Origin of the sequence: Shewanella sp. 6_MG-2023 (assembly GCF_030547195.1) — a bacterium.
GTDB lineage: Bacteria > Pseudomonadota > Gammaproteobacteria > Enterobacterales > Shewanellaceae > Shewanella.
In genome coordinates this window covers 115,344-224,794 of the sequence record NZ_JAUOQU010000004.1, presented here as the reverse complement: position 1 = coordinate 224,794, position 109,451 = coordinate 115,344, and the positions used below count along the sequence as shown (strand labels likewise).

Annotated in this window: 78 protein-coding genes, 1 tRNA gene, 2 pseudogenes and 1 riboswitch (1 of these 82 only partly in view); of the genes and pseudogenes, 64 read left to right on the top strand and 17 right to left on the bottom strand. The window is 41.1% G+C overall.

Going from position 1 to position 109,451, the window contains the following annotated elements:
- Window positions 1–332 precede the first annotated feature (332 nt).
- The 7 genes from Q4533_RS04290 (at window position 333) to Q4533_RS04260 (ending at window position 10,766) form a co-directional block, all read left to right on the top strand.
- Window positions 333–980: a 2OG-Fe(II) oxygenase gene (locus tag Q4533_RS04290; protein WP_303502023.1), complete on the top strand. Its 648-nt coding sequence runs from the start codon at window positions 333–335 to the stop codon at window positions 978–980.
- Window positions 981–1,088: 108 nt separating this feature from the next.
- A complete protein-coding gene (locus Q4533_RS04285) occupies window positions 1,089–1,370 on the top strand; it encodes a hypothetical protein (protein ID WP_102437062.1) in 282 nt (93 codons plus the stop codon).
- A gap of 327 nt (window positions 1,371–1,697) precedes the next feature.
- Window positions 1,698–1,788, top strand: a tRNA-Ser gene (locus tag Q4533_RS04280).
- A 363-nt stretch (window positions 1,789–2,151) separates the two neighbouring features.
- Window positions 2,152–2,778 (top strand): pseudouridine synthase, encoded by a 627-nt coding sequence (locus Q4533_RS04275; RefSeq protein ID WP_102531185.1) that lies wholly within the window; start codon window positions 2,152–2,154, stop codon window positions 2,776–2,778.
- A gap of 1,114 nt (window positions 2,779–3,892) precedes the next feature.
- A complete protein-coding gene (locus Q4533_RS04270; protein ID WP_303502018.1) occupies window positions 3,893–4,945 on the top strand; it encodes a porin in 1,053 nt (350 codons plus the stop codon).
- Between the two features lie 34 nt (window positions 4,946–4,979).
- Entirely contained in the window at window positions 4,980–8,117 is a 3,138-nt protein-coding gene (locus tag Q4533_RS04265; protein ID WP_303502015.1) for an ExeM/NucH family extracellular endonuclease, read from the top strand.
- Between the two features lie 63 nt (window positions 8,118–8,180).
- Window positions 8,181–10,766, top strand: coding sequence for an endonuclease (locus Q4533_RS04260; protein WP_303502013.1), 2,586 nt, complete (start codon window positions 8,181–8,183; stop codon window positions 10,764–10,766).
- 528 nt (window positions 10,767–11,294) lie between these two features.
- Here the strand turns inward: Q4533_RS04260 and Q4533_RS04255 are convergent.
- Complete coding sequence (locus Q4533_RS04255; RefSeq protein ID WP_076543138.1) at window positions 11,295–11,786, bottom strand: MarR family winged helix-turn-helix transcriptional regulator; 492 nt, start codon at window positions 11,784–11,786, stop codon at window positions 11,295–11,297.
- Between the two features lie 463 nt (window positions 11,787–12,249).
- On the opposite strand from Q4533_RS04255, the gene putP reads away from it, so the two are divergent.
- The 5 genes from putP to Q4533_RS04230 all read left to right on the top strand — a co-directional run bounded on the left by putP (window position 12,250) and on the right by Q4533_RS04230 (window position 20,622).
- The gene (gene putP / locus Q4533_RS04250) at window positions 12,250–13,746 is read left to right on the top strand and encodes a sodium/proline symporter PutP (protein WP_303502010.1); all 1,497 of its coding nucleotides are present in this window, start codon (window positions 12,250–12,252) and stop codon (window positions 13,744–13,746) included.
- 9 nt (window positions 13,747–13,755) lie between these two features.
- Complete coding sequence (gene proB, locus Q4533_RS04245) at window positions 13,756–14,856, top strand: glutamate 5-kinase (protein ID WP_102437067.1); 1,101 nt, start codon at window positions 13,756–13,758, stop codon at window positions 14,854–14,856.
- Between the two features lie 339 nt (window positions 14,857–15,195).
- The gene (locus tag Q4533_RS04240) at window positions 15,196–16,632 is read left to right on the top strand and encodes an MBL fold metallo-hydrolase RNA specificity domain-containing protein (protein WP_303502008.1); all 1,437 of its coding nucleotides are present in this window, start codon (window positions 15,196–15,198) and stop codon (window positions 16,630–16,632) included.
- 210 nt (window positions 16,633–16,842) lie between these two features.
- Window positions 16,843–19,398: an MMPL family transporter gene (locus Q4533_RS04235; protein ID WP_303502005.1), complete on the top strand. Its 2,556-nt coding sequence runs from the start codon at window positions 16,843–16,845 to the stop codon at window positions 19,396–19,398.
- A 552-nt stretch (window positions 19,399–19,950) separates the two neighbouring features.
- Complete coding sequence (locus Q4533_RS04230) at window positions 19,951–20,622, top strand: oligogalacturonate-specific porin KdgM family protein (protein ID WP_102437072.1); 672 nt, start codon at window positions 19,951–19,953, stop codon at window positions 20,620–20,622.
- 182 nt (window positions 20,623–20,804) lie between these two features.
- Here the strand turns inward: Q4533_RS04230 and Q4533_RS04225 are convergent, their stop codons facing one another.
- The 5 genes from Q4533_RS04225 to Q4533_RS04205 form a co-directional block, all read right to left on the bottom strand.
- Window positions 20,805–23,219: a bifunctional diguanylate cyclase/phosphodiesterase gene (locus Q4533_RS04225; RefSeq protein ID WP_303502003.1), complete on the bottom strand. Its 2,415-nt coding sequence runs from the start codon at window positions 23,217–23,219 to the stop codon at window positions 20,805–20,807.
- A gap of 231 nt (window positions 23,220–23,450) precedes the next feature.
- On the bottom strand, window positions 23,451–24,398 hold the full coding sequence (locus Q4533_RS04220; protein WP_303445593.1) for a diguanylate cyclase: 948 nt from the start codon (window positions 24,396–24,398) through the stop codon (window positions 23,451–23,453).
- Between the two features lie 678 nt (window positions 24,399–25,076).
- Window positions 25,077–26,216, bottom strand: coding sequence for a DUF917 domain-containing protein (locus Q4533_RS04215; protein WP_303502001.1), 1,140 nt, complete (start codon window positions 26,214–26,216; stop codon window positions 25,077–25,079).
- Between the two features lie 112 nt (window positions 26,217–26,328).
- Window positions 26,329–27,717: a cytosine permease gene (locus Q4533_RS04210; protein ID WP_102476437.1), complete on the bottom strand. Its 1,389-nt coding sequence runs from the start codon at window positions 27,715–27,717 to the stop codon at window positions 26,329–26,331.
- 64 nt (window positions 27,718–27,781) lie between these two features.
- A complete protein-coding gene (locus tag Q4533_RS04205) occupies window positions 27,782–29,935 on the bottom strand; it encodes a TonB-dependent receptor (protein ID WP_303501998.1) in 2,154 nt (717 codons plus the stop codon).
- Between the two features lie 229 nt (window positions 29,936–30,164).
- On the opposite strand from Q4533_RS04205, the gene Q4533_RS04200 reads away from it, so the two are divergent.
- The gene (locus Q4533_RS04200) at window positions 30,165–30,692 is read left to right on the top strand and encodes an Lrp/AsnC family transcriptional regulator (protein ID WP_102437084.1); all 528 of its coding nucleotides are present in this window, start codon (window positions 30,165–30,167) and stop codon (window positions 30,690–30,692) included.
- A 121-nt stretch (window positions 30,693–30,813) separates the two neighbouring features.
- Here the strand turns inward: Q4533_RS04200 and Q4533_RS04195 are convergent, their stop codons facing one another.
- Window positions 30,814–32,175 (bottom strand): M17 family metallopeptidase, encoded by a 1,362-nt coding sequence (locus tag Q4533_RS04195; protein ID WP_303501996.1) that lies wholly within the window; start codon window positions 32,173–32,175, stop codon window positions 30,814–30,816.
- Window positions 32,176–32,447: 272 nt separating this feature from the next.
- On the bottom strand, window positions 32,448–32,843 hold the full coding sequence (locus tag Q4533_RS04190) for a hypothetical protein (RefSeq protein ID WP_102437087.1): 396 nt from the start codon (window positions 32,841–32,843) through the stop codon (window positions 32,448–32,450).
- Window positions 32,844–33,513: 670 nt separating this feature from the next.
- On the opposite strand from Q4533_RS04190, the gene Q4533_RS04185 reads away from it, so the two are divergent.
- From Q4533_RS04185 to Q4533_RS04170, 4 genes are all read left to right on the top strand, one after another.
- On the top strand, window positions 33,514–34,680 hold the full coding sequence (locus Q4533_RS04185) for a N(5)-(carboxyethyl)ornithine synthase (protein WP_102519970.1): 1,167 nt from the start codon (window positions 33,514–33,516) through the stop codon (window positions 34,678–34,680).
- Window positions 34,681–34,928: 248 nt separating this feature from the next.
- On the top strand, window positions 34,929–37,112 hold the full coding sequence (locus Q4533_RS04180) for an OsmC domain/YcaO domain-containing protein (protein ID WP_303501995.1): 2,184 nt from the start codon (window positions 34,929–34,931) through the stop codon (window positions 37,110–37,112).
- A gap of 185 nt (window positions 37,113–37,297) precedes the next feature.
- Window positions 37,298–37,444, top strand: coding sequence for a hypothetical protein (locus Q4533_RS04175; RefSeq protein ID WP_157936126.1), 147 nt, complete (start codon window positions 37,298–37,300; stop codon window positions 37,442–37,444).
- A 188-nt stretch (window positions 37,445–37,632) separates the two neighbouring features.
- Window positions 37,633–39,573, top strand: coding sequence for a S9 family peptidase (locus Q4533_RS04170; RefSeq protein WP_102476432.1), 1,941 nt, complete (start codon window positions 37,633–37,635; stop codon window positions 39,571–39,573).
- Window positions 39,574–39,673: 100 nt separating this feature from the next.
- On the opposite strand, the gene Q4533_RS04165 is transcribed toward Q4533_RS04170, so the two are convergent.
- The 4 genes from Q4533_RS04165 to Q4533_RS04150 all read right to left on the bottom strand — a co-directional run bounded on the left by Q4533_RS04165 (window position 39,674) and on the right by Q4533_RS04150 (window position 44,786).
- Window positions 39,674–41,284, bottom strand: coding sequence for an ABC-F family ATPase (locus Q4533_RS04165; protein ID WP_303501994.1), 1,611 nt, complete (start codon window positions 41,282–41,284; stop codon window positions 39,674–39,676).
- A gap of 255 nt (window positions 41,285–41,539) precedes the next feature.
- Window positions 41,540–42,409 carry a penicillin-insensitive murein endopeptidase gene (mepA, locus tag Q4533_RS04160; protein ID WP_102519975.1) on the bottom strand — a complete coding sequence of 290 codons (870 nt, stop codon included), beginning with the start codon at window positions 42,407–42,409 and terminating at the stop codon, window positions 41,540–41,542.
- 279 nt (window positions 42,410–42,688) lie between these two features.
- The gene (locus Q4533_RS04155) at window positions 42,689–43,843 is read right to left on the bottom strand and encodes an alpha-hydroxy acid oxidase (protein WP_303501992.1); all 1,155 of its coding nucleotides are present in this window, start codon (window positions 43,841–43,843) and stop codon (window positions 42,689–42,691) included.
- Window positions 43,844–43,853: 10 nt separating this feature from the next.
- Window positions 43,854–44,786 carry a D-glycerate dehydrogenase gene (locus tag Q4533_RS04150; RefSeq protein WP_102476428.1) on the bottom strand — a complete coding sequence of 311 codons (933 nt, stop codon included), beginning with the start codon at window positions 44,784–44,786 and terminating at the stop codon, window positions 43,854–43,856.
- Between the two features lie 391 nt (window positions 44,787–45,177).
- On the opposite strand from Q4533_RS04150, the gene Q4533_RS04145 reads away from it, so the two are divergent.
- The 9 genes from Q4533_RS04145 to Q4533_RS04105 all read left to right on the top strand — a co-directional run bounded on the left by Q4533_RS04145 (window position 45,178) and on the right by Q4533_RS04105 (window position 58,315).
- Window positions 45,178–45,906, top strand: a complete 729-nt coding sequence (locus tag Q4533_RS04145; RefSeq protein WP_102519976.1) for a Crp/Fnr family transcriptional regulator — start codon at window positions 45,178–45,180, stop codon at window positions 45,904–45,906.
- A 202-nt stretch (window positions 45,907–46,108) separates the two neighbouring features.
- Window positions 46,109–47,953, top strand: a complete 1,845-nt coding sequence (ilvD, locus tag Q4533_RS04140) for a dihydroxy-acid dehydratase (RefSeq protein WP_303501989.1) — start codon at window positions 46,109–46,111, stop codon at window positions 47,951–47,953.
- A gap of 14 nt (window positions 47,954–47,967) precedes the next feature.
- Complete coding sequence (locus Q4533_RS04135) at window positions 47,968–49,326, top strand: GntP family permease (protein ID WP_241904991.1); 1,359 nt, start codon at window positions 47,968–47,970, stop codon at window positions 49,324–49,326.
- Window positions 49,327–49,645: 319 nt separating this feature from the next.
- A complete protein-coding gene (locus tag Q4533_RS04130) occupies window positions 49,646–52,237 on the top strand; it encodes a TonB-dependent receptor (protein ID WP_303501986.1) in 2,592 nt (863 codons plus the stop codon).
- A gap of 788 nt (window positions 52,238–53,025) precedes the next feature.
- Window positions 53,026–53,439 carry a GNAT family N-acetyltransferase gene (locus Q4533_RS04125; protein WP_102476424.1) on the top strand — a complete coding sequence of 138 codons (414 nt, stop codon included), beginning with the start codon at window positions 53,026–53,028 and terminating at the stop codon, window positions 53,437–53,439.
- Complete coding sequence (locus tag Q4533_RS04120; protein ID WP_303501985.1) at window positions 53,439–54,056, top strand: HD domain-containing protein; 618 nt, start codon at window positions 53,439–53,441, stop codon at window positions 54,054–54,056. The genes Q4533_RS04125 and Q4533_RS04120 overlap by 1 nt, the downstream gene beginning before the upstream one ends.
- A gap of 199 nt (window positions 54,057–54,255) precedes the next feature.
- Complete coding sequence (locus Q4533_RS04115) at window positions 54,256–55,446, top strand: porin (RefSeq protein ID WP_303501983.1); 1,191 nt, start codon at window positions 54,256–54,258, stop codon at window positions 55,444–55,446.
- A gap of 447 nt (window positions 55,447–55,893) precedes the next feature.
- Entirely contained in the window at window positions 55,894–57,519 is a 1,626-nt protein-coding gene (locus Q4533_RS04110; RefSeq protein ID WP_303501981.1) for a hypothetical protein, read from the top strand.
- 202 nt (window positions 57,520–57,721) lie between these two features.
- Window positions 57,722–58,315 carry a pentapeptide repeat-containing protein gene (locus Q4533_RS04105; RefSeq protein WP_303501979.1) on the top strand — a complete coding sequence of 198 codons (594 nt, stop codon included), beginning with the start codon at window positions 57,722–57,724 and terminating at the stop codon, window positions 58,313–58,315.
- Window positions 58,316–58,414: 99 nt separating this feature from the next.
- Here Q4533_RS04105 and bioA read toward each other — a convergent pair whose 3' ends face one another.
- A complete protein-coding gene (bioA, locus tag Q4533_RS04100) occupies window positions 58,415–59,788 on the bottom strand; it encodes an adenosylmethionine--8-amino-7-oxononanoate transaminase (protein ID WP_303501978.1) in 1,374 nt (457 codons plus the stop codon).
- Between the two features lie 111 nt (window positions 59,789–59,899).
- Here bioA and bioB point away from each other — a divergent pair, with 111 nt between their 5' ends.
- The 34 genes and pseudogenes from bioB (at window position 59,900) to Q4533_RS03935 (ending at window position 101,793) form a co-directional block, all read left to right on the top strand.
- A complete protein-coding gene (gene bioB / locus Q4533_RS04095; protein ID WP_102438017.1) occupies window positions 59,900–60,952 on the top strand; it encodes a biotin synthase BioB in 1,053 nt (350 codons plus the stop codon).
- 34 nt (window positions 60,953–60,986) lie between these two features.
- The gene (locus Q4533_RS04090; protein ID WP_303410050.1) at window positions 60,987–62,171 is read left to right on the top strand and encodes an 8-amino-7-oxononanoate synthase; all 1,185 of its coding nucleotides are present in this window, start codon (window positions 60,987–60,989) and stop codon (window positions 62,169–62,171) included.
- On the top strand, window positions 62,171–62,962 hold the full coding sequence (locus Q4533_RS04085) for a methyltransferase domain-containing protein (RefSeq protein ID WP_303501976.1): 792 nt from the start codon (window positions 62,171–62,173) through the stop codon (window positions 62,960–62,962). Before Q4533_RS04090 ends, Q4533_RS04085 begins: the two co-directional genes overlap by 1 nt.
- Window positions 62,963–63,007: 45 nt before the next feature.
- Window positions 63,008–63,724 (top strand): dethiobiotin synthase, encoded by a 717-nt coding sequence (gene bioD / locus Q4533_RS04080; protein WP_198589311.1) that lies wholly within the window; start codon window positions 63,008–63,010, stop codon window positions 63,722–63,724.
- 698 nt (window positions 63,725–64,422) lie between these two features.
- Window positions 64,423–66,672 (top strand): TonB-dependent hemoglobin/transferrin/lactoferrin family receptor, encoded by a 2,250-nt coding sequence (locus Q4533_RS04075; RefSeq protein WP_303501975.1) that lies wholly within the window; start codon window positions 64,423–64,425, stop codon window positions 66,670–66,672.
- A 656-nt stretch (window positions 66,673–67,328) separates the two neighbouring features.
- The gene (htpX, locus tag Q4533_RS04070) at window positions 67,329–68,192 is read left to right on the top strand and encodes a protease HtpX (RefSeq protein WP_102438007.1); all 864 of its coding nucleotides are present in this window, start codon (window positions 67,329–67,331) and stop codon (window positions 68,190–68,192) included.
- Window positions 68,193–68,478: 286 nt separating this feature from the next.
- The gene (locus Q4533_RS04065) at window positions 68,479–68,814 is read left to right on the top strand and encodes a cytochrome c3 family protein (protein ID WP_102438005.1); all 336 of its coding nucleotides are present in this window, start codon (window positions 68,479–68,481) and stop codon (window positions 68,812–68,814) included.
- 377 nt (window positions 68,815–69,191) lie between these two features.
- Complete coding sequence (locus tag Q4533_RS04060; protein WP_102531571.1) at window positions 69,192–71,996, top strand: nitrate reductase; 2,805 nt, start codon at window positions 69,192–69,194, stop codon at window positions 71,994–71,996.
- Window positions 71,996–72,853 carry a uroporphyrinogen-III C-methyltransferase gene (cobA, locus tag Q4533_RS04055; protein ID WP_303501973.1) on the top strand — a complete coding sequence of 286 codons (858 nt, stop codon included), beginning with the start codon at window positions 71,996–71,998 and terminating at the stop codon, window positions 72,851–72,853. The genes Q4533_RS04060 and cobA overlap by 1 nt, the downstream gene beginning before the upstream one ends.
- Entirely contained in the window at window positions 72,846–74,021 is a 1,176-nt protein-coding gene (locus Q4533_RS04050; protein ID WP_102476413.1) for a glycosyl transferase, read from the top strand. Before cobA ends, Q4533_RS04050 begins: the two co-directional genes overlap by 8 nt.
- Before the next feature lie 4 nt (window positions 74,022–74,025).
- Window positions 74,026–74,670: an ANTAR domain-containing response regulator gene (locus Q4533_RS04045; RefSeq protein WP_102476412.1), complete on the top strand. Its 645-nt coding sequence runs from the start codon at window positions 74,026–74,028 to the stop codon at window positions 74,668–74,670.
- A 398-nt stretch (window positions 74,671–75,068) separates the two neighbouring features.
- Window positions 75,069–77,684, top strand: coding sequence for a nitrite reductase large subunit NirB (gene nirB, locus Q4533_RS04040; RefSeq protein ID WP_102476411.1), 2,616 nt, complete (start codon window positions 75,069–75,071; stop codon window positions 77,682–77,684).
- Entirely contained in the window at window positions 77,681–78,004 is a 324-nt protein-coding gene (gene nirD / locus Q4533_RS04035; RefSeq protein WP_303410036.1) for a nitrite reductase small subunit NirD, read from the top strand. The genes nirB and nirD overlap by 4 nt, the downstream gene beginning before the upstream one ends.
- Window positions 78,005–78,017: 13 nt before the next feature.
- Window positions 78,018–79,483 (top strand): annotated as a pseudogene (locus Q4533_RS04030) (NarK family nitrate/nitrite MFS transporter).
- Window positions 79,484–79,555: 72 nt separating this feature from the next.
- Window positions 79,556–81,430 (top strand): bifunctional protein-serine/threonine kinase/phosphatase, encoded by a 1,875-nt coding sequence (locus tag Q4533_RS04025; RefSeq protein WP_303501971.1) that lies wholly within the window; start codon window positions 79,556–79,558, stop codon window positions 81,428–81,430.
- Window positions 81,431–81,601: 171 nt separating this feature from the next.
- On the top strand, window positions 81,602–82,156 hold the full coding sequence (locus tag Q4533_RS04020; protein ID WP_303410032.1) for a curlin: 555 nt from the start codon (window positions 81,602–81,604) through the stop codon (window positions 82,154–82,156).
- Between the two features lie 28 nt (window positions 82,157–82,184).
- Window positions 82,185–85,853 carry a hypothetical protein gene (locus Q4533_RS04015; protein WP_303501968.1) on the top strand — a complete coding sequence of 1,223 codons (3,669 nt, stop codon included), beginning with the start codon at window positions 82,185–82,187 and terminating at the stop codon, window positions 85,851–85,853.
- A gap of 1,661 nt (window positions 85,854–87,514) precedes the next feature.
- Window positions 87,515–88,045, top strand: a complete 531-nt coding sequence (locus Q4533_RS04010) for a curlin (RefSeq protein WP_303501965.1) — start codon at window positions 87,515–87,517, stop codon at window positions 88,043–88,045.
- 33 nt (window positions 88,046–88,078) lie between these two features.
- Window positions 88,079–89,662 (top strand): curlin, encoded by a 1,584-nt coding sequence (locus Q4533_RS04005; protein WP_303501963.1) that lies wholly within the window; start codon window positions 88,079–88,081, stop codon window positions 89,660–89,662.
- Window positions 89,663–89,785: 123 nt separating this feature from the next.
- On the top strand, window positions 89,786–90,418 hold the full coding sequence (locus Q4533_RS04000) for a LuxR C-terminal-related transcriptional regulator (protein ID WP_303502030.1): 633 nt from the start codon (window positions 89,786–89,788) through the stop codon (window positions 90,416–90,418).
- Window positions 90,415–91,068 (top strand): curli production assembly/transport protein CsgE, encoded by a 654-nt coding sequence (locus Q4533_RS03995; protein ID WP_241901032.1) that lies wholly within the window; start codon window positions 90,415–90,417, stop codon window positions 91,066–91,068. The genes Q4533_RS04000 and Q4533_RS03995 overlap by 4 nt, the downstream gene beginning before the upstream one ends.
- Before the next feature lie 15 nt (window positions 91,069–91,083).
- Window positions 91,084–91,491 (top strand): curli assembly protein CsgF, encoded by a 408-nt coding sequence (locus Q4533_RS03990; RefSeq protein ID WP_102439588.1) that lies wholly within the window; start codon window positions 91,084–91,086, stop codon window positions 91,489–91,491.
- A gap of 2 nt (window positions 91,492–91,493) precedes the next feature.
- Window positions 91,494–92,345 carry a CsgG/HfaB family protein gene (locus tag Q4533_RS03985; RefSeq protein WP_076536135.1) on the top strand — a complete coding sequence of 284 codons (852 nt, stop codon included), beginning with the start codon at window positions 91,494–91,496 and terminating at the stop codon, window positions 92,343–92,345.
- 580 nt (window positions 92,346–92,925) lie between these two features.
- Complete coding sequence (gene hinT, locus Q4533_RS03980) at window positions 92,926–93,282, top strand: purine nucleoside phosphoramidase (protein WP_102439590.1); 357 nt, start codon at window positions 92,926–92,928, stop codon at window positions 93,280–93,282.
- Between the two features lie 10 nt (window positions 93,283–93,292).
- Window positions 93,293–93,676 (top strand): annotated as a pseudogene (locus Q4533_RS19680) (PaaI family thioesterase); the annotation flags it as partial.
- A 171-nt stretch (window positions 93,677–93,847) separates the two neighbouring features.
- Window positions 93,848–94,318 carry a PaaI family thioesterase gene (locus Q4533_RS19675; protein ID WP_347230783.1) on the top strand — a complete coding sequence of 157 codons (471 nt, stop codon included), beginning with the start codon at window positions 93,848–93,850 and terminating at the stop codon, window positions 94,316–94,318.
- 88 nt (window positions 94,319–94,406) lie between these two features.
- On the top strand, window positions 94,407–94,796 hold the full coding sequence (locus Q4533_RS03970; RefSeq protein ID WP_102531778.1) for a YcfL family protein: 390 nt from the start codon (window positions 94,407–94,409) through the stop codon (window positions 94,794–94,796).
- A gap of 158 nt (window positions 94,797–94,954) precedes the next feature.
- Window positions 94,955–95,063: riboswitch (TPP riboswitch) on the top strand.
- 148 nt (window positions 95,064–95,211) lie between these two features.
- Window positions 95,212–97,398: a TonB-dependent receptor gene (locus Q4533_RS03965; protein ID WP_303501961.1), complete on the top strand. Its 2,187-nt coding sequence runs from the start codon at window positions 95,212–95,214 to the stop codon at window positions 97,396–97,398.
- A gap of 170 nt (window positions 97,399–97,568) precedes the next feature.
- Entirely contained in the window at window positions 97,569–97,829 is a 261-nt protein-coding gene (locus tag Q4533_RS03960; protein ID WP_076536145.1) for a hypothetical protein, read from the top strand.
- A gap of 40 nt (window positions 97,830–97,869) precedes the next feature.
- Entirely contained in the window at window positions 97,870–98,520 is a 651-nt protein-coding gene (gene pnuC / locus Q4533_RS03955; RefSeq protein ID WP_102439594.1) for a nicotinamide riboside transporter PnuC, read from the top strand.
- A 14-nt stretch (window positions 98,521–98,534) separates the two neighbouring features.
- Window positions 98,535–99,545, top strand: a complete 1,011-nt coding sequence (locus Q4533_RS03950; RefSeq protein WP_102439595.1) for a phosphotransferase — start codon at window positions 98,535–98,537, stop codon at window positions 99,543–99,545.
- A 44-nt stretch (window positions 99,546–99,589) separates the two neighbouring features.
- A complete protein-coding gene (locus tag Q4533_RS03945; RefSeq protein ID WP_102531781.1) occupies window positions 99,590–100,438 on the top strand; it encodes a DUF6279 family lipoprotein in 849 nt (282 codons plus the stop codon).
- Between the two features lie 80 nt (window positions 100,439–100,518).
- Window positions 100,519–101,106 carry a DoxX family protein gene (locus tag Q4533_RS03940; protein ID WP_102476402.1) on the top strand — a complete coding sequence of 196 codons (588 nt, stop codon included), beginning with the start codon at window positions 100,519–100,521 and terminating at the stop codon, window positions 101,104–101,106.
- Window positions 101,107–101,244: 138 nt separating this feature from the next.
- Window positions 101,245–101,793, top strand: a complete 549-nt coding sequence (locus Q4533_RS03935; protein ID WP_303502027.1) for an NAD(P)H nitroreductase — start codon at window positions 101,245–101,247, stop codon at window positions 101,791–101,793.
- Window positions 101,794–101,974: 181 nt separating this feature from the next.
- Here the strand turns inward: Q4533_RS03935 and Q4533_RS03930 are convergent, their stop codons facing one another.
- Both Q4533_RS03930 and Q4533_RS03925 read right to left on the bottom strand, forming a co-directional pair.
- Window positions 101,975–102,181 (bottom strand): hypothetical protein, encoded by a 207-nt coding sequence (locus Q4533_RS03930; RefSeq protein WP_303501960.1) that lies wholly within the window; start codon window positions 102,179–102,181, stop codon window positions 101,975–101,977.
- 202 nt (window positions 102,182–102,383) lie between these two features.
- A complete protein-coding gene (locus tag Q4533_RS03925; RefSeq protein ID WP_303501957.1) occupies window positions 102,384–103,073 on the bottom strand; it encodes a glutathione S-transferase in 690 nt (229 codons plus the stop codon).
- Between the two features lie 292 nt (window positions 103,074–103,365).
- Between Q4533_RS03925 and Q4533_RS03920 the strand changes: the two genes are divergently transcribed.
- The 4 genes from Q4533_RS03920 (at window position 103,366) to Q4533_RS03905 (ending at window position 107,084) form a co-directional block, all read left to right on the top strand.
- The gene (locus Q4533_RS03920) at window positions 103,366–104,346 is read left to right on the top strand and encodes a rhodanese-related sulfurtransferase (RefSeq protein ID WP_102439599.1); all 981 of its coding nucleotides are present in this window, start codon (window positions 103,366–103,368) and stop codon (window positions 104,344–104,346) included.
- Between the two features lie 249 nt (window positions 104,347–104,595).
- Window positions 104,596–105,960 carry a molecular chaperone gene (gene yegD, locus Q4533_RS03915; RefSeq protein WP_102439600.1) on the top strand — a complete coding sequence of 455 codons (1,365 nt, stop codon included), beginning with the start codon at window positions 104,596–104,598 and terminating at the stop codon, window positions 105,958–105,960.
- 143 nt (window positions 105,961–106,103) lie between these two features.
- Complete coding sequence (locus Q4533_RS03910) at window positions 106,104–106,559, top strand: CreA family protein (protein ID WP_102439616.1); 456 nt, start codon at window positions 106,104–106,106, stop codon at window positions 106,557–106,559.
- A 42-nt stretch (window positions 106,560–106,601) separates the two neighbouring features.
- Entirely contained in the window at window positions 106,602–107,084 is a 483-nt protein-coding gene (locus Q4533_RS03905; RefSeq protein ID WP_102439601.1) for a zinc ribbon domain-containing protein, read from the top strand.
- A 122-nt stretch (window positions 107,085–107,206) separates the two neighbouring features.
- Here Q4533_RS03905 and Q4533_RS03900 read toward each other — a convergent pair whose 3' ends face one another.
- Both Q4533_RS03900 and Q4533_RS03895 read right to left on the bottom strand, forming a co-directional pair.
- Window positions 107,207–108,688 carry a peptide MFS transporter gene (locus tag Q4533_RS03900; protein ID WP_303501955.1) on the bottom strand — a complete coding sequence of 494 codons (1,482 nt, stop codon included), beginning with the start codon at window positions 108,686–108,688 and terminating at the stop codon, window positions 107,207–107,209.
- Between the two features lie 398 nt (window positions 108,689–109,086).
- Window positions 109,087–109,451: the 3' portion of a YrhK family protein gene (locus tag Q4533_RS03895; protein ID WP_303501953.1), read on the bottom strand. Its footprint extends 352 nt past the window's final position; the window shows 365 of its 717 coding nt (coding positions 353–717); its start codon lies off the right edge, out of view; its stop codon occupies window positions 109,087–109,089.

Sequence of the window (109,451 nt, the reverse complement as noted above, 5' to 3'; positions counted from 1 at the left end):
ATTTATTATTGAGTTCGAAGACAGAATTGTGAAGCATATTAACTAAATTGCAGTTACACAGAATCTGTTACACCCTCACTAGGTTTATACTGAATTAACTGACTACAACAAAGCACTTCTAACTTTAATCATCATAGTCACTGTGCCGTCACTAACGCGAGTCTGCCTGCGTTTAAACTCGTTCTTATAATTACAGCCTCATTTCCATAACAGCTTCACTAGTAATAGCTACATCTAGCTCACTTCCTTTAAGTGGGTGTTATCCGTCCTTTATTCAATGTATTTATTATTAAAAGGTAGACAATGTGGTCGCCATAAAGAAATGCCCATCAATGACTGGCAATAGCCCAATTGATGAAACCTTGTTTGCGCTTATTGCGCAGGATATCGAAGCAAAAGGCTACAGTATTCGGCCAACGGCCTTGGCAGATGCATTAGCGAACAATTTGTTTAATCATCAGCAAGGGATAGAAGCAGACAAGTTTGAAGAAGCAGGTATAGGAAGGGGTGGCGAGTATTTAAAAAATGAGTTTGTTAGAACTGATGCCATTAGCTGGATAACCAATGGATCTGAAGCAGGCAGAGATTGGCTCACTTGGACCGCCAACTTGCAAAGCTTTTTAAATAGACGATTATTTCTAGGTTTGTTTTCATTTGAAAGTCACTTTGCTCATTATGGCCCAGGTGATTACTATAAAAGACACTATGATGCTTTTAAGGGCGAAGCGAATCGAGTGCTTTCAATCGTGGTATATTTTAATCGAGCGTGGTCAGCGTCAGATGGCGGCGAGTTAGTGTTATATCAAGATAACGTCGATAAAGAAGGCATTAAAGTAATGCCATTACTGGGCACGATAGTGACATTTTTAAGTGAAGAGTTTCCCCATGAAGTATTGGCAGCCAAGCGGGATCGATATTCTATCGCTGGTTGGTTTAGGGTTAATACTTCTATCGCTGCTAAAGTCGATCCGCCGAGGTAAGTTATCCGTCTAGATGCGCTTAACCAACAGTTGGGCGATAAGCTGTTTATTTTACTAGCTCTGATAATGAAGCATCATTTTTTATTGAATTTTGACAGGAGAGAGCCGTTGAAATTAGCAGCTGCAATAAAACATTTTTGGTCCTTTGGTATTATCAGCGGACTAATAGTCTCGGTATTGGTAACACTCTTTATTGTCATATGGGAATGGCTCGAAAATCCTGGCGGCATATTTCACGGCGCTGAAGGTACAAATTGGCAATTTGTTTATGACACTGGCATCAGTTGGTTTATGCCTACTTTTATCTATGTCGCTATCATTGCCGCAGTGAGCCACCTCATATATTCAGCGATAAAATGGCTCAGTGATTCAGCTGATAACTCAAAATGAGAGTATTTAATGGGCAAGAGAATAGAATCAGTAACGTAGGTTTTGTGTAGCCAAAGTGATAGCCGCTATGATCGTACTAGCTGACAACAATATAAATGGGCTTTTTATTAAGTGTATCTGCAACAAAAAACTGCCTCAGCAACTAAAGTTTAATGGGTTAAGGTAATGACTTGCATAAGTGTACTTTCATGTCGTGTTAGTGACGTTGATTTATTGCTCAAACAATTTAATTAATGAACACTTTGGTTTTTTTATCAACACTTAAACATTTTTATGTCATTTAGGGATTTACAGCGACCGCAGCTTGTCATATTATTCGCGGCGTTCGGAGAGATGGCAGAGTGGTCGAATGCACCGGTCTTGAAAACCGGCATGGGTTTGTAGCCCATCTAGGGTTCAAATCCCTATCTCTCCGCCATATTCAAGACGAAAGGCTCATCAGGAATGATGAGCCTTTTTTCGTTTAAATCACTAAAAATATTGAAGATTAATACTATTAATTCAAAATTGCTTTATTGCCTAGTATTTAAAGTGCCTGTTTTATAATCACTTATTTGCCTTGAGAAGATTGACTCAGTCAATGTCACTGCTTTTCATATGAGCAAGCCCCCAGTAATGTTTGCTCAATATGTTTATCCTCGTTTCTTCTAGCATTTTATGCGCTGATAAGAACATTTGCTTTTAAGCTATGTGTATTGGGGGCGTTTTAGATTATGTGCATCATGCTAAGACTCACCGTATAATGCCAACCTATACAGTTTTTACGATTAAAAGCCATATTATGCCAACTACTAACCAAACGGGTTTGCTAGCGCCTGCTGATAAGAGCGAAATTCATCAGCATTTTAAAATATTTAAACCGTATGGTTTTTTAAGCCAGTTTGTACCTGAAACCCGTAAGAAGAAACATCTACTGGGTGAGCTATTTAATTTCCCCGATAAAACCATGGCCATTGGTCGGTTAGATCATGACTCAGAAGGACTGTTATTACTCACCACTGATGGCATGATGAGTCATAAGATCAGAAGTAAAGGTATAGCGAAAGAATACTATGTACAGCTGGATGGTGATATTACTCCAGAGGCGATTTCATTACTGCAAAATGGGGTTGAAATTGGCATTAATGGTAGTAAATATTTAACCTTGCCTTGTAAGGCGTTCAAATTAGATGAAGAACCTTCGCTTCCCTCTCGGGGTCGTAAAATTCGCGACCCAAGACATGGGCCAACAAGTTGGGTTTCTATTACGCTTTGTGAAGGTAAGAATCGTCAGATCAGAAAAATGACTGCAGCCGTAGGCTTTGCCACCTTAAGGCTAGTTAGAGTGAGAATTGGCGATATACATATTGATAATATGGCTGCTGGTGATGTTATTTCGCTAACTAGTTTTGATGCTGCTTTCTGTTGATAGCATACTGGTGTTTAGAGCTCTATTGCAGCTGCCGTGGGGCTTTATATTGGGTTATCTATTACGTTTGTCAATCTCAACATCAAACTTTAGTTACAGGTAAATCACTAAAAAAATAAAAAGCCAATGGCTTGGTCAACACACTTAAGTAATCCACTAAATTAGCTGTTGTATGATTGAATCAGTAATGGATTGGGGGAACCGTCGATTCATTTGATGATATTCATAATCCAATAATCCAATAATCCAATAATCCAACAATCCAACAATCCAACAATCCAACAATCTAACAATCTAACAGTCCAATTATCTTAATTCCAATGAAAATTTCTCAATATTTTTCGTGTTTTTTATCAATGTTAATAATATAAACATTGATGATACTGTGCATTAATTAACCTTTATTGGTTTTGCTTTTATGAATGGATAATTATAAACGATCAGCTTTTCTATCAATGTAAAAGTTATAAGTTGTATAAGTTTTGCACAAAAAATTGTTTGTTTTATAAATATACATTAATTGATGCCTACTTTAATTTTTTGTTTCAGTATATGGTTAGATCTTGTTTGTTTTATGAGTATTAAGGTTTTATTTTTGTTTTATTAAATATATCGGTTTAAGTAAAAGGTTTGACTGGTTAATAATTACCTCGGGATGCGATAATTATTAAATAAATGTTAACTCAAGTGGTAAGGGTGTTTTTGTGATATTAATCGTAAGTTTTTCTTGCTATGAGAGTGTGGCTTACTTAATATCGTGGTGTTGATACAAAAGGCTTTTTTATAAAAAATAGTCGAAGTAAATGTTGCTAATTTTTAAGTGTAAATACATTTAGTAATCATTTTTCATTTTAATAATGGTTGTTTTGTGTAGGGTTGCGGTTTTATTGAGCAGCCTCAATTGCTCATGTTGATAAATTGTGATCTAATTGGCTGAATATTTCTAGCTTCGTTCATTTCAAAGACTTTTGAATGTTAATTCGTTGTTATATGTTTTATGTATAACCGCGTTGTATATTCTTCCTGCCGATAAATCAACCTCACATAAATAATTATTAAGCCCGAATTCAACCTATTGCGAAGGGGTTGAAATTTACTAATGGAAATAAATGCGATGTTTAGAAGAACAACCGTTGCAATCGCCTTAGCCTCTTTATTCTGTGTGAATGCTGCAAGTGCAGTCACACTACAAGAAGGAGACAATGGAGATTATATTCGCCTATTTGGTGAAGTGGGTGTTGGGGGTCATTTTGGTACCAATTCAGATTATAACCATGATGAGTTTTACGATACTAAAGGCTATGTCGATGATAGTTTTGCCACGTTAGGTGTAGCAGGACAGAATAAAAACTTTATCTACCGATTAGAACTGGATTACCAACGTAGAAATTGGCTTGGTGGTGATGGCGAGTTTGAACTTGCCATCGACAAAATGTTTGTCGGTTATATATTTGACGAAAATCACTGGATTGAGCTGGGTTTAACAGATACTGCGTTTGATGAGTATGATCATTTTGGTGATTTTACCTTCAATAAATCGGTAGAAACCGGTGAAGCAGGCGATCAAGAAAATACCGTTAAATATGAAGCTAAGTTTGAAAACTTGGTGTACGGCGTTTCTTATTCCTATGAAGGCAAGCACAAGAATGGTGCTTTACAAGGTGATATTGTCAACGGTTATGTTGGCTGGATGTCAGACTTTGTTTCCGTTGTCGTGGGTGTCGAAGGTCGTGGTGGCTCAGAAGGGATCTCTAAGTATGGTGAGCAAATGCTTGTCGGCTTAGGTATTCGCGCTCAAATCACCTCAGATTTTGCATTAGGTTTCAATACCTTTTTAGAAGATGAAGATCTAGCAACTCGCAAGAGTGGTGATACGTATCTTGGATACGAAACTTTCCGCAATTATGGCATGACGTTAAGTGGTAAATACGATCTTAATGAGTCTTGGGAAATTATTGCTTCAGCAAATCATGAGCAATATGAAGGTTGGGATGTAGAAGGCCCTAACTACGACTATTCCGAGCTGCCAGCTGAATTTGGTAAAGACCGCCAATGGGCAAGCTTAGGTTTCAACTACCGTCCAGCAAGAGACATCGTTGTGTCAGTAGAAGCCCGAGTTGGCGAAGCGCCAGAAGCTGCATATGCCTATGTGCGCATGTATTTCTAATTTCATTCCAAGATAAACAATTATCGAGTTTACTATGAAGAAAAGTTTTCTCTCACTGGCCATCGCCAGTATTATCAGTGTCGGCGCTAATGCTGCAGTCAACGACCTACTGATCACCGAAATGGTGCAAAAAGATTATGGGGCTGAATTGGGCTCTGTGGAAATCACCAATACCCACGCTACCGATGAATTTACCTTTACCGATGACACCGCCGTGTATATGTGGGCTAACGGTAAGTATGAAAATGTCATGCTCAATGCCAGTGGTCAGCCATTACTAACAGGCCTTACCATTGCACCTGGTACATCTTTAGTGGTATTAAACAAAGATGCTAGCGACGAGTATAAGCAAATCATTACTGATAACGGAGGTGATTACGTAATTGGTGAAGGTGACCCAAATACCAGTTACACCGATTTTTACCTAAGTGGTAATGATGGTTTCTACATTAAAAATGGCGATGTGATTATTGACCGTGTTGGCGCTGCAGATAATACCAGCGTTTGGGCTCCAGACACTACGCTGCGCCGTCGTATGGATAGTGAAGGTAATGCACCTGTTCCTTCTGCAACCTTTAATGCTTCGCAGTGGGAAGTAATTAGTCCACTTGATATTTCAACTGTGGGTACGCCAAATCTAGCTGAAGCTTATGAGCCATTTGTTTGTGCTGATTTAACCACAATTGGTGACATCCAAGGTACGGGCGGACCATCTCCATTAAAAGGTGAAAGTGTTGCCGTTGAAGGTGTGGTAACAGCCGTTGTTGGTTTACCGAAAAAAGGTTTTTACTTACGTGATGTAGTGGCTGATGGCAACCCATTAACCTCAGATGGTATCTTTGTTGAAAGTGGCAGTGCAGATAGTCAGCTAGTTGGCCGCACGATTTGTTTAGGCAGTGAAGTCGCTGAAAGCTATGGACAAACTCAGTTAGCGACCGATGATTGGGAAGTGACCAATAGCGAGTTCACGCCGACTGTGGCTACTGATATTGAAATGCTAGAATCAGATGGTGGTTCATTTGAAACCACACTCAATCGTTATGAAGGCATGTTAGTCAATCTGCCTGCAGATATAAATCCGCTTGAAGATGGCAATCAAGATATGCGTGTATCACGTAGTTTCAGCTTTAACTACGACAGCTACCGTAACAACATTACTTTGGCTTACAAGCGACCTAATTTACAGCCAAATCAGCTTAATGTACCTGGTTCACCAGAATCTTATGCAGCAGCTGCGCAAAATGATGATTATCGTTTAGTTATCGAAAGTTCGACTTCTGCTGCTAACGGTGACATCCCTTATTATCCTAACTTTGGTATCGCACCAGAGGATAATTACATCCGTATCGATGACAGTGTCGTGGGTATGGAAGGGGTGATTAGTTATAGCTTTGGTGATTATGCTTTAACTGTGACTAACGAGCTAAATAACAATAACTTTGTTCATAACCTTCCTAGAACTGACAGCCCTGATATCGATGAAACAGTAACAAATGACGAGTTTGCTATCCGCATAGCTAGCCAGAATTTATTTAACTATTTCAACTCACCATTTGGTGGTGCTCAAAACCAATTCGGCCAAAGCCGCGGTGCTGATACTTTTACTGAATTTTCTCAACAAAAAACTAAATTAGTAGAAGCCATCCGTGCGCTAGATGCTGATGTAGTCGGTTTGATGGAAATGGAAAATAATGGTTTTGGCCTTAATGGTGCTGTTGCTGATTTAGTTAATGAAGTTAACGTTTACTACAACGACGAATACGCAGATAACTATGACAAGCCATACTCAACCGAAAACCGCTATGTATTCGTTGGCTTTGACCATAACGGTAATGGTGTACTTGATGAACTAGATGCCCTTGGTTCAGATGCGATAGCGACAGGTATTATTTACCGTCCGAGTAAATTAAGCATCGAGCGTACCCGTGTTGTTACGATGCCACAGCAAAAAGCGCCGACCATTGTTAATGACAATAACGAGGTGATTAAAGACAATAATGATGAGATTTTAGAAAGCGGTCAAAACTATCATCGTGACGCACTTGTGGTTACTTTCCTTGTTAACCAGACAGGCAAGCGCTTAACTCTAGCGGTTAATCACTTTAAGTCTAAAGGTTCAACTTGTTGGGAAGATTGGCAAGGAGTTGAGTTTGGTGATGCTACTAAGTGGACCCAAGATGCTCCAGATCTTGATTTTCAAGGCTCATGCTCAGAGTTCCGTATTTCAGGTGCAGTACAATTAGCTGAAGAACTTAAAGACGTTGAGGGTGACAAAATCATCTTAGGCGACCTTAACGCCTACGGCCAAGAAGACCCAATGTTGGTTCTGACTGAAAACCCTCGCAACAAAACCCTAATGACCGCAAGCCATACTTTTGTAGGTAGCAAACCACAGTTCAATACAGATGGTTCGCCAGTACAAATTACTAATAGTTACGGGTACATTAATATTATTTCGAAAATATTCGAAGAGAAGGGTAAAACCCCATGGAGTTACTCTTATAACGATGAGGTGGGTTCACTTGATCACATTCTTATTTCACCTTCGCTAGAAGAGCGTGTAATCGATGCTGCTGACTGGCATATCAACGCTGCTGAATCAAGCCTTTATGATTACAACAATGAGTATAAGGGTGACTACAGCAATGAATTTAATAAGTTCTATGCTGAAGACCATTTCCGCTCTTCAGATCACGATCCAGCATTAGTGACCTTAAGTTACTTGCCTGGAGAGGCTGATTCAGGCCGTTCAATGTATCTGACCAAACTCAATAAGTTAATGAAGGTGCCATATCAGATCCCAGAGATTGCAGGCGCTTTAACTGGCGATGTCGCCACCATCAAACTGACGCCTAAAGATGATAAAGAGCAACTGGATTTGAGCCAACTCGTTGAGCCCAACGTGGTGTTAACTCAGGATGGTCAAGCCCTAGTTAACTTTGAAGTCTTCGGTGCGCCATCTGCGCGCTACAGCGCTAAAGTTGCTCTTGAACGCGACGGTGCAGTGGTTGCGGGTTCTTCACTTTCTTTCGATATTGAAGTGCAAAATCGAGACTCGTTAGTCGCTGAAATAAAAGAAGAAAGACATGATGGTAGTGGCGGTAGTACTGGTTTACTTAGCTTGTTAAGCCTTCTGGGTTTATCAGCTCTTCGTCGCCGTAATCGCAAATAGGTTCAACCCCAGGTGAGGTGTTCACTTCGGTGACACCTCACCACCTAATAAAAAGATAACACTATGAATAATAAAATTAATGCCGTTGCTAAAGCAGTTACCCTATTGCTAGCAGCTGCGTCAACAACTGCCAATGCTGATCTTATCATTACCGAGTATGTTGAAGGTGGTGGTTTTAATAAAGCGATTGAGCTTTACAATTCCGGTGATGCCGCGCAATCTCTAAATGGCTATAAACTTGTTCGCTACAAAGATGGAGATACCTCTCCATCAGATATGGTCGTGTTTTCAAATGAAGAAATTCCTGCAAAAAGTATTTTAGTGGTTAGACATGCTGATGCTGAATTGGACCTTGATGCTAGTGTCACGGATATGGTTGGCGAGCTTCAGCACAATGGAACCGATGCTGTTGGGTTATTAAATGGTGACCTAGTAATTGATATCGTTGGTGCAGTACCAACCCCTGCTGGCTGGGGGAAAGATGTTTCATTACGACGTATCAATAGCTCTAGTTCTATGGTTTCTAAAGCTATTTTCGACGAAAATGATTGGACTACAGAGCCTAAAGACACTGTAGATGGCTTAGGCTGTATTGGTGAGGCTGCCTGTACTTTTGTCGCAGAACCAGGTGTGTTGTTAATCACTGAATATGTAGAAGGCAGTGGTAGTAACAGAGCTATTGAGCTTTCTAATATTGGCGGTAGCGAGATTGATTTAGATGCTTCTGAATACAAATTAAGTTTATATGCAAATGGTAGCGTTGACCCTAACGGTAGCCAAACGCTAGAAGGTATTTTGGCTGCAGGTGAAAGCCTGGTATTTTTTAACAGCAGCGCAGCAGACGAATTTAAACTAGTTGGTATCGCAGCTAATGCCATTACTACTTTTACTGGTAATGATGCATTAGTGCTATTTAAAGACGGTGTGGTTATCGACCGTTTAGGCAAGTTAGGTGAAGACCCTGGTTCAGAGTGGACAGATCCAAATGATCCAGACTTCTCAACCAAAGATAAAACCTTAAGACGTAAAGCTAGCATCACTGCAGGTGACAGCGATGCTTACGGTGACTTCCCTGGGACAAATAATCAGTGGATTACCTTTGATATAGACACTGCTGATGGTCTAGGTTGTATGGGCGAAGTTGCCTGTGGTGATACACCAGTAGATCCAGAACCCGATCCAACACCTTGTAATAATTGTGTCGAGCTAACACCTGTCGCAGATCCTGATGCTTTTGAGCCTAACGTTTATTATACCGACGTACTTAGCGGTAGCTTTGACGATGCTGAAGCAATGAAAGATGCGATTTCAATTACCATTGCTAATGGTCATCAGCAATTGAGCTATAAAGAAGTGTGGACAGCGCTGACTTACTCAGATGAAGATCCGGCAAACAGGAGCAACGTTATTGAGCTTTATACTGGTAACTCAATATCAAAGCAAAATAATAGCCAAGGAGCCAACGCTGCAGACGAATGGAACCGTGAACACGTTTGGGCTAAAAGTCATGGTTTCCCAAGTGAGTCTCAACTTGGTTACACCGATGCACATCACTTACGTCCAACGAATGTGAAGGTTAACTCTACTCGCAGTAATTACGATTTTGCTGAATGTGGTGATACTGCTACAGAAATCGCAGATGCACCGGGTAATTTTGTTGATTCTAGCGGTCGCTGTTTTGAGCCAAGAGATGAAGTTAAAGGTGATGTGGCGCGGATGATCATGTATATGGATACTCGTTATCAAGGTAACGATTCTAATATGCCAGATTTGATTGCTGTTGACCGCATGACAACGAGTGATGAGGTTTCTAATAATGAACCGCTTCATGGCAAGTTATGTACGCTTTACTCTTGGCACCATCAAGATCCTGTCGATGATGCCGATGTTCAGCGTAACGATGCAATCTATACCTATCAAGGCAACCGTAACCCTTATGTAGATTACCCTGAATGGGTACAAGCGGTTTATGGTGAGCAATGTGATGATCCACTTCAGCCAGAGCTAGATGTTGATGTGATCATAGCTGCGCCTGAATCTGTTAACGAAGGTGAAGCATTTATTATTGATGCTTCTGAAACCGTTGCTAAAGACGAAGCTGAGCTTAGTTTTAACTGGGAGCAAACAGCAGGTCCAGAGCTAGAGTTTGATGCTTCAAGTTCAATTCTTGCGCTAACAGCACCTGAAATAATTAGCGATACGCCACTACAATTTACCCTAACGGTAAGTGATGGCACGCTTGAAACTACACAAGTCGTCAGTGTAACTGTGGTCAATGTGCCATTAGCCTTTGATATTAGCTTTAGTGGTACAACTGAGTTAAATGAAGGTGACAGCACAGTGATCACAGCAGCCATAGCCAATGAACCTGAAGGATTACAATATAGCTGGACACAAGTTTCAGGTATGAGTGCGGATTACACTGCTGATGGTTTAGTGCTGAATGTGACTGCACCTGACGTTGATGTTGATCAAACATTAGTGTTTACACTTTTCGTGAGTGATGGCGAAGAGCAATACAGCACCAATGTCAGTATTGATGTGAAAAACCAACAAGAGAGTGGTTGGAGCAAGCCTGATGGTGCAGGTAGTTTAGGCGCTGGCTTGCTAATGTTATTACCGCTGTTATGGCGTCGACGTCAATCTTAAGCTTTTGAAGGTTTATTTTTGAGTTAAAATTTGAGAAATATATAGCTTAGAAATAAACGGTAAAGATTAAATTAGCCCAATTACAAGGGCTTAATAAAAGTCCACTAGTACAAAGCCTGCTTTGTGCTGGTGGACTTTTTTATTTTCAATTGATTTTTTTTGTCTCATTCATTTTTTTGATAAAGGTCAGTACATTCTTATCCATAGGTAAAGAACCTGGTGGGCATGCGCCACCTGGAATTAGGCCTGAATATTGGCCTTAAAATTCTATATGGGAAGAGGGTTAACGAAAGTAACGGAAAGCAGTCACTTCAATCAGGTTGAGCTTTTAAGAGTTATGACTGCCTGTCATCATGCTGAGTGAACTTTAAGATTAGTGGCAGGCAATCTTCGTTATAGCGTTGCAGTGATTATCTGAACTCAGAACTTTGACTGTGGAGGCTGATTTACGTAAATAGAGGGATATTATAAGTTCCATTTTACCCCTCTACTTTATCAATTGGCTATATTCTTAAACCATTGTGATGGTTATTCTGCAGGTAATTCAGTGCTTTTATAAATGGGATCGACCTCAAGTACTGGCGCTGCATCGAGTTCGTTGGCATCCATCATAGAGCCAATACGTTGCATTGATGATAAAAGCTGAGACTGTTCCCATTCTTCTAATGCGCAGAAATTTTGAATAAAATGCTCCTGCAATGGCTTTGGCGCTTCAAGTAAACAAGCCTTGCCCTCATCAGATAAATATAAACTAACCCGTCTTTTATCTTGCTCACTTCGGACTCTTTGAATTAAATTTCTGCTTTCTAAGCGGTCTAAAATGTTAGTCACAGTTGCAGCGCTCAAGTTGATATTTTTAGCCACTTGACTCGCTGTAACACCATTAATACCGGCGATTTCTTGCATGATCATTAATTGAGGCCCGGTTATACCAGACTTTTTATTCAACTGTTTTGAGTGCAAATCAATTGCTCGAATCACTTTACGTATCGATATTAATAGTTCTTCGTATTTTTCCATTGCTTCTTCTAGTTATTAGCCATGAGTGTAGGATAACACTAACCTTATTTTTTATCAGTCCATATTGTCTATTAGCAATAAGTCTTAGCTGCTTTCGAGTCGAATACTAACCATTTTCGCTTTTAAACAATAACCACTTTTCAAAAATGGAATTAACTCAAATGATTTATTTTCATGTCGTAAGAATTAGCGGTCATTAAGCTACTGTAAAATATCAGCTTGAAATTTGCTCGGTTGATCTTAGTGTAATAATTCTATAACATAATAGTTAGAGTACTAATTATTAGAGGTAGAATTAAATGCAAGGCGAAACCAGTTCATGTGACAGTCCCAGTTATCTGCAACAATTAACAACACGTTCAGTTGAAATAGCGAAACATACAGTGGGATTAATATGTTTATGGTTAATTCTTAGTACTTATATTTTTTATCCGCTAACTAAAATAAATAAGGCTGGTAAATAATGGAATATACCTATATTTCATTAGGGGTTTATTTTGTACTCATGTTAGCTATCGGTATCTACGCCGCAAAAACATCCACAGCTAATCTTTCTGAATATATGCTTGGCGGCCGCCAAGTTAGCCCTCAAGTGACCGCATTATCTGCTGGTGCATCTGATATGAGTGGTTGGATGCTAATGGGATTACCCGGTGCCATTTTTGTTTCAGGGTTTGATACTATTTGGGTTGCACTAGGCTTAGTGATTGGCGCATGGGCTAACTATAAACTTGTGGCGCCTAAGCTGCGTTTGTACACCGAAAAAACCAATGACTCGTTAACCTTGCCAGATTTTTTTGGTAAACGATTTGATAAAGAAAATGGTGTTATCCGCCTCATTTCAGCTGTAGTCATCATCATATTTTTCACTTTATACACCTCAGCAGGTCTTGTTGGCGGTGGTAAGTTATTTGAAACCGCGTTTGCAATGAACTATCAAACTGGCGTTGTTATTACCATGCTAGTGGTGGTGGCTTATACCTTGATGGGCGGCTTTTTAGCCGTAAGCATGACAGACTTTGTCCAAGGTGTGATTATGTTTATTGCCCTTATTTTAGTGCCTGTTGTGGCGTTCACGCATTTTGATAGTCCATCAAGTATGATGAATTATTCACTTGAGATGATTCCTTCTTTTAGTGAAAGCTTATCTGGTTTAACTCTGGTATCGCTGCTATCTAGCTTGGCATGGGGACTGGGCTATTTTGGTCAACCGCATATTATTGTTCGATTTATGGCGATAGACTCTGTTAAAAATATCAAAACAGCTCGCCGGATTGGTATGAGCTGGATGACAGTGACCATTATTGGCGCTTTAGCGACGGGTTTAACGGGGGTGGCTTATACGCGTAAATTTGAAGTCACGCTTGCCGATCCTGAAACTATCTTTATTTTCTTTTCTGAAGTGTTATTTCATCCTTTAATTGGCGGTTTTTTATTAGCGGCAATTCTAGCGGCGGTAATGAGTACCATTTCTTCACAATTGCTAGTGTCTTCAAGTTCACTGACAGAAGATATCTATCGTGCTTACAGCAAAAAAGCAGTATCTGATAAAACAGCGGTGAATATTGGCCGACTTTGCGTATTTGGTGTAGCTGTTGTGGCATCTTTTATCGCAATGAACCCATCGAGTAGTATTTTATCTATTGTCAGTAATGCTTGGGCAGGCTTTGGCGCGGCATTTGGTCCGCTGATTTTATTTAGTTTGTTATGGCAAAAGGTGACTTATGAAGGGGCATTAGCCGGCATAATTACTGGTACTGTGACGGTATTATTTTGGATTTTTGCACCTGTATTAGCTAATGGTGAAACCTTAAGCAGTTTAGTGTATGAAATGCTGCCGGGCTTTTTCATCAGTGCAGTATCGATTTGGTTAGTGAGTTTAATAACCAAAGCGCCATCTGCTGAGATCCAAAAAACATTTAAAGATGTTAATCATCAATTAATTCAACAATTATCATAAGGTCTACTCATGTCTATTAAATCCAATCAACGATTGGTGATAAAGGTGGGTAGTGCGTTAATTGCCCCTGAAAACAACGGTTGTAGTTCGCATCACCTGCTGAGTATTGCGCAATTTATACTTCGTTGTCGTAAGCAGGGAAAGCAAGTTATTTTGGTTTCTTCGGGTTCAGTTGCTGCTGGTCGTCAATGGATTGATATTAAATCACCGTCAATTGCCCTAAAAAAGGCCATGGCAGCAGCCGGACAAACCAATATGATGGCAGTTTGGGATAAGTTATTTGACTTTCCCACTGCGCAAATTCTTCTGACCCATGCTGATTTATGTAATAAAGAACGCTATGCCAGTATTAAAGAAACCATAGAATCCTTATTGGAGCATGGGGTATTACCTATCGTAAATGAAAACGATACGGTGACCTCTGAAGAGTTAAAAGTTGGCGATAACGATAATCTCGCTGCTATGGTTGCGGCATCAACAGGGGCAGATGGCTTAATCCTTTGTACTGACGTTGATGGATTGTTTGATAAAAACCCCCAGCAACATGCTGATGCTAAATTGATTAAAACCATTGATGTTATTGACGAGTCTATTTATCAAATGGCAGGCGGTGCAACCAGCTCAATGGGCACTGGCGGCATGCAAACCAAAATAGAGGCGGCTGAAAAAGCGGTTGCTCATGGCATTGATACTTATGTAGTTAATGGCTTTAATCATCAAACTTTTAGCGCCTTGCTGCAAGATGAAAACCCAGGCTCGCATTTTGTGTCTTGTAAAACCCCGATGTCACCAGAGCAGCATTGGATGACTCATACTGTCCGCGAGCGAGGTGAGGTGGTGATTGAAGATCAACATGCAGCGATTAGTCAGCATGATGATGTGATCACCAGTGCTAGTATTCTTTCGGTAAAAGGCGAGTTTGCAGTGGGTGATACTATTTTAATCCGCACTGATGATGGCTCACAAGTGGCAAAGGCCACATCTAATTACAGCAGTTGTTTGCTTAACTATCTCACTCAACAAGCTAACACGAGTGAAAATGTAGCTAGCCAACCACAAAACAACTCAATCATTTCACCGATAAATCTCGCCGTTTTGCAGAGAACATGAGTTTAATCTTAATATTATCAGCCAATGTATATCACGCCGCTAGGGCACTATTGTAATTGATGCAGTTGATGCAACTAAGTAACTGACTTAAATTACAAAAATAGCCTTTCTCGTTTGATTGTTGTAATAGATCCTATCGGGTTAAAGGGCTATTAATCACTTACTTTAAGTGGGTTGTTGCCTGTGTGTTTTTAACTTATTGACTCTTTCTCCATACTCACTTTCTTAGCACTTCTCTATCTGTTAATTATATGCACTTACCAATGGCTTATTCGCATCTAATTTATTGTCATAGTCTATGATTAAGGAACGACTCAAGGGAAAACCGAGGAGGTTACCATGGAAATGACACTGCGTTTTTTAGGGGCAACTCAAGAGGTAACAGGTTCCTGTCATTTATTAACTATCGACGGTAAACAAGTGTTGTTAGATTGCGGTTTAATTCAAGGTGGTAGAGCCGTTGAACTTCGGAATCATGAGCCGTTTGCTTTTGAGGCAAGCACTATCGATGCGGTGGTCTTAAGTCATGCCCATATTGATCATTCCGGCCGTTTGCCTTTATTAGCAAAGTTAGGTTTTGATGGCCCTATTTATACCAATAAAGCCACTGCTGAACTGTGCACTGTAATGCTAAAAGATGCCGCCATGCTGCAGCAGCGCGATAATGAACGGCTGAATAAGAAGCGTAAGAAACAACAGCTCGAACCAATCTCCGCTTTATTTGATCAACAAGATGTTGATAAGGCGATATCGCAGTTCGTGCCGCTCGATTACCAAGTCGAAAACCCAATCGTGCCCCATGTTAGTGTAAGACTGTTTGATGCTGGGCATATTTTAGGCTCGGCTATTGTTTCGTTACAACTAGGTGAGGGCTGTCAGCAGAAAGCCATAGTCTTTAGTGGTGATCTTGGCCGTGCAGGCATGCCGATTCTACGAGACCCTACCTTAATTGATAATGCTGATTTAGTCTTAATGGAAAGTACTTATGGTAACCGTTTACACCGTAGTTGGGATGAAACCATTGCTGAGTTAAAACAAATTTTTGCCAAAGCGATAACCGAAAGTCGCGGCAATATATTGCTACCAGCATTTTCGGTGGGGCGAGCACAAGAATTGCTGTATTTATTTCATTTGTATGCCAAAGAGTGGGATTTATCCCGTTGGAAAATTTGCTTAGATAGCCCGATGGCTATTGAGGCGACCCGAGTGTATATCAATAATTACCCGCTAATGGATGAAGACTTTAAACGCTTTACCCGCATGCATCCAGGTGAGCACCCACTATTATCTAATGTTGAGTTTACCCAAAGCACAGATGAGTCAATGCTGCTGAACGAAGTACATAAGGGGCTGATTATCATTGCCGGTAGCGGTATGTGTAACGGCGGGCGAATTCGTTGCCATTTCGAGCATAATTTATGGCGCCCAGAATGTGATGTCATTATTTGTGGTTATCAAGCAGAAGGCACGCCGGGCAGAGCGCTGGTAGATGGTCAGCCTGAACTGACTATTCGCGGAAAATCGGTTAAAGTTGCTGCTAAGTTGCATACCATAGGCGGCTTGTCTGCCCATGCCGATCAAGCTGAATTACTGCGCTGGTATCGTCATTTTAATCATCAACCACCATTGATATTAGTCCACGGTGAAACCACGGCGCAGCAAGGGTTAGTGGATGCAATACAGCAAGATAAATCATCTGCCCCCCAAGCGCTTGCGATAGCAGCCCATGGCGATAAACTGGATTTAAATGGCCTACCACAACTGGTTTGGTGTTGAATGGCGTTATCCAGCGGTGCTGTAATTGAGCAATGCTGTCATTGAGCAATAGTGTTTTGTGCTGACGTTGACTGCGAATGCACATTAATACATATGTTCATTACAGCCTTTCCCAATGACAAATTATCATTGTTGTTGCTTATGTCATTGCCACATGGATGATTATCAAGACTATAATGTCGCTATCCACTTTATCTGCGAAGCTCACTTGTGAAACATTGGTTTTTTTCAAAACAAACATTGCCGTTTATATTGTCATTGCTCTTTATTGGGCTAATGACCACCATTGCTATTATCTACAGTAAAAATAATTTCGTGGTTGACTCCAACCTAGATCGTCTCGTTCAACAAAATGCCCCATGGAAGGACAACTTAACTAAGACGGTAAATGAATTTGGCGACTCTGAAAATGGTCTGGTCATTGTGGTTTCTGGTGACAATCATCAGCAAGTACAAACTATGACTGAAGCGCTACAAGCAGACTTTTCTGCACAGCCCTTATTTAACGACGTATTTGCGCCAGCAACCTTGTCATGGCTTAAGCAGCAAGCCTTGTGGTTATTACCCGAGCAAGACTTTATTGATTTTAATGCCAATGTTGCCAGCATAATGCCAAAACTTCAGGCGGTCATGTCAGTTGAAGCTAATGGCACTACTGGGCAAAATGATGCTGGGATACAACTATTAGCACAATTAAATCATGCTATTGAAACTGATGACATTAAAGCCGCGAAGCTGTTAATTAACGTATTAAACCAACTGGCGGCAAAGCAGGGCAGTGTTGACTGGTTTGAGGTATTGATGCCACCAAGTCGTGGTACTATTTATCAAATTATCACCTTAAATGCACAGCCTCAAAACGATCAAAAACAGCCGAATAAATATATCATCGAAACCGCACAAAATATTATCCATCAATACAGTGATAATGACGCAGTGCAAATTCGCATTACTGGTCAGACGGCGTTGGACTATGATGAAATCAGTGACGCCAATAATAGCGTAACCTTAGCGGGGACCATGTCGCTGATAGGCTTGATTGTAGTATTGGGATTTGGTATTCGCTCTTTGCGCATAATCGTTGCCAGCTATGTGGCCGTGATTATTGGGTTGGTGTGGACGCTCGCACTTGGATTATTTTTGGTTGGTTCATACAACACCATTTCCATTGTATTTTTGGTGATGTTTATTGGTTTAGGTGTCGATTTTGCGATTCATTTTTGTCTGCGATTACGAGAAGAGCAAGCACTACAGCCTACCAATTATGCCAGCTTGATTGCGGCAATTCGCGGCACTTTTACGCCACTTAGTTTGTGCGCATTAACCTCTGCCATAGGGTTTCTTGGCTTTTATCCTACAGCTTATACCGGGCTTGCTGAATTAGGGGTTATTTCAGCGGCGGGGATGGCAATGGGGTTGCTGGCAACCTTTATCGTTATTCCGACTTTTTTCTTTATTTGTGGCTATCCTCGAGCGCATGGTTTTAAGGCTAACATAGCGACTGAAGAGGGTGATACTCAGTTCCAATATGCCAGCGACGATGATTTCTGGTTGCCTAAACATCACAAAATGGTAGTTTTTTTGGCCGTGATAGCCTTAGCTATTTCTGGCTATGGTGCCAGTAAAATGGAATTTGATTTCTCGACTTTGGTATTAAAATCGGTGAAGTCTGAATCGGTTAGAACCCTTGAAGAAATTCAACAACAAGGCTTAACCTCAAGCTATCAAATGATGATGCTAGCGACATCACGACAACAAGCGGCCAAGTGGCAATCACAATTGTCTGGTTTAGCTGAAGTGAGCAATGTGATTTCAATCAACTCTTTTTTAGCCACTGATCGCGCGTCCAAACAGGCAGCATTGTTGCAAACATTAGCAGCCGCCAATGCGCCAATAGAGTCATTAGATAGCCTTGCAAGCTTGCAACAAAACCTAGTCAGAGCTGATTATGCCCAAGGCGTGATTGCGCAACGTACCTTAGATTGGCTTAAAAATAATGATGAATTCACCCTTGTGAGTCAAATTAATCAACATGCATTGGCGCCATTACAAGTTATGCAGCAAAGTTTAACTCAGTTATTGCAAGCCCCAATTCCAAGCTATGATGATATTCCTACGGTGTTAGCTCAGCGATATAAAAACGAGCAATATTTATTAGTGGTGGCTTACCCTGCTGGCGATATGCGTGATGTGAAACAGCTGGATAGATTTATTAAGCTTGTACAAGACGTAGCGCCCAATGCAACCGGAAGACCTGTAGCCGAGCAGCAAGTGGGTAATATTATTATTAACGCATTTTTGCAGGCAATCACTTATTCACTATTACTGATAGCCGTCATTTTGTTGCTAGCGCTAAAACATAAGCGCGATGTTATTTTGACTTTTATACCGCTGTTATTAACCACCTTATCAACTATGGCTGTTGCCCATTGGAGTGGACAGGCGCTAAATATGGCCAACATCATTGTCATTCCATTGATATTTGGCTTGGGGGTCGATAATGGTATTCACATCGTTGAGCGCTTTCGGGCGGTGGGATCTGCGAGGGCCTTTTATCAATCATCAACCCCAAGAGCGGCAGTACTAAGTTCACTAACCACAATGGCGACCTTTGGTTCTTTGTTACTGGCCGATCACCGAGGTATGTATAGCATTGGTTTTTTACTCACCATCGCCATCGGCTTTCTACTTTTCTACAGTTTAACGGTATTACCCGCTTTATTGTTTAGTGTGAAAAAGATGCAGCCCGGCTATTCGTTAAAATAAGCTTATTATGGTCTTTGCTTAAATTTTTATTATTTAAAAATGCTGATAGGGACATTGGCTTGTTTAATCCTGATGCAAATCTTAAGCGATACTCAATAATAACTAGCACTTAAGCTAAAAACGTAAGCAAGCCATTTTCATCGCCAATATTTTACTGTCGAATTTCTACATATCACCAGCGTGTTTTTTACATGTTACTTTTGTGCTTTATAAATAACCTCTGTGCCTAAAATTGTAAATTTGTAATACAAAAGGCTACTATTCCTAACAGTGCTGATAATAGGTTGGTAACAACTTGTGGCGCCCTTGCTTACATATCAAGGGGTTTACGCTCTTATGTTGAACGAATGCGTAACATTTGCAAGCAAATAGGCGGTAAATTAGCGAGTTTTTGCTGTGGTTTATATCATTTTGATCTAGATCTCAATTTACAAACCTGTGCTATTTTACAATATTGTATTACTTATTAAGGCTGTTAATTGAATTTATACTGGGTACATGAGTGGCTTTTTAATTCGATGTATCATAGCTATGATGTGAGGGTTTATTGTAATGACTGCTAAAAATCTGCTTTTGTGTGGCTGTGTCGCTCTGTTTACTTGCTCTACCGTTTCTGCTGCATCATTTAACGTTCGTCAAGAATTTCGAGCTGAGTCTGGTGAGTCGACTCGGGTCAAAATAGGTAGCAGTATTGGTAATTTTAATTATAGTGGCGAGTTAAAATTTAAGCCTGTAGATGGTTCTGATAGGAAGTCTAGCCAAAATAATGGTTGGGAGTTAGGTTTAGATTATCGCTTTAAAATTAACGATAACTGGACCATAGTGCCAGGGATGCCCATTGAGGCCCGTGAAAAAGGAATGACCTATAAACCGCAAATTCGAGTAAACTATGCCGTTGACAGCATTCAAGGTTTAACCATTACAGCTCGTTATCGTCATGACTTTTATAGAAATAATTCCGATGTTGATAAGCAGCGTCATCGATTGACCACAGGTTTTGGTTATACCACTCACGATTGGAAATTTGGTTTTGAAGCTGATTTATATAAGGCCGTTGATTACAATATTTATGACAATGGTGATACCAATTATGAGTTGAATCTAACCGTAGCTCGTAAGATAGGCCAGTGGACACCTTATGTTGAATTTGGTGATATTAATGTCAGTAATGATAGCCCTGATCGTGAGCTACGTACTCGAATAGGGTTAACTTATAGTTATTAAGATATAATAATTTCATCCAGCGTTAGTGGTCATTTAGTTTTATCAATATATTCACTAAGCTTAGGAATGAAGGTTTATCTGCAAAGGTAAGCTTTCTGCAAACTGATATCGCTTTAGATAGTTATTGAAAAGTTAATTCCTATCACGACAGATAATTATTCTGATTAACCTTTAAAACTGAATCAGTTAAAAAGGGCGGTTAATGCTACTGGTGTTGATGACGTATCAGGTTGTGAAAATCGAGCTTCAAATTTATCGATAGTTTCAGGTTTGCCACACAAATATCCTTGATAGTGACTGCAGCCTTCTTTTGATAAAATCTGTCGCTGTGATTCATCTTCTACCCCCTCAGCTATCACGGTTAAACCCAAATTATGTGCCATTGCTATGATGGTGCGGACAATTTCTTGATCGCACTTATCTTCAACCAAACCATCGACAAAAGATTTATCTATTTTAAGTTGGAAAAGAGGTAATTTTTTCAAATATTGTAAAGATGAGTAGCCGGTTCCAAAGTCATCCAGTGAAAACTGAATGCCTAATGCAGCAATTTGGTTCATTTTTACTATGGTTTTATCGATATCATTTAATAGAATTGATTCGGTTAATTCTAGCTTCAGTAATTCAGGGCGAACCTTATGGTATGTTAATGCGGATTTTATTGTTGCGACAAAATTGTCTTGGAGAAATTGTCTCGCACTGACATTGATCGCTAAGGTGAGTGATTCAGTTGAGCTATTTTGCTGCCATAATTGCAGTTGTGCACAGGCGGCGTCTAATACCCAATGACCAATTGAAATAATCGAACCATTTTGCTCTGCAACGGGAATAAACTCTACCGGAGGAACAAGACTCCTGTTGGGGTGATTCCAGCGCAATAGCGCTTCAGCACCTAATGGATTGTTATGCTTGTCTACTTGAACTTGGTAATAAAGTTCAAATTGTTTATTTTCAATAGCATGATTTAATTCTGCTTCTAGCGCGACGCGATTAGAGATATTGGCTTGCATTTGGGGGTCAAAAAATCGCATTGAATTGCGGCCATCGTCTTTAGCTTTATACAAGGCGATATCGGCTTGTTTCAGTAATTCATCAACGGAGGTATTTTTGTTTTTAACTAAAGTAATACCAATACTGGTGCTAATGGAATAATCATGGCCATTTAGTTGATAGGGTAAATTAATTGAGGCGAGTATTTTTTTGGCAATATCTTTGCTTTGCGTGGCAGCTATAGTGGATTTACCACTTAATGCTTCAATTAAAATTACGAATTCATCGCCGCCAAAACGAGATACTGTATCGCTTTCTCTAATGCACTGTACCAGCCGTTTTGCCACTTTTTTTAGGAGTATGTCTCCCATATCATGGCCTAAGGTATCATTGAGGGTTTTGAAATTATCAAGGTCTAAAAACAGTAATGCCCCTTTTTGGTTATGACGGCTGTTTGTTAATAAAGAATGATTGAGGCGGTCCATAAGTAAACGACGGTTTGGCAGTCGAGTTAATGGGTCAAAATAAGCTAAATCGGCAATTTTTTTCTCAGCTTGTTTATTAAGGGTGATATCACAGATGGTGCCGACATAATTGGTAATGACAGAATTATTATCAGTGACCGCAGTGATAGTGAGCTTTTGTGGGTAGATATCGCCATTTTTTTTCTTATCCCAAACTTCACCCTCCCAATAACCGTGCTCTTTGATTATTTTCCACATCTGTAGGTAAAACGGCTTTTTGTGTTTGCCGGAAGATAAAATACTCGGATTTTGACCAAGGACCTCATCGGCATCATATCCGGTAATCCTAGAAAAGGCGCGATTTACGCGTAATATTTTGTTATTGGTATCAGTGACCAGCATGCCTTCTTGGGTTTCAAAAGCGGTTGCAGCAATCCGCAAATCTTCATGCGTTTTTCTCAGGCTACTATCACGGTTAAATAAGTTTCTTAGGACCATTGTGGCTGTAATGCAGCCTGACAAAATCGTAAATAGTGAAAATGCAGTAAATAGGGTCCACAATGTAGTTTGTGACTTTTCACTTCTTTGTTGAGCCTGTATTACTAAATTAGCCGCTTTGTTTGAAGAGTAGTCAACGATATAGTCCATTCTATTCATTAAAGCTTGATACAAGGGGGTAGCCTGATTTTTTATCAGTTTTTCAGCATTTGTAATGTCATGGTTTATAAGCAATTCAATAATATCTTGTTGAATGCGCTGAAGCTGTAAAGTAAATGAAATTGCCTCAGTGACTTTGGTCATATCACCTAAAAAATTTGTTTGGATGATGTTTAAATTATCAGCCAATGTAGTTTGTATTTTGTCGGTCTCAACAACAAAGGTGTCACGCCTAATATTACTTTGGTCAATGAGGCCATAGAGTAGCTGGTTTCTTAGGGTTGTAATTGATTGTCGTGAAATATGCGCAGCGGCGTTGACTTGAAAAGGGTGTTGGTAGATTTTATTGGTTTGAGAAGTAAAGTCATGTATCTCATTGTTTAATTGAAATGCGAATGACAGCAAACCGGCAAAAACAAAGGTATATCCTGACAATGTAATCAATAAAAGTTTGGCATAAGGCCTTAAAAATTGTCCTAATGACATAAAGCATCCCGAATCCATTCATAAGCTTATAATAAACTATAGTCGCAACTACCTCATTATGCGGGTAATTCACCAATAATATTTAAAAAACTCGAGCTAGCGCTCATTTGCATTTCAAAATCGCTTATATTTTCCTAAACCAGTGATGAAAAACTTAATCTAAATGAGCTTTATGCCATTAGTTATACTTTCTTATGTCCAACTATTCTGTTAAATCACAAATAATAACCACTAGGAAATATTGCTTATTTCTATGCTGGCGACTTGGTTTCTTCCATTCGATTTAGCAAGATACAGTTGCTTATCAGCAAGTTCCAATAACATACCTTGCTGCATATCCTTATGAGGTACAACGGTAGCTACGCCTGCACTGATGGTGATGTAGTCTGATACATTTGAAAAGCCGTGTTCGATTTTTAGGGCGTTGATGTTATCGACAATTGATTTGGCTTTATGTTCAGCGCCACAAAAATCAGTTTGTGGCAAAATACACACAAATTCTTCACCGCCGTAACGTGCCACTAAATCACAAGGACGTTTCAGTGTCTGTTGTATTGTTTTGGCAACCTGGGCTAGGCAGTTATCTCCTTGCTGGTGGCCATAGTTATCGTTGTATTGCTTAAAGACATCAATATCTAACAGGATGATGGAAATAGGCTCTTTTTCACGAACACAATGGCGCCAATTTGCGGCAAAACGCTGGTCAAACTGGCGTCTGTTAGCGACACCCGTTAACGCATCGTACATGGCAAAAGAGCGCAATAAATCCGATTGCTGTTTGAGCCTCAATTGATTTTTAACTCGGGTTTTGGTGATGATGGGGTTAATAGGTTTATGAATAAAATCTACTGCGCCAAGTTGAAGTCCTTTTACCTCAGTGGCTTCTTCAAAATGAGCTGTAATAAATATAACGGCGATATTGGCCGTGAGTGGATTCGCTTTGAGTTGTTTGCATACTTCAAAACCATTTACTGTCGGCATTTCTATATCAAGTAATACCATATCTGGTTGTAAACCCATGCATACGTCGATGACTTGATCGCCATCGGTCGCCATGAAAATATCATAGTCTTCTTGCAATAATTTTTTAATTATTTTGACATTAACAATTTGGTCATCGACCACCAAAATTTTGCCTTTAACGTCATGTTGGGACACAATGAGGTCTGAAATTTCCATTTATAACCCTTCTATAATCCCATTTACGCGAACTAATTAGGGCTGCTAACACAGCGCTACTGTTAGTCGAGTAAATGCTGATTTTCTATTAGTTTAATAAGCTCAATCCTTGCTCTACTAAATTAATATTAGCAAACATCCTTTAAAAAGCATCAGCGTTAGTTATGTTTCGGCGAAATAGCGGTTTTAACTAATCCCATAGGAAGCGTGATGGTTTAGTTTTACCGAGTGGTTAGACTGTTGTTAGCTCTTTATTGATTAGTTCAACTGTGGTGACTTCACATTAGGTATCTCGAGATAGCGGTAATATCAGTAGCGATACTTTTTAGAACTTAAAGTGAGATAAAAATCCTATTTTTGAAATTATATGGGGTATTAAAAGCTTAATCCAATGGAGGAAATGCTTATCAATCAGTGAACGTTTTTGTACAGCTCAATAGACAGAAAAACATCTAAATCACCTTTAACTAGCAGGCAAAGTAGCAGAAAGTGGAAGATCAATTTGTCAGTGGCATTATTACTTGGTAACAGTGGCAGTAATTGTGGTTATTGCTCTATTAAATGAACCTAATGATGGTTAAATGAATAGGTTTATTTCGCATATTTTCTATTTAGCTTTTATTTATGAGCATTTAAGTACTTGATTTAGCTAGAAATTAATTTAACCTGTTTAAGCATTTAGTCATGGTTTTCAAAATGAGTCGCTTGCAAAAAATGACGCTCTACCGCAGCTTGGTAGGGCGCATCTATGCCTACGTAAGCGGGACCAAAAGCCTGTAAGCCTTTTTCGGTGACAAACTCTTTTGGTGCTGGCAGTACTATAACGGCAACATTGACGCCATAACTGACATTGGGGTTAGTGATAGGGCAATTGCTATCCATGTCTAGGCAGCAAATTAAATCAGGAATAGTGACATCCACAACGCCATTTAAGCGACTGACTAAATTCTCATTTTTTACTTCAATATGGTAACGGTCATTGAGATGTTGGCCTGTGCCGTCAATAAATATGTCTCCAAGAGTGAAACCGTCTTGGGTTTTAAATTGATATTTAGCAACTGAGCCTCTAAAGGCCACATAGCCTCCACCATGGCTGGCAATGGCATCGGCGATATCTTGGTTGTTTTCTTTGGCTAACCGGTAGGCTTTACCTATTTCAAGTGACTTAGATATGGTGCCTTTAATCACCGCATCTTTAACCTGCTCTATGGGCATCGCATGATCGATAGCAGCAATGTCGTTACGGCTTATCATCGATAAGGCTCTTACCACGTTTTCGGCGCGTAAATCATCAATAACATTTTCACAAATAAAGCATTCGCCAAACTCGTTGGCGGTGACAATGGGCGCAGCAGGGATGTTATTGAAATAGTAGGTTGAATGGGTTATTTCAGGTACCGCACGACCTGCCACATCGGCGTCAATAATATAGCCATTAGCCATGGCGGCCACGTAAAACGAAATAGCGGTATTTGAGCCGCCTAATTCACAGCAAATGGTGCCATAAAACTCATCGCCAGTGTATTTTTCTAACCGTCTAAATGCGGTCATAATCGATGAGCTGCTGCTTTTAGGTAAGCGGGTATATTGCTGTTCTTCTTCAGGTGTCATTGGTGATAATGCCCCTAGCATATAGGGGGTGCAAATCTTTTTGCCCTGGGGCACATCATCAACACTAACAAGCTTAAATGTCTTACCTTCAGCCAGTGCTTTATCAATATAGTAAAAGCCTTCATCTAGCTCACCGCCACCGCCTGTGCCTAATATAGCGCAGCCGTGCAAGATATCTGATAGGTCAACTCTTGTTAGTGTTTTCATAAATAATAGCTCTTAAACTTAAACTTTTTATGGTGTTGATCTTATGCCAACGCTGCAAAATTTGTGTTCCATTTGTGCCGCGAAGCAAAAACATTCCTATGTATTTACTGGCTTAAGCAATGGATTTTTTTGCAAAAGCTTGCATCAATAAATAGTAGGTTGGCGCGGTGACTAAAATGGCGTCGCATACTTCAATACCTGTGATGGTGATTAGGCCATGATTGGTCAGCATTGAGGTTGCAATTCCCACAGCCCAGGCGATAACGGCAAGGTAATTAACCGCCGCAACTTGGCTTAATTCACTTAACAGGTAAGATTGTTTATTACGTACGATGAAAAAATCCACCACATAAATCGCCGCAACAGGGGTGAAGATAATCGATAGGCTAAATAAGAAGTCAGTAAAATTAGCCAGTAAATTAAATGAAGCGATAATCGTGCCTAATACGCCTGAAACCACGATGATTTTCCATTCTTTCCAGCTAATATTTATGGCGTTAAAACCCAGCGCGGCGCTGTATAAATTGACCACGTTGGTGACCCAGCTCGACATGATGAGCAAGATAAACGCTAAAGTGCCAATGCCTAATGTGAGCATGACAGCCAGAATATCACTTTGTTGCACCGCAATACCTGCCATGGCTGCAGCGATATAAACGAAGCTGTTGAGTACTAAAAATGGCAGAAATGAAGCGATAATGGTGTCATTGGTGGTTTTTGCAAACCGGCTAAAGTCAGGCATTAATACCACGCTGACAATAAAACTGCCGACAACGGCTGATACCGCTTCACCAAAGGTGAGTTCAATGCTGTTAAACTGAGTAACTGCATCTGGGGCGATGACATAACCGACACTTTTATAGAGCATATAAGCCACTAACATAAATAGAATCGGCACGAATAAACTGGACAGCTTTTCAATCAGCTTAAAGCCCCAAATAGTGGTGAGGGTAATTAACATTCCGGCTGATACTTCTAATAGCCACAATGGCACTGTCACAGTAAATAACTGTTGAAACAGGGCTTGAGAGACTTCGCTAAACAGATTGATGTTAACCCCATACCAACCCAGTAAAGATAATACAAACGCAAGGCTGAGCAGGTTTGCTCCTTTGCGGCCAAAGACAAATTTCATGGTCATGCATGAGGTTAGGCGGTTGTGCATGCCAACTAAGCCAGTGACAGTGCCAAGTACTGACAAAATAATGCCGCCAATAATAAAGGCGTAAATACTTTGGCTAAGGCCTAACGCGCCGCCAAGCTCAAGCCCGGTGATTAGACCCGGCACGGCAAATGCCAATCCACCGTTTATCATGCCAATGCGCACGCCGCCGACGGTTTTATCTTGCGGCACGGGGCGAGTGGCATAATCATCAAATAGATCATTGTTTGCACTATTTTTAGAGCTATATTCAGAGCTATATTCAGAGCTTGGCTTAGGGCTGTGTTCTTGGTTGTTTCTTGCGCAGTATTCAGCGCTAGGTGTCAGACGGTTAGGCATAAGTTCTACTTGTAAAAATAGGCCCCTAATCTAGAGGCCTGTATGGGAGTGACGATGTCTTGCCTTAGAAATTATAAATCGCTTCGATACCATATGTTCTCGGTTTATTAGGCATGCGGGCTAAATCGGTTACGCCATCACCATAAAAGAAGATATCTTCAATGGTGCGCTCGTCAGTTAAGTTATTGACATATAGCTGCACTGTCCAATCGTCAGACTTCAAACCGACCCCAGCATTAATTGAGGTGAAGGTTGACGAAGTAACATGTGGGATTTCAATATCAAAATATTGTGGCCCTTGCACCTGAATATCAGCTCGAGATACCAGTGACCAGTTTGAGCTAATAGGGAAATAATGATCTGCAGATAAACTATAAGTATATTCTGGCACCCATACTTGTGATTCACCTTCAAGCTCAGGTCTATCTGTAAACTCTTTTATTTCTGAGTCAATATAACCTGCATTAAAACGTACATTGAGGTTTTCTGTCGCAGCCCAGCCTAATTCGATTTCAGCGCCTTTAGTGAGCACGTCATCAATGGCGAGGTTTTCAAGGGTAAAGCTGTCGACATTAAATTGGGTAATTTGTGCATCAGATTGGGAGATGACAAATAACGCACCGTTTAAGGTCAGTTTATTTGAGAATAGGGTGGTTTTAAAACCCGCTTCGTAGCTGTCAGACACTTCCTGATTGTAAACACGGTTTATACCTTCTGCGGGCTCGTTAAAGCCTCCACTTCTAAAACCTTTTGAGTAGCCAGTATAAAGCAGCAACTCCTCATTCATTTGATAAGCTAAAGTCACCTTAGGTTGCCATTGGCTAAAGGTATCCTCTGCAAACGTATCAACAGGGAAGTTAGGGTCGTAAGACTCACGTTTGTCGCTATCAAAACGTAGCGCTGCCGTTAATTCTAACTTGTCAGTAATGTCGTAGTTAATTTGACCTGATAATGCCCAGGCTTTGCTGCTGTTTTTATCGGCGATGGTTAGATACATCATCTCATCGGTAAAATCGTCTCTGTCTAGCGGCACATCGCCTAAGAAGTCGTCAAAGAAGTTAATGCTGTTGTCACGTTTCTTGTCTTGATAGAAAGCTGACACTGCCCATCTTAAATCCTGATCACTTTGAGAAGTAAAGCGTGATTCAACCGTCAGTGATTTCACATCAAATAAGCCTTCAGTGCCAAAAGGGGCACGGAAAAAATCATCTTCATCAATAAAGGTCGGGTCGGCGGAGTAATCGCCATCGTAAAAGTGTTTGTTTTCAGAGCTACTGTAAGCAGTGATAAAGTCAAAGGTACCTAAGTCATAATGCTGGGTAAGTTTGGCGCTGACTTCATATACATCACGTTGGTCGTTATTACGGATGTTTTGCGAGGTGCCAATATCAAAGTCTTCCGCGCTGTCTTCAGTGACGCCTTGATAATAAGCAAAGCCGGAATCGCTGGTGGTGTAACGGCCGCGCAGGTTTAAACTGGTGTCGTCTGTGAGATCAAATTCAAGCTGGGCAAACACTGAGTCTTCTGAAAAGTAATCTGCTGGCTCATCTAAAAACACATTATCAATTAAGCCATCAGAGTTTTTGGTATAACCGCCAACACGGAAAAATGCGCTGCTGTCATCATTAAGCGCGCCCGATACCACGCCATTTAAATTATAGGTATTGCCGTTACCGTATGAGCCTTTAATGGTGCCTTCTAACTCTTCGGTTGGTTTTTTGGTGGTGACAATCACTGCGCCGCCAATGGCGCCTTTACCGTAAAGTGCACCCTGTGCACCGCGCATGACTTCAATACGCTCAATGTCGACTAAATCTTGGTTAATAAATTCTAAATCGGGTGCGGTGACCCCATCAACCACAAAAGCCAGCGGCGCATCGCCCACTTGCGGGGTAATTAAGCCGCGGATAGTGATACGGGCAAGGCCAGGTCTGAAGTTGTCCAACTGGCTTAAGTTAGGGGTGAGGTCGGCAACATCTCTAAAATTCTCAATACGCTGGTTTTGGATCATATCAGCACTAAAAGCGGTTACCGAGTCGGGTACATTCTGTAAGGTTTCTACACGGCCACGAGCACTAATCTCGATGCGCTCAATTCCGCTAGTGGCTTCAACAGTTTGTGGCTCATTGTCCTCAGCGTGGGCTGAACTAACAAGCGATAAACCCACCGCAGTGGCTAATATTGATTTTGCGAAAAAACGACGATTAGTATGACTCATATTTTGGCCCTCATAGGCTTCCTTGCATAAATATGTAGTTATTATGCATTTGTGTGATCCGTTATAACCATTGTGGGACTTTGGCAGAAAATAATATTTTGTAATGCAGCAAAAATGCAGTAAAAATTTGTCGCTTTGAGAGGAAACACGGGACATTTTGCAAATTAATCATGGATAATCCACTATAGGTAGCGAAAACCATAGATAAAATAACACTAGGTTTCTGAAAATGAAAAAGAAAGTAAAGATTGATAGTTACAACAAAAAAATATTGGCGACCCTACATCTTGAGGGGGATTTGACCAATATTGAATTAGCTGAAAAAGTAAACCTTTCACCTAGTGCTTGTTTTCAGCGAGTTAAATCGTTAAAAGAAGCCGGCTATTTCAGAACCTTTCATGCGGATGTGAATTTAGAGCAGATTTGTGAGCACGTGATGGCCTATGTGGAGTTTACCTTAACCGATAACACAGCACCGTCGCGGCGACGCTTTGTTAGTGCTATTCAAGATATTCCAGAATTTATGGATTGCATGCAGCTTGCTGGTGATGTGGATTATATGTCGTTAAGTTGCTTTCCCAATATCAAAAAACTCAATGAGATCTGTACCGAGCTTTCAGACAGATCAGAGCTAAGTATCAAAAATATTAAGACCCGTATCGTACTTGAACGCAGTAAGTGGTTTTTAGGCTATCCGTTATCAAGTTTGAAGTGGTTAGATGATAATGGTCAAGATGTAGACCGTGGCGCTGAGTAAGCTTAATAGCTATGCAGTGTTTTTTGTTTGCTATATAAAACAGTGATAAAAGTATCATGGTTTTAATAAAGAAAAGGCCTGTATCGACAGGCCTTTTCGCTAATGAGGTTTTGGGCTTAGTTTACTTATCAAATCGATTTTGCAGGTAATCAAATACCGCACGAATACCAAAGGCTTCACCACCCACAGGACGACCCGGTAATTTACGGTTATTCCATGCCATCACATCGAAGTGACTCCAGCTAATATCTTTATCAACAAAGGCCTCAAGATAAAGTGCTGCGGTAATTGCGCCGCCAAATGGAGTTTTGCCGCAGTTGGCTAAGTCAGCAATATCACTACAGGTTAAGTCATAATAAGGTTTATGCAGTGGCATGCGCCAAACTGGGTCGTCTACAGATAAACCCGATGCGGTAATATCGGCGGCCACTTGGTCATCGTTACTAAAGAACCCCGGCAGCTCGGTGCCTAAAGCAACTCGCATAGCCCCTGTTAAGGTGGCAAAATCAATCATTAGCTCAGGTTTGTCGTTATTGGCTTCAGCAAGGGCATCACACAATACTAAGCGGCCTTCGGCGTCAGTATTATCAATTTCAACGGTCAGCCCTTTGCGGGTAGTAATCACATCACCGGGCCTAAAGGCATTGGCTGAAACGGCATTTTCAACCGCAGGAACCAATACCCGCAGACGAATAGGTAAGTTGCTCGCCATAATCAATTGCGCTAAACCAATAACATGCGCTGCGCCGCCCATGTCTTTTTTCATAAAGCGCATGCCGGCGCCGGGTTTTAAATCAAGGCCACCAGAGTCAAAACACACACCTTTACCTACTAGGGTCACTTTAGGAGCCGATTCATCACCCCAAGTTAAGTCGATTAAGCGCGGAACATTTGCGCTGGCGCGGCCAACCATATGAATGGTCGGGTAGTTTTGCTCAAGTAGTTCATCACCGACAATTTGGTTGAGCTTAGCGCCAAATTCTGTCGCCATGGCGCTCATGGTCTCAGCTAAGTGTTGCGGCATCATATCGGCGGCGGGTGTGTTAACCAAGTCACGGACTAATGACACTGAGCGGATGAACTTATTAGCTTCATCAGCTTGCGCACTAGTCGGCACAATAAGCTGTGGAATTTGCTTGTCGCTTTTTTTGTAGCGATCGAACTGATACGCCCCTAAACCCCAACTAAATGCGGCGGTTTTTATCTGCTTCTCATCCGCGTTTAATTGGTATTGACCTGCGGGCAGTTGATTAACCAGATCACCACACAGCCAATAAGAGTCATCTTGGTTACTCACAAAAATAACTTCAGCTAACTCACCTTCGGTATTAGGAATTAAGCTCATGCCTTTACCTGAAAACTGGGTGGTGGTGAGCCAGTTAGTAACATTTTTAGACTGCTTATCGCGCCACTGTGCAAATGTTTCGCTATTGAAAATAGACAGGGGAATGCCTGAAACACCTGAAATAATGATATTGCTCATAGTAGGACTCGTTGATTGCGATGAGTTTAAGGATATCCCTAAGAGTATCAGGCTGATTTGATTCTAGAAAGCATAGAGATGGTTTTAGTGTGCTTGTTTGCTGCAATAGATGACTATAGTGGAATGGCGCGACTGAAATAGGCGGTTATGAGCTGAGGTTACGACTACTTTTTGGCAAAGTTATTAGGATTGCTAAAAAATAACCGTGGTAGTTGCTTATTAGTTTAGCTACTGGCTATTGTCACTTATCAGTTAGGCTGTGGCTATTTGGGTTAACTGGTTTTGTTAATGGCGTTTTTTCGAGCATTGGCTTTGCGTTCGGACATATTATTGAATGAGCTTGGCAGCACGTCAACGCCTACCATTTTGCCGAGTTTTAATACCAAAGGAATAGTAATAGGGGCAAAAGGTAACACCGCGAAAACCCCTAAGCCCAAACCTTTGAGTAAGTCGGCAAATTGTTTATTGGCTTCGGCTAATTCATCCTTGTTGGCTTGCTTGCAGGTATAGCGTTTATAAGTCACCAGCATGGCTTTGGTTTCTTGCTTTTCTTGGGCTAAGGCCTGTTTTACCACCAACATATCCAGTTTTACACGTAGCCAAATGCGCCGTCTTCCAATACGGATAACGCGAATAGGGGCCTTGTGTAATAGCTGGTAGATACTCATGGGCGCGATTGTCGCATAGTGGCTGTAGTTAACCTATTTATTAAAGTGAATAGTTACATTTAGCTGATCTCGATGAGATCAGTGTAGTTGTTTTTAAGCATAATCTAATAATATAGACTGACTTTTTTAAAGATTATGCAAAAGTAGGCCAATTTAGCTGGCTTGACTTATCTTGTTTAAATGCGAGCTTATATTTAGCAGCCGCGGTTTTAACAGGACTAAAGCTGCGCATTTTAACTTTAGCGGGCTAATTTATGCTAAAGTAAGGCGCTTATCTTTTTTATCTTCTTCGGTAAATAGACAACCTCATCTTGTGCTATATGAGTTTTCAAAAGCGTTAGCAATGATTAATTCATTAAGTGCTCACACTGCTAGTTATATGAACTTCCCATAATTCTGTAGCTAAAACCTTCGTAGTGGATAAATGAGTATGCAATAAATTTCCCCTTCAAATATTGACACTTTATCGTCTGCGACGCTTTTTTAAGCTCGGTCACCGTAAAGTTCTTCCATTTATAAAACTCTATGTTAATTAGGCCGCGTTGTTTACGACTGTCGCATTAACCAGAGCAGATCCCACCTCTAATCATTAGAGCAACTGGCCATTGGCGAAAATAAACATTCGTGTATGCAGTCACATAGATCCATTGATATAACAAGGAACGATGACATGAACACGTTAAAAGTAGGAGTCATAGGGACTTCAAGAAAAGTAGACGAAAAACGCTTTCCCATTCACCCAGGACATTTACTGCGCATTCCGCAAGCGCTTCGAAAGCAACTCATATTTGAGCAAGGTTATGGCGAACCCTTTGGGATCTCAGATGCTGAAATTGCTGCATTAACTGGCGGTATTGCCACGCGTCATGAGTTACTGGCAAATATTGGTACGGTAATTATTGCCAAGCCGGTGTTAGAAGATTTACAAGAGCTGCGTGAAGGCGGCACTTTATGGGGTTATGTACATTGTGTGCAGCAGCAAGATATTACTCAAGCAGCGCTAGATCGCAAACAAACCCTAATTGCTTTTGAAGATATGTTTATTTGGTCGGCAACGGGGCAAATGGGTCGTCATACTTTTTATAAAAATAATGAAATGGCTGGTTATTGTGCGGTGCTACACTCATTACAACTTAAAGGCATTGATGGCCACTATGGCGATCAACGTAAGACGATTATTTTTGGCTTTGGCGCCGTGAGTCGCGGCGCGATTTACGCCCTTAAAGCCCATGGTTTTAAAGACATTACCATTTGTATTCAGCGACCTGAAGAGCAAGTGCGTGAAGAAGTATTAGATTGTAACTATGTCCGTATTCGCGCAGGCGAGACGGGCGAAGCCCGAATGATGGTGGTTGAGCATGATGGCAGTAGCAGGCCATTAACAGAGCTCATCAGTGAAGCCGATATTATCGTTAACGGCACTTTTCAAAACACTGCCAAGCCAACTAATTTCGTGATCGAATCTGAAGCAGAGTGCCTAAAACCCCATAGTTTGATCATTGATGTCAGTTGCGATGAAAAAATGGGCTTCTTTTTTGCTAAGCCGACCACATTTAAACAGCCAATGTTTAACTATAAAACGGTGGATTATTATGCGGTGGATCATACCCCGACTTACCTTTGGGAAAGTGCTACTCGGTCGATTTCAGCAGCGCTGATTGTGTATTTACCTGCAGTGCTAGCAGGGCAGAGCGCTTGGCAGCAAAATGAAACTATTCGCCAAGCGATAAACATTGAAGAGGGCGTTGTTTTAAATGAGGCGATTTTATCGTTTCAGCACCGTGAGGCAGAGTACCCTTACAAGATTAAAGATATTGAATTAAGCCTCGCCGTTTAACTATAGTCATTTAACTATGGCAGATGTCATAAATAAATCTATATGTCGACTTAATCAGCAATAACTTAGCTGGTCATGTGCAAGCATGGCCAATGCTAAGCCTTTGATTATTGTTTAATGCAGGGGAAATTTTTCAGCTAATTAAGCAATAGTGACAATTAACCCAAGACTATTGCGCTAAAAACACCGATAATTCACCTCATTAGATATACCCGCCAATTTACAGCGCACGACTCTGGAACTATTCAATGGAAATCAAAGTTAATTTTCTCGACAACTTAAGACTTGAAGCCAAGTTTGACGACTTTACTGTTACTGCCGATCAGCCTATTCGCTACAAAGGTGATGGGTCAGCGCCAAGTCCGTTTGATTACTTCTTAGCGTCGTCAGCGCTGTGTGCGGCTTACTTTATCAAGGTGTATTGTAAAGCCCGTGATATTCCTACGGAAAATATCAAGCTATCACAAAACAACATTGTTGATCCTGAAGATCGTTATAACCAGATTTTTCAGATCCAAGTTGAATTACCAGATGATATTTCTGAAAAAGATCGTACCGGTATTTTACGTTCTATCGACCGCTGCACGGTTAAAAAAGTGGTGCAAACCGGCCCTGAATTTAAAATCGAAACCGTTGATGATTTAGCCGCTGACGCCAATGCCATGCTAATGGGTCAACCTGAAGGCGATACCAGCACCTACATCATAGGTAAAGACTTACCCCTTGAAGAAACCATCACCAACATGACTGCCATGTTAGCAGAGCTGGGAATGAAGATTGAAATTTCTTCATGGCGTAACATTGTGCCGAATGTGTGGTCACTGCATATTCGTGATGCAGCATCACCAGCCTGTTTTACTAATGGTAAAGGCGCGACGAAAGAGAGTGCGCTGTGCTCTGCCTTAGGTGAATTCATTGAACGTTTAAACTGTAACTTCTTTTATAACGACCAGTTCTTTGGCGAAGAGATAGCTAATAGCGAGTTTGTGCATTATCCCAATGAAACATGGTTTGAGTTAGAAGAAGATGACTCGCTGCCAAGCGGCATTTTAGATGACTACTGTTTAGAGATTTATAATCCAGATGGTGAGTTAGCGGGTTCAAATCTGATAGATACCAACTCAGGTAACTTTGAGCGTGGTATTTGTACCATTCCTTATACTCGTCACTCAGATGGCGAAGTGGTTAATATCCCGTCTAATTTAATCGAGAACTTATTTTTAAGTAACGGCATGAGCGCGGGTAATAACCTTGCTGAAGCCAAGGTGCAGTGTTTATCTGAAATCTTTGAGCGCGCGGTAAAACGTCAAATCATCGAGCAAGAAATTGTCCTGCCTGATGTGCCAATGACGGTGCTTGAAAAGTACCCAAGCATTTTGGCGGGTATTAAAGGCTTAGAAGAGCAGGGTTTCCCTGTTGTGGTTAAAGATGCCTCACTTGGAGGTCAATTCCCAGTGATGTGTGTCACCTTGATGAACCCTAAAACCGGCGGCGTATTTGCTTCATTTGGCGCCCATCCTAGCCTTGAAGTGGCGCTTGAGCGCAGCCTGACAGAATTACTGCAAGGTCGAAGCTTTGAAGGCTTGAACGATGTGCCAAAGCCGACGTTCAATAGCATGACAGTGACAGAGCCTGAAAACTTTGTTGAACACTTTATTGACTCTACAGGTGTTATCTCGTGGCGTTTCTTCAGCAGCAATCATGATTATGATTTCTGCGAATGGGATTTCTCTGGTACTACGGAAGAAGAAACTGAAAGTCTGTTTGGCATCTTAGCGGATATTGGCAAAGAAGCTTATATTGCTGAGTTTGACCAATTAGGCGCAGCGGTTTGTCGTATCTTGGTGCCTGATTATTCTGAAGTGTATCCAGTTGAAGATCTTATTTGGGACAACACCAATAAAGCGCTGGATTACCGTGAAGAGATTTTAAACCTGCATGTGTTAACCCAAGAGCAGTTAACAGATTTAGTTGAGCGTTTAGAAGAAAGCCAACTGGATAATCAAACCGATATTCCAACCTTAATTGGTATCGTGTTTGACGAAAACACCCCTTGGGGACAGTTAACCATCATCGAGCTTAAAATCTTAATCTATCTTGCGATAGGCAGACTTGAAGATGCAATGGATTACGTGGCTGAGTTTTTACAATACAACGACAACACAGTTGAGCGCGGTTTGTTTTATCAAGCGGTGAATGCGGTATTAGAAGTCACCTTAGGTGACGATTTAGAGCTTGAGCACTTTATCAATAACTTCAACCGTATGTTTGGTGAAGACAATATGAAAAACGTTGTTGGCAGTGTCACTGGTGAGGTGAAGTTCTTTGGTTTGACTCAAACCAGCATGAAGCTTGAAGGTATCGAGCCGCATTTAAGATTGATTGAAAGCTATAAAAAGCTGCATCAAGCACGCGCTAATGCCGCTAAATAACGAATACAGTTAAAACCAATTTAACAAAGCCCATTTCATGATGGGCTTTGTTGTTTTTGTCATTTGTATAAAGGTAATAGCATTTATCAATAACACTATATGAGCTCATTCTGTTAACTTATGGCTGAAATATGATTGAGATAAATCGTATCAGTCAGTTAAAAGTGAAGGCTAAAGGAACTTAGATGGCAACATTATTTAGGCTATTAATGATTATCATAGGGGCGTTAGCTATAACCACGTTGGTGATTTTTGTGATGTCTACTTTAGTGGGTTTGGGCGTTCCAGAGCATGCAAATAATACCTTTGGCTATCTCATTTCAACTTGCTAGTTAATGTATTCGCATAATCGTTATTTTATTTAAATGTTATAACGTTCCGCTTCAACTTCTGTTTTATTGATTCTCATACGGCTAGCCAATATTAGCATCTCCTGCTAGGTTGAATACTGTACTCAATAATTCATCGCTACTTTTTGAATTATCTCGTTTAAGTTCTCGGACATAATAAGGATATTTTCATGCTTAAAACCCTCATCACAACTGCTATCACAACAGCCATAATGGCGGTTGCACTAGGTGGTTGCTCGAATTCCAGTAACTCCAATGATGTTAAACCACAAGCTGATCCAATTGATTTAGTTGCCAGTAATTCAGTGGCATTTGAAACTTACAATGCTGAAGAGTTTTATAAAACCACCAGTGTATTTGGCTCTTCAATTAACCATTTAGGCAATGCTGTTTTAGTCAGTAATGATAAAAGCGGTATTTTCAATGCTTATCGTGTGCCTGTTGATGGCAGCCCGTCAAAACAACTGACGTTTTCAACTAAAGAATCAGTATTTGTTGAGTCGTGGTTTCCAAAAGACGAACGTTTTTTATATAGCGCGGATAAAGGTGGTGATGAACTTAATCATCTTTATGTCCAAGAGTTAGATGGCACTGACGTGGATTTAACCCCAGGCGAAGGCTTAAAAGCGTCAGTAATGTCATGGCATGAAGATGAGCAATCTTTCTTTGTGGTAACCAATGAACGAGATGCTAAGTATTTTGATGTTTATCAATATAATACTGAAGATTACAGTCGCCAATTAGTGTTTAAAAATGACTCTGGTTTTAGTGTAGAAAGTGTGAGTCCAAATGGCCGTTTTATCGCGCTGAGTAAAAGCCATTCAAACAGTAACTCAGATCTTTATTTAATCGACCTTAGATTGAAAATGGCAAAACCACGCTTGCTCACTGAACATAGTGGTGATGTGTCTTATTCGGTTGATACATTTTCTAAAGACAATAAACGCTTGTTGTATGCCACCGATGAATTTGGTGAGTTCAATCAATCATGGGCATATGATTTAGCAACAGGTGAGAGCACCTTAAGCTATAAGGCAGATTGGGATGTCAGTTTTAGCTACTTTTCAAAAGATGGTCGTTTTCAAATTACCGGTGTCAATGCCGATGCGCAAACACAGTTGATTATTACTGATTTAACCACTAATTCTGAACTGCAATTACCGACCTTACCCAGTGGTGATTTACGCGGGGTAAATTTCTCTGATGATTCAAGTTCAATGGTGTTTTACATTAACTCAGATACTTCACCATCAAACTTATATACCCACAAATTAGGTACAGACTCGATACTTCGATTAACCAATTCTGGTAATCCAAACATAAAAGAACAGAATCTTGTTACCGGTGAAGTGGTGCGTTTTAAAAGCTTTGATGGTTTAGAGATTCCTGCGATTTTATATAAGCCTAAACAAGCTAATATGAAAAAAGTGCCCGCATTGATTTATATCCATGGTGGTCCTGGCGGGCAATCTCGCAAAGGGTACTCTGCAACAGTTCAACATCTGGTGAATAACGGCTATGCCATCATTAAGATTAACAATCGTGGTTCAAGTGGATATGGTAAAACGTTTTTTCACTTAGATGATAAACGTCATGGTGAAGATGATTTACAAGATGTGGTGTATAACAAAAAATACCTTCAAACCTTAGATTGGGTTGATGCCGATAAGATTGGTGTTATGGGTGGCAGTTATGGCGGTTACTTAACAATGGCTGCGATGGCATTTACTGATGAGTTTAAGGTCGGAATTAATATCTTTGGCGTTACTAACTGGGTGAGAACCCTTGAAAGCATACCGCCTTACTGGGAAGCATTTCGTAAAAGTCTTTATGACGAGTTAGGGGACCCAACGACAGATAAAGAGCGCTTACACAATATTTCACCAGTGTTTTTTGGTGAACAAGTGAAAAGCCCGGTGTTGGTGGTGCAAGGGGCAAATGATCCCCGAGTACTAAAAATTGAGAGTGATGAAATGGTCGAGTCAATCCGCTCGGGCGGCACTTATGTTGATTACCTTGTGTTTGATGATGAAGGCCATGGCTTTAGTAAAAAAGCTAACCGCATTAGTGCTTCTAATAAATACCTCGAATTTTTAAATACCTATTTATAAGTTCCAAAGGTTGGCATAGCGTAAAAACAAAAAAGCCATTTGAATATTCAAATGGCTTTTTTATGACTGCGATATTACGAATAATCTTCGTTAATAAGGCTTATTTTTTTATCAGCGCTGCTGCTTCAGCTTGGCTTGCCATGTACTCGTTAAAGGTACCGTGGAAGCTTAATAACTTTTGGTCTCTCACATCAATGATGTGAGTTGCAAGCGATGATACAAATTCTCTATCGTGGCTAACGAAAATCAAGGTGCCTTCAAATTCTTTAAGGGCATTGTTCAGCGCTTCAATGGCTTCCATGTCCATGTGGTTGGTTGGCTCGTCCATGATGAGTACATTTACATCCATCATCATTAACTTACCAAATAATAGACGGTTCTTTTCACCACCTGAACAGTTACGGGCTTTCTTGTTGGCATCATCTTCAGTAAATAGAAGACGGCCTAACATACCACGGACCATTAAATCGTTATGTCTTGGGGTGCGCCATTGCGACATCCAATCAAATAAACTTAGATCATTATCAAAGTCTTTGCTGCTGTCTTGCGGGCAGTAACCGATAGCGGCATTTTCAGACCACTTAACCACACCTTCGTTATTGGTCAGATCGTTAACTAAACAGCGTAGCAGGGTAGTTTTACCGACACCGTTTTCACCAATAACAGCAAGCTTTGCGCCTGCTTCAAGGATAATGTTACCGCCTTGGAATAAGGTATTATCTTCAAAACCATGGCCAACGTCTTCCATGATAAGCGCTTGACGATGCATTTTTTTGCTTTCGTCAAAACGTAATGAAGGCGTCATGCGACTAGATGATTTAACTTCATCTAGCGAAATTTTATCAAGCTTTTTAGCACGAGAACTGGCTTGCTTCGCTTTAGATGCGTTAGCACCAAAACGGTTAACAAAGTCTTGAAGTTCAGCCATTTCAGCCACTTTCTTAGCGTTACCTGCTAATAACTGCTCTTGGATTAAGCCTGCAGCTTCAAGGAAGTATTCGTAATTACCAGGGTAAATACGCAGTTCACCGTAATCGATATCAGCCATATGAGTACAGACAGTGTTCAAGAAATGTCTATCATGGGAGATGATGATCATGGTGCATTTACGTTTGTTTAACTCATCTGCTAACCAACTAATGGTATGTATGTCCAAGTTGTTGGTCGGTTCATCAAGCAGCAAGATATCAGGGTTTGAGAATAAAGCCTGTGCCAGTAATACACGTAGCTTTTTACCGGGAGCGACTTGGCTCATTAAACCAAAGTGATATTCTTCATCGATACCGGCTTCAAGTAAGATTTCACCAGCGCGGCTTTCTGCAATGTAACCGTCCATTTCAGCAAACTCACTTTCAAGTTCACCGACTCTCATTCCGTCTTCTTCAGTCATTTCAGGCAAAGAATAAATGCGTTCACGCTCTTGCTTAACTTCCCACAGTTTTGGGTCACCCTGAATGACAGCATCGACTACGCTGTACTGTTCAAAAGCAAACTGATCTTGACTTAAGGTACCGACTTTTTGGCCCGGAGTAATAGACACGTTGCCAGAAGTCGGTGCAAGTTCACCACTTAGAATTTTCATGAAGGTTGATTTACCACAACCGTTGGCACCAATTAAACCATAACGGTTTCCGTGGCCAAATTTAGCTGAGATGTTTTCAAACAATGGCTCTGGGCCAAACTGCATGGTGATATTTGCGGTAGAAATCAAAGGAATATCCTGAATGGTTAAGTATGCAAAACAAAGCTCGATGTACAATAAAAAGGTACTTTGAGTTCAGCCAAGCTAAGCAGATAAACGCTGACCTTAAAAAGGCAGAGCATTTACGTAGGTAAAACAGCCGCGGATTATACAGACATAACTGCTCATATGTCGAGCAGCCAATGCAGTTAAAGTATATTTTTGGCCTGTTTAGTGCAATTTAACGGGCAAATGCTCAATAGTGAATGTTTTAAGAGGGGGAAATTACTGTTTTGCCTGTAAGTTTTTAACTAGTGGTTCACAGGAAAGCGGTTTTTGTTTTAAAGGCTTTGGCTTTGGCGCCGCTGCCGTTTTAGGTTGTTTAGCTTGTTGCTGGCTTGCCGCTGCACGCTTAAGTTGCTGGGTCCACCAAGTTAATTCTTCACAGCCATGACCTGATTTAATGGGCTGCTGCGCTTTACATAAGCTATCAGTTTCAGGGCAATGCAAGCGCACATGCATGTGAGAGGTATGGCCCCACCAAGGACGAATTTTTTGTAGCCAAGTATCCTTGTCGCTTCGTTCATTACACAGCTGCTGCTTGATGATTGGATTAACAAAAATCCGAGCGACCTGATTATTCTCTGCAGCGACTTTGAGCATGGTTTTATGTTGTTTTGACCATGCTTGATTAACGGTTAATTTATCAATATCAACCACAGACAAATGACGTGGATTTTGTAATTCTTGGGGCTTGAGTGGCGCCTCGGTTAGTTTTAGCCAAATATCCACATCTAAGCCTATTTGATGGCTGCTGTGGCCAAAATCAAATTGACCGCCGCGGGGCATCGACATATCTCCGATGAAAATATTATTGATCCCTTGCTGAGTTAGCTGCTTTGAATAGTGACTGACAAAATTCACGAGATTAGGGTGGCCATAAAAACGCTGCCGCTGACTACGAATAACTTGGTAGCCGTCACCCGTTAACGGCAGTGGCTGTGCGCCTGATAAACAACCATTAGCATAGCCGCCAATAGCTGCAACTTGCCCTTGATAGATGCTGGTGGCGAGCTCCCAAGGATTGGTTCTGGCCTGCAGTGGATAAATGCTTAACAAACTTAATAGCAGTAATATGGTGCTTAATCGTGTCATTGATAAAATTACTCCTACAAGACTGTGAATTAAAGGTATAGGACATGAGCGAGTTAATTAGCGAATGCTTGATAATCAAATCACTTATGAGCTCAACAAAAGTATAGAAGGCGATAGGAATTAGGCGAGTGAATAGCGCGGATTAGTTTGAATGCTTAAATTCTTTTAAGTCGTAGCATTATGACACTAGAGCATCAGGCCTGCGAAGGGGGGGGAGCTCGCAGGCCTGATGTTGTTCTAACTTAATATTATCTCACTTAAAGGGAATGAGGATGACCGTTAACGCTTACGGATCATGCTGGTGTTAATATCCTTAAGGCTTTGACAGCCTGCCAAGGCCATAGTACGGACCAATTCTGTTTTGAGTATACAGATGGCTTTTTCTGCACCCGCTTGCCCGCCCGCAGCTAGGCCATAGGCGTATGCTCTGCCAAGTGATACCGCATTAGCGCCTAAGGCTATCGCTTTAAAAATATCGCTGCCGCGTCTGATGCCGCCATCGACGATGAGCTCGATGTCTGGACCGACTGCCGCTCGAATGTCAGCCACCATTTCAATTGGCGCAGGGGTGCAGTCCAGCTGTCTGCCGCCATGATTTGAGAGCATAATGGCCGATGCGCCAATGTGTTTAGCTTTAACTGCATCTTCTACCGACATAATGCCTTTGATGGCAAAAGGGCCGTCCCATTGTTTAATCATCTTGGCGGCGTGATCCCAAGTGAGATTTCGCTCCAATAGATTACCCATATACTTAAGGAAGCTTTCGGTATCGCCTGTTGAGGGGGCTGCATTTAGATTAACTAAATCTTTGCCACCTGACATAAAGTAGTTTTTTACCCACAAAGGATGTTTAGCAAATTCCAATAGGCTTTTTAGGCTGAGGTTCATGGGTATGGTTAAGCCATTTTTTATGTCTCGCTCACGATTGCCGCCCACCACGGTATCAACGGTTAAACACATGGCTTGATATTTTGCCGCTTTTGCCCGCTGCATAATTTCTTCATTTAATTGCGGATCCGTCACGACATATACCTGAAACATTTTATTGCCATAACTACTGCTGGCGACCTCTTCAATGGTTTTGGAAGAGAAAGTGGATAAGGTAAACAAAATATCCTGTTTTTCAGCGGCTTTAGCGCCAGCGATATCTGCATCAGCATGAAACATGCGCTGCTGACCCACAGGTGAAATAAAAAATGGTGCCGACATGTCACAGCCCAGTATATGGCTGTGGGTATTGATGTCGGTGACATTAGTGAGACACTTAGGAATAATCTGATATTGATCAAAGGCATTAACATTGTGACTCAAAGACACTTCATCGTCAGCACCGCCTGCCATGTAGTCATACACAGGTAGGGGGAGGTTTTTATGTGCTTGCTGATGTAACTGCTCAATGTTAAAGCATTTTTCTAAAGACTTAGTTAATAACATAGTGGCTGCTCTATACAGGAGTTGATAACGGTTTGCCTTCAAGCATCGCAATAACATTTTGTAAGGCTTTGCCTGCCATAGCTTGACGGCATTCAGCCGTTGCGCTGCCAATATGCGGAGTTAAGGTGACATTTTCAAAATCAAGATAGCCAGAATGGAAATCAGGCTCACCATCAAATACATCTAATCCAGCTGCAGCAATTTTACCGTTTTTTAGTGCATCGATGAGGGCGTTGTCATCAATTAATCCGCCGCGGCCGGTATTGATCAAAATGGCGCCATCGTTGCAATTGGCTAAGCTATCAGCATTGATTATCTGTTGTGATTCAGGGGTGAGTGGGCAATGTAAACTAATGATATCTACAGACGATAACAAGCTCGCCAGACTGTCACAATAATGGGCTTGATAGTTTGCTTCGGCTTCGAGAGATCGTGAGCGATTATAATAATAAATATCCATATTAAAGGCTTTGGCGCGGCGCGCAACGGCTTGGCCTATGCTACCCATTCCCACAATGCCTAACTTTTTACCGTGGACTTGATTTCCCATCATGGCCATTGGGGCTTGTTTAGACCATTTACCGCTGCGTAAAAAGCGCTCATTTGCGCCAAGTCGGCGGCAAGTGGCTAGCAATAACCCAAAGGCTAAGTCGGCAGTATCTTCAGTGACCACCGGGGTGTTAGTTACCGAAATGGAGCGCGCTTTAGCGGCGTTAAGGTCAATATTATCAACGCCAATACCAATATTGGCGATTAATGTAATGGATGTCGGCAAGGTATTAATAAAATCAGAACTAACGGCATCTAATGCCGTTGTTAAGTACACCTTTGCACCTGTAAAAACAGCGTAATCACCTTCAAATACCCGCACTTCGATTGCGGAGCCATTAGCGCTAATTTGCGGTAGAGGTAATGGGCGAGAAAGTACAATAATATCAGTCATTATCTTGTCCTTATTATTATTTTTATGGGCAATCAATTGGTTTTAGGTCTCGCTATTTCTGTCATGATTTTTGAAGCTAGTGATTGTTTAGAGTGCCAGTAGCGATGGTTTGTTTCCGCAACAAATGTTGCATTTGAGATGCTTCATGGTCGATATTGATATAAAACTTATAAGCTTAATTGGCTTGCTTTTGTGAACGATAATAACGTGTCTACTATAAATATCACTATTAATCGGTAGAAGAATAGTGTTGTTAAGTGGATAAAAAACTAGGCAGCATTTGTTGCTAGCGTGTGTTTTTTTTAGCCTTTGCCTTTGTAGGGACTATCACTTAATCTAGCCATGATTGACCAATAATAATAAGTTCGAATGAACAAGGACTCTCTGCACTATGTTAACAATTCAACATCTACATAATTGGCGCGCTGAATTACCCAGCGAAATACAGCAGCAAATATCCCACAGGCTTAGCTTTAAAAAATTTCGTAAAGATGAATTTATTTACAACTCTGGTGAAACCTCAAATTGTGGCTTTCAAGTGGTGTCAGGTAAAGTCAAGATTTGTAATTACAATAAAGAAGGTCGAGAGTTAATTGTGGCCATTTTGCATGCAGGTGATTGCTTTGGGGATATCGGATTAATCACCCGCTATAATCGACCTAACTATGCTGTGGCATGCACTGATGTTGAAGTTAATGTATTGTCACATAAAGACTATTTACATTTAAGTCAGCACTTTCCTGAAATGTCGATAGCACTAAACCGCTTTCTATGTACCCGCATTCAATACACTTTTGCCAGTTTAAATGAAGCATTATTACTGCCACTTTATGAAAGATTAGGTGCAGCAATTGTCAGGCTTGCCCTAAGCCGCGGCGCTAAAGAACTTGAAGCCGTCTCTTTACCTGATATATCACAAGAAATGCTCGGGCAAATGGTGGGGGCAACACGGCAAAGCGTCGGGCGTGAATTGAAAAAAATGCAGCAAGAAAACCTGATTCAAATTGAGTACGGTAAAATTTTTATTAATGATATTGATAACATGATCAAATTGTTTGATTTGAATTTGTCACATCAAGCCATAGTGCCGCTTTATTCGACAATGGCAGATACCGCCTAGATATTTGATTTTATTATATTTTATCATCTATTGTGTTAACAGTGCCTCGCAAGGTCTTATGGCTGATATTTGCTACACCTGTCATTGCAATTGAGTTTCGAACCAAACTCAGTGCTTCGCCTTAATTGTCACAAATGTGACAGAAATTAACAAATCATCTATGACAAAGTAGTTAACACTAATAATAAAAACGAGAGTTAACATGCCTAAATTAAGATCATCAAAAGTTGTCGACGGTAAAGGTGCAGCTGCAGCACGTTCACTTTGGTTAGCAGGGGGATTACAGCAAACAGATTTTGGCAAGCCCATGATTGCCGTGGTTAATTCATTTACCGAGTTTGTCCCAGGCCATGTACATTTACAAGACGTCGGCCGCCTAGTGTGTGAGGCTATTTTTGAAGCGGGCGGCATTGCCCGTGAATTCAATACCATTGCTATCGATGACGGCATTGCCATGGGTCATGACGGTATGCTTTATAGCTTACCGAGCCGTGAAATTATTGCTGACAGCATCGAATATATGATTAATGCTCATTGCGTTGATGCGATGATCTGTATTTCAAACTGCGACAAAATCACCCCTGGCATGTTAATGGCGGGATTAAGGTTAAATATTCCAGTGATATTTGTCTCAGGCGGGCCTATGGAAGCAGGCCGCGTCGTTGAAAAAGATAAAGTTCAGCGTTTTGACCCCATTGATACCTATATTGCCGCTTTCAGTAGTCAGGAACTTGATGGTAAAAGTGCTGAGTTTTTAGAAAATCATGCCTGTCCTACCTGCGGCTCTTGTTCTGGCATGTTTACCGCCAACTCAATGAATTGCTTGGCTGAAGTGTTAGGGCTCGCACTACCGGGCAATGGCTCATTATTGGCGACTCATTCCGATCGTAAAGACTTGTTCACCCGTGCAGCTAAGCAAATCGTAACCAACACCAAAAAGTTCTATTTTGAAGATGACGACTCGGTGTTACCGCGCTCGATTGCCACTCGCGAAGCGTTTTTCAATGCGATGAAAGTGGATATTACCATGGGAGGTTCTACCAACACCATTCTACACTTGCTGGCTATGGCCCAAGAAGGCGAGGTGGATTTCAATCTCAGTGATATTGATGGCTTATCCAGAAAAGTGCCGCACCTTTGCAAGGTGTCACCAGCCACCAAAGATTACTATATGGAAGATGTTCACCGTGCTGGCGGCATGATGGCAATCATTGGCGAACTAGAACGCGCCGGATTAATTGACACCAGTGTTAAATCGGTTGGCGGCGGGACATTAGCGGAAATGCTAGCCTATTGGGATGTATTACGTACAGATAACCCAGAAGTGCATGAGTACTTTAAAGCTGCGCCTGGTGGCAAACGCACCATTAAGGCCTATGGCCAGTCACAGCGCTGGAAAGAGTTAGATTTAGATCGTGAAAAAGGCTGTATCCGTAATATTGATAACCCTTATAGCACCGAAGGTGGCTTGGCAGTTTTGTACGGTAATATTTCTGAAAATGGTTGCATAGTGAAAACCGCTGCAGTGTATGAACATATGCTGGATTTTACCGGAACGGCAAGAGTATTCAATCAGCAAGAAACGGCATTAACCGCCATTGATAATGGTGAAATTCAACCTAACACCATCATCATTATTCGCTACGAAGGCCCCAAGGGCGGACCTGGCATGCAAGAGATGCTTAAACCAACCATGAGCTTAAAAGCTCAAGGGTTAGATGCTAGCTGTGCACTGGTGACAGATGGTCGATACTCTGGTGCATCTGCGGGTCTGTCAGTGGGCCATGTTTCACCTGAGGCGGCTAATCAAGGTGCTATCGGGTTAATTGAAGATGGCGATCAAATACGCATCGATATTCCTAATCGTTCGATTAATTTACTGATCTCTGATACGGCATTGCAGCAACGTCGTGATGCCATGAATGCGTTGCCAAAGGATCAAGCTTGGCAGCCCAATGAACCAAGAACCCGTGTGATCACCCGCGCGTTAAAATCCTATGCAGCGTTTGCTACCAGTGCCGATCGCGGTGGATATCGTGAGCTATAAATGGAGTTATTGATATGGCTTTAGGAATTATTGCGGCATTAGCTGTATTTATATGGATGGCGATGCGCGGCTATAGCATTGTGCTGGCCTCGCTAGTGTGTTCCACCATAGTGATTATCACTAGCGGCATGGCATTTGATAAAGCCATGCTGGAATATTTTCCAACCGGGGCACTGGGGGCATTTACATTTGCGGGACGGTTCTTTTTACTCTTTGCCGCAGGTGCGATGTTTGGTCGTTTATTGGCGGCAACAGGAGCGGCCAATAGTATTGCGAATAAGTTAGTCGACACCTTAGGCGCTGAACGTGTGCTAATTATTACGGTATTATTTTCAGCTTTGCTCACCTATGGTGGCGTGGTGTTGTTTGTGGTTATTTTCACTATGTATCCGCTTGGGGTGCAGCTATTGCAACAAGCGAATGTGCCTAAGCGGTTATTTACTGGTGCCATTGCCTTAGGTATTGGTACGTTCACCATGACCGCTATGCCAGGCTCACCGTCAATACATAATGTGATATCTTCGGTATCGCTAAAAACCGACTTATTTGCCGCAGCGGGATATGGCCTATTCAGTAGCGCCATTATGTTGTCTTTGGGGCTGTGGTATCTTGAAAAGCAGCGTCACATAGCCAAGGCCAATGGTGAGGGTTTTATCCCTTCTGAAAAAGATAAACTGATTTTAGCCAACAATAAGCAAATGGCGATGCCATCTTGGTTTCGTTCAGTCATTCCCATTGCCGCTGTGGTAATTTGTATTGTCTCTCCAAGGATCATCAGTGCTTTAGGCGTTAACGGCATTGAGGTTGTTGACTATGCCAACAGTCAGCCGATAATTTGGCCTTGTATGGCACTCTTGATTGGTATTATTACCACCATAGTGTTGTTTCCACGTATTCTACCCCGCAGTATTACCGAGCTTGGTCAAGGCGCTGAAGAGTCTATATCGCCGTTAATCGCGACTTCAGTTGTCATCGGTTTTGGTGGCGTAGTGAGCCATACCGAAACGTTTGCGCAGTTTTCCCAGTGGATCACCACCTTAGATGTCCCTGTGCTGCTGTCAATTTTTATTGCCGCAAGTTCAGTGTCTGCAATTGTGGGTTCGTCATCAGGTGGCTTGCAAATCTTTTTAGGGACTATGGCGCCTGTTTATTTAGATAAAGGCGTCGATCCAGAGATCTTACATCGGGTTGCTGCTATGGCCAGCGGCGGGTTTGATAGTCTGCCTCATTGCGGCGCGGTAGTAGCGATATTGGCAATAACAGGGCAAACCCATAAAACGGCTTATAAAGATGTCGGAGTCGTGACTGTGGTGTTCCCCGTCATTGCCTGTTTAACCACAATTGGGAGTTATTGGCTGCTTAACACGATATAAGCAGTGGCCTCATAAGGTATGTTTATATGTTATGAGGCTAGGTTTTATGGCTTAATCTGTCTTTTGGACATATTGAGCCGAACAATGCCATTATCTTGAATTCATGACAGCCAAAGCTTGCAAAATCTTTTTAGCCAACCCATTTTAATAAACAAATCCTCGCTATAAATTAGTTGATATTTTATCCCACAGATATCCCAACCGAACAAATGTGGCAGTTTATTGTACAGCGCTAGCGTTACCCTCAAATTAACCCGTATTTCTTTACAAATAATTAACATGGGTTGAAAAATAATAATAGTCAATTTGGGGATTAACTATGTCAAATGTTCAAGCAAACGGAAATTTTAAAAAGTCGTTAATTGCGACAGTGCTGCTATCAATAATTCATGCGCCAGTAATGGCAAATGAGCCACAACAAGAACAAACTCAGTCAGAAAAAAAACAATTTGAAGTGATTGAAGTGACCGCGCAAAAACGCAGCCAGTCTATTAATGAAGTGCCTATGTCGATTTCGGCCTTTAATGCCGAGACATTAGATGAAATAGGTATCGATGACACCACTGATTTAGCCAATATTGTACCTGGGTTTAATTTCAGTGATAGCGCATTTGGGGCACCGGTTTATACCTTACGTGGGGTGGGTTTCAATGAGTCAAGCGCTCAAGCGACATCAACGGTTGGAGTGTATGTTGATGAAATTGCAGTACCATTTCCTATTATGACCAAAGGCACTAACCTTGACGTCGAACGGGTGGAGATTTTAAAAGGGCCACAAGGCACGCTTTATGGCCGTAACTCAACGGCTGGCGCGGTCAATTATATTGCGGCGAAACCCTCTAAGGATTTTGAAGCCGCCATCAAAGCGGGTATTGCTTCTTATGAAACCATTTCTGCTGAAGGTTACGTGACAGGCGGAATTAGCGACATGGTAAGTGGTCGTCTGGCACTTAAAACGATTCAGTCAGACGAGGGCTGGCAGGAAAGCATTAGCCGTGATGAAACCTTAGGTCGACAAGATAAACTGGCTGTGCGTGGTAGCTTAAACTTTGACTTCAGTGAGGCAACTCAAGCATTGCTGACTATCGGTTATGCTAGCGATAATTCAGAAACAATTGCGCCGCAAAATATTGATTATATTCCCGGTAAAGCAGGAGGCGCGCCGTTTACTGTTTCGATATATCAAACCCAGTTAGATATGGCACAAAATCCACAGAATTTTACCGGCTTAATGGATGATAATGCCAAAGCAGATTGGACTGCTGGGCGCACACCGAGCCTTGAACACACCAGCACGAATGTGTCATTGAAAGTTGAGCATGACATTAATGATCAAACCTTATTTACCTCGCTGACTGGCTACTCAAAATTTGAAGATGATGGTTCAGAATACGAGCGAGCTGGTTTTGCAGGGGAAACCATTGCTAATATTAAAAATAACCCACTGAGTGCCGCTACTGAACAAGCCTTTGGAGCAGGATTTGACGGCTACTTATTAGGTCGTTATCAAAATGCCGCCGATTCCGAATACGTTACCATGGACTATGTTTATCAAAATGGTGAAATTGATTCCATATCCCAAGAGTTTCGAGTTAGCCAACAACTTGATAGCCTGGTGTGGATTGCAGGGCTTTATTACAGTAAAAGCGAAGTCGATTACCAAACCCAGCAGGATTGGGGCATAAGTAGTAACGTAAATATTCTGCCAATTCCTGGCTTTGGCTTTAATATTGCTGAAAATGATATTAATCAACAAACCACGACCGCCTCAGTGTTTGCCAGTGCTGACTGGTTTATTACAGATCAATTCACGCTTACCACCGGCTTGCGTTATTCAAAAGATGAAGCGGATTTTACTGGCTGCTCAAGAGATGTTGATGGCGGTTTAGCTGATACTTTTTTTAATTTCTTTTTCGGAACAACGCCCACTAGTGACGTCATCAAAGGTGATGGTTACAACGCAGGCAGTTGCGTTACGGTATTAGACTTTGGAACGCCAGAGGCGAGTGTTGGGGAAGTTAGTGACACATTAAGCGAAGACTCACTTTCATGGCGCCTAGCTGCTAATTATGAGTTTAATGATGATTTATCAGTCTATGCATCTTATAGCCGTGGTTTTAAAGCGGGTAGCTTTCCTTCTTTAGCGGCAGTGACTGATCAACAGTTAGTTCCCGTTGTTCAAGAGCAACTTGACGCTTATGAAATAGGTTTTAAATCAAGCCTAGCCGAGCGTACTCTGCAGTTAAATGGCGCGGCTTTTTATTATGATTACCAAGATAAGCAATTGCTTACCAAAAAAATCGCCCCAGTATTTAACACCGTATTTACCCTGGGTAATATGCCTAAATCTTCGATCACAGGGGTTGAACTTGATGGGCGCTGGTTAGCGACAGATAACTTGACCTTAGGCGTTGCCTACGGCTGGTTAGATTCACAGATTAAACAAGGTGTCGGCTATAACCAACCAGGGCAATATTTAGACTTTAAAGGTTCGCCACTGCCTTTTACGCCAGAGCATCAGTTTAATTTATTTGCCCGTTTTGACTTTGAAATTTCAGCCGGGCTGCAAGGCTTTGTTGGCGCAGATGTAGCATATTCAAGTGAGTCACATGCCGATTTTGAAGGCTCAGTTGATCAAACTCTTGCCGTGTCAGATTTTGTTGGTGAGCCTTATGCCGTTGAAATACCAGCAACCGATTATGAGTTTGATGAGCGTTTTATTAACCCGTCTTATACCCTAGTGAATTTACGTTTTGGGGTTGAAGCTGATAGTTGGAAAGCCTTTGCATGGGGTAAAAATATCACTGACGAGTACTACACCAATACCACAGTCAAAAATAATGAAATGTATGCCAAATACCCAGCAATGGGCGCCCAATACGGGGTGACATTTGAATACACATGGTTTTAGTTAAGTATGAGTTAATTGTTAATCAGGCTTAATGCCGAACTAAAGTCATCTCAACAATTACTGCGTTTTGGGATTTTGTTGGGGTGATTTTTAACTTTTAGCAGCGCTAATTTTTACATCACAGTTTTAGGGCGGGGTATAACAAGTAAGTATCGCGAGGGAAATGTTGGTAGCTATTCAGGCCACCGAAGGAACTCGATGGCCACATCTTGCTTAATGCTCTAGAAAACCTTTGTTAGCTTTCTTGGCAGTCTTTGCTGCTTTCTTTTCTTTTGCAGTTAAAAGTGGTTGCTTTTTAGTGTTTTTCTTACTGTCTTGTCCTTTGCTCATGATACTTTCCATTTGTTGTCATGTAACACACCTGAGGCTAGTTTTAATCAACCGGAGGACCCTGTTACTAGTACATTAGACTCAATTGTCGAATATATAAGTAACCATCTTAGTATGGCCCTATAGCAGGGCAATTGATAGTAATAGTTGATATACACTCAGTATATTAACCCCTTTATGTGTTGCTAGGGGGTAGATAAAGCTGTTTGCGTTAAAGTTGGGCCGTAGATATTTTAGTAAACGATGGATCTAACAATTTGATAACCAAGCTTAATGTGTAAAAATATTGAAGACTGCTATAAACAAGGACATGGAGTGAGTCAGTTGCAAAAATGAGTTAAGTAATTACAGGTGTATGGCTTTAAGGCGAGTTTCAGTGGCAATAAAATTCACATTAAATTCGAAGGCTAAGCTAATTTAGTTTGAATAACCCAAGATATTGGCTTGGAGGCCAGCAAATGATGTTAGAAGTAAACCATCAAGAAGATAGCGTTATTTTTGACACCCTAGTCGCAGGGGTTAGAGAGCACAAATATGAACATATGGGGCCAGAAGAAACCAAGCCCTTATCTGTGGTTTGTCGTGATGAACAAGGCACTATTATAGGTGGGATAGCAGGGCGAACTATATACAGAAACTTTCTTATTGAAGTGCTCTGGGTCGACAAAGCAAGCCGAGGCTCAGGTCTTGGCCGTCAATTAATGGCATCGGCAGAACTGGAAGCCAAGAAAAGGGGTTGTGTTGTTGCCCAACTGGATACCTTAGATTACCAAGCGCCAGAGTTTTATAAAAAGCTGGGTTTTAAAGTTGTCGGCAGTGTGGCAGCTTTTCCTGGTAGCCCTGAAAGGATTTTCCTCACCAAAGAATACTAATGCTCACTGAATATTATGGGATTCATTTACAAGGATGTTTGAATGAGATCAAAGGCATTGTTGAATTTATTGTAGAAATAGAAAAGTTAAAGTCGGTAACACCTAATACTAAACCTGTAGGTTTAGAACGCTATGAGAATTCAGCTGAACACAGCTGGCATGTGTGCATTAGTGCGCTGATGTTAAAAGAGTTTGCTAATGAACCCGTTGATATCAATCGGGTGATTAAAATGCTACTACTGCATGATTTTGGTGAAATCGATGCAGGCGATACCATAGTTTATGCCAGCAGCAATACGCATTCGATTGCGGAGCAGCAAGGAGTAGAGCGGTTATTCAAAACCTTGCCAGAATATTTAGCTGACGAATATTTACAGCTTTGGCTTGAGTTCGAAGCAGGTAAAACTGCCGATGCTATATTCGCTAAAACCATTGATAGAGTGCCGCCGTTACTGCATAACATTCATGGCGGTGGTCATAGTTGGAAAAAGCATAATATTTCAAAGCAGCAAGTCATGTCATTGAATGGTGATCGAATCGCTAAAGGTAGTCATAGTCTATGGACTGAGCTTGAAAAACAGTTAATCAGCGCCGCTGAGCAAGGTTTACTTAAATAGCGCTGGCTCGCTTTAGGTAACAACCGATAATTCTTTCTCATTACTCTCATTACTCTTAATTCTCATCGCTCTTCTCACGACTTTTATTGAATAAAAAATAAAAAATAAAAACAATTTCTTGTGTATCTTTATAGTTGCGAAAAATTAGCTACATTTATAAAGAGGCGAAAAATTAGTCACAGAGAAGGATTTCGCCAAAATGACTACAAATGGGAGTGTCATTGAGATGATGAAAAAATTATTAGGGGCTTGCTTACTGGTAACCGTGTTACCGCTAGAGGCAGTTGAAGTTTATAAGTCTGATCTATTAAATTTAGACGTCGGTGGCAATATTCAATTAGGTGTTATCAATAGTGACACTAACGATGGTGACAATACCACCACTGTGTTTGATAACGGCTCTCGATTACATTTTGATTTTAGCAGTTCGGTAAATTCAGACCTAAAATTTAGAGGTTTTTTTGAGTGGTATATTAATGCGGTAGCCCGCAATAGCATTGATAGTTACAACGTTGGTCATAATGCAATCTCGCTAAGTGATGGTAGAAATGAGTTTATGTCACTCAGGCAAGGTTTCTTTGCTGCTCAGCACAGCAAATGGGGAGAGCTGTCTATTGGTAAAAGAATGGGAGCTTATACGGCCGTCACCTCGGTAACCGATAGGTTTAATGTTTATTCGGCGCTGGCATCATCAACTTATGTATACGGTGATGGTGGCTTAAGTGGCACGGGTCGAGTCGATAACGGTATTTTTTGGAATAAGCCGTTCGATTTCGATAATCATAGTTTAACGGTTAACCTTCAAGGGCAGTTTATAGACGACACGACAGTGCTTAAAGACGATGAAGATATGCCAGTATTAGATGATGACGGTAATGAAGTCACTCTAACTACTAAAGGCGGTGAAGCGGCCAGTGTTATTTATGCTTATGATGTAGACAAATTCACCTTTGGCTTAGCGTATGTTAATGACGAGGCTGAAGGGAAAGGTATTAGGATCAGTAACCCTAGGGCCATAGCAGCTTCTTTTAGTTCAACCATGGGTGACTGGTATTTATCTGCGGTAGCCGCACATTCAGAAGGCATGTATCAAGACAACAGTAATCAAATTTTTGAAGGTAAAGGCTACGAAATAGCACTGAGCCGAGACATAGGAAATTGGACTCCAATGATCGGTTGGAATCATATCGAACCGGATAATTACGATATTGCAGAGCAGAACCAAGCTAGCCAATATGAGCTCGATTTAATCATCATCACCCTTAATTACAACGTACCGTCACTGGGCTTTTTTGCCTTTATTGAAGGCATGGTTGATAACGGTAAAAACGCCGATGGTAGCAATAGTAACGACGATTATATTTCAGTGGGTATGTATTACCCTTTTTAAGACAAAGAGGATACTCGCTTCACTCTACCATTGATGCTTTGAGCGTGGTAATGCACAGGCTCAAAGCATTGTTAGTTTGCCTTCAAATACCTTTAATAACGCCTAAATTCTACCGATTATTACCCGTAAGCATTTCCCCTTGTCATCGTTTAGCGTGTGGGTTTTAGTCACAGTTTTACCTTTATCGTTCAGCTTAATTGTTCTATTAGAACAACAGCTAATATTGCCACTCAGGTAAATGTAAAAAATGTAGGTGAAACTTTGCAATTTTGTTGTTAGTGCGTACAATTTACCTAGTAGCTCAATAAAAATGACTTTATGCATCAATTAGGTAGCGCTTATATGGATACTAATAAAAGATCGTTAAACGGAATAACGTTTAATTATGTTCTAGCAAAGGTGGGATTTTTCAGACTTAACAAGGTAATAAAAGTTTCAAGTTTAGTTGTGAGTTCATTGTTACTAAGTAATGTGGCTTTTAGTGAAGAAATTGCTAGTGAAGATATCAATAATTTAGAGTTTATTAGCGTCCCTAAGGGCGTGAGTGTATTTGAAAAGTATGGTCTTTCTGATGACCTCCCAAAATTTGGAATGAGTTCATTATCCCAAGGTGAAAACCTGGTTGAACATGCATCTCGAGTCACTGAGTTTGAAGGGAAACAAACAACGTCGGACATATTTTTAGTCCAAAGTACTGACACTAAAGGCAATATTGATTTAAGAATTAAATATGACCCAATTAAGTTAGATAAAGACGAAGATGTCATTGCACGTATCGAAAGTATGACTAAAACCGAGTACCTTTTGCGCCAATACGCTAAAAGCTATGATGAGTCATCAGTTAAGGTGGCTGAAAAAGCCAATGGAGAAGTGGTGATTCGTTTTAACTACTCCAAATACCAACTTCCGCAAAACATTGCTTATTTTCGTTTTATGCAGGTATCCATCACGGCTAAAGACGGCAAGCCAATTAAAATGGAGATTACCAATTCAAAAGACTTCGATTACGAAGGCGTAAAAGTTAAAGACTATTCGCAAACGATTTATTTTACTGAATTGGAAAACGGTAAGCCTTATATCAAAAAGAAAATTGAAATTGCCAAGGGCACTAAAAAAGACAAACCGATCACCTTAACTACAACGGTTACCACAATTGCTTTATATGATAATCAAGATGCCGTGGTGGTGATTGATGCTGACTTACTCGCAACGGTTTCAGATCCGCGCATGCGAGAAGAAAAAGTAGAGCTACAAGCGATGTTCCCAATACTTGCTGACTTGGTGCGTCAACAAGGGATTGATGTGCCATTACCTTACGGTATTTCAGTCGCCTATCGAGATCAAAGTATGGATGTAGGTTTCACTTCATTTGATATTATGGGGTTGGAGTTAGACGAGTTTTTTGACCCAGAAACCACCTTCGGAACCGTAGACGCTAAAAGTGTGTCCCTAAGGGCCGATTTAAATATTTTTCCATTTTGGAATGTGTATGCATTAGTCGGTAAAATTAAAGTCGATGCGGTTATCGATGCCCAGTATACCGGTAATATTCGTGATGTGTTTGTCGATAAATTAGGCTCAGAGTTTAAAGCTGATATTGCTTGTGCCTTTGCTGCTGAAGTCGGAGTACCACTTTGTGAGCCAACCCGTTTTGATGTTCCTTTGGAACTTAATTATGATTTAGTGGGCGCAGGTACCACACTTTCGGTGGGTTATAGGGAGTTTTTTGCTTCAGTTACAGGTACCTATTCGTTCACTAAATTAAGTGGCCAGGATTGGGGCGACGGTATTCTCACCGTGCAACCTATGTTGGGTTACCAGTTACTGGATTACCGTGCTCAGTTTTTTGTTGGTGCAGAATATCAAGCATTAAAAGCTAACATGGAAGGTAATTTAGGTTTTGTTGAAGAGTTGAACCGTGAGTTTACTTTCGATGTAGGTGTTAAGTTGAACCAATGGGCTTATCTAGTCGGCTTTAATAAGCAAATTGGTAAACATTACAATTTAAGTGTGCTGTATAACAAAGGTGAAACCCGTGATGCATATACAGTAAGCTTTAATTATCGCTTCTAAATTAGATAAGTAAGTATTCGGTATCAAGGTAACCGATAGTGAGTAAGTTTTTTACTTAACCACTATCGGTTTTTTTGCTTATTTTTAGTGAGGCCGTAGCAATCAGTGGGGTCTTAATAATATTTTTGCGCTATTTTCTCTGTTATCAGGGCAAGTGTTATAAAATACGCCTCAAGTTTGAATAATCGAGCATGGGGTTTTAATGAGTCAGATCGTCACACATGAGCAGTACTTTGATAAAAGCTTCAATAAACAACCCATAGACTCAACTGAGGGCTGTGAATTTGAAGAGTGTGAATTTAATGATTGCGACTTTACTGAAGCAGTATTAAAAAATACTAAGTTTTTAAGTTGTACGTTTAATCGCTGTAATTTGAGCTTAATTAAGGTGCCCCGTAGCCGTTTTTTTGAGGTAGATTTTAATGACTGCAAAATGGTGGGTATTGATTGGACTAAAGCGAATTGGCCGTCATTTCATCGTGATGCACAATTAAGCTTTAGCCGTTGTATTCTTAATGACAATTCATTTTTTGGCTTAGTACTAAATGAGTTAAAGCTGATTGAATGCAAGCTGCATGATGTTGATTTTCGTAATGGTGACTTTGCCAATTCCACCATGACTTTTTGTGATTTTACGAATAGTATTTTTATGAAAACCAATTTACAAGCTGTCGACTTTAGTGATTCAACTGACTTTACTATCGATGTGCTACAAAACCGCATTGCCCAAGCTAAGTTCTCACGTTTTGAAGCGCTAAACTTACTTGAGAGTTTAGCTATCGAGCTGGTGGATTAATACAGAATATAAAAAGCGCCATGAGTACACTCTCACTGTCATAGCGCTATCAGTTTTACACTGCTTTTACGTCAATCAACCAGCTTATTTACACCCCAGCTAACCATTACTAAAGCTATCTGCAGCGGCTTGCTCTTGAGTAATATTTGCGGCAATAGTTTTCATGGCTTGGGTTAGTGTCGTCAGTTGCTCTTTGGTAATAGTATAAGGCGGAGTAATGTATATCACGTTGGCAAAAGGTCTTATCCACACACCTAACTCAATAAAGTCTTGCTGCAATTTAGCCGTGTTAACCACGCTATCCATTTCAATTACGCCTACTGCGCCTAATACTCTGACATCCACCACATGCTGATAATCAATAGCTTCAGCAAGTTCAGTCTTCATTTGCAACTCAACATCGCTGACCTGTTGTTGCCATGCGCCAGTTTGTAAAATACTCATACTGGCACTGGCTGCAGCGCATGCTAGCGGATTGCCCATAAAGGTTGGTCCGTGCATAAACACACCAGCAGGGGAGTCACTGACGCCTTTGGCGACTTCATCACTACATAGTGTGGCGGCTAAGCTGATGTAACCACCGGTTAAGGCTTTACCTAAACACAAAATATCGGCTTCGATATTGGCATATTCATAAGCAAATAATTTTCCTATGCGGCCAAAACCAGTAGCGATTTCATCAAGTATGAGAAGTACATTGTATTGATTACATAAGGCTCTAATGGCAGATAAATACTCGGCTGAATAAAAATGCATCCCGCCAGCCGCTTGCATGACGGGTTCAATAATAATGGCGGCAATATCTTGATGATGCTCTGCTAAAATCGCCTCAAGCGCATCAGTATCACCTTGCTTTAAAGCTTCACCGAAAACAGATAGTGGCGCTGGGGCAAAAAGGTGTTCAGTAACCGCTGCGCTAAACATGGTATGCATGCCATTATCAGGATCGCAGACGCTCATCGCGGCAAAGGTATCACCATGATAACCACGCTTAACGGTTAATAAACGCTGCTTTTGTGGTAGCTGTTTACCTTGCCAGTATTGCATGGCCATTTTAATGGCCACTTCAACGGCAATAGAGCCAGAGTCGGCTAAAAAGACTTTGGTTAAATTGGGGCTGGTCATCGCCACTAATTGCTTGCAGAGGTTAACTGCAGGGGCGTGGGTAATACCGCCAAACATTACATGGCTAAGGGTCGTAAGCTGCTGCTGCATCGCTTCAATAATTTCTGGGCGGTTATAGCCATGAATACAGGCCCACCAAGAGCTGGTGCCATCAATGACCTTTTGACCGCTGCTTAAGGTCAGTTCACACCCATCGGCACTATGGACTCCAGTTACGCTGGCAGCTTGACTCATCGAAGTATAGGGATGCCAAATATGCTGTTTATCAAACTCAAAGTCTATAGCTTGAGAGTCTATAGCTTGAGAATCGATTGTCTGGGATGCTTGCTGATAAAATGAGTTGTTCATATTTTAACCGTTAGTCAAGGTGTAATGCGCGATAGCATTGACAGTTTACGTGCTGAAGGTATCCTAACCCAATATAAAGTGAATATAAAACGAATAACAAAGGATTAATCAATGTCATCATTAGCCATCCGTCATGACTGGACCAAAGCTGAAATAGAAGCGTTATTTGCTTTACCAATGAACGATTTACTGTTTAAAGCCCACAGTATTCATCGTGAGACGTTTGATCCTAATGAAGTACAAATTAGTCGTTTATTATCAATTAAAACCGGTGCTTGTCCTGAAGATTGTAAGTATTGCCCTCAAAGTGCCCGTTACGATACCGGTCTTGAAAAAGAGCGTTTATTGGAAATCGAAAAAGTCATCACCGAAGCCAAAAGCGCGAAAGCAGCGGGAGCATCACGTTTTTGTATGGGCGCTGCATGGCGTAACCCTCGCGAGCGCGATATGCCATATTTAACCCAAATGGTTAAAGATGTAAGAGCATTAGGCATGGAAACCTGTATGACACTGGGTATGCTGTCAAAAGAACAGTCTGACGAACTTGCCAAAGCAGGTCTTGATTACTATAACCACAACCTTGATACCTCACCTGAATATTATGGCGATGTGATCACCACCCGTACTTATCAAAACCGTATTGATACTTTAACCAACGTGCGTCAGTCAGGCATGAAAGTGTGTTCTGGCGGTATTGTCGGTATGGGCGAAAAAGCGACAGACAGAGCAGGTTTATTACAACAGCTAGCTAATTTAGAGCAGCATCCTGATTCAGTACCGATTAATATGTTGGTTAAAGTTGCAGGTACGCCATTTGAAAAGATAGATGACTTAGATCCCTTTGAATTTGTGCGCACCATTGCCGTTGCACGTATTATTATGCCTAAATCTCGAGTGCGTTTATCAGCTGGGCGTGAAAGCATGACTGATGAATTACAATCTATGTGTTTCTTTGCTGGTGCTAACTCTATTTTCTACGGTTGTAAGTTACTAACGACACCCAACCCTGAAGAAAACGATGATATGAGCCTATTTAGACGTTTAGGGCTACATCCTGAGCAAGGACCATCAGCTGACATTGAATCTGACACTGCGTTATTGGCTAAAGCCAATGCAAAAAAAGATAAAGCAACGCAACAATTCTTTGATGCCGCGGCGTTATAAAGCGATGCACATTTGTCAGTAGAAGGCAGTATTCATGGCAAATCACCCAATATCATCACGAATAAGTCATCGTTTGCAGCAACTGCAAACCGATGGCTTGCTGAGGCAAAGAAAGTTAGCTGAGTTAGACAAGGCATCGGCTAACAACTTAGCTCGAACAATTCCCAATATTATTGATTTCAGTCACAACGATTACCTTGGGCTGGCCAATGATCCTGAGATGATTGCCGCTATTCATGCTGGCGCGATAAAATATGGTGTTGGCAGTAAAGCATCGCCATTAGTATCTGGATACAGTGAAGCCCACCTAAAGCTTGAACAAGGTTTATGTGAGCTGACCGGTCATGAAGCAGGGCTATTATTTTGCTCTGGATTTAGTGCCAATCAAGCGTTAATCAAAACCTTATTTGAAGCAGGCGATGTGATTATTGCTGATAAGCTTATTCATGCATCAGTGATAGACGGTGTAAAAGACAGCGGCGCTGCACTTAAGCGCTATAAACACAATGATATAACCCATGCAGAGCAGTTACTTAATCGATTTCCTAATAGCGCCTTATTTACCGAAAGCGTTTTTAGTATGGATGGCGATCGTGCGCCATTAGATGCGTTATCGAACTTGTGTAAGCAGCATAATAGTTGGTTAGTGGTTGATGATGCCCATGGTTTTGGAATCAATTATGAAGAGCTTGCTAGCAATCGCTTTAACGTCAGCAGAGCGGCAGTTACACCACAATGCGATATTCAAGTCATTACCTTTGGTAAAGCCCTCGGCTGCCAAGGCGCCTGCGTTTTAGCGTCACAGCAAATTATTGATTATATGGTGGCGCAATCACGGCATTACATTTATTCAACCGCACTGTCACCTGCCAGTGCTCATTTAGCGTTAACAGCGGTTAATTTAACTCAGTCGCAACCTGATAAAGCATCAACATTGTTTGCCAATATTGCCTTCTTTAGGTCGCTTTGTAATGCTAAAAACATTGCGCTAACAGAGTCAATAACCGCCATTCAGCCTGTAATTATCGGTGACAGTGAACGAACTTTAGCAATAGCAAAGGCATTAAAGCAACAAGGTTTACAGGTCGGGGCAATCAGGCCGCCAACAGTGCCTAAAGGGCAGGCAAGGCTGAGAGTGACCATTAATGCCAGCCATAATGCCGAGCAAATAACCCAATTAGTTGATGCACTAGCAGTGCAGTTACCAAGAGAATATTAATGAATCTAGATAACCCCGTAGCGGTTAAATTCTCCCAAGCTGCAGCTACCTATAAACAACACGATGTATTACAGCGCATCACGGCTAGCAGGTTAATAAAACTTGCTAATACTGAGTATAATGCCGATAAAAAAGCAGGTTTAACCGGGCATTTATTGGATTTAGGCTGTGGCCCAGGTACTGACTTTGAATCAAATCACTGCCGGCTAACTAAGGTCACGGCAGTTGATTTATCGCCTCAAATGCTAAATGTGGTGCAGCAGTCTTTTCCGCAATATCACACTGTTTGCGCCGATGCGGCAAACTTACCTATAACTGCAAATAGCATGGACAGTATTTATTCAAACTTAGTTCTGCAGTGGTGTGATGAATTAACCCAAGTATTTAATGAACTTAATAGAGTCATAAAACCTCAAGGCCAAGCCTTTATTAGCGTGGTGAGTGATGGCAGTCTTTCACAGCTTGAAACCCTAGGGCTAGGCCATAATAGTTTTCGTCATTTAGATGACATTATCGCCGCGATAGATACCGAAAAATGGCAAATACTCTCTGCTGAGACCACTACCGAGCAAGTACATTTTGCCGATTTAAAGGCATTACTGTATTCAATTAAAGGGGTCGGGGCGTCAGTGAATGAATACCAAGATAAAAGCTTAACGGATAAAAAAACTAATCGTTTGCGCGGTCGTAAAGATTGGCTCGCGTTAATGGATAAAGCGGAAAGCTTACGTGAAGCAAACGGCTTACCATTGAGCTATAACATCAGCTATTTACAACTTGGTAAGCGTTAAATTTTTAGACAATTGGATATAAACAGTGAAGGGGTTATTTCGATGATTTATTTTGTTACTGGCACTGATACTGACAGCGGAAAAACCCTGATTTCATCGGCGCTACTTAATCTTGCAACAAGAAAAACGGCTCTAGCTAAAATAACTGTCGCTAAAACCACAGAAGCTAAAACCCTCGGCGTCAAACCTATTGCCTCAGGTTGTATTGAAACAGACGCAGGGCTTAGAAATAGCGATGCGCTAAGCCTAATTGAACAATCAACTATCACGCTCGATTACAATCAAATTAACCCTATCGCATTTAAACCCGCCATTGCACCGCATATTGCCGCAAAGCAACAAGGGGTGAGTTTAACTGCCAGTGGCGTTGTTGATTTATTGCCACTTGAAGCACTAAACAGTGCCGAGTTTGCATTAATTGAAGGTGCTGGTGGCTGGAGATTACCTTTAAGTAAAGGCCAATATTTATCGCAATCAGTACAGCAGCTGGCTCAGCAAAATGATGTTGGGGTTATTTTAGTGGTGGGCATGAAGCTTGGTTGTCTTAACCATGCATTATTAACCCAAGAGGCCATTGAAGCTGATGGGCTTAATATTGCAGCTTGGGTCGCTAACCAAGTTGACCCTGAAATGAGTGAAATAGAAGAGAACTTATCAAGTTTAAAAGAGTTAATGACAGCGCCATTCTTAGGTTATGTGCCGTACTTAAGTGAGCCAACAGCTATAAATGCCGCTGTGCATATTGATAACTCGACCTTATAGAGACTTAAGTTTTGATTTTTAGCCTTTGTCTTTTTGCTTACAAGTAGTTGTTTTAGCATTTGATATTTTCAAGGAGAGAAATCATCGAATTTGCACCAGAGTTTACCAAGGCAGAAAAAATACGCAGGGTGGTATTGTATGCCTTGCTGGGCCTTTTCATTTATATCACCCATCAAAAGTGGCTATTTCCTTTTATTTCTTGGTATACGACTACCGCTCACTGTCACACGCCTTTTGGTTTTTCTGGCATCAGGTCAACTCATACCCACCAATGTATAGCGTTCAGTTCGCATGGGAGTATTTATATTATACGATTTTAGATTAGTCGTTTTATCAAGGTAAACTTACCCTTTAAACATGTATTTTGGCTTTTACTGTTCACTCCCCCGCATATTTTTAACATCGCTATGATCTTCTCTTTAAAACCTTATGGAAACCCTACGGCATTGGCCAACCGCTTTGGGTGTTGGGATCTTGAGTTGTTAATGATGCTCAACTGTTAATTATTGTTAGCTTTATTTTGCAGCTAATTAAATATCCGTGACCGCTAACAATGTAAAAATAAGAAAACCCTTAAGTCTGAATATCAACAATGAATATTGAGATCATGATCGCTATGTGAAAATTTGTTCATGCTAGAATCCTGCGCCATTAAAGATGAGATTAATTCCTATTAAGGTTTTTTAAGGATAGTGTTGATGAAGCAACTTTCGATCAAGTTAATTAGTGCCGCGATTGCCGCGGCATTGTCCCCTCAAGTTATTGCGGATACTGGTGAAATTGTATCGCAAGAAGAAATCAAACAATCTATTTCAAATTTTCATGATGTAATTGTGATTTCTGGTTCTCGTATGGAGCAAACACTTGATCAAGTTGCCGGTTCGGTTGTGGTTATTGATGAAGAATCGATAGCGCGTAATATGAGCACCGACTTTGCTTCATTATTTAGAACAGAAGCTGCCGTTGATGTTAAAGGCGGCGCAGGTAAGCCAAGCTCGGTGACTATTCGTGGTATTGGCGGCAACCGCGTGATGATGGTTAAAGATGGCGTTCGGGTTAATAACCAGTATGCATCACCATTAGGCCCAGGCGCTGAAGGCACAGGCCGCGGATTAACTGAAGTTGAAGGCTTAAAGCAAGTTGAAGTGTTAAAAACTGCAGCATCGACTATGTATGGCTCCGATGCGTTAGGTGGCGTGATGGTCATGACCACTAAAGATGCGGATGATTACTTACGTGGCAGTGATTATTATTTCTCTGCAAATGGCGGCTACACAGGTATGAACGATGAGTTCAGCGGTGGCTTTACTAGCGCATTTGCAGCAGGTGATTTTGATAACCTAGTCAGTTATCAACGTCGTAGTGGTGAAGAACAGCAAAACTACTACAACACATTACCAGATAGTGACTTAGTCACTGACAGCTTATTACTAAAAAGTAAGTATCACTTTAATGATGATACTAATCTGCAGTTAACCGTTGATTACATGAACCAGCAGCTTGACCGCTGGGAAAAATATGCTGATAAAGATGAGTCAATTGATTATGACCGCCAAACTCAAGCGTTAAATACCTCATTACGTTTACGCTCAACGAAAGACCGTATCATTCATGACAATGTTGATTTCGTACTCTATTACGGTAAAACCGACCAAAGTGAGAAACGTGACTACTTTAATGGTATCAGTGGCGCAGACCGAGCAATAACGCAGCACCGTGATTACCAGTTTGATGAATACCGTTTTGGTTTTGCCAGTACTTTTAGTAAGGCATTGTCACTACCCGGTCATGACCACAATATTATTTATGGCGTGGATGTAGAGCAATCTGAAATGAGCCGCCCACGCAGCTATCAAGATATCGATGAAAATGGCAATTCAACGCCATCTGAAACCGATACCTTCTCATTTGCTGATACGAAAAGTTTACGCGCTGGCATATTTGTTCAAGATGATATGACCTTTTTAGACGGCAAACTAAACGGTATTGTGGGGCTGCGTTACGATTACTTCAAAAACACCCCTGATCAACAGCAAGCTGAAGATGCTGGCCGTGATCCTGAAGATTTTGCCGCGATGAGTGATGGTTTTTGGTCACCTAAGCTTGGCCTTGTATACCACATGACTGAAAACGTGAATGTGTATGCCCAATATGCTTACGGCTACAAAATGCCAACCCCAGATCAAAAGTGGGGTGAGTTAGAAGTCAAAGATGGCGCGATGCCATTCCCTGTTATCATTGAGGCAAACTACGACTTAGAGTCAGAATCAAGTAACACCATTGAAGTGGGTGTTCGTGGTGATCATGGCGACACACGATATGAATTTACCACTTTTTATACTCAAGCTGATAATTACATCGATTGGGAATTTGTGGGGTGTGGCGGCAGGTTCGGCTGTGCAATTCCAAGTTCATTAGAATATCGTTATATCAACTATGACAAAGTGACTCTTTATGGCGCTGAAATGTCTATGAGTCATTGGTTTACTGATGAATTTGAACTATGGGGTAACATTGCTTACACCCATGGCGAAGATCAGAACGGCGATTACTTAAATAGCGTAAGTCCATTAAAAGGTAACTTGGGAGTAAATTATTATACTTACCTAGGTAACACTGAAGCTAACTTTGGCTTAACCATGCGCTTTGCTGATCAAATGGATCGTACAACGGATTTAGATATTTTCCCTATTGCACTGCCAGGTATGGATTTCAACGAAGTGTATAACACGGCAGGCTACGCAGTATTTGATCTGACGGCTAACTTCCATGTGAATGATAACTGGACGGTACGTGCAGGCGTGTTTAACCTGTTTGACAAAGAATATATTGAGTATTCTGATGTAGCGGGTCAGTCAAAGTTCTTAATGGGTAATATGGGCGTGACTGAAGAGACTTATTCTCAACCAGGTCGCTACTTTAACGTTAAACTGAGCTACACTTTTTAATGAATTAGAGTCAGTTTACTGAATGAGTTCACTGGATTGAGTGATAAAGAAAGCGTTAAATCCTTATAGGATTTAACGCTTTTTTATTGGCTGATACTCTTATGTAGACATGAGTGCTCCACTCACTTAAATGGGTATTTATAAGTTGACGGCATGCTGATTAATGTCAATGACCGGGAAGCCCCATTATGAATGAATAGCCATTAGCTAAACTTAACAGTTAACTCACTCGCAGCGTTCAAGGTAAGGTTATGAATAAAAGGGATACTGGGCTGAATGAGGGTTATAAATTGCTAACTAATTAAATTAGTTATTGTTCTGCTCCTTAGTGACGATATTAACAAAGATTAATCGCCATCTATCCGCTAAACACTAGGCTTTCTAGCAAATGCTGGTTAGATTTAAGTTTCGATTAATACTAGCTGCCTAGACTCTGCCCGCTACTAAGTTAAGCATTTAGCTGAGGTTAGGCTTAGTGTGGTATTTTTAACTAATCTGTCATTTTATGTCAGTTTTTTCTATTAGACGCTTGAAATATCTTTTTTAGGACATATTATGTCGTTAAGTGTTTAATAATATTTTTGCGTTCAAGTCAGCTTGAGCATTGAGCTCAGGCGTTGAGTTTATGTCGGCATGAATGCCAGTTAGGAGTTGTAATGTTACGTATCGGTTTACTAATCGCCACCAACTTAGCCATTTTGCTAGTTGCTTCGATTGTGATGTCTCTGCTTGGTGTAAGCACATCAAGCATGAGTGGTTTATTAATTTTTGCTGCTATGTTTGGTTTTGGCGGCGCATTTATCAGTTTAGCTATCTCTAAGTGGATGGCGAAGAAAACCATGGGTTGTGAAGTTATTACAAACCCTCGTGATAATACTGAACGTTGGTTAGTTGACACCGTTGCTCGTCAAGCGCAGCAAGCTGGGATTAAAATGCCAGAAGTGGCAATTTACCAATCTGAAGAGATGAACGCATTTGCAACGGGCCCAAGTAAAGATAACGCGCTAGTTGCTGTGAGTTCAGGCTTACTTTACGGTATGACCCAAGATGAAATCGAAGGCGTACTGGCTCACGAAGTTAGCCACGTGGCTAACGGTGACATGGTCACCTTGACCCTTATTCAAGGTGTCGTGAATACCTTCGTTATTTTTGCCGCTCGTGTTGTTGCAGGTATTGTGAATAACTTCGTTGCGAGTAATGATGAAGAGGGTGAAGGTCTTGGTATGTTTGCATACATGGCTGTGGTTTTCGTACTTGACATGTTATTTGGTATTTTAGCGTCTATGGTTGTGGCTTACTTCTCTCGTATTCGTGAGTTTAAAGCCGATGAAGGTGCGGCCAAGCTTGCTGGCAAAGATAAGATGATTGCGGCATTAGAGCGTTTAAAAACTGGCCCAGAAACGGGTGCAATGCCAGCGCAAATGTCAGCATTAGGTATTAACGGTAAACGTTCAATGACTGACTTTTTAATGAGCCATCCACCACTAGAAAAACGTATTAGCGCCCTTAGAAATAGTTAATAATGTGATCTTGGTTATAAAAGGAGCTTAATAGCTCCTTTTTTATTGCTTCCCTTTTTATTTTAACTCGTTAATATAACCTTCTTTTCAAGGTGATACATTATGTAACGCTTTTTAGGTGTCAGAGATGATGATTGAATTTTGCCGCTGACTATTTAGTGTTGCTAAATTAACCAGTGTTAGCTAAGTTTATAACTGAGCCTAAAAAAGTCGTTCTGAAAATTGATATCGATTAAAGGTTTCTCTATTAGAGCCTTTTTGACTATCGTAACTGGAGGGTATAATAGTGAGCAATAAAATACTTGTAGCAATGTTTGCAGCAGCTTTAGCTGTAGTAACTTTGTCATCAAATGCATTCGCTGCAGATGAAGTTTTAGCTGATTTCCACGCTGAAATGGGTGGCTGTGAAAGTTGTCATGCTGATGGCGAGCCATCTGCTGACGGTGAGCATGAGTTCGCGCAGTGTCAAGACTGTCACGGAACACTTGCGGAAATGGATGAAAACCATGCGCCACATGATGGCATGTTAATGTGTCAAGACTGTCACGCACCACATGACATGAATGTTGGTGAAAAACCGACTTGTGATAGCTGCCATGATGATGGCCGCGTTGCTAAATAACTGATGATTATTTAGCTTTAAGCAAAGTTTAAAAGCGCTGAAATTCAGCGCTTTTTTATTGCCCCAGTTTTGCTGTTTATAAATAACTTTTATATTTCCGCCGACATTAGCTCAAAGAATAATTCCACATGAATATTCAATTCATGGCTTAGCATTTATCACACTACCTATACGGTATACCTCTAAAGTGGTATTAATTTTCTTTTGTTTTCAACGACATGTGCGTTATTGGTGCGGCTTGGTGCACTTTTGTTGAACAAAAGTAGCGATTTTAAATTTGCCTTATTTGTAAACGGTTTGTAAATCATTAAGTTAGCAATTGGCACGAGATTTGCGACGTTATTGTCATTGAATTTGAGTCAGTGAAGGGAAGTTGCATGTCTAATATCCAATCTAGTTGTGCTTATTGCGGCGTCGGCTGCGGAATAAGTGTAACCCCTAGCAGTCTTAACGACATTGGATTTGAGCTTGAAGGTGATCGTACTCACCCAGCCAATAAAGGTCAGTTATGTGCCAAAGGTGAGCGTTTATTAGAAAGCTTAGTCCAGCCAAATAGTTTACGTTATCCCAAATATAAGTCTGGTAAGTCAGTTGCTTGGCCTGAAGCTATCACGACAATTGCTGACACCTTTAAACAAACTATTGCGCAATATGGACCAGACTCAGTTGCATTTTATTTATCAGGGCAACTTTTAACTGAAGATTACTATGTGGCTAATAAATTGGCCAAAGGCTTTATTGGCACGGCGAATGTTGATACCAATTCACGCCTTTGTATGTCTTCTGCTGTAAGTGCGCACATGCGCGCATATGGAGAGGATGTTGTAGCGGGTTGTTATGACGATTTTGAACAGGCACAAGTAATAGTACTCGTGGGTTCAAACGCAGCGTGGACCCATCCGGTTTTATTTCAGCGGATGATTAAAGCCCGCCAGCGTTATGGCACTAAAATTGTCGTAATTGACCCAGCTAAAACTGCTACGGCAAGCCAAGCAGACTTACATCTTCAAATCGCGCCGGGGACAGATACGTTATTATTTAATGGCTTACTGAATTTCATTGCCAAAAATGAAGCGTTAAATCAGCCATATATTGATGCGCACACTGAAAACTTCACTCAAACCTTAGCACACGTTGCCAGTCAAGCCACTGATGTTGAAACACTTGCCCAAGCGTTATTAGTGCCTATTGCTCAGTTGCAGGATTTCTATCAGTTATTTATCTCTCACGCAAAAGTCATGACAGCTAGCTGCCAAGGGGTAAACCAATCTATTGCAGGCACTGACACTAGCAATGCGATAATCAATTGTCACTTAGCTCTTGGTCAGGTTGGTAAGGAAGGTTGTGGTTTCTTTTCACTTACAGGCCAACCGAATGCCATGGGTGGGCGTGAAGTGGGCGGTTTAGCGACACAACTTGCTTGTCATATGGGGTTTTCTGAGCCGGAGCGTCAAGTGTTAGGAGATTTTTGGCAGTCTGAGGTGATCGCGACTGATAAGGGTCTCACAGCCGTTGAATTATTTGATGCTATGGCAGATGGAACAATTAAAGCGGTGTGGATTATGGGCACTAATCCAGTGGTGTCATTGCCTAATACTGCAAAAATAACTGCGGCATTAGAAACCTGTCCTTTTGTGGTGGTGTCTGAGATAACACAAGACTCTGCGACTGCGCAATTAGCCGATGTGTTATTACCTGCACAGGGTTGGTCTGAAAAATGTGGCACTGTCACTAACAGTGAGCGAGTGATTAGCCGCCAACGTGGCTTTATACAAGCTAAAGGCACTGCAAAAGCTGATTGGTGGGCCTTGGCAGAAGTCGCAAAAGCGATGGGTTTTGAACAAAGTTTTAGCTTTAAAAACAGTGCTGCCGTTTTTAAAGAATTTGCCCAGTTATCTAAGCTTGTAAAGCAATCTTTTCCAGGCAAGCAGTTTGATTTAAGCGGTTTGGCTGATTTAACGGATGAGCAATATGATGAGTTACTACCGACGCAGTGGCCTGCTGCTAACCATGGTGCCATAGGGGGCAATAAGCAAAGATTGTTTGCCGATGGCATATTCGCCACCGCATCATCAAAAGCGCAATTTATTGAAACCACTGCAGATTGCCAAATAGCCCCTTTGCCAGCTGGGCAAGTACGCTTAAACAGTGGTCGCAGCCGAGATCAATGGCACACCATGACCCGCACAGGTCATATTGCGGCGCTTAGAGCCAGTATCCCAGAGCCTGTTATTGCTGTTCATCCTTCGACTTTAGCGCAATTAAAATTAATTGAAGACGACTTGGTAACTTTTGCTGCCCCTAATTTATCAATAACCAATTTTGCCGTGGCAAGAGTGGTTGCAGATGACTCCCAAGCGCCAGACTTGGGGTTTATGTCAATGCATTGGTCTGAGCAGTTCTCGTTAGGTAAGGGCGTTAATACCCCACTTGATAGTCAGTTTGACCCTTACTCAAAACAGCCAGCGTTTAAATGCCAACCCGTGTCGTTAACTAAAGTTGCTGTGACATTGCAAGGGATCGTTTTTGGTCTGCATGATCCACACATGCAAGGCCTGAACTGGAATGTTCAGCAAACATTAACCACTGGCAGTTGTTATCACATCGGTTTTGAAAATACAGATGCAGCATTTGCTTATCAGTCAACGGTACACGCTTTAAAATGGACAATTTCCCTTGCTAGTCAGCAAATTATCCATGTGCATTGCAATATCAGTAACGGCTTGTTGGTATCACTGAAACTGTTAAGTCGCACAAAGGTCGCTGTTTCCCTTGAAGCGATGAATTTGCTTATTGGTCAAACAGTAGATGTTGCATTAATGCGTCAATTACATCAGCTGATTAAAGCTGGTAACAGCCCACTAATTTGTGCCTGTACCGGTGTCACACAAGCCAATATTGAATATGCCATGCTGCAAAAACTTGATAATGCAGTATTCAGTAAACGTGCTTTAGCATCTGATTTTACTAGCGCCACAGCGATTAACACTGATATCACACAAGCAGATTTTGATAAGGCGTTAGATGAAACCCAAACAGAGCTAGGCTGCGGCAGACAATGTGGTAGCTGCCACAGTGAAGTGGGTCAATGTGCCAATGATATTTGGCATATTGCTTTAGCTGAGATAACGACTGAGTTGTCAGAGCAAGAACGTAAATCAGCCCAAGAGGAGGTGGCGTAATGAGTCATACATTGAATAAGCTAATTAACTTTAATAGCGCAGCCGCTAATAATGATTTGATTTCGGGTGATGTCGAAATTGTCGGTGCAGGTTGCGGGCAATTAGATTTAATGACCATTAAAGCCGCCAGAATAGTGTCTCAAGCTGAGGCGCTGGTTTATGACAGCTTGGTCAGCAGCGATATTCTTTCATTAGTCTCTGCAGATTGTCAGCGCCACTTTGTGGGTAAACGTTGTGGTCAGCCAAGTTATAAGCAAGATGATATAAACGCTTTACTAGCAAAGCTTGCCACACAAGGACTCAAAGTTGTACGTTTAAAAGGTGGCGATCCGCATATTTTTGGGCGCGGGGCTGAAGAGTCTCTGTATCTTGCTAAATTAGGGATCGCTAGCCGATTTACCCCTGGTATTACAGCAGCTTTAGGCTGCGCCTCAACCACAGGTATTCCGCTAACGTACCGCGGCATGGCTCGTTCAGTCACGTTAGTCACTGGTACCCGCATTACAAATGATGGGCTAGATCAGGCTCCAACTCATTGGAAAGGCTTATTAGAAGCACAATCTACCTTAGTTTTTTACATGGGCAAGGAGCAAGCAGCAGCAATTTCAGCAGGACTTATGTCTGTTAAAGCTGAGGCAAACTTACCCGTGGCACTTGTCACCAATGGCGGCAGACCTAATCAGTTAATCACTTATGGCAATGTTAGCAATATGGCCAAGCAAGCGACATTAATTAAAGACAGTGGCCCAACCTTAATCATCATTGGTGAAGTGGTTGCAGTGGGTCAAGAATTAGCTGGCTTATTGTCTGATATAAAAGCCAAGCCAACAGATTTTGTGGAGGTGGCTTATGGTTGAGCAACAAACGCAAGATATGCTTAATGCCGCTGATTTTGATAGCCGTAAGCTCATCAAAGCAATGGGCAAAGGGGTTAAAGGTAGCCGCAGTTTGAATTTTGCTGAAGCCGCTTACTTGATTAAAGGTTTTGCAAGTGGTGACATTTCTACTGCGCAAATGGCGGCAGCGATGATGCTTATGCGAGTGCGAGGTGAGTCAGTTGAAGAACTTGCTGGTGTAGCGTCTGGGCTAAAGCAGTTGGTTTCTTCTCAGTGGAAAACTATTAAAGCAGATATTGATTGGCCGGTATATGCCGGTAAGCGCGAGCAGTTACCTTGGTTATTATTAGCGGCAAAAATGCTGGCTAAACAAGGTAAAACCATTGTATTACATGGAGATAGTCAATCATTACCTCATCGTCGTCATGTTGAATCATATATTGCGGCTTTAGATATTCCTAAATGTGACAACGCCGAAACCGCCGCAGAAATGTTAGCGAAAACAGGGCTGATTTACCTTAACAGCGCAGATGTTATTCCAGTATTAAATGATTGCCGCGCTTTACATCAAGAGTTGGGTTTACGAAGTTTTATTCAAATGTCTGTTCGCTGCGTTAACCCGTGTAATGCAGCATTTAGCCTACGCAGTTATTTTCATCCTGGATTAGATAAATTGCATCATCAAGTGGCAGCGCTTTTGGCAAAGGATAGCTGCCAAAGAGAAGCGGCAGATATTGCTATTTTTAAAGGCCTGCAGGGGGAGACAGAAATCAACCCTCGTGTCAGTACTCGGGTAGGTTTACTGCGTTTTAATGGCCAACATGAAGCTAACTTTGCAGAGATTAATCTGCCTACCCAACTTGAGGCATTTGTGGGGGCAAAGCTTGGTCAAGCTGATTTGTCTGCAGCTGTACTGGCGCAACTTTGGCGGGCTGAAGACATTGCTGAGGCCGATTTATCAACGGCACAATTACAGCAAGCGATAGCCAGTGTCACCGCCACGATAGCGCTGGTAAATGTGCTATGTAATAAAGGATTAGCTATTAATGATGCCTTAGAACATGCCAAAAAAGTCTGGTTTGAGCGAAATAAATATGTCATTCAAGACTCAAATGTCATGGGGTCGTCCCTTTGGCAACATATTGAAAATAACGTTATTCCGTCAACTCGTCATGCAGTAAGGAGTTAAGCATATGGTTAATTATATCTATTGTGACCCATCATTTAATAACAATGCATTGCTGACAGATTATAAAATCCAACTAAATCAGTTTCAGGCATGTGTAGAAGTAACAAGCCTCAGCCAACTAGAACAAAATGTGCTTAAAGGAAACGGATCATGTTTAGTATTTCTAACCAATGAGTTACAACCCTTGCAGCAAGCATTTATTGAGCGTTTGTTATCGAATACGGCTTTACCCATTATTGTGAATGCTCAGCATTGGGATGAAAATCATCTAGCCAGTTTGTTACTTTGTGGCAGGGTGACTTTCGTACCCGAGCAGCTGTCAGCAAAACGCTTAAGCTCTTTAGTTAACCTAGCAAAAATTCGCTTTGATAATGCTTCAAATATGCTCGAAAAAGTGAAGCAATTAGATGAGAAATGTGTCGCGATGAAGCTGGTGTCAAAAGCCAAGTCGTTACTGCAATTGCAGGGTATTAGCGAAAAAGTAGCGCATGAATTGATCCAAAAACAGGCTATGAGCAAGGGGGTAACCGTAGCTGAAATGGCAAAAAGTATCATTGCAGCGGCAAAACAAATTGAAGCAAATCAAAGAGGGACGAACCGAATGCAACAATTTGGTGCGAGTGCGCCTGTGGTGACCAGTATAGCCTAGTATCTTTTTAGGCTAATACATTATTTTGTATATTTACAATGACTTACGATTTTATGTTTGTTGGCATAGTCAATGCTTAGTATTTGCTAGATCGTGTGAGCAATTAAGTTGTGTGAAGCATTAGCTGGCATTAATAAATCGCTGTGTAAATAAATAACCGTGGAAATAAAGAGTTTAGGTCAAGCGTTATCATCATGACAAACTGTAGCTTGAATCTCTAACTTCTAAATGCAATGGCGCGTGCACGTAATCGTCGTTAATCGAGACGCTATAACAGTGTAGTTTAAACAGTTTATAGTTAAAATTTGAAGGCTTTTGGCAATGGCGCCAGCTCTGTTAACCCAGAGGCTGGCGCTTTTTTGTTTTTAGGGCTTTAACAAAAATTCAAGGAGCCTTCTATGGCAAATGCAAAATCCAAGCTGGTAGTAATAGGTAATGGCATGGTGGGTCATCACTTTATCGAGCAATTATGTAGTCAAGGGTTGCAGCAGCAATTTGATATTGAAGTGTTTGGTGAAGAGCCCCGACCTGCATACGATAGGGTGCAACTGTCAAAATATTTTGAAACCGGTAGTGCCGATGAATTGATGCTAACTAGCGCTGAGGATTATCAAGATTGGGGGGTAAAGTTGCACCTTGATAGCCGAATTACCGTGCTAGATACCGCCAATAAAACCGTGACCACAGAAGCGGGCATAACGACAGCCTATGACAGTTTAGTCCTTGCAACAGGATCTTATCCATTTGTCCCACCTATTGCTGGTAACGATAGAGAAAGCTGTGTGGTGTACCGCACCATAGAAGATTTACAAGACATTGAAGCTGCGGCGAAAAAATCTAAAGTTGGCGTGGTAGTCGGTGGCGGCTTATTAGGCCTTGAAGCGGCAAATGCATTAATGGCCCTTGGCGTAACAACTCATGTTGTTGAATTTGCACCACAGTTAATGCCAGTACAATTAAATGATAAAGCGGGTGACTTACTTAAAAGTAAAATTAATGACTTAGGTGTATCAGTACATACCTCTAAAGCCACCACCGCCATTATCGATGGTGAGAGCGCACAGCACCGCATGACATTCAACGATGATAGTTTTCTTGAAACTGACATGATTGTGTTTTCTGCCGGTATTCGACCTCAAGATGCATTAGCGAGAAGCAGCGGTATGCAAATGGGTGATCGCGGCGGCATTGCAATTGATGATAACTGCTTAACCTCAGCTCCCGATGTTTATGCCATCGGTGAATGTGCATTATGGCAAAACCGCATTTTTGGCCTAGTTGCCCCAGGTTATCAAATGGCGCGAGTCGCTGTGTCGCATTTAGCGGCAGGAGTTGCTAAGGCGCCTGCGCCATCATTGGCATTTACTGGTGCGGATATGAGCACCAAACTCAAGCTATTAGGTGTTGATGTTGCCGCTATTGGTGAAAGCCGCGGTTTCGACAATGCGCAATTTGTGGAGTTATCTGACAATCAATCAGGCATATATAAAAAGCTGTGGTTAGATGAGTCGGGTCAATATCTTAAAGGCGCAGTATTAGTGGGCGATAACAGTGATTATGCCCGTTTACTGGATTTGTATTTATCGCAAGATGCAATTGAAGGCAATGCGGTTGAATTATTAATGACGGGTGATGAAACGGCGCTTGAATTAAAAGACAGCTCAATAGTTTGTTCTTGTCATCAAGTGACTAAGGCTGATATCGCCACTTCAGTGACCAAAGGCAATCATACCATTGCTGAAATCAAGACCTGCACCCGAGCCGCATCTGGCTGTGGTGGTTGCGCGCCATTGGTGAAGAAAATCATGGATGAAGCGCTCGTAGCAGAAGGGGTTGAGTGCAATACTGGCATTTGTGAGCATTTTGAACAGGATAGACAGTCTTTGTATCACTTGTGCCAAGTTGAAAACATTACTGACTTTGAGACGTTAATTACTCGCCATGGTAAACACGCTGGTACCAATGCTGGGTCGACGTTTGGTTGTGACATTTGTAAGCCCGCAGCAGGGTCAATTTTTGCTTCATTGCAGAATAAATATGTTTTAAACCAAGAGAGCAGTCATGTTCAGTTGCAAGATACTAACGATGCCTATCTTGGCAATATACAAAAAGATGGTACTTACTCTGTGGTGCCGCGAATTGCAGGTGGTGAAATTACCCCTGATGGTTTAATTGCCATTGGCGCCGTAGCCAAAGAATATGACTTGTACACCAAAATCACTGGTGGTCAGCGAATCGACTTATTTGGCGCAAAATTATCAGAGTTACCGAGTATTTGGGGCAAATTAATTGCTGCCGGGTTTGAAACCGGTCATGCCTACGGTAAATCGCTGCGTACGGTTAAATCTTGTGTGGGTAGCACTTGGTGTCGTTATGGTGTTCAAGACTCTGTGTCTACAGCCATTGATTTAGAGAACCGCTATAAAGGCTTACGTGCGCCCCATAAAATTAAGTTTGCTGTCTCGGGTTGTACTCGAGAATGCGCAGAAGCCCAAAGCAAAGATATTGGTGTTATCGCAACCGATAAAGGTTGGAACTTATATGTTGCTGGGAATGGCGGTATGCGCCCACGTCATGGTGATTTATTTGCTACCGATTTAGATACCGATACCTTAGTCAAATATATCGACAGAGTTCTGATGTTTTATATTAAAACCGCTGATAAATTACAACGCACTTCAGTGTGGATGGAGTCGCTTGAAGGTGGTTTAGCATATCTACAGTCGGTGGTGATACAAGATAGTTTAGGCCTTGCTGCAGAGCTTGATAGTCAAATGGCCAAAGTGGTCGCGGCTTATCAATGTGAGTGGAAAACCAGTCTTGAAAAACCTGAATATCTTGCCCGTTTTAATGAGTTCGTTAACCCTGATGCTCAGCCTGAAGGTGAAACACACCTGTATCATCGCGCCCGTCAGCAGCGTTTTCCTGCTATGTCGTCTACCGGTGCAGGAAACATTGCGATTAAAGAAATTGAATCAGAATTAGAATCAGAAATTGCGGAGGAGTTGGTATGAGTTGGGTGAATGTATGTAATGAGTCCATTTTGCCGCAAGGTACTGGTATCGCCGCCTGGGTTGCAGGTAAAGCCGTTGCCATTTTTGATTTAGGCAAACACGGTTTATTTGCCATCGATAATGTTGACCCTGCAACAGGGGTGAGTTTGTTAGCCCGTGGGCTAATTTGCGAAGTTGAAGGTAAATTATGTGTTGCTTCTCCGCTATATAAACAGCACTACAGCTTAGCAACAGGTATCTGTCTTGAAGACAATGCTTTGGTTGCCTCGCCATACGAAATTAAAAAAGAAGCAGGCCAGGTATTGGTTTTAGCTAAATAAAAGGACGTGCAGTATGAGTTCTCAGAAATTTAATCTATTTTCGTTTTCGGGCAAGATGAAAGTCTTGACCTGAGTTGGGTAGCATTTTTTATCACTTTTGTGGTGTGGTTTAACGCCGCGCCTTTACTCAGTGTTATTGCTGACAGCTTAGGATTAACAAAGTCACAAATCAAAACCTTACTTATTTTGAATGTGGCGTTAACGATCCCAGCTCGGGTTATTATCGGTATGGTGACCGACAAATACGGCCCGAGACTGACTTACTCAGTATTAATGGGGGTCTGTTCCATACCTTGTTTTATGTTCGCGGTTGCCGACTCATTTGAGCAATTAGCCATGGCTCGGTTCCTGATTGGCTTTATTGGTGCGGGTTTTGTTATTGGTATTCGTATTGTCAGTGAATGGTTTCCAGCTAAAGAGTTAGGCACGGCCGAAGGTATTTATGGCGGTTGGGGCAACTTTGGTAGCGCAGCTTCAGCGTTCACTTTGCCTGCGGTGGCCATTTACTTTGGCGGTGAAGATGGCTGGCGTTATGCCATTGGTCTTACCGGTTTAATGAGCTTCATATTTGCTTTTGTTTATTACTTTAACGTCACCGATACCCCAAAAGGTTCGACTTACTTTAAACCGAAAAAAGCGGGTGGCTTAGAGGTAACCAGTAAAGGTGATTTCGCACTGCTGATTTTTATGAAGATCCCGATGTATGCCACGCTTGCATTACTGGCATGGAAGTTATCTCCAGCAGGCGTGAGCATGCTTGAGCAACAAATGACTTACATCATTTATGTTTCATTAGTGCTAATTTTCATTTTTGATGTTTATAAAACCTATGAAGTGAATAAAGATATTTTTGTGAAAGAAGTGCCTGAGTTTGAGCGTTATAAGTTTAAACAGGTGGCTGTACTTAATGTGCTTTATTTTACGACGTTTGGATCAGAACTCGCCGTAGTATCAATGTTGCCACTGTTTTTTGCTGAAACATTTGATTTAGGGATGGCGCAAGCGGGTATGGTTGCCTCAAGTTATGCCTTTATGAACTTAATGTCTCGTCCTGGCGGCGGTTGGTTAAGTGATAAGTTTGGCCGTAAGACAACATTGATGATTTTAACTGCCGGTCTAGCTGTTGGTTACTTCGCCGTAAGCCACATTGATGGTACTTGGTCATTACCTTTAGCTATTGTGGTGGTAATGGCGTGTTCATTCTTCGTTCAAGGCGGTGAAGGTGCTGTGTTTGCTGCAGTGCCACTGATTAAACGTCGATTAACAGGGCAAATAGCAGGCATGACAGGTGCTTATGGTAATGTCGGCGCGGTGTTCTTTTTAACGGTCTACTCTATGGTACCGACACCCGTGTTCTTTAATGTTATTGCTGTCAGTGCGGTGCTAGGGTTTATTACTTTATTCTTCATGACTGAACCCAAAGGCCATATCGCTGAGGTGAATGAAGAAGGTGAAGTTACCTTGATTAGCGTTAACTAGTTTATATTATTGGTTATGACTTAATATAAATAATGCTAAACGCTATTGTTACTAACCCTGAAAACACCGCTAATGAATTTAGCGGTGTTGTCGTTTTTATTAAAAGGTGGACATTGGGTGATTAATGCTAATTTTGAGTCTAAATTAGGGTCTGAACTTAAGACTGAATCTAATGTAAAGCTGCATGAAGAAAATAGAACCCAAGACCAACTGCCTATATCGGGTGTGTTGGAAGTAAAGGCGGGTCAAGTCTCAGATAAAGGCAGAAAAGCGGAAAATGAAGATGCTATAGGCATTAAAATTCCTTCAGGTTTAATGTTAACCACCAAAGGTATTGTGAGTGTTATCAGCGATGGGGTTAGCGCAGCTGAAGGTGGTGCTAAAGCCTCTGCCATCAGTGTGAGTAACTTCATCGCTGATTACTATTCAACGCCAGAATCCTGGAGCGTTCAAACATCCAGTACCCGTGTTCTTACGGCGTTAAATAGGTGGTTGTATGGCTTAGGGCAAGATTATCGCGATGCCAGAAAAGGCTATGTGTGTACATTTAGTGCATTGGTTTTCAAGTCTTGCTCGGCGCATATGCTGCATGTTGGTGACTCACGAATTTATCGTTTTCGCGATGGTGAGTTAATGAAGGTAAGTCGTGATCACAGCACTTCAGTTAATCAATTTTCCAGTTACCTTACCCGTGCTATTGGCATGGATGTAAAGTTAGATGTTGATTATAAGCAGGTTAACCTTGCTTTAGATGACATGTATTTACTGACGACGGATGGTATCCATGATGTGGTGACCGATCATGAATTGTCAAAAATGTTGATTCATCTACAACAAAGCCATGCTGAAATTACCGATGAATTATGTGAAGCATTTTGTCAAAAACTGGTCGATAAAGCCTATCTGTTAGACAGCCAAGATAACCTCAGTGCGCAGTTAATTTCAATCTCACAGCTGCCAACCCAAGCTATTGACGATGTTTATCATAAACTCGCCAGCCGACCTTTTCCGCCGCCACTATCAGTAGGGATGAAGTTAGATGGCTATGAAGTGACGGGGATTATTCATCAAAGTCAGCGCAGCCAAGTTTATGTGGTAAAAGACAAGCAAGGTATTGAAAAATGCATGAAAACGCCGTCGGTAAATTACATTGATGACGGGGCTTATATTGAGCGTTTTATGCTTGAAAGCTGGATAGGGCACAGAATAAACAGTGTTCATGTGGTTAACGTTGTCGACCATCAGGTGCCAAAGTCAGCGCTGTATTATCTCACTGATTATTTACAAGGGTTGAGCTTAGCAGATTGGATGACGCAACATCAACGCGGCCCGGTTGAAGATGTTTTGCAGCTTTTAAAACAAGTTGAGGCGGGTATTCGCGCTTTTCATAGTAAAGAAACCCTGCATCAAGATTTAAAGCCGGACAATATTTTTATCACTCGAGAGGGGATTGTTAAAATTATCGATTTTGGCGCCTGTTACATTAAAGGTATTGCTGAAATCACCACCCCGCTCAAACGCGATACCATTCTGGGCACCGCAGATTATACTGCGCCTGAAGTCATACTGGGTTATCAATCTGATGGCCGTGCCGATTTATTCTCTTTTGCTGTTATCGCTTATGAGATGTTGGCCGGTGAACAACCTTTTAAAGGTCAATTAGGTAAATGCTTAACTCGAAAAGATTTTGAAAAACTGGTTAATATTCCTGTTTATGCAACCAACCCTATGGTGCCTGAGTGGATGGATAAAGCATTAGAAAAAGCATTAGCAATAGAACCCGCTTGTCGTTTTGCCGATAGTAGTGAATTTTTACATGCGTTAACGACTCCTGCCTCAACCACGTCAAAAACGTCTATTCCGTTTATTCAGCGTAATCCCATTAAGTTTTGGCAAACGCTGAGCGTGACATTATTTCTTTGGTCGATGTATTTATTATTTAAATAAATGACTCAGCCAGCATTGTTTCTCCTCTTTTTATCGTCCTAAAGTTTTGATTTTAACTCCTGGTAAGATTTTAATACTAGGGGATGATTCGAACAAAAAATAGTCAGTCCATACTCTTATTATGAAGGTATTGAAAGAATAACGTCTTTCATTCTAATAAGGATATGAAGCATGGATATGCACCCGCCAATAATAACAACTCATCGAAAAAACCGCCCCAGAACACATTCTACTATATTCGCCGCGTTACTATTTTTGGTGATGAACCTCGTGAGCCTACCGAGCTATAGTCAGCCAGATTTGAGTCACTTTAATGAGCTTTCTGGCTTAACAAATACGACTCAAGTGAGCCAAGATGGTTTTGATCATGATTTAACACTGGATCAATCAGGTGTTGGCCACCAACTTTATGCTCAACAATTGGGGCACACTAATTCCATTCAAGTTAACCAACAAGGGTCGCAACAATATTCTGCTGTTTATCAGTCTGGTGCCAATATCGAAGCTGAAATTTTGCAGATGGGGGCCGGTAATGTGCTGGTGTCATATCAAGATGGTGACAACCTTTATGTGGATATTATGCAAACAGGCACTGCAAACGTGGCGTTGATAAAACAAAGCGGATTCGATAATTCAATTGGCATAAAACAGTATGGTTCAGGCCTTGCCGTAGGCGTGCTGCAATGGGGTAATGGGCAAGATGTTGCCATAACCCAAGGAAAGTAACAAACAAAGCGTAAAAGGAAATACCACGATGAAACAAACATATATAGCGATATTGATTACAGCAACCTTGGGTTTAGCTAGCGCATTTGCCAGTGACAGTAATACGGAAGGTAATACAGCGATCATTGATCAAGATGGTTCATTAAATACCGCAGATATTGCCCAACAAGATACCTCTGAATCTTCAGCAACCATCATTCAAAAAGGTGATGAAAACCACGCTGAAATTGATCAGCATCATTCAACAGAAACTGCATCGGCAGTAATAAACTCCGAAGGTAACGGTAATAGCGCTGAAATCGAGCAGCAATATTATAATGGCTTAAATGCAACCGCGACGGTGAATCAGCTGGGTGATAGTAATAGTGCTAAAGTCATGCAAAATAATGCTGATGGCGCGCTATCTACCATTAATCAAACGGGTAATGGCGATAGTGCCGAAATCAGAAACTATGTGTCAGACTTTGCCGATGCCACTATTAATCAATCGATTGGCAGCGGTAATGATGCTTATATTAATCAAGATAATTCCGATGGCGCATCTGCCACCATAACCCAAGCGGGGATGGACAATTCAGCAGAGATTTTCCAACAAACGGGTGATTTAAGTGACTCTGTCACTGAAGACACCGTCGCAGTGATAACCCAAACGGGTGAGCGCCATAACGCCTTTATTAGTCAAATCGGTTTATCTTCAGATGCTGTCATCACTCAAACGGGCACAGAAAACCACACCGATATCGAACAAACTGGCATCAATAACACGGCATTAATCATTCAAGATGATGCTAGCAATATAGCCAATGTAACCCAAGCTAACATGGACAATGCTGTATCAATTAATCAGAGTGGCTCTTTGGTCGGTATGGGTAATACGGCAATGGTGCAACAAAACGGCATTAATGAAACCATCAATATTGTCCAAGTGGGTAACTCAAACATTGCAGAGGCTCTTCAATACCATTCAACCGTAGGTAACCTTGTTGATATTGAGCAAATCGGCGATAGAAACTCAGCAAGTACCGTCTCCGCAGAAGATTTGGGGCTTTCAAGCCTCAATAGCCAGTCACTGGTTAAGCAATATGGTAATGATAATCGAGGGTTTGCTGACACTTGGGATAGCGGCGGAGTTGTCAGCATGACTCAGCAAGGTAATGATAACTTTGCAACTGCACAAAGTTATGGCGAAAGTACAATTGATGTTGAGCAAGTCGGCCAAGAAAATTATGTGCATGCTACTTCTGGACCCGGTATATCTAGCCACGTTCAAATCAGCCAAAATGGAGAATTTAATTTAGCTGAAGGAGGCATAGATGCTACTGAGGAAAGAACAGGTGCAGTTGTGAACATAAGCCAAGTAGGCAGTCAACATTCTATCATCTTTGGGGTTCGTGGAAGTAATAGCCTTGTATTCGCTACTCAAAAAGATATCTATAACAGGTCATATATTGTCGCTTCTGGCAACGAGAATTCAGCAATATTAGATCAATCCGGTATGGAAAATACTGCAGACCTTTTTGTGCGAGGAAATTACAATACCGGAACAGTGACTCAAAGTGATAAAGATAATGATGTGAGTGCGTTCATATATGGTGAAAACAGTACATCAACGGTAAGTCAAAGTGATGTAGATAATAGAGTCAAGTTACGTTTATATGGAGAAAATAGCTCAGTGATTGTTACACAAAGTGGCTCAACTGCTGGTAAGGGGAATTTTGCCGACGTTGAGCAACATAATGCAGATAACAAGGTTTCAGTTGACCAATCTGGTGAAATGAATACCGCGACAGTATTGCAGCCCGCAACAAGCTTATGGGGTTCAGATTCTGGTAACAATATTTCAGTCGAGCAGACGGGTAGCAGTCATACAGCAACTGCTCGCACCTATTCTGGGGGAAATAGTAGCATTGACATTACTCAGCTAGGTGCTTCAAATACTGCTAGGGCATTAACTTATGGAGAAGGGGATATTTCAACTGTTTATCAAGATGGGACGGGAAATCGAGCAACAGCACAAAGCTGGTATGATGGAAGTACGGCGGGTATAAATCAACAAGGTGATGATAACGTTGCATGGGCTTTTACTGGTGCTTATCGCTCTAATGCTAATATTGAGCAAGTGGGTGTAAGTAACTATGCAATTGCTCGTACTTACGGATTGGCTGATGAAATAATTATTAGTCAAGTTGGAAAAGATAACAATATTATTGCAAACCTAAGTCATCAAAATGGGGTTGATGGTGGTAATAATGCTTCAATTATTCAAAATAAGATGGACAATTTAGCTGTTGTGTCATCGTATGGGTACGCTAACACTTCGATAGTCGATCAAGATGGTTCATTAAACAGGGCTGATATTGTTCAGCAAAATACCTCTGAATCTTCTGCAACCATTACTCAAAAGGGTGATGAAAACCACGCTAAAATTGACCAGCATCATTCAACACAAACTGCATCGGCAGTAATAAACTCCGAAGGTAACGGTAATAGCGCTGAAATCGAGCAGCAATATTATAATGGCTTAAATGCGACCGCATCGGTGAATCAGCTGGGTGATAGTAATAGTGCTAAAGTCATGCAAAATAATGCCGATGGCGCGCTATCTACCATTAATCAAACGGGTAATGGCGATAATGCCGAAATCAGAAACTATGTGTCAGACTTTGCCTATGCCACCATTAATCAATCGATTGGCAGCGGTAATGATGCTTATATTAACCAAGATAATTCCGATGGCGCATCTGCCACCATAACCCAAGCGGGGATGGACAATTCAGCAGAGGTTTTCCAACAAACGGGTGATTTAAGTGACTCTGTCACTGAAGACACCGTCGCAGTGATAACCCAAACCGGTGAGCGCCATAACGCCTTTATTAGTCAAATCGGTTTATCTTCAGATGCTGTCATCACTCAAACGGGCACAGAAAACCACACCGATATCGAACAAACTGGGATCAATAACACGGCATTAATCATTCAAGATGATGCCAGCAATATAGCCAATGTTACCCAAGCTAACATGGACAATACTGTATCAATTAATCAAAGCGGTTCTGTGGTCGGCATGGGTAATACGGCAGTAGTGGAACAAGTCGGTATCAATGAATCCATAAATATTGTTCAAGTGGGTAATTCAAATATGGTCGATTTTTTTCAATTTAATGTGACTACGGGCCTTACAGTAGAGGTTGAGCAATTAGGTGATAATAATGTCGCCCGAGCGATTTCCGCTGAAGCTACAGCTAATTCAAGTCGCAATAGTCAGTCATTAATTATACAACATGGTAATGGTAATAGAGGGTACGCAGGCTCTTGGGACCGAGGCGGCATCGCCAGCGTGACTCAAATTGGTAATGATAATTCAGGTACCGCTCAAAGTTTTCTTGAAAGTAGCGCGATTATTGATCAAATCGGTAATGGCAATGATGCTCATGCATTTTCAAGATATGGGGAATCTGACATATATATCAGTCAAGTTGGTGATTTAAATGAAGCGTCAGGTGTTGCTCATTATGGTGAAGGTGTTGGTAGTGATATCGATATAATCCAAATCGGTAATGAACATTACGCTCATGTATCAGCAAGTGGAAATGCGAATATTATCGCGGTGACACAAACAGACATGGCGCAGAATGCAAATGTAAGCATAAATGGAAATGGTAACTCTGTAACGATTAACCAAGGATCTGGTATGTAGCTCATACGCTTATTAAGAGGCATAAGCCTCTTAATAAGGCGCTCTTAATTCGGGCCTCTTAAATGATGTTAGAGATCGAAGCTGTACATACTATTAGCTGAAATGCAGATAAAAGAAATAGCAGTGGCTGAGCAGCTTAATAGTGAAGGCAATACTGTAATAATTGACCATGATGGTTCAATAAACACTGCAGATATTGTCCTGCAAGGTACTTAGATACTTAGATACTTAGGTACTTAGGTACTTAGGTACTTAGGTTCTTCGGCAACCATCACACAAAAGGATGGTAAAAACCCCGCTGCAATATATCAGTAACTCTGTAGCGTAAATGCACTTGCGCTAATAAACGCCAACGGTAAATCTATCGAAAGCTAGCCATATAGCAAAATCCGCAAGAAAAGTGCTAATGGAGCGTTAGCTGCGATCAATCAGTGCTCGATAGTTTTCAAGCTGAAATGTATATTGCTAGCGCGACAATAAATCAGAGTTGTGAAGCCCGTAATGATGCTTATTATTGATAAATTTTTTCATCGCGTCCTTTCAGCATCCCCCCTTTTACATGGATTAATCAAATTTAAATGGGCCATTTGGCTGATATTTTCCAGAAATAAGCTGGTAATGGCACATATGTAGATCAGTTTGGTTTCAAGGGGATTATTTCTGTTTATCAGCCTGTTTATTAGCCTGTTTATCAAGTCGGTTTATCAAATCAGATCGATGCTGGTCAGCCTAGCGCTCTATTTGTATAGCGTCATTATTATTGATTAAATTAGAGGATAATAATCGAGCTTAGGCCTTAATCTGATGGCGAAAAAGCTCAGGGCTAAGAGGTCGCCGTAACCCCGTAGAAACCTGGTCGCAATGGATGAGGCTTAAGGCTGCGGTTCTGCGAATATTGATAACGCCAGAAATAATACAGCGATAGCATAGATAAGCCATCACTGCACAGTCAGTATTGCAGATACAAGTCACTATGGCGCTAGCGATAACAATATCAGCAGTAGACAATCGCGGCTGAGGCATATTTTACACATCCCAATAAATGGCTCATGAAATTCAGTGGAAATTATCCAAATAGCGATATTTAGTGCGTTATTAATTAAATTATGAGAATTGTTTTTTAGTATTACTTTGCTTTCTAAAGTTTAATTATTATTGATGAATTTAAAAATGACATTAATTGAGAGTAGAGCCGTTGTCATTTCTATGTTTTATAAGGCTGTAAAAATGTATTGAGTAGAAAGTATTTATATTGTTAGTTAAATTTATTATTTCGAGCCTTTTATTTTAATCTTCATTAAATACACCAAAAAATCTTCATTAAATCTAATTCAAAACGAATAATTCTCACATTGTTTATGTCAGTTTCCATGTTTTTTTAATTTTAATTGCAATTTTAGCACATACAACCCCAAAGAAAGTACAAAATCTTCAATGTGAAGTTGGGTTTAACTACATGTATTTACTCATTAATTCAATTATAAATGTTGATATTTCGATTTAAGGAATAGTACTAAAGTAGGGGGGGCGATGATTTTTTACCTATTAGTCTATGCAGTTTTAATACTCGAGGAGGATTCAGAATAAATATTAATCATCAATACTTTACACACTGAAAATGTGAAAGGAAATCTCCTTTCAGTATGTTAAAGGCAGAAAGCATGGACGTATTAAAAAGTAAGTATTTACATCGCTTAACTAAGATACTAGCAATTTCATTTGCCTTTGTCGTCTGTCTAGCTTCTTTTCCTACTTTCAGTCAGTCTGATTTAAGTGATTTTGATGAACTTGCCAGTGGGGCTAATTTAGCTCGAGTTTCACAAGATGGCAGTGATAGTTCATTAAGCTTATATCAGTCTGGTAGCGCTAATCGTTTTCAATCTCAACAATTCGGTTTTAATAATTCAATAAATGTTAATCAGCAAGGCTCGCATCATATTGCAGGCCTTAGGCAGTCTGGTGCCAATATTGAGGCTGAAATCTTGCAGATGGGTTTTGGAAATGCGGTTGTTTCGTTGCAACGCGGAGAAAATTTATACCTCGATGTGATGCAAACAGGAACTGGGAACCTAGCTTTAATTAAGCAAAGTGGTTACGACAATTCGATAGAGATCCTGCAGCACGGGTCTGGAAACGCAGTGGGTGTACTTCAATGGGGAAACTCACAAGATGTTGTGATCACCCAAAGATAATTTATCTAACTAAACGTATAGGGAAAGACAATAATGAAACATTCAAAATTAGCTTTATTAATTTCAGCTGTACTATTTGCTTCAACTAGTGCGCATGCTAGTGATGGTAACATGGCAACAGTGGACCAAGTTGGTAATGATAATTCTGTCATGATTACGCAGCAAGTCAATAGCGAGTCAAATGCAGCAACAGTATCACAATCTGGTGATGAGAATTCTGCAGAAGTGACTCAAGCTGATACTTCAAATACTGCAGCTTTTATTACTCAAGTGGGTAATGGGAATGAAGGGGCAATCTCTCAGCATAATTCAACCGCTACAGCATCAGCGACTATTGATACTGAAGGTAGTTTGAATAAAGCGAATATAGTGCAGAAATATTACAATGCCCAAGCTGCAGAAGCGGCAGTAAATCAAGTGGGTGACAGTAATATTGCAACTATTACGCAAGAAAATGCCGATGGCGCATCATCGACCATCAATCAGTTAGGTGATGGTGATACTGCAGAAATTAACAATTATGTGTCTGACTTTGCCGATGCCACCATTAATCAGTCTGTTGGCACTGGTAATGATGCCTACATTGAGCAGGATAATTCAGATGGTGCAGAAGCGACCATATCGCAGGCTGGAGCTGGCAATACAGGTAGCATATTTCAGCAAACAAATACGCTAACAGATAATGCTTTGGAAGAGACAGTCGCGGTAATTGATCAATCTGGCGATAATAACTGGGCAGATATTGTACAAACAGGCTTGTCGAATGATGCTGCAGTGATGCAAATGGGCAATGGTAACGAGGCATTTGTTACTCAATCTAATTTGAATAATGAGGCTGATGTTAACCAGTCTGGTGATAGCGGTTTGGCTACTGTGATGCAAAGTGGTGTTAATGGTCAAGCTACTGTGGAGCAATCAGACTTTAACCAAACTACAACCGTAACTCAGTCTGGTGACGGTCAAATGGCATTTGTTAATCAAAGTAATGCCAATAATACTGCCACGGTTACCCAAAGCGATATGAGTAACTTAGCGACAGTCAATCAAGCTGGTAGCGGTGATACTGCAACTGTTGTTCAAGCAGGTATTTCAAACGAGGCATTGGTTACTCAATTGCCTGATAGCGTAACAAATACAGTATCTGTATACCAAACTGGTGATGATAACTATGCTGGTGCAAAAACAGGATATAACGCCAACAACACTATTACTATTACTCAAACCGGTAATAGAAACTCTGTGACTGATAACGACAATGCAACTAATTCTTATGGGACCGGTTTTGGTGCGGGTGCATGGGGAAGCAATAATGTTGTCAATGTGACGCAAACTGGTGATGATAATAGCGCTTATGCCGACGGTGCAAGTACTGGCTCAATGGTTGATATTGTACAGGTAGGCAGCTTGAACGAAGCTATTGGAGAGTCTTGGTTTGGTTCAACTAATGATCTTGATATTAGCCAAACCGGTACAAATCACTTTGCTGATGTTTATATCAGTGGCAGTACAAATGTTATTGCAGTAACACAAACTGATATGGGTAATAATTCGTCAGTAAACACCTTTGGTAATGGTAACTCTGTGACCATTAATCAAGGCGCAGTGATGATGCCTTAATAGTACAAAAGTATATTTAAAATAATTTAAACACTCTTTTGGCTAATAGTATCAGTCAGGTTGGCTTGCTAACCTGACTTTATTGTTTCAGGACTGTTTTACATTAACATGGAGTGATAAGTGATGTTTAAAGTTATTCATTGGATGATCGTTTCTCGTTCGCAATTGCTTGTTGACCTACTTGATTGTCGTTGGCCCCAAGAGTTTTTGGTCAAGCTAGCTAAAGCAACTCCAGCAACTATGAGTACTAAATTAAATTCACATGAAATCTCTTTAGTGGTGTTTGATTTAGCTACCATAGATTTACAACAAGCTTATCAATTACAGCGTTTAATCGAACGCGAACACAGCTCGGTGAAAACGGTATTTATTAATTTCCCCAAACAAGTTGATGCAAAATTTTTGATCCACCCAGCTACAACGTTTGGTGTATTTTACAGTGATGCTGAACTTACCGCTATTAGCAGTGGATTTAACGAAATACTTAAAGGTCGCAGCATTATACCCCATGATTTACATAAATCAGTCACTGGTGATGAAGCTGACGATGATAGTGAGCATTTAACCATACGTGAAAGAGAAGTACTTCAAGCGTTACTGGCTGGCAGTACAAATTTGGATATCGCCAATCAATTGTTTGTCAGCGAGAGTACAATTAAAACTCATTTATATCGCGCTTTCAGAAAAATTGGGGTATCCAGTCGCGGTCAAGCAATAGCTTGGGCACAGACTCACATGCATGAGGTTAGAGTATGAAAAGCATCTTATTGATGTTTTTTCTGTTCATCTTTTCAAGTCATGTCATTGCCGCTGGTAATTCAGTAACAAAACCTTTAGTTACTGAATCAAGGTTATCTACAGAGTCAACACTAGATATTAAATCAACTTTAGTGACTGAACCTTCTTTAAAGCAAATCAGCACTAAAAATAAACCGCCAATAGATCAAAGCCACGCAGAAAAGCTTAAGAATGCCAAAGAGCCAACAACGTCAGCGACAGATAAGAATATTCAAAAAGCTCCCAAAACTAAGCCTATTAATATTAATGATGCCGTCCCTAAGGATGAAGCTGATTTAATTGATGGGTTAATCTTAAACCGTGCGATGACCCGACTCGGCCATCGCTTTTACCGTGAATTTGTCGCGGCATACAGAGATATTGGTGGCGAGTCTAAACATACCGGGCTCACCGTTATTGAACAAGCTACAGCAAGAAGTGGTAGCAAAATATTAATACAACAAAACAGAAAAACCGTTTTTGTGACTTTTGTGTCGCCTATTAGTCGGAATATAGATGACCAAGCCAATTATGCCGCTAAACGCGTTAACTCTGCGGTAGTTAAGCAAAATGAACAAGCCGTTTTAGGAGCGTTGTTTGACCCAGATCTCGCACCTGACGAATTCTAAGCATGGAAAGCCAAAATGAAAAAAATAACATTTACTTCAATATTGCTCATTCTTTCAGTTGATTGCTTTGCCACTCAACTTATTTATCAACCAGTAAACCCAGCCTTTGGTGGCAGCTATTTAAATGGCTCATATCTACTGGCTAATGCAGCTGCGCAAAATGACCATGAAAGTAGTGGTGGATCAGGTTATGTGGCCCCAACAGCATTAGAACGTCTCTCAAGTTCGTTACAGTCTCGGTTGATGAGCCAACTTTTTAATGATGCCGCCAATGGGGGGGAAGGTTATCTATTAACTGATGATTTTGAAATTAATGTCGTTAATGAAGACGGCTCATTGATTGTTCATATTACCGACGTATTAACCGGTGAAACCACCATTATTGAAGTTGGCGGTATTGTTGATGACAGTGTCGGGGGTTAATAATGAAAAAATTAATTATTAGCTTGTGCCTACTATCTTTAACAGCTTGCTCATCAATTGATGAAGAATTTGAAAATATAGATGCCACTTCAAGTTTAATGCCTAAAGGTGAAACTTATTACGATCTAACCAGTTTACCTTTTCCACAAGGTGCGATGGTTGCTGCAGTATATGATTTTCGCGATCAAACAGGACAATACAAGCCCATTCCATCAAGTAACTTTTCAACGGCAGTGCCACAATCCGGTACGGCATTTTTAGCCCAGTCACTTAATGATTCAGCATGGTTTATACCCGTTGAGCGTGAAGGACTGCAAAACCTATTAACAGAACGTAAAATTTTACGGGCAGGACTTAAAGGTGATGCCAGTAAATTACCGCAACTTAATAGTGCGCAGGTATTAATGGAAGGTGGCATTGTTGCCTATGACACAAATATTAAAACGGGCGGTGCTGGAGCACGGTATTTAGGCATTGGCGCTTCAGGTCAATACCGAGTCGATAGCATTACCGTTAATTTACGCGCTGTGGATATTCGAACTGGCCGATTACTCAGTAGTGTTACCACCACCAAATCGGTGATATCAAAAGAAATTACCGCGGGTGTATTTAAGTTTATTGATGCACAAGATTTGTTAGAGGCTGAAGCGGGTTATACTTCCAATGAGCCTGTGAGTTTATGCGTAGTCGCAGCCATTGAGAGCGCTGTTGTGCATCTTATTGCCGATGGCATTTGGAAAGGGGCTTGGAGGCTAGGGGATGCCACTACAGGTTTGCAAAATACTACCTTGCAAAAGTATTGGTTAGAAGCCCATAAAGAAGCGCAAGTCAGTGCCAGAATTAAGCGTGGCTAATTATCCGTCCTGAATAAATAGCCCCTAATTAACAGTCCCTTATGTTTCAATCACGATAAAGGTGCCAATGGCGCCTTTTATGTTTTCTGGGGGTAAACTTCTAGATACACAGACGCAGCCCTTAAGGCGATAACCACATAAGCAGCTTAGCTTTCATTATGGTTAAGTTAAGCCAAGCTTTCATTATGTGGTGATCAAAAAGATGCCTAAGAAGTCTAATTGCATAAGGTTTAAAGGTAACCACCAAGAAATATAGCGTTTTTTTAGCGACTTCAATGTTAATTGCTGGGGATACTTCAAATAAATCCCCTTTAGCATTGATAACAATGATGTGATAATGCCTAGATAAACTCTAAGTAAGTGAGCGTTGCTATAGTTAATCGAGCTGTCAAAATTGGCTTGATAGTGCCAACAACATTCAACAGTGATTAATAGCAAAGTGTTAAACTTGCTTGGCTTAAGTGACAAATGCAGCAGTAGCTATTATATAGTTAAGCAAGCGCTTAGTTGGCTGCTTGATTAGCGCATTCAACAATGATTTTCACTACTTCGATTATAATAACCAAAAGGATGATCAATCATGGCTGAAGAAACCATTTTCAGTAAAATTATACGCCGAGAAATTCCTGCCGACATTTTGTTTCAGGATGAGCTCGTCACCGCTTTTCGCGATATAAACCCACAGGCACCAACACATATTCTGATTATTCCAAACCATTTGATCCCCACAGCCAATGATGTAAAAGCATCTGACGAACTGGCATTAGGGCGAATGATGACAGTTGCGGCAAAGCTGGCTGATGAAGCGGGTATTGCACAAGATGGTTACCGCTTAATCATGAACTGTAATAAACACGGTGGCCAAGAGGTTTACCATATCCATATGCATCTACTTGGCGGTAAGTCACTTGGGCCAATGCTAAGTCGGTTGGATTAATACTAATAACATGAAAATAAACAGTGATTTTTTTCCGTTAACCGGCGTAGCAAGCCGATTTGTTAATCAGCTTGCCCATTGCCGTCGATTGAATATTAGTGCGTTAGAAGCCAGTGAACATCACGTATTACTGGAGTTGCCTTATAGCCAAGATATCATTGGTGACCCAGATACTGGGGTGATACACGGCGGTGTGGTGACTACGATAATTGATACCGCATCCGGCACTTCTGTTGTATGCGCTATTTTAGAGAAGTATAAATCCTTAGAAATATCGCCAACCTTAGATTTACGGGTTGACTACATGAAACCGGCTGAGCCAAACAAACCGCTGTATGCATTTGCAGAATGTTATCGTTTGTCGGCCAATGTGGCGTTTACCCGTGCGATTGCTTATCAAGACAGTATTGATGATCCTATTGCGCATGCTGTTGGCTCATTTATGCGTATTAGTCCAGAAATGGTGGGTGAAGAGTTTAGACAAGCTTTGATGGGCTGCGCTGATGAAGCAAGTGCAGTCAATTCAGCTGCTAATAACCAGCCTGATACTCAAAGTGTTGAAGTTATGCAGGCAGGCAATGCCAGTTTAACTGTGGGCGATATTAATGTTCATGATGTGGTTAAGCGGGCCATTGATTTAAATGACTATAGTTATTTATTAGAGAAAGTCCCTTATACCCAATTTATCGGGATGAGTGTTGATCGCTTTGGTGATGAAATGGTATTTAAGCTGCCAACTAAAGATGACAACATTGGTAATCCTATTCTGCCAGCCATACATGGCGGGGTTATTGCTGGATTTATGGAAATGTCGGCGATTGTGCAGTTAATGGTATTTATGCAAGCTAAGAAAGTGCCAAAAATTATCGATTTTTCAATTGATTATTTACGTGCGGGTTTACATCAAGATACGTTTGCTGAATGTAAAATTACTCGTCAAGGACGCCGAGTTGCTAATGTTAGCATTAATTGCTGGCAGAAAAATCGTAAGCAGCTAATTGCTACTGCGAGAGCGCATTTCTTGCTTGATCAGTAGAAGTAACACACAGTTGATGCATAGATGAGCAAGCTGTTTGACACTGAGCCGACCATTTATTTTTAATACTTAAAAAAAGGAATTAATGATGACATTAAGAGTAATAATGATATCGCTAGCGTTAATGCTATCAGCCTGTGCTAATCATACCGCGGGAGTCATGGTTAGCTCTAATAGCGAAGTGAGAGTTGATAATAACTCTTTTGCGAGAAAAGTCGCTGTTGAGCAAGTCAATGTCAGAACGCAAGCGGATTTATTGCAAGGTTCTGCATTAATCATTAGCAAGGTGTCAACGGATTTAAGGCTGCAATATAAGTTTACTTGGTTTGATGTTGGTGGCTTTACCATTGAAGATGAAGCAAGCAGCTGGAAGTCATTAAAGCTACATGGCAAACAACAAATGCAGGTTAGCGCCGTTGCCCCTAATGCCAATGCAAGCCGTTTTGAAGTATATGTAAGAGAAGCATTCTCTAACTAAGTGTATCTTTTAAAATATAAAACACGCTTAATTGCGTGTTTTTTGTTTTATAGGCTTAGCTAATCATAAAAATATCTATGTGATAATTTTTTGTACTTAAATAGTTAATAAAAAGTGCCTGTTAGTGCTGTTGCACAGATGAAGGATAGTTTATAATCCGCCGCGCCAAGGGGTGTTTATCGTGTTGATAAACTGAGATGTCTAAAGACAAACCCTTAGAACCTGATCCGGCTCATACCGGCGTAGGAATAGGCTGCATGCTTTGCCGTAAATGTTAGTCATTAACTCAGTCATAAACCAAGTCGTAAACGAAAAACGACACCAATTTAATAACTGATAATTGTAATGACAGTCATGGATGCACATAACTAATTCACTATGCTTGCCGGATCTCAAAATTATAATTTGAGGTCCTATGTCTGTAATAAAATCTAAATCGCCACTAGCGATTGCCATTCTTGCCGTTTTATCCACTTCCGTTGTCGCTCAAACAGAAAATGTTGAACGCGTGGCGCCCGCTGCTGAAAAAATGGAAGTCATAGTGGTTAACGCTGACTTTAGTAATATAGCGCTAGAAAAAGTGCCATCCAGTGTTACCGTCATCGATAGCCAACAATTGCAAGATGAGGGCGCTCAACATTTTGAAGATGTATTAAACTCTATTGCTAATTTTAACTGGTCTGGCGGCAGCTCTCGGCCTAAGTATTTCCAGATCCGTGGTGTGGGTGAGCAAGAAGAATATCAAGGTGCACCAAACTCTTCAGTCGGCTTTATTGTTGATGATATCGACTTATCCGGTATTGGCATGGTGTCAAGCATGTACGATATGCAACAAGTTGAAGTACTTCGTGGTCCGCAAGGCACACAATATGGCGCCAATGCGTTAGCGGGTCTTATATATCTTAAAAGTAACGATCCCACCGATGTGTTTGAACATGGTGCACAAGTCTCCCTTGGTGACGATGACTTACAAACCTTCTCAGGTTTTAGCTCAGGCCCAATTACCGATTCTGGTAAATTACTTTACCGGGTGTCCTTAGAGCAGCACTCACAAAATGGTTACCGCGACAATACTTACCTTGAACGTGAAGATACCAATGCCCGTGACGAATTCACCGCCCGAGCTAAATTGCGTTGGTATGCAGCAGATGATGTGCAATTGGATTTAACCTTGCTTCATGCCAATTTTGATAATGGCTATGATGCCTGGACGTTAGATAATAATGGCTTTGAAACTATTACCGATAAGCCTGGTGTTGATGCGCAAAAGACCACTGGTGCTGGCTTAAAAGCCACATTCAGCAGTTTTGAAAAGTTCGAACTCACCTCGTTAACTTCATTTGCACAAACCGATCATCACCATAATTATGACGGCGATTGGGCCAACCCTGATTACTGGGATTCGAAACAATGCAGCATTTATGATGATGACTGGAACGTGATTGGGACTGAGCCATGTGTTTATGATTACACCTGGGATAAACAGGGTGAGCGTAAAACCGTGTCACAGGAACTTCGTATCAGCTCAAACGAAGCTGGCCGAATTTTTAACGATTCGACTGATTGGTTAATGGGCTTATATGGCATGAACCTTCAAGAGGATAATGACTTATATTCTGAATACAATGGCTGGCCAGATGAAGTGCTGCAATCGGAATATGAAGCGACCAACTATGCTATTTTTGCTCAAACCGATACCCAGTTTAGTAATGGTTATGTATTTTCAGCTGGGGTTCGTTTAGAGCGCCGAGAAAGTGAATATTCAGACAGTAATGGTGATAAATTCTCACCTAGCGAAAACATGTGGGGTGGTCATTTAGCGCTATCTAAACCCATAAACCAAGACCATAATACCTATCTGCGTATTGCTCGCGGTTACAAAGCGGGTGGCTTTAACATGAGTTTGCCAGCTGAATTAGCCGATAAAAAAGAGTTTGATACTGAAATCTTATATAACTACGAGTTAGGGCTCAAATCTTCGTGGTTACAAGGTCAATTAGATACCAACTTGGCATTCTTCTATATGGATCGACGCGATCAGCAAGTGGCGGCATCACAACAAGACCCTGATGATCAGCAGCGCTTCATTCTATTTACCGAAAATGCAGGTAGTGCTGAAAACTACGGCGCCGAAATCGACTTTACCTACTATGCCACCGATAACATTCAATTCTACGGTAGTGCAGGTTGGTTAGAAGCCACCTATGGTGATTATCAATACAAGGATAAATATGGCAATGTCGTAGATTTAACAGGTCGAGAGCAAGCCCATGCGCCAAAATTTACTTATAGCGCAGGCATGAGCTATGTCAGTGATTCTGGCTGGTTTACCAATTTAAATGCTAGCGGTAAAAGTGATTTTTACTACTCTGATAGTAACGAATCAAAGTCAGACGCTTATACTATTTTCAATGCTCGAGTGGGTTATGAAACACAAATGTGGTCAGCGTATTTATGGGGCCGCAACTTATTTGACGAGCAATATGGCACCAGAGGCTTCTACTTTGGTAATGAACCAGACTTAGATTGGGCCGATAAGCAATATGTACGTTTCGGCGATCCACGTCAGCTAGGTATTACCTTAAACGTCAAGTTTATGTAGCTTGACTGCAAACTATGTTAATTAAAGGGGGCTGTTAACCTGTTGGGTTACAGTTGATTTATTTAATAATAACAATACTTAACACTAAATTGCCGTCATGTTTTGAAAAGTTTTTTACCTTAAACTTTGATAGACTATGACGGTATTTTTATCACGATTAAGGAATTTCCATGAAATTGACTGCCGAAATCAGCATGTATCCATTTAATGAAAACTATTTAGACCCGATAAAGTGGTTTATTGGCCGAGTAGATAGCTACCCTAATATTGAACGTAAAACCAATGCGATGGCGACTCAGGTGTGCGGTGAATACGCAGATGTGATGGCCATGCTAGCAACCGAAATGGAAGCGGCCCATCAAAAATGGGGCAAAGCAGTATTTGTATGTAAATTTATTGGTGGCGAGCTTGATTTAAGCCACACCGAATAACCTGTAAATTCATCATAGTAATGAAATAGTAGCCAACGTTATGTTATCTGAGATCGTTCAATCAATACAAATTGCCATTACTGAAGTGTCTGTAATGACAGGCTGGGAAGCTGTTGCAGTGATTCTGGCAATTGCGTATTTGATATTAGCCATGAAAACCAATATTTGGTGTTGGGCGGCAGCCTTTGCCAGTACTGCCATATACACAGTGCTGTTTTGGAATGTGTCATTGTTGATGGAATCAGTGCTAAATGTATATTACATGGCGATGGCGATTTATGGCTTTTGGCTGTGGCGCTATGGTGCTGACAGTCGTCATCAAACTGAACTGCCAATTATTAGTTGGTCTCTAAACAAACACTTAGTGATTATTGCCGTTACTAGTGGTGTATCCTTGATTGTGGGCTACTTAATGGCCACAAATACAAGTGCTTCGTTTCCATATCTTGATGCATTAACAACCTGTTTTGCGGTGATGACTACTTATCTAGTGGCGAAAAAGGTAATAGAAAATTGGTATTACTGGATGGTGATTAATTCGCTATCAATTTACTTATACCTTCAAAAAGGTTTAATGCTAACTTCTGGTTTACTTATCCTGTATTTATTTATGGCTGTCAGCGGTTACTTTATGTGGCGTAAAAAAATGCTGCAAAATCATGCACCAGATGATGCAGCCTTAGCAAGCTAATGGCTATTTAGATAATGAGTCACTTTAACCCATGGCAATGGCTACCTGCGGATATTAAACGCCAATTACCGAATATATTAGCCGATAAGATTGAAGCAGATTGTCATGGGGTTAAAGTGTTATCTGATGGATTAAGTAACCAAAACTTCCATATAGCCTTAAGTGATAGCGATTGGGTATTACGGGTTAATCAAGATAATGCCCCGTGGTGTGAACGAGACAACGAAGTGAGCAGTTGGCGCTTGGTTGAAGCCATTAATCGGGCGCCTAAATTAATTTGGCTTAGTGATGATAAACGCTTTTACCTAAGTCAGTTTATACCTGAAAATAATCACTTATGGTCAAATTATGTCGCCGAGTTTAGTTTTTATGATAACAAGCGCCCACAGCAGTCGGTGTTTGCGGCGCTAGACCCTGTTGCTCACCTACTGGGGTTATTAACCCCGCTATCAAAATTACCTTTGCCGACGAAACAAATTACCATGACTCAGCAATGGCAAGTTTATGTAAACTCATTATCTGACTTAGGCAACTCAATTGCTGATGCAAGCGTCGCAAACAAAGGCGATGCTGATGAAACTCAGGCGTTAGTGACATGGCAGCAGCTTTATCGAAAATTAACCAGTAAATATGCCCAAATGGCTATTTGGCTTGAACAACTAGAAACCTGCGTGATTTCGCCGCAGTTCTGTCACCGAGATTTGTCGCCGTATAATTTACTGTTTGATGGTAAACAACTTAAGTGTATTGATTTTGAATATTGCGCTGCCAGTCATCCGCTGTTTGATTTAGTCGCCGTGGTGGTGACGCATCAATTAACTCAAGAGCAAGTAAAACAACTGACGGAAAAATATCTACAACATCAGCTGAATTTGACTCATGATTGTACTGACTACCTCGCTGAAATGGCTCATTGCTTTTGGCTATTTGCCGCAGCTTGGGCTTTAATGATGGCAGCTAACCAGCAATTATCTCCTCAGCAATATTTTAACTTATTCAACAAATACCTATCTTTAGTGCCATAAGGCTATTATTCTTAACTTATGCTGTTTGTAGGGGAGAATGACCGTTGAAAAAGCCATTAATTCCAATATTACTTGTTATCTTTTTAGCAGGATGTTCCACCAAATTTAGTTACTTCTTTCTCGACTGGGCCATTGAGTGGCGCGTTGATGAATATGTAGAATTAGATAAATCTCAACAAGCTCAATTTGATAAGCTGCTAGATAAGTTTTTGCTTTGGCATCAACAGCAAGAATTGGCTCGCTATAGCGAGCAGCTGCAGCAACTTTCCGACAATATTAATAAACACACGCTCACCATTGAAATTTGGGAGCAACAAGTTACTGCAGCTAAAGCCCATTGGTTTCGTGTTTTTGAATTTTTACTACCCGATTTACTACCTATTATTACTAGCTTAAGCGATCAACAAGTTAAATCTATTATTACTCAGCTTAAACTTGATAATGATGAATTAAATGCCAAGTATGCAGGAAAAAACCAACTAGAATTAGTCGCCGATGCCAACAAAAGAACCATCAATCGGGTTGATGATTGGTTAGGAAGCACCACAGCAGAACAAGAAGTGTTAATTAAAGCGTTTAATCAACAGCGTTTAGCAACCCTTGATATGTGGCTAGAGTATCGACTTGAATGGTTACGTCAGTTTGAAACTGCGCTGAGTCAACGAGATGATACAGCCTTACTTGAGCAGAGAATGCGGTTATTAATGACCCAGCCAGATGAATTAAAATCGGCAATCTATCAGCAAAATGCAGATAGAAATACTCGATTATTTGGTCAGTTAATGATTGAAATTAATCACAGTTTATCCAGCAAGCAGCGCCGTCATTTAAACAAAAAAATAGTCACGTTAATTGAGGATTTACAAGATCTGTCTGACGATGTGGAGCGTTAATTTATAGCTGATGTAAATAGATGAAATAAAACTTGTTATTCCAAGGTCTAATGATGTAATTATCGCAGCAAGGTTAAGGAATTATCATGGTGAACCTATATCAGCAATTTTTAAGTTTATTAAGGCACATTGAAGGCATAGCACCACTGGCTTTGCGACTTTATTTAGCCCCAGTATTAATGCAAGCAGGTTATAACAAGTTATCTAATTTTAGTGACACAGCGGCTTGGTTTGGTAATCCTGATTGGGGTTTAGGTATACCTATGCCTGAAGTCATGACCGCATTAGCTGCCGGCACCGAATTATTTGGCGGAGCGCTACTGCTGATAGGCTTAGCTACACGTTTAGTGGCCATCCCTATGATGGTAACCATGTTAGTTGCGGCGTTTGCGGTGCACATTAATAATGGCTGGTTGGCCATTGCTGATGCCAGTTCCTGGCTTGCTAACGATAATGTCACCGCTTCTGCTGAAAAGCTTGCTGCGGCTAAAGCACTTTTACAGCAACATGGTAATTACGAATGGCTCACAAGCTCAGGCAACTTTGTTATTTTAAATAATGGTATTGAGTTTGCCATAACCTATTTCATCATGTTGCTTGCGCTGTTATTTATGGGCGGAGGCCGATATACCAGCGTGGATCACTTTATTGCCAAGCGTGCTAGCTAGCGATTAATAACCTCATCTAACAATTTATCATGACATGTAAAAATCCCACTTTAATGTGGGATTTTTGTTAATATTCTTGAGAGATTAATTATCGGCGTGGACATGTGTCTGCGCAATGAAAAGACAGGGATTTTGCAATTGGACGCTTCAGAATTATTACTTACTCGCCAGTCAACACCTCGTTTAACAACGCCTGCGCCGAATGAACAACAATTGGACTTCATTCTTAATGCTGCTGCCAGAGTGCCAGATCACGGCGCTTTAACCCCTTGGGAATTTATTATCGCCACTGATGCAGGGTTAGAGACCTTAGCAGAGATATTTGTTACGGCGGCTAAGTCTAAAGGGGCGGATGAAACCTTTTTAACCAAAGTGAAAGGGATGCCACACCGAGCGCCAATGGTCATTACTGTCGTCGCCAAAAGTCAGTCACACCCTAAAGTGCCATTATTAGAGCAGCAGTTAGCAGCGGGTTGCGCCACCATGGCAATGCAGCAAGCCGCGTTTTCTTTAGGCTTAGGCGCCGTTTGGCGCACTGGGGACTTTGCTTTTAACTCAGTTGTTAATCAAGGTTTAGGTATTGCCACTGAAGACCAAATTGTAGGCTTTTTATATATCGGTACCCCAGCCGTTAAAGCGCCAATTAAGCCGCTAAAGCTAGGTCGTCAATTTGCGCGCTATTTATAGGTTGTTGTTAATTTTGGTTGATCAGATAGCTTCAATTGATGGCAGCTAAATATGATTGGGCAGAATTAATCGCAGGCATAAAATATAATGGCTCCAGTGTAGGAGTCATTATATTAAGTTTATTCAATAAAATTGTCTGTCTGAGGTCGGTCGGTGACTTTACTCGTAAAGATTAAATGCCTTATTCACTAGGGTCTAATGCATCTAAAGGCAGCAGGTTCTGATATAAATAATAGCCTAAAGGGCCTAAAAGTAGGCTTATTGTACCCCAGAGATAACGTTTTATATTATCTATTTTTGCTGCTGTGTTAATCGCGCGATAGCAAAACATAATATGCAATACGATTAACAACGGTATGAGTACAAGCACCAAATCCATTTGTTCCATGTCTACATCCTTGGTTACTGCATGAGAGACTAATCTAAGCTTAATCATATTTTTCAAATTAGCTGTTAAATCATTATAAAATCCATCTTATAGTTGACTTAACATAGCGTATTTACAGTGCTTTTATCAATCATATATATGAATAACTATACAAAAGATTGACCTTTTGTTGCTAATATGAGCAATTATTAATATATCGACGCTATTTGAGGTGATGTTGCTGAGTTAAATCATCTAACCATAAAGGGTGTTTTGTCATAACTGCTTTAAATAGTTCACTTTCTAAGTGATCGTGCAGCCACTGTTTTACATTTGTGTACCGGCTTTGTTGAAACCAAGGCTTATTAACATGGGCAAACTGTCTGACAAACGGAAAAATAGCATAGTCAGCCATTGATGGTGATTCTGACAATAGTTGCCTATTTAGCGCTAGCTTATATTCTAAAATATCAATAAATTCACAAGCTTTATTGCGGTAATGCACTTCTGGGTAGTCTAGGTGTCTGTCAGCGTATTTGTATTTATCCAGCCAAGATTTAAACTGGTTATCGTTTAAATCAATAAGTTCAAGGGCTGCTTTATCAGTTATTGAAGAGAGTAAGTTGGCATAGTCATCATTGCATAAATATTCATTTTTTAGGCTAGGGTATTGGTTTAAAGAAAATTTAAAAATATCTAAGCTTTCATCTAATACTTTTGGATTGTATTTTTGAATATCGGCCAATACTAACACTGGGATCGTGCCTTTGGGTGACACTTTCAACATGTCTGCAGGCTTATTACGTAACTCAATTTCCCTTAATTCTGGGTTTAATGAACTCAAGTGTAGACCAATACGGGCGCGCATAGCATAAGGGCAGCGTCTGAAAGTATAAAGAATAGCGCAAGACATTTTAAACTAGACCTTGTTATCGTGAAGTAAATAATGAGTGACACTATTCTATGTTTTTTACCTGTTGGAGTGTGAATTTTTTCTGATGTTGTGATTATTTTGGGTGTGTTTGCTTTGAATGCTGAGTTTAGCTAGGTACTGCTTGACGCTGGGCTATTATGCCTAGCTATGACTGTGTGATTAAGTTACAATTTCGCGCCATAATTTGAGGTGTGTCACCTTTATTGTGCTTATTAGTCCTTTATAGTTATTAATTGCACTGGAAATTAAGTTCCAGCTAGCGGAGATATTCATGTCACAAGTTGTCGTTTGCGCGTTATATAAGTTTGTTGCTTTACCGCATTTTGAATCAATAAAAGCGCCATTATTAGCCCATATGGAGCAACAAGAAATTAAAGGCACTTTATTACTGGCCAGTGAAGGTATTAACGGCACAGTAGCAGGCTCGCAACAAAGTATTGATAGCCTGTTAGCCTGGTTGGCGTCACAAGATGGCTTAAATGAAATTGTGTATAAATTATCCTTTGACGACAACATGCCATTTTACCGCACCAAAGTGAAACTCAAGAAAGAAATTGTCACTATGGGGGTTGAAGGGATTGATCCAAGGGAAGTGGTAGGGACATACGTTAAACCAAAAGATTGGAACAAACTGATCTCAGATCCTGAGGTGTTATTAGTCGATACCCGTAACGATTATGAAGTACAAATCGGCACCTTCAAAAATGCAGTTAACCCTGTAACTGAAACCTTCAGAGAGTTTCCTCAATACGTCAAAGAAAACCTCGATCCAACTAAGCACAAAAAAGTCGCCATGTTCTGTACCGGTGGCATTCGCTGTGAAAAATCCACCGCTTACCTAAAAGAGCAGGGCTTTGATGAGGTGTATCACCTTGAAGGCGGGATTTTAAAATACCTTGAAGAAGTGAACCAAGAGCAAAGCCTGTGGCAAGGTGAGTGTTTTGTATTTGATAATCGGGTGGCGGTAAATCATGATTTAGATAAAGGTATTTACGATCAATGTAATGCTTGCCGCATGCCAATCACACAAGAAGAAATGCAGACCCCAGCTTTTGTTCAAGGCGTCAGTTGTCCACACTGTATCGATAAAATTTCAGATGAGCAGCGTCAACGTTTTATTGAACGTGAAAGACAGGTTCAACTGGCTAAACAGCGTGGCGAAGCCCATATAGGTAGTGACGTTAAACAAGTTATTCAGCAAAGACGTCAACATAAAGAAAGCGTGAAGCTAGCCCAAAATGAAGCTAAATAATTAGAGTCACTAAAGGTCGATTAAGCCAGTTAGATGAAAGCATCCATTGTCATGTGGGTGCTTTTTTGTATTGATTTTAGCTTTTTGAGGCCGATGTTATTTTTACTGTGCCTAAACAAGTCATTATTATAAATGAAACAGGTTGCTGGATTTAGCAGCGAAAGATTTGTTATTGCTAAAGTGAATAACAAATCTTAATCAGCTTATGTTATTTTTAGCATTGATCTAGAAATATAAAGTTGGAAGTTAATGTTTATTGGTTTTGATTACGGCAGTGCAAACTGCTCAGTGGGTATCGAGCAAGATGGTCAGGTGACACTTATTCCGATTAATGGTGATAGTTGTTTCTTATCTTCAACCTTATATGCCATGGATAGAGAACTTATCGCTGAAGCTGTTTATCACCGCATTGCGGATGAGTTAAAACCACAATATGGCCACTTGCGTTCATCGCAATTAAGCCGCGCCAGACAAGTCCGCCATGAGTTGGATATTTACCCAGACGAGCAAGTGGTATTTGTTGGTCCAGAAGCAATTGAAGCCTATTTGGAATTACCCGATGAAGGTTTTTACGTCCGGTCACCAAAATCATTTTTAGGCGCTAGTGGTTTAAGGGTCGATCAAGTGGCGTTATTTGAAGATATTGTCACCTTAATGATGCTTGAAGTGATGTCTCGGGCTAAAGCAGTAATTAAAGAGCCGATCACCAAAGCTGTCATTGGCCGACCTGTTAACTTTCAAGGTGTTGGCGGTGAGGAAAGTAATCAGCAAGCACAAGCTATTTTAGAAACAGCGGCTAAAAGAGCAGGCTTTGAACAAGTAAGCTTTTTATTTGAACCTATGGCTGCTGCGATGGATTATGAAGCGTCAATGACGTCCCACAAAACCGTACTAGTGGTTGATGTTGGCGGCGGCACCACCGATTGCTCTATGGTAAAAATGGGCCCAGAGTTACAACATAAAACCGATCGTAGTGATGATGTGCTTGGCCATAGTGGTCAGCGTGTTGGCGGTAACGATCTTGATATTGCCGTTGCCATGAACTGTTTTATGCCGCATTTAGGCCTAGGCTCTACATTAAAAAATAACCTTACAGTACCGCGACAACCATTTTGGAATGGCGTTGCTGTTAATGACATTAGTGCTCAGCGAGAATTTGGCTCTATTGCGACGGCTAAATTAATTGACGAACTCATTAAAGATGCCGAGCAACCAGCGCTTCTTAAACGACTTAAATCATTACGCTTGCATCAAATGAGCTATCAATTTGTTCGTCAAGCAGAGCAGTGCAAAATTGGCCTGTCACAGCAGACAGATTTTGATACAGATTTATCATTTATTGAAGCGAACTTTGAGATTAATGTCTTACAGGATGCCTTTGAAGCTGCAGTTCAGCAACCTGTTAGCAAATTAATCACTATTATGAAGCAAGCTGTTGAGTCAGCAAGCGCCGAGCCTGATGTGGTTTATGTCACTGGCGGCACCGCAAAAAGTCCGGTGATCCACCAATGTATTTCAAGCCAATTTAGTGAAGCAGAAATTATTGTCGGCGACCATTTTGGCAGTGTAACCAGTGGTTTAGTGCGTTGGGCGGGTAAAGTTTTTCAGCACTAATTTTTTAGCTGTGATTTAACTGTAAGCATTTAAGCATAAGCCAGTTACAACAGGTGTTATTAATCGTGTTGTAGCCAGTAAGGATAAACATCAATATGGTTCGAGCAATGATTCAAAACACGCCGGTAAATAAAATAACTGCAATGGCATTAGTGCTAGGGACTAGCTTATTAACCATGAGTTGCAGTGACGATGTTGGCAAGGTGAGTTTAGGGATGTTTACCACCAAAGACATTAAACTTAATAAGATGGTTGACCCACTAGTACCTGGGGTAACTTGTCATGTTGCCAGTATCGAAGCGGATTTAAGCTTTTCAGATCCATCCGATTCATCTATTTCATGTCGTCAAACCGGTGAAATTACCTCGCAAATGATCGACGCTATTGATAAGTCGGCTTCAGGTGAGATTGTATTTAAAAAGTCTAAAAGTATTTTCTTTAAAACCATGAAAATCAGACGTATTTTAGATGCAGAAAATCAAACTCTGATGTATGTGTCTTATTCGACCAAGGAAACATCGGGTAGTTACAAACACAGCTTATCGACGGTGCCATTATGGGGCACTAAAGCTTATCAACAGCCACAAGCGGCGTACTAGTTTTTAAGCTAACTCACACGATTATTAGCATGAGGAGGGTAAATGGATTGTCCTTATTGTAAACAACAGCTTCATGTTGACGCACTAAAGTGTTGCCATTGCTTAGAATATCTATCTGATCATATTTGTCCAGATTGCCACAGTAGCTTGCCTAAAGATGCTGTGGTGTGCCGCCATTGTCATTATCGATTCAGCCAAATTTCAATCAGTGCGACTGAATTAACCATGGCATTTAAAGCCGAATTATTGGCATCGGTTTTATTTCGATTTAGATTGTTACCCCAAGAAATCGAAACTGATGTGGATAAAATTTGCATCAATGCACCGGGGCTATTTCGTTTGTGGAATAACACCGATGAAGTCCCGTGGAATAAAGTTGCCGGATTTAATTATCGCAGCGGCATTATTTGGGACCGCATCGAAATTGAAACCCGCGGTCAAAAGCCCAGTGTCATTTTGGGCTTGTCAAAGCACAATAGTGAGCAGTTACGAAAATTACTGCAATCTATTGTTAATGCTAATTAATTTTCTACTCGTCACATTATTATTAAGCGTGTTCAGATAATAATGTGACGGGGTTAAAGTGAAAATTGACAAGCCTCTCCATCCATAAGCAATGTTTTAAATTGCCGCTAAAAATGCATCCTTTAAACTGTCGTCTCTACTTCAGGGTGATTTACAGCATCATGTTGCTCTGCTCTACGTAGCATTAGCGCAATCACTTTAGAACACACTAAAGCCACTGCGACCATCACTACCGCCATGATAGTTAACATTTGAAAATAGTCACCATACATGTTTTGGGCGATGTCTTGGGTCAAGACTTGTCCTTTTTCAAGGGCAATATGAGTTGATAGCACTGCGCCCACAATCCCACTTAAAGCGATTGCCACTGAAAATAGGCTAACAGAAAAGTTTTCAATATGTGCGGGGGCAACAGACAAAATAAATGCCACTACCATTGAGCCGACAATCACTTCAGCAAGCGCTTGAAAAAAGTGCACTGCAAAAAAGACTTCAGGTCTAATGGTGACATCTGGGCCGATGTTTGAGATGAAATAGGTTAATATCCCAAATGCGATAGCTGTCATCACAAACGCCACCGACACCTTGGTTGCAGTCGACAGGTTAATGCCTTTTTTCTCTAAGGCAGAAAAAGCCATGGCGACCACAGGACCGCCAACCATACACCAGAGTGGGTTCATCGCCATTGCCGCTTCTGGTTGCAGTGGAATAAAGCCAAACAAATTGCCGCTCAGGGTATTAATGGCAACAATGTTCATTGATGTCATCATTTGTCCGTAATACACGAAAAAGCAGGTCGTTAAAAAAGTGGCAATTAAAATGGTGCCCATTCTAAGTTTTTCTGCGTGACCTACCTGAAACATCAAAGCAATGAAGTAACCAATTGCCATTAAGCCAATTGCATAAACGATATTTTGTCCAATTTCCATATTTGAGAACATGAAAAACACTAGGCCAACCATGGCGAAAGAAATAACAGCAAAGCCAAACCAGGCTTTAATTGATAGTGATTTTTGATCGATAGGTTTTCCTAAAGCTGAAAAAGGCTTTTTGAGCACCATAAGAACGAATAGGGCAACAGCTGCCAATATGGCAGAAAGCATGAAACCGCCAGTAAAACCAATATACAGAATTAACATCGGGAACAAATACTGCCCAGCAAAGGCGCCAATATTATTGACCGAGTAATTGATTGGGAAACCTTGTTCAAACTCTTTTTGAGAGTTAAATGTTCTTCTATAAAGGCTTGGGTAAGATGGCGACATTAACCCGCGGCCATAACTAGCGAGTGCTATACCAGCCATTGCGGTAGGGACATGTAATGAGGATGCGCCCACGACCAGTAGAATATAACCGGTAACAAATGCAGCATAACTAATGGTGAGTGAGCGATAAGCACCGAGTAATTTATCGGCGATAAAACCGCCTGCAATAGCAAATAATGGCCCGATAGCGGCGAATGCGCCGACAACCATCATGGTCTCGGATTCACCGTAATTGAGTTCTTCTAGAAAAAAGCGCGTAAGGCTGACGAGCACGCCATAAAAAGATAAGCCAAAAAGCATTTGGCAGACCATCATCGACTTGTTGAGTTTATTCCACATTTTTTAGGCCCTGATATTTGTATGTCGCTAACGACAATTGCCCACGAGCACTGTGACTCATGAGAGAAAGGTCGTTGTTCACACCTTGATTGCAGCAAGGGAATTGAGGGAAATTAGCAATTGTTTGATGAACTTCTGAATCGCTTATGGAGGACGCGATCCTACAAAAAGGGCTAAGGATTTTGATGCTGACGATCCAAAGTGATTGGCTTAAAATAGCGTATAGGTTGATTAATTCAGCAGTGACGCCATGGGGGCATTATAAAACAGTCACATAAGCTATTTTCATTGAGATATTTACTGACGATAAATCAGCTTGATGCCATAAAGCCGCACAGCACAGAGCACCTAGGGTATTGAAGCAAGCTTAGATATTTGTTTGATTAAATTATTAGGCTTTACACGTCTGGATGATTTTTCAGCGCATTTTGAACCAGTAAGTAGGCGCGCCAGTAATTAAATATGCCGCCTAATAAAAATAGGATACTGCCCAGCATATATTGCCAAGCAAGAAAGTTGAGAATAAGCAGGTGATCATTTGGCGATTCAAAAGCCCACAGATAAGGGATAGAGGCCATACCATAGAGAACTGAGCCGACAATAAAGGTGATTGCTGTTAGGTTCATCAATTGCAGTAATTGCACCGATTCAGCCTTGATAATCAGTAACACATTGGCTGCAGCGCCAAGCACAAACAATGTGCTGCCAATGATAAACAACCAAGTGCCGAGGATCAGATCATCAACCGCAGGGAAATAAGATA

Coding starts and splice junctions, on each gene's coding strand:
- Q4533_RS04170 (WP_102476432.1), top strand. CDS start 37,633: ATGCTTAAAACCCTCATCACAACTGCTATCACAACAGCCATAATGGCG.
- yegD (WP_102439600.1), top strand. CDS start 104,596: ATGTTTATTGGTTTTGATTACGGCAGTGCAAACTGCTCAGTGGGTATC.
- Q4533_RS03985 (WP_076536135.1), top strand. CDS start 91,494: ATGAAAAAATTAATTATTAGCTTGTGCCTACTATCTTTAACAGCTTGC.
- Q4533_RS04185 (WP_102519970.1), top strand. CDS start 33,514: ATGAACACGTTAAAAGTAGGAGTCATAGGGACTTCAAGAAAAGTAGAC.
- pnuC (WP_102439594.1), top strand. CDS start 97,870: ATGTTATCTGAGATCGTTCAATCAATACAAATTGCCATTACTGAAGTG.
- Q4533_RS04010 (WP_303501965.1), top strand. CDS start 87,515: ATGGACGTATTAAAAAGTAAGTATTTACATCGCTTAACTAAGATACTA.
- Q4533_RS04085 (WP_303501976.1), top strand. CDS start 62,171: ATGAATCTAGATAACCCCGTAGCGGTTAAATTCTCCCAAGCTGCAGCT.
- cobA (WP_303501973.1), top strand. CDS start 71,996: ATGAGTCATACATTGAATAAGCTAATTAACTTTAATAGCGCAGCCGCT.
- Q4533_RS04190 (WP_102437087.1), bottom strand. CDS start 32,843: ATGAGTATCTACCAGCTATTACACAAGGCCCCTATTCGCGTTATCCGT.
- Q4533_RS04225 (WP_303502003.1), bottom strand. CDS start 23,219: ATGTCATTAGGACAATTTTTAAGGCCTTATGCCAAACTTTTATTGATT.
- Q4533_RS04025 (WP_303501971.1), top strand. CDS start 79,556: ATGAATTTAGCGGTGTTGTCGTTTTTATTAAAAGGTGGACATTGGGTG.
- Q4533_RS04175 (WP_157936126.1), top strand. CDS start 37,298: ATGGCAACATTATTTAGGCTATTAATGATTATCATAGGGGCGTTAGCT.
- Q4533_RS04215 (WP_303502001.1), bottom strand. CDS start 26,216: ATGAAAACACTAACAAGAGTTGACCTATCAGATATCTTGCACGGCTGC.
- Q4533_RS04145 (WP_102519976.1), top strand. CDS start 45,178: ATGTTAACAATTCAACATCTACATAATTGGCGCGCTGAATTACCCAGC.
- Q4533_RS04125 (WP_102476424.1), top strand. CDS start 53,026: ATGATGTTAGAAGTAAACCATCAAGAAGATAGCGTTATTTTTGACACC.
- Q4533_RS04020 (WP_303410032.1), top strand. CDS start 81,602: ATGGATATGCACCCGCCAATAATAACAACTCATCGAAAAAACCGCCCC.
- htpX (WP_102438007.1), top strand. CDS start 67,329: ATGTTACGTATCGGTTTACTAATCGCCACCAACTTAGCCATTTTGCTA.
- Q4533_RS04135 (WP_241904991.1), top strand. CDS start 47,968: ATGGCTTTAGGAATTATTGCGGCATTAGCTGTATTTATATGGATGGCG.
- Q4533_RS04210 (WP_102476437.1), bottom strand. CDS start 27,717: ATGCCTAACCGTCTGACACCTAGCGCTGAATACTGCGCAAGAAACAAC.
- Q4533_RS03925 (WP_303501957.1), bottom strand. CDS start 103,073: ATGTCTTGCGCTATTCTTTATACTTTCAGACGCTGCCCTTATGCTATG.
- nirB (WP_102476411.1), top strand. CDS start 75,069: ATGGCAAATGCAAAATCCAAGCTGGTAGTAATAGGTAATGGCATGGTG.
- Q4533_RS03920 (WP_102439599.1), top strand. CDS start 103,366: ATGTCACAAGTTGTCGTTTGCGCGTTATATAAGTTTGTTGCTTTACCG.
- Q4533_RS04050 (WP_102476413.1), top strand. CDS start 72,846: ATGGTTGAGCAACAAACGCAAGATATGCTTAATGCCGCTGATTTTGAT.
- Q4533_RS04105 (WP_303501979.1), top strand. CDS start 57,722: ATGAGTCAGATCGTCACACATGAGCAGTACTTTGATAAAAGCTTCAAT.
- Q4533_RS04220 (WP_303445593.1), bottom strand. CDS start 24,398: ATGGAAATTTCAGACCTCATTGTGTCCCAACATGACGTTAAAGGCAAA.
- Q4533_RS04115 (WP_303501983.1), top strand. CDS start 54,256: ATGACTACAAATGGGAGTGTCATTGAGATGATGAAAAAATTATTAGGG.
- Q4533_RS04255 (WP_076543138.1), bottom strand. CDS start 11,786: ATGGAAAAATACGAAGAACTATTAATATCGATACGTAAAGTGATTCGA.
- Q4533_RS04005 (WP_303501963.1), top strand. CDS start 88,079: ATGAAACATTCAAAATTAGCTTTATTAATTTCAGCTGTACTATTTGCT.
- Q4533_RS04260 (WP_303502013.1), top strand. CDS start 8,181: ATGAATAATAAAATTAATGCCGTTGCTAAAGCAGTTACCCTATTGCTA.
- Q4533_RS03950 (WP_102439595.1), top strand. CDS start 98,535: ATGAGTCACTTTAACCCATGGCAATGGCTACCTGCGGATATTAAACGC.
- Q4533_RS04290 (WP_303502023.1), top strand. CDS start 333: ATGACTGGCAATAGCCCAATTGATGAAACCTTGTTTGCGCTTATTGCG.
- Q4533_RS03900 (WP_303501955.1), bottom strand. CDS start 108,688: ATGTGGAATAAACTCAACAAGTCGATGATGGTCTGCCAAATGCTTTTT.
- putP (WP_303502010.1), top strand. CDS start 12,250: ATGGAATATACCTATATTTCATTAGGGGTTTATTTTGTACTCATGTTA.
- Q4533_RS04060 (WP_102531571.1), top strand. CDS start 69,192: ATGTCTAATATCCAATCTAGTTGTGCTTATTGCGGCGTCGGCTGCGGA.
- Q4533_RS04120 (WP_303501985.1), top strand. CDS start 53,439: ATGCTCACTGAATATTATGGGATTCATTTACAAGGATGTTTGAATGAG.
- Q4533_RS04015 (WP_303501968.1), top strand. CDS start 82,185: ATGAAACAAACATATATAGCGATATTGATTACAGCAACCTTGGGTTTA.
- bioB (WP_102438017.1), top strand. CDS start 59,900: ATGTCATCATTAGCCATCCGTCATGACTGGACCAAAGCTGAAATAGAA.
- Q4533_RS03970 (WP_102531778.1), top strand. CDS start 94,407: ATGACATTAAGAGTAATAATGATATCGCTAGCGTTAATGCTATCAGCC.
- mepA (WP_102519975.1), bottom strand. CDS start 42,409: ATGACACGATTAAGCACCATATTACTGCTATTAAGTTTGTTAAGCATT.
- Q4533_RS04205 (WP_303501998.1), bottom strand. CDS start 29,935: ATGAGTCATACTAATCGTCGTTTTTTCGCAAAATCAATATTAGCCACT.
- Q4533_RS19675 (WP_347230783.1), top strand. CDS start 93,848: ATGCAGGCAGGCAATGCCAGTTTAACTGTGGGCGATATTAATGTTCAT.
- Q4533_RS04240 (WP_303502008.1), top strand. CDS start 15,196: ATGGAAATGACACTGCGTTTTTTAGGGGCAACTCAAGAGGTAACAGGT.
- Q4533_RS04265 (WP_303502015.1), top strand. CDS start 4,980: ATGAAGAAAAGTTTTCTCTCACTGGCCATCGCCAGTATTATCAGTGTC.
- Q4533_RS03905 (WP_102439601.1), top strand. CDS start 106,602: ATGGATTGTCCTTATTGTAAACAACAGCTTCATGTTGACGCACTAAAG.
- Q4533_RS04200 (WP_102437084.1), top strand. CDS start 30,165: ATGAAAAAGAAAGTAAAGATTGATAGTTACAACAAAAAAATATTGGCG.
- Q4533_RS04155 (WP_303501992.1), bottom strand. CDS start 43,843: ATGTTATTAACTAAGTCTTTAGAAAAATGCTTTAACATTGAGCAGTTA.
- Q4533_RS04150 (WP_102476428.1), bottom strand. CDS start 44,786: ATGACTGATATTATTGTACTTTCTCGCCCATTACCTCTACCGCAAATT.
- Q4533_RS04090 (WP_303410050.1), top strand. CDS start 60,987: ATGGCAAATCACCCAATATCATCACGAATAAGTCATCGTTTGCAGCAA.
- Q4533_RS04045 (WP_102476412.1), top strand. CDS start 74,026: ATGGTTAATTATATCTATTGTGACCCATCATTTAATAACAATGCATTG.
- Q4533_RS03995 (WP_241901032.1), top strand. CDS start 90,415: ATGAAAAGCATCTTATTGATGTTTTTTCTGTTCATCTTTTCAAGTCAT.
- Q4533_RS04130 (WP_303501986.1), top strand. CDS start 49,646: ATGTCAAATGTTCAAGCAAACGGAAATTTTAAAAAGTCGTTAATTGCG.
- Q4533_RS04195 (WP_303501996.1), bottom strand. CDS start 32,175: ATGAGCAATATCATTATTTCAGGTGTTTCAGGCATTCCCCTGTCTATT.
- Q4533_RS04000 (WP_303502030.1), top strand. CDS start 89,786: ATGTTTAAAGTTATTCATTGGATGATCGTTTCTCGTTCGCAATTGCTT.
- Q4533_RS04230 (WP_102437072.1), top strand. CDS start 19,951: ATGACTGCTAAAAATCTGCTTTTGTGTGGCTGTGTCGCTCTGTTTACT.
- proB (WP_102437067.1), top strand. CDS start 13,756: ATGTCTATTAAATCCAATCAACGATTGGTGATAAAGGTGGGTAGTGCG.
- Q4533_RS04180 (WP_303501995.1), top strand. CDS start 34,929: ATGGAAATCAAAGTTAATTTTCTCGACAACTTAAGACTTGAAGCCAAG.
- Q4533_RS03930 (WP_303501960.1), bottom strand. CDS start 102,181: ATGGAACAAATGGATTTGGTGCTTGTACTCATACCGTTGTTAATCGTA.
- Q4533_RS03990 (WP_102439588.1), top strand. CDS start 91,084: ATGAAAAAAATAACATTTACTTCAATATTGCTCATTCTTTCAGTTGAT.
- hinT (WP_102439590.1), top strand. CDS start 92,926: ATGGCTGAAGAAACCATTTTCAGTAAAATTATACGCCGAGAAATTCCT.
- Q4533_RS03960 (WP_076536145.1), top strand. CDS start 97,569: ATGAAATTGACTGCCGAAATCAGCATGTATCCATTTAATGAAAACTAT.
- bioA (WP_303501978.1), bottom strand. CDS start 59,788: ATGAACAACTCATTTTATCAGCAAGCATCCCAGACAATCGATTCTCAA.
- Q4533_RS04270 (WP_303502018.1), top strand. CDS start 3,893: ATGTTTAGAAGAACAACCGTTGCAATCGCCTTAGCCTCTTTATTCTGT.
- Q4533_RS04075 (WP_303501975.1), top strand. CDS start 64,423: ATGAAGCAACTTTCGATCAAGTTAATTAGTGCCGCGATTGCCGCGGCA.
- nirD (WP_303410036.1), top strand. CDS start 77,681: ATGAGTTGGGTGAATGTATGTAATGAGTCCATTTTGCCGCAAGGTACT.
- Q4533_RS03910 (WP_102439616.1), top strand. CDS start 106,104: ATGGCATTAGTGCTAGGGACTAGCTTATTAACCATGAGTTGCAGTGAC.
- ilvD (WP_303501989.1), top strand. CDS start 46,109: ATGCCTAAATTAAGATCATCAAAAGTTGTCGACGGTAAAGGTGCAGCT.
- Q4533_RS04275 (WP_102531185.1), top strand. CDS start 2,152: ATGCCAACTACTAACCAAACGGGTTTGCTAGCGCCTGCTGATAAGAGC.
- Q4533_RS03965 (WP_303501961.1), top strand. CDS start 95,212: ATGTCTGTAATAAAATCTAAATCGCCACTAGCGATTGCCATTCTTGCC.